This window comes from Pseudomonas sp. Y24-6 (assembly GCF_020295325.1).
GTDB classification, from domain to species: Bacteria; Pseudomonadota; Gammaproteobacteria; order Pseudomonadales; family Pseudomonadaceae; genus Aquipseudomonas; species Aquipseudomonas gregormendelii.
Genome location: NZ_JACBXG010000003.1, coordinates 343165 through 457756, shown reverse-complemented (window position 1 = coordinate 457756; position 114592 = coordinate 343165). Strand labels below are relative to the sequence as shown.

The following is a 114592-nucleotide window of genomic DNA, read 5'->3' as shown; positions in this document are numbered from 1 at the left end:
ATGACACCGCGCAGGTCCGTGGCAATGATCGCCACCTGCGTCGCGGCGTCCAGCACGCCGCGCAACTGGCCATGGGTGCCGCGCAATTCCTGCTCGCGGGCGCGCAGCTCCTGGGTCCGCTGCTCGACCATTTTCAGCGCCCGTTGCCGCTGGCTCACCAGCACGTACAGCAAGGCGCTGAGCAGCAGGCTGAGCATGCCGCCGAGTGCTGCCAGGCTGCTGAGGGAGGAATGGTTGGCCTGGGTGAACGCGACGCTGGGGCGCATCTCGACCTGATACTCGTGGTCAGCCAGGCGAATCAGTTGGGTCGAGGACAGCTCGCTTTCGGCGGGAGTGTTGCTCGATTCGTAGAGCACTTCATGCTGGTCAGCGGTGGACAGGTCCAGGATGCGTACCGAGAGAAAATCGTGGGTCTCCTCGGGTAATCCATCCGCTAGCAGCTGGCGCATGCTGATCACGGCCATGACGTAGCCGTCGGGCACTGCCCCCGGTTGTGGCTGGCGGCTGACGGGGGCCACCAGCAGGATTCCGCGGGCATAGGTGGGCTCGATGCCCACCAGGTAAAGGGGTTGCGACACCGCCAGGCCGCCGAGGGCATCAGCCCGCTCCAGCGTCGCCCGGCGCTGAGGCTGGGCGAGCAAGTCAAAGCCCAGCGGCGTGGGGAGACGACTCTGGCTCTGAGTGTACAGCACCGGGGCGTACTCGTCGCGTTCAGGGGCAATCTGCAGATTGCCTGCGGCATCCATGTCGCGCACGCTGAATTCGCTCAAGCCCTGCTGATGCGCGGTTTGCTCAAGCGCCGCCCGTTCAGACCGGGATATGCGTGGGGCCCAGGAGTAAGCCTGGGTGCGATGCAAAAGTGGTTTGGCATACCCGTCGAATTCCTCGCGGGACACCGAACCGGAATTGGTAAAGAACCGGCGCAGCCCGTCGAGGCGCTGCTCCTGGTCTTCGAAACGTTCTTCAATACGGCTGTAGCGTTCACTGGCCAGCAGCTGGAAACGTTGCCGTAATTGATGGTGGAACAGGTTTTGTGTCGACCAGGCGAGCAAGCCGGTAAAAATCCCGCCCACGAGCAATACCAGCAGCGCGACCAGCCAGGCCGAAACGTGTTCACTGATAAACCCCAGGATCTTTGGGCGCATGACGTGCAGCGACATATAGGCAGACTCAAAACGCCAAGTGCCGGGAAAACCCACTGGCCCTGGGTTGAGTTATAGCTATTAGCCACTAATTTGACCAGCACTGTAGAAGAGACTGTGTAGCCCGCCGTCTGTAGGAGCAGAGCTTGCTCCCACAGGACATCCCTGGACATCCCAAGACATGCGGGACACCCTGGAATATTCGAAGACACCCAGGGCCGTCCGGGGGATGTTGGACGCTTAACGCGCCATGATTTTCCAGGCGCGGTGGATCTTGCCGTTACGGGCGAAGTCCGGGTCGATGGTCTTGGCGGTGATCTCCTCGACTGCGTAGCGCTCGCTCAGGTTGGGCTCGAGCTCGAACTTGCGGAAGTTGTTGGAGAAGTACAGCACACCACCCGGTGCCAGGCGCGCCATGGCCAGGTCGATCAATTGCACCTGGTCACGTTGCACGTCGAAGATCCCTTCCATGCGCTTGGAGTTGGAGAACGTCGGCGGGTCGATGAAGATCAGGTCGTACTCGTCACGGCAGGCGTCCAGCCAGACCATCACATCGCCCTGCTCCAGGCGGTTCTTGTCGGAGAAGCCGTTCAGCGACAGGTTGCGCCGCGCCCAGTCCAGGTAGGTTTTCGACAGGTCGACGCTGGTGGTGCTGCGTGCGCCACCCTTGGCTGCGTGCACACTGGCCGTCGCGGTGTAGCAGTACAGGTTGAGGAAGCGCTTGCCTGCCGCCTCCTGCTGAATGCGCATACGCATCGGCCGGTGGTCGAGGAACAGACCGGTGTCCAGGTAATCGGTGAGGTTCACCAGCAGCTTGACGCCGCCTTCGTTGACCTCGACGAACTTGCCCTGCGCGGCCTGGCGCTCGTATTGCTTGGTGCCGCTCTGGCGCTCGCGACGCTTGACCACGACGCGGCTCTTGTCGACGTTCAACGCCTGGGGTATCGCCGCCAGGGCATCGAACATGCGCGCCGAGGCTTTTTCCGGGTCAATGGATTTTGGCGCGGCGTATTCCTGGACGTGGACCCAATCCTGATACAGGTCGATGGCCATGGAATATTCCGGCATGTCGGCATCGTAGACGCGGTAGCAGTCGATGCCTTCACGCTTGACCCACTTGCTCAGGGCCTTGAGGTTTTTCTGCAGGCGGTTGGCGAACATCTGCCCGCCCTCGCTCAAGCGCGGCTGCTCGATCACCACCGGCGCCGGTTTGATCGGGTTGCCGTTCTTGTTGTACTTCTCGTACTTGCCTGGCGCGACGTCGTTGCCTTCGACCTGGACTTCAGCCTGCTCGCGCTCGACCTGGCGTTGTTCCGGGGTGCGACGCTCGCCAGTCACGAACTGGTCCGGGGTGACCTTGATCAGCAGCAGCTTGCACGGCAAGGCGCCGTTCCAGAACGAATACTGCTTGTGGCTGCGGATACCCATGCGCTTGCCCAGGTCCGGCGCGCCGGTGAACACCGCCGCTTCCCAGTTCAGGCAGGCCTGACGCAGGCGCTCGCCAAGGTTCTGGTAGAGATAGAGCAGGCTCGCCTCATCGCCCAGACGTTCGCCGTACGGCGGGTTGCAGATGACCAGGCCTTTCTGGTTCTGGTCCGGACGCGGTTCAAAGGTGCCGACTTCGCCCTGGTAGATCTTGATCCACTCGCTCAGGCCAGCCCGTTCAACGTTATTGCGACCAGGCTGAATCAGGCGCGGGTCCGCTTCGTAACCGCGAATCCACAGCGGCGGCTTGGCCAGGCCGGCGGCGCAACGCTCGGTGGCTTCTTCGTGAAGTTTTTTCCACAGCGCCGGAACGTGGCCGAGCCAGGCGGTGAAGCCCCACTGCTCGCGACGCAGGTTGGGGGCCATGTCGGCGGCGATCATCGCCGCTTCGACCAGGAAGGTGCCCACGCCACACATCGGGTCAGCCAGGGCGCCGCCGTCGGCAGCAATACGTGGCCAGCCGGAACGGATCAGGATCGCCGCCGCGAGGTTTTCCTTCAGCGGTGCCGCACCCTGCTGCAGGCGGTAACCGCGCTGGTGCAGGCTGTGGCCGGACAGGTCGAGCGACAGAATCGCTTCGCCGCGGTCCAGGCGCAGGTGAATGCGCAGGTCGGGGTTGAGTTTATCAATCGACGGACGGTCGCCTTGGGGGGTGCGCAACTTGTCGACGATGGCGTCCTTGACCTTCAACGCGCCGAAATGGGTGTTATCGATGCCCGAGCCATGGCCACTGAACTCGACGGCCAGGGTGCCGTCGCTGAGCATGTGGTCCTGCCATTCGATGTCGAGCACACCGTGGTAGAGATCTTCGGCGTCCTTCATCGGGAAACGCTTGAGCACCAGCAGCACCCGGTTCGCGAGGCGCGACCACAGGCACAGGCGGTAGGCGGTTTCCATGGTTGCCATGCCGCGCACGGCAGAGGTGTGCTCACGCGCTTCCTCAAGGCCAAGCCCGACGGCTTCCTCGATGAGCAGGCCTTCAAGGCCTTTTGGGCAAGTGAGGAAGAGTTCGAAACGATCGGACATGGGGATTCCAGAACCTTTAGCTGAGTGAACGGGCAACGCATTGCCGGTCCGGTTTTCAATCAGGCGCTTTTCAAAAAGAACGCCCGCGTGGCACGAAGGTGTGCCGCCCCATCCCTGCTGCTCGGTGTAAAGGAGCTTAGATGCAAAGACAGGTAAAAAAGTTGGTGCAACAAAATGTCATAACTCGACCCTTCGTCGAATAATGCGCTCGCTCAACGCGAGGCATTCTCAGCAAGGGATTAACGTCATCATCCTGCGGGGTGCCGATCATACCGGGGTTTGATCAACAAACGCTGGCAAATATCATGTTACTTATGGCCATACCACCTTAATGGTTACGTCCTTATGACAAAACGATCATTCCCTCGATGTGACGCATTGGTTAGAACTCAACACAGGTTGACGCCGCAACGACGTCAACAACTTGGCTCGCGACGCCGGCAGCGAGCCGCCAACGGCAGGTTATTTCTGCCAGACCTCAATTGAGGTCAACGCGATAAATACAGTCAACAAGTGAGGGCAACACCCTATGAGAAGACTTAAGCGTGATCCGTTGGAAAGAGCATTTTTGCGCGGATATCAATATGGCGTTGGTGGCAAATCCCGTGAGCTTTGCCCATTTACTCTACCGTCGGTACGTCAAGCCTGGATTAACGGCTGGCGAGAAGGACGCGGCGACAACTGGGACGGTATGACCGGCACTGCGGGAATCCACAGACTCAACGAACTTCACGCCGTCGGCTAATTTTACAGGGCCTAACACTCCGACACGACAATCTGAACACTGCATCAATTAACCACGCACGCCCCATCCGGGCGGCGGGCTTCGGCCCAGGGGCTCCTTCGAGGAGCCCTTTTTTATGGCTGCTTTCCCGCCAAAGCGCAGCCCGCATTGGCTGGAATCACCGGGCCATGGGGGTTATCTCAGGGCGGCGATGGCGTCCACGCACTCGCGAATCAACGCCGGGCCCTTGTAGATGAAACCGGAGTAGATCTGCACCAGGCTCGCCCCTGCAGTAATTTTCTCGGCGGCGTGCTTGCCTTCGGTGATCCCGCCCGCGGCGATGATCGGCAGACGCCCTGCCAGTTCAGCTGCCAGCACCTTGACCGTATGGGTGCTCTTCTCCCGCACCGGGGCACCCGACAAGCCGCCTGCCTCGTCCCCATGCTCCATGCCTTCGACGCCAACGCGACTCAGGGTGGTGTTGGTGGCGATGACGGCGTCCATGCCGGTTTCAACCAGGGCCTGGGCGACCTGGGCGGTTTCTTCGTCGGTCATGTCCGGGGCAATCTTGATCGCCAGCGGCACATGTCTGCCGTGACGCAAGGCCAGTTCCGCACGGCGGGTGGCCAGGTCGGCGAGCAATTGCTTGAGCGAATCACCAAATTGCAGGCTGCGCAGCCCTGGCGTGTTCGGCGAACTGACGTTAACCGTGACATAGCTGGCGTGGGCATACACCTTGTCCAGGCAGATCAGGTAATCGTCCACGGCGCGCTCGACGGGCGTATCGAAGTTCTTGCCGATATTGATGCCCAGCACGCCCTTGTACTTCGCCGCAGCCACCCGGGCCAGCAGGTGATCGACGCCAAGGTTGTTGAAGCCCATGCGATTGATGATGGCCTCGGCTTCCGGCAGACGGAAAATCCGTGGTTTCGGATTGCCCGGTTGCGGCCGCGGAGTCACGGTGCCGATTTCGACGAAACCGAAACCCAGCTGGGCAAAACCGTCGATGGCCGCGCCATTCTTGTCCAGGCCCGCTGCCAGGCCTACGGGATTGGGAAAATCCAGGCCCATGACGGTCACCGGCTTTTTCGCCGGCGCCTTGCACAACATGCCGTTGAGCCCCAGGCGTCCGCCCGCGCCGATCAGGTCCAGGGACAGATCGTGGGAGGTTTCCGGGGAAAGTTTGAACAACAGCTGACGGGCCAGGGTGTACATGGGCGGCTTTGACTCTGGGCGGCGAAAAGTGGCGCCGATTATAGCCGGGGTGGAGGCTGGCGTGCGAGAGACCGGTTAAATCGAGTTCGACAGCTCGGTTCGCATAGCAGGCCCGACCACGGCGCAGTCGAATCGATACCCCTGGCCATAAACGGTGGTGATGAAGTCCCGGTCCTCCTTCAACAGCTTGCGCAACACGTAGATGCAGCGGGTCAAGGACTCCTCGGCTGCATCGGTCCCGGGCCAGACCGCGCCCAGCAGTTGATCCTTGCTGACCACCAAACCGGCCGAACCGAGCAACAAGCGAAGCACGCATAATTCTTTTGGCGGAACGTGTATGACCCTGCCCGCGTGCAGCAGGGTGCCGTCACTCTGCAGCCGCCACCGGTCAAACATGAATGACTCGGACGGGTAATGATCAATGGCGCTGTTCATGTTCGCAACTCCCTATGCCTGTGCGCTGCCCGGCTCAACGATGAATGGCGCGACAATAGAGAGTCGGGCAGGCGCCTTCCATAGGACTCCAGGCTTACCAACCTGGGGAAATGTCGATCCAGCTTGTAGGATTTTTAACCACCGATACCCCTCACGGTCGAAGGGTGGATTGGATGATCGCGGGAGGATGGATGAGGTGGCGGCTTGAATCCTGATGAAAAGCTGATGGCCGCTGGCATATGCCTTGCAGCCCAACTCACATCAGTGCTCGGACCACCGTCGGACATGAGCGCAAGGACAATGGCGTCGCCACCCGGCTCTGCTCGCGCATGGACCGGTGGCGACGTCTTTTTTTTAAGGTGCACAGTCGATGAACGAACCCTCCGCCGGCCCGTTGGCCTGGGTCAATGGCAGCGATGCCCCGGAAAAAACCGAAATCAATCTCGGCTTCATGGCCCTGAGCGACTGCGCCTCCGTGGTCGTCGCCGCCACCCAGGGCTTTGCCCAGCCTTACGGCCTGACCCTGAACCTCAAGCGCCAGTCGTCCTGGGCCAGCCTGCGGGACAAACTGGTCAGCGGTGAACTGGATGCCGCCCACAGCCTGTATGGCCTGGTGTATGCGGTGCACCTTGGCATAGGCGGCGTCGCCGCCACCGACATGGCGGTGCTGATGGGCCTGAACCAGAATGGCCAGAGCATCAACCTCTCCCCGGGTTTGCAGGCACTTGGCGTGACCAGTCCTGAGGCACTGGATCGCCACGTGCACCAAAGTCGTCCACGGCTGACGTTTGCCCAGACATTCCCCACCGGCACCCACGCCATGTGGTTGTACTACTGGCTGGCGAGCCAGGGTATCCATCCGCTGCAGGATGTCGACAGCGTGGTGGTGCCGCCGCCGCAGATGGTCGCGCACCTGCAGGCGGGGCGCATCGACGGTTTCTGCGTGGGCGAGCCGTGGTCCGCCAGTGCAGTGAAACAGAATCTCGGCTTCACCCTGGCGACCACCCAGGCAATCTGGCCCGATCACCCGGAAAAAGTCCTGGGCTGCACCCGCGCCTTCGTCGAGCAGTACCCCAATACCGCCCGCGCTCTGGTCATGGCGATTCTCGAGGCCAGTCGTTTTATTGAAGCCAGTAGCGAGAACCGTCGCAGCACCGCCCAGCTGCTCAGTGCTGCGCAATACCTGGATGCGCCGCTCGATTGCATCGAACCGCGGCTGCTGGGCGACTACGCCGACGGGCTGGGCAATCGCTGGCAAGACCCGCATGCCCTGCGCTTCCACGGGGATGGCGAGGTCAATTTGCCTTATCTGTCCGATGGCCTGTGGTTCATGACCCAATTTCGTCGCTGGGGGTTGCTGCGCGACGATCCGGATTATCTGGCGGTCGCCCGACAGGTTCAGCAACTGGACCTGTACCGCGAAGCCGCCAGCGCCGTGGGAGTTGCCAGCCAGCCCGCAGACATGCGCCGCAGCCAGTTGATCGACGGCAAGGTCTGGGACGGCTCGGACCCGGCCGCGTATGCACGCAGTTTCAAGCTGCATGCCCTGCACGACGCCTCTGCCCTACTCGCCAGCCGCTGACAGGAGACTGCGAACATGTTGCGTATCCTGCTGATCAACGACACGGCGAAGAAAGTCGGACGCCTCAAGGCCGCCTTGACCGAAGCCGGCTTCGAGGTAATCGACGAGTCCGGCCTGACCATCGACTTGCCCGCACGCGTCGAAACGGTGCGCCCGGACGTGATCCTGATCGATACCGAGTCACCCAGCCGCGATGTCATGGAGCAAGTGGTGCTGGTGAGCCGTGATCAGCCCAGGCCGATCGTGATGTTCACCGACGAGCATGACCCGGTCGTGATGCGCCAGGCGATCAAGTCCGGGGTCAGTGCCTACATTGTCGAAGGCATTCACGCACAGCGCCTGCAGCCGATTCTCGACGTGGCCATGGCGCGTTTCGAGAGCGACCAGGCCCTGCGCGCTCAATTGCATGCCCGCGACCAGCAACTGGCGGAACGCAAGCGCATCGAGCTGGCCAAGGGGTTGTTGATGAAGATGAAAGACTGCAACGAGGAAGAGGCTTACACCCTGATGCGCCGCCAGGCGATGAGCCGGCAGCAGAAGCTGATTCAGGTGGCGGAGCAGATTATTGCGATGAGTGAGTTGTTGGGCTGAGGTGTTGTGCTGGCCCCGCGGACGCCATCGCGGGCAAGCCCGGCTCCCACAGAGATGTCTGCCGTACACAAATGCTGCGTCCACCACCAACACCCTGTGGGAGCGGGCTTGCCCGCGATGGGAGCACCTCGGTTTCAGTGGTTGGCACAAATCTGGCAACGTAATCACCACAGGTAACCAACGGCGGTTGCCCCACCTACGACAAAGACGTCGCTCACCCCATTTGCCCTGGCAAATCCGGTAGCGGCGTTTTTTCGTTTTGGCCCCATGGCACGGGGTCGGTGGTGCGGCCGTCAAGGCGCCCCATCTGCTAGCTCACGGTTCCCACTCGAGACTCTTCACAGCTGAGGTGCGCGATGAATTCAAGCTTCTGGAAATCCGGTCATACCCCGACTCTGTTCGCGGCGTTCCTCTATTTCGACCTGAGCTTCATGGTCTGGTACCTGCTCGGCCCACTGGCCGTACAAATAGCCACGGACCTGCAGCTGACCACCCAGCAGCGCGGCCTGGTGGTTGCCACGCCGATTCTGGCCGGGGCAATACTGCGCTTCATCATGGGCATGCTGGCCGATCGCCTATCGCCGAAAACCGCCGGGATCATTGGCCAGGTGATTGTCATCTGTGCCTTGTTCGTGGCCTGGAAGCACGGCATCCACAGCTACGAACAAGCATTGCTGCTGGGGCTGTTCCTCGGCATGGCCGGCGCGTCGTTCGCCGTGGCCCTGCCGCTGGCATCGCAGTGGTATCCGCCGCAACATCAAGGCAAGGCAATGGGCATTGCGGGGGCAGGTAATTCCGGCACGGTGCTGGCCGCATTGATCGCCCCGGTCCTGGCGGCGGCGTTCGGCTGGAGCAACGTATTCGGCTTCGCCCTGATCCCGTTGATCCTGACGCTCATTGTCTTCACCTGGTTGGCCAAAAACGCCCCGGAGCGGCCAAAAGCCAAATCGGTCACCGACTACTTCAAGGCCCTGGGCGATCGCGACAGCTGGTGGTTCATGTTCTTCTACAGCGTAACGTTTGGCGGCTTCATCGGCCTGGCGAGCGCCCTGCCCGGCTACTTCAACGACCAATACGGACTGAGCCCGGTCACCGCCGGTTACTACACCGCCGCCTGCGTGTTTGGCGGCAGCCTGATGCGGCCTTTGGGTGGTGCGCTGGCCGACCGTTTCGGCGGGATTCGCACGCTGCTGGGGATGTATACCGTGGCAGCCGTGTGTATCGCAGCAGTCGGTTTCAACCTGCCAAGTTCCTACGCTGCCCTGGCGCTTTTCGTGTGCACCATGCTCGGTTTGGGGGCAGGTAATGGCGCGGTGTTCCAACTGGTCCCACAGCGTTTTCGCCGGGAGATCGGCGTGATGACCGGGTTGATCGGCATGGCGGGCGGCATTGGCGGCTTTGCCCTGGCAGCCGGCATGGGCGCCATCAAGCAAAGCACCGGCAGCTACCAGCTGGCGTTGTGGTTGTTCGCCAGCCTGGGCGTGCTCGCCTGGTTCGGCCTGCATGGCGTGAAACGTCGCTGGAGAACCACCTGGGGCTCTGCTGCCGTCACCGCTGCACGGGTCTGAACCGGCAATGAGCCTGCAGCTGAGTTTCGCTGAAGCCAGCGCCATCGGCCCGCGCGAGGAAAACCAGGACGCCCTGCGCCTGGTCACGCCCGCTCCGGCACTGGCCGCGAGCAAAGGCTATCTGTTCGCGATTGCCGATGGCGTCAGTCAATGCGCCGACGGCGGGCTCGCAGCCCGCTCGACCTTGCAGGCGCTGGCGCAGGATTACTACGCGACGCCGGAAACCTGGGCGGTCGCCCAGGCCCTCGATCGCCTGCTGCTGGCGCAGAACCGCTGGCTGCAGGCCAATGGCGGCGGGCAGCCGCTGCTGACCACTGTCAGCGCCCTGGTCGTGCGCGGCCGGCGCTTCACCCTGGCGCACGTCGGTGATTGCCGGGTGTATCGCTGGCATTGCGGCCACTTGCAGCGCATCAGCGAGGACCACGTCTGGGATCAGCCCGGCATGCAGCACGTGCTCAAGCGTGCGATGGGCCTGGATCAACATCTGGTGCTGGACTTCCTCGATGGCGAGTTACGCCTGGACGAGAGCTTTGTGCTGCTCAGCGACGGCGTCTGGGCGGTATTGGGCGATACGGCGATCGCGGCAATCCTGCGCGATCAACCGGATCTGCACAGTGCCGCGCAAACCCTGGTCAGTGCCGCGCACCTGGCGGGCAGCCAGGACAATGCCAGCGCACTACTGGTGCGGGTGGATGCCCTGGGAGAATCGAGCATCGGCGATGCCCTGGTGCATTTGCAGCAATGGCCGCTGCCGCCAGCGCTTAAGCCGGGGCAGATGTTCGAGGGCTGGCAAGTCGACACGATACTAGGACAAAGCCAGCAGTCGCTGCTGTACCGGGTGCATGACGGGCAGCAGCAACCCTGGTTGCTGAAAACCCTGCCCGCGCGCCTGCACGACGATCACCAGGCCGGGCAGGCATTGCTGGCAGAGGAATGGTTTCTCAAGCGCGTTGCCGGACGGCATTTTCCTGAAGTCCATCCCGCCAGTCAGCGTCAACATTTGTACTACGTGATGCGTGAATATTCCGGTTCGACCCTGGCGGCACTCTATGCCGACGTCGGACCGCTGCCGCTGGCTCAATGGCTGGACCTGGCCGAACGCCTGTTGCGCGCAGTCGGCATGCTGCATCGCCGGCAGATTCTGCATCGCGACATCAAGCCGGAGAACCTGCTGCTGGGGGACGACGGCGAGTTGCGCCTGCTGGATTTTGGCCTGGTCTATTGCCCGGGCCTGTCCGAAGACCAGCCGTGCGCCCTGCCCGGCACCCCGAGCTACATCGCGCCGGAAGCTTTTGGCGGCGCGGCACCCACCCCGCAACAGGACCTTTACGCGGTCGGCGTGACCCTGTACTTCCTGTTGACCGGGCACTACCCCCACGGCGAAATCGAAGCATTCCAGCGCCCGCGCTTTGCTGTGCCGGTGAGTGCCAGTCGCTACCGCCCGGACCTGCCGGAGTGGATCGCGCAGAGCCTGGAGCGGGCCGTTGCGGCTGATCCGGCGAATCGATTTGAAACGGCGGAAGAATGGTTGCTGCTCCTGGAACAGGGCGAGCGAAACAGCTTGAGCGTGCGACCGCGACCCTTGCTGGAGCGCGAACCGCTGAAGGTGTGGCGGACCATGGCGTTGGTGTCGCTGGTGGTGAATATGGTGCTGCTGGTTTTGGTTTTTCGTGGTTAGTACCGGGGAGCGTCCATCGCGAGCAGGCTCGCTCCCACAGGGGATCTTCACTGGCCCATGAGGAACAGGCTCCAACAGAGGGCGTCACGCTTCGATTCAGTGCAGGAACGGCACTGCCAGCCTTCAAATACCACCTGAGAGACATCAATTGTGCCGCCTTCCAGACTTGGCACAACCACTGCATTAACTCTCCCAACAGACATAAAGCTCACCCTCAACGAAGAGGGCTGCGCTTCCCGATAGAACGGGACAAGGACAAAGGCGTCCCCGCCAGGCAACTGACGGGACGCCTTTTTTTGTTTGCGCGAAATGTTCAAGTACGACCTGAGACGCCCAGATGCGGCGGGTCCCAGCTCCCGGAGAACCTGATGAACAAACTAAAACTGGTGATGATCGGCAACGGCATGGCCGGGGTTCGCACCCTGGAGGAATTGCTCAAGCTGAGCAACGACCTGTACGACATCACCGTCTTCGGCGCCGAACCCCATACCAACTACAACCGCATCCTGCTGTCGCCGGTACTGGCGGGCGAGCAGACGTTCGAAGAGATCGTGCTCAACGACCTGGACTGGTACCTCGACAACAACATCAAGCTGCTGCTTAACCGCAAAGTGGTGCAGATCGACCGGATCAGGCGCCGGGTGATCGCCGATGACGGCACCGAAGCCGAGTACGACCGCCTGCTGATTGCCACCGGCTCGACGCCGTTCATCCTGCCGATTCCGGGCAACACGCTGCAGGGCGTGATCGGCTACCGCGACATCGCCGACACCCAGGCGATGATCAACACCGCCAGGACCCACACCCATGCCGTGATCATCGGCGGCGGCCTGCTCGGCCTTGAAGCGGCCAACGGCCTGATGCTGCGCGGCATGCACGTCACCGTGGTGCACATAGGCGAATGGCTGCTGGATCGACAGCTGGACAAGACCAGCGGCCAGCTGCTGCAGACCGCCCTGGAAGGTCGCGGCCTGCACTTTCGCCTGCGCGAACAGACCCACTCGCTACACGATGCCGGCAATGGCCGGGTCGGCTCGGTGCAATTCAACAATGGCGACGTGATCCCCGCCGACCTGGTGGTGATGGCCGCCGGTATTCGGCCCCGCACCGAACTGGCGGAGAAATCCGGCCTTCCCTGCAGTCGCGGGATCCTGGTCAACGACACGCTGCAAACCTACGACCCGCGCATCTACGCGATTGGCGAATGTGCCAGCCACCGCGGCATCGCCTACGGCCTGGTCGCGCCCCTGTTCGAACAGGCCAAGGTCTGCGCCAACCACCTGGCCCAGCTGGGTTTCGCCACCTACAAGGGTTCGGTGACCTCGACCAAACTGAAGGTCACCGGCATCGACCTGTTCTCCGCTGGCGACTTCATGGGCGGTGAAGGTACCGAGACCATCACCCTGTCGGACCCGATTAGCGGGATCTACAAAAAACTGGTGATCAAGGACGACATCCTAGTCGGCGCCTGCCTGTACGGCGATACCGCAGACGGCGGCTGGTATGTCCGCCAGATCCGGGAGAACCACGACATTGAGCCAATCCGTGACCACCTGATGTTCGGCGACGCCTGCTTGCCGGCCCAGCGGGAAGCAAGCTGATGGACCGGCAGATCACCGCTTCAACCTGCTGTTACTGCGGGGTCGGCTGCGGCGTGCTGATCGAACATGACGGCGAGCGCATTCTCGGCGTCAGCGGCGATCCGGCCCACCCCGCCAACTTCGGCAAGTTGTGCAGCAAGGGCTCGACCCTGCACCTGACGGGCGACCTTGCGGCACGGGCGCTCTATCCGGAACTGCGCCTGGGCAAAACCCTGGCCCGCGGCCGTACGGACTGGGACACCGCCCTGGATCACGCCGCCAGCGTATTCGCCCGCACCATCGCCGAACACGGCTCGGACAGTGTGGCGTTCTATATCTCCGGCCAATTGCTGACCGAGGATTACTACAGTTTCAACAAACTGGCGCGGGCGCTGGTGGGCACCAACAACATCGACAGCAACTCACGCCTGTGCATGTCTTCGGCGGTGGTCGGCTACAAGCGCAGCCTCGGCGCGGACTCCCCGCCGTGCAGCTACGAAGACCTGGAGTCGAGCGATTGCGTGATGATCGTCGGCAGCAACATGGCCTACGCCCACCCGGTACTTTTCCGGCGGCTGGAAGAGGCCAGATCCCGCCGACCGCAGATGAAAGTCATCGTTATCGACCCGCGCCGCACCGACACCTGTGACCTCGCCGACCTGCACCTGGCGATAGTGCCGGGCACCGATGTCGCCCTGTTCCACGGAATCCTGCACCTGTTGCTGTTGGCGGACCAGGTTGATCATGGCTTTATCGACGCGCATACCCAGGGGCTGCCAGCGCTGAAAAGCCTGGTGCGCAACTACAGCCCGCAGAGGGTCTCGCAACTGTGCGGGATCAGTGTCGAACAGCTGCAGCAGTGCGCGAAGTGGATAGGCACTTCGCCGACTTTCCTGTCGTTGTGGTGCATGGGGCTCAACCAGTCCACGGCGGGCAGCGCCAAGAACAGCGCGCTGATCAATCTGCACCTGGCCACCGGGCAAATTGGCCGCCCAGGCGCAGGACCTTTCTCGCTGACCGGTCAGCCCAATGCCATGGGCGGCCGCGAAACCGGCAGCCTGTCGAACCTGCTGCCGGGCCATCGCGATGCCGCCAATGCCGATCATCGTGAGGAAGTGGCGGCCTACTGGGGTGTTGAGCAGCTGCCGCACACCACCGGATTGAGCGCCATCGAGTTGTTCGAACAGGTGCGCAGCGGCCGTATCAAGGCCTTGTGGATCGCCTGCACCAACCCGGCGCAATCGATGCCTGACCAGAACGCCGTGCGCGAGGCCCTGCAGGCATGCCCGTTCGTGGTGTTGCAGGAAGCCTTTCGCACCACTGAAACCGCAGCCTTTGCCGACCTGCTGCTACCCGCCGCGAGCTGGGGTGAAAAAGAGGGCACTGTGACCAACTCCGAGCGGCGCATTTCCCACGTGCGCCAGGCTGTCATCGCCCCTGGCGAGGCACGGCCGGACTGGGCCATCACGGTGGATTTCGCACAGCGCCTGGAAAAACATCTGCGTCCAGAGCACGCCAGCCTGTTTGCCCTCGACACGCCGGCGCAGATCTTTGATGAGTACAAGGAGCTGACCCGAGGCCGCGACCTGGACCTTTCCGGGCTCAGCCATGCCTTGATCGACCGGATCGGCCCGCAACAATGGCCCTTCCCGCCCGGCGCCAGCCAAGGTACCCCGCGCCTGTACGGTGACGGAGTATTCCCCACCGCCAACGGCCGCGCGCACTTCATTGCCGACCCCTATCGAGCGGCCAGGGAACAACGGGATGCGCGGTTTCCCCTGACCCTGATCACCGGGCGCCTGCGCGATCAATGGCACGGCATGAGCCGCACCGGCACCGCTGCGCAGCTGTTCGGTCACGTCAGTGAAGCGGTGTTGAGCCTGCACCCGGATGAGCTACGCCGCCATCGCTTGCAGTCCGGCGACCTGGTCAGCCTGCAAAGTCGCCGTGGCGCGGTAGTGCTGCCGGTGACCCGTGACGAAAACGTCCGGCCAGGCCAGGCGTTTTTGCCCATGCACTGGGGCGACCGGTTTCTCAAAGGCGGGGTCAATACGCTGACCCAACCGGCCTTTGACCCCCTGTCGAAGCAGCCCGAACTCAAGCACAGCGGCGTGCGACTGGAGCCGATAAACCTGCCGTGGCGGCTGTTTGCCCTGATCGAAGGCAACGTTCAACAGCAACTGGAGCGCCTGCGCCCCCTCTGTGAGGAATTTTCCTACGCCAGCCTGAGCCTCACTGGCCGTGAGCGCCCGGCGCTGCTTATACGCGCTGCCAGCGCCTCGGCGCCCGACGCCCAGTTATTGCGCGACATCGACCAGTGCCTGGGCGTGGATGAAGGGCCGGTACTGGCCTACGAGGACGTGCGCCGCTCGATCGGCAAACGCGTACGCATCGAACACGGCAGGATCACCGCCATCCGCCTGGCCGGGGAAACCCTGGCCCAGCACTGGCTGCACAACCTGTGGCTCGAAGGGCGCGCCGATGAACCACTGCGGCGCTGGATGCTCGCCCCCTTGAGTGCACCACCCGGCAACGGCGCCGCCATTGGCACTGGCAAAAAAACCCTGTGCAACTGCCGCAATGTCAGCCACAACGCGGTTTGCGCGGGAATCAGTCGAGGCCTGGACTTGCTGGGTCTTAAACAGGAATTGGGTTGCGGCACGCAGTGCGGTTCGTGCGTCCCGGAAATCAAGCGAATGCTGGCCGCCACGGCTCAGCCAGTCGCCATTATTTGATGAGGAAAATACGATGAGCGCAAAAGTCTGGCTGGTGGGTGCAGGTCCTGGTGACCCGGAATTGTTGACCCTCAAAGCAGTGCGCGCCATGGGCGAAGCGGATGTGGTGCTGATCGACGACCTGGTCAATGACGCCGTGCTGGAACATTGCCCCCATGCGCGAATCATCGCCGTGGGCAAGCGCGGCGGCTGTCGCTCCACGCCACAGGCGTTCATCCATCGCCTGATGCTGCGGTATGCGCGCCAAGGCAAATGTGTGGTGCGGCTCAAGGGCGGCGACCCGTGCATTTTCGGCCGCGGCGGTGAGGAAGCGCAGTGGCTGCGCGAGCGTGGGGTGGAGGTCGAACTGGTAAACGGCATCACGGCCGGACTGGCTGGGGCAACGCAGTGCGATATTCCCCTGACCCTGCGCGGGGTTGCGCGCGGAGTAACGCTGGTGACGGCGCATACCCAGGATGGCAGCAGCCTGAATTGGCAGGCGCTGGCACAGGGGGGCACCACCCTGGTGGTGTACATGGGCGTGGCGAAGCTGAGTGAGATCCGTGAGCAACTGCTTGCCGGGGGCATGGCCCTGGATACGCCGGTGGCCATGATCGAAAACGCCTCCCTGGCGCATCAGCGCGAATGCCGCAGCGACCTGAACGACATGGAACAGGATGCGAGTGCGTTTGAATTGAAAAGCCCGGCGATTCTGGTGATTGGGGCTGTGGCCAAAGATCAAAAGATCGCAGCCTGCGGCAGCTCCTACAAGCCCCAGCGTACATCCATGTAAACGCCGCGGCGCCCACAATGCCCCTGTGGTAACCCGATCCTGCAGAAGCTGCCGAAGGTTCGGGCCGCGGGCGGACGATCCCGTAGGAGCTGCCGAGGGTTCGGGCCGCGGGCGGACGATCTTTTAGGGCCACCGCAAAATCCGGATAAAACCCAAATCGCAGGCAAAGAAAAGCCCGGCCTAAGCCGGGCTTTCCTCAGAGCTGCGAGCTAATTACTTAGCTTGAGCTTCAACCTGCGCTTCTACGCGACGGTTTACAGCGCGGCCAGCTTCAGTAGCGTTGTCAGCAACTGGGCGGGATTCGCCGTAGCCAACGGACTGAACGCGGGACGATTCAACACCGTACTGGTTGGTCAGAACTTGCTTAACGGCGTTTGCACGACGCTCAGACAGCTTCTGGTTGTAAGCGTCAGGACCGACGGAGTCAGTGTGACCTTCAACAGTGGTGCTGGTCGATGGGTACTGCTTCATGAAGTCAGCCAGGTTCTTGATGTCGCCGTAGCTGTTGGTTTTAACAACAGATTTGTCGAAATCGAACTTAACGTCCAGCTCTACACGAACAACTTCAGCAACTGCTGGGCAGCCGTCAGCGTCAACAGTTACGTTGGCTGGGGTGTCCGGGCACTTGTCAACGTTGTCGCAAACGCCGTCGTTGTCGCTGTCGGAGCAGACTTCAGCTGGTGCTGGAACTGGAGCAGCAGCAGGCTTGGAGCCGCCACCGAAGTTCACACCGATACCGACGCTAGGAGCCCACTCGGTGTCGCCCTGGTCGATGTTGTATTGAGCTTCAACGCCAGCACGGGCGTAGAAGTTCTCGGTGAAGTACAGCTTGGCACCGCCGCCAACGTTGGCGAAGGTGGAACGGTTACGACCGTTCGAGCCGTTCTGATCGATGCTCTGATCGGAGAAACCGGCCGAAACGTATGGACGAACCATGTCGCCTGGGTTGTTGAAGTGGTACAGAGCGTCCAGAGCGGTGTTAGCGCCCTTGATGTTCTGGCCGCTGTCGGAACGGACATTGTGCACTTCGTCGTAGGCCAGACGCAGTTCAACGTCGTCAGTCAGGAAGTAACCTACGGAACCGCCGAACAGGTTGCCGTCATTCTTGAAGTTACGAGCGCTGTCGAATTGTTCTTTCTTAGCGAAGCCTTCGATTTCAACTGCGCCTTGGCCTTGTGCCAGAGCGCCGAACGAAGTGGCAGCAATAAGAGAACCAATGGCCAAGCCCAAGGTGTTTTTCAGTTTCATCCGTTAAATCCCCATCTGGTGATTGTGAAGCAGTCCCGCAAACCGGGGGACAACTCGGCGGCAAGTCTATCAGAACTTGCCTACACGTAAGAGATATTTGCGTCGAACTAAGTTTCAGCTACGCCTGCAAATTTCTCACGCAATTTATATAGAGCACGTTTGTAACGCATTTTTGTTGCACTCAAACCCATGTGCATGATGTCTGCGATCTCCTGAAATTCCAGCTCTGCGACAAATCGTAGCACCAGAATTTCGCGGTCAATCGGGTTCACATACACCAGCCAGCGATCAAGTCCACCCTTTTCCTCGGCTTTGGGCATCTTTTCTTCAGATGCTTCCTCGAGGGGGTCCAGACTCAAAGCGTCCATCAAGCGACGCTTACGCCGTTCCTTGCGATACTGCGTGATGCATTCGTTGTACGTGATGCTGTAGAGCCAGGTTTTGAACTTCGATTTCCCCTCGAAGTTCTTCAGGCCATACAACACCTTCAGCATCACTTCCTGACAGACATCGTCCGCGTCGCGATCGTTCCCAAGATATCGTGCACAGACGTTAAATAATGTTCTCTGGTAACGCCGCATCAGTTCTTCATAGGCGCGCGTTACGTGAAACAGCTCGGTGTGCGAGCGCGCGACCAACTCCTCATCAGAGAGCTCGCGGGGGTCGTAGCGCGTGGAGAGCGATTGAGCTTTATTCAAAACAAGTCGGGCCGACAGTCAGGTCAATGTCCGCCGCAGCCCTTTCCAGGGCCATTTGCGGCGGCATACATTAGCAGGGTTTGCCGGGTTAGCGGCTACTCACATGCTGCTCCAGGAGGATCCGATTGGAGAGTGAGACTAGCTCACCCTCGTCGGTCAGCAATGTGGTTTTAACCGTGCCGATCTCTTCGATCTGGCCTTCGACCTCGCCAACACGCACTTGTTGCCCAACCTGATACAACTCACGCACATAGATTCCCGCAAGAATCTGACCGGCAATTTCCCGGCTTCCCAATCCCATGGCCAGCGCTACGGCCAGACCAACGGTAATCAAAACGATGACGATCACATGGTTGAGCAGGTCAGTCTTGACCTCCAACTGGCTGATCGCGACCGAAATACTGATGATGATTACCAGGCCCTGGGCAATTCGCCCCAGGCCCGACGCGTAATCCAGCCCCACACCTTCTGCGGCTCCGCGCACCAGCCCATTGGCCAGTTGCGCCAGGAGCACACCCACCAGCAACACCAGCGCGGCGCCGAAAACCTTCGGCAAATACAGCGCGAGCATGTCTAGCGTAGCTGAGACTCGCTCAAGTCCAAGAGATTCCGCAGCTGACACCAAAAAAATCAGCAGGACGAACCAATATACGATTTTACCGATCAATGTCGAGATGGGCACCTGCAGCCCGGCGCGGGACAACAGCTTGGTCAAACCGGTGCCGCCCATCAGGCGATCAAGGCCCAGCTTGGCCAGCAGTTTGGACAGCAACGTATCGAGCAGCTTGGCCACCACGAAACCCAGGAGCAGCACCACCAGTGCGCCAAAGAGGTTCGGGATGAAGTTTGCAACCTTGGTCCATAACGCAGTCATTGCAGTGACGAGGCTCTGAGTCCAGAGATCAAGTTCCATATTCAATCAGCCTTATCAGCAGTGCGAACAGTAGGTTTACGGTGACGGGAAACCGGCGAGACATGGGCCGATCCGTTATTCAGGGCGATCATCAGCGCGGGCAACCAGCGGCCCAGCAGACTGAACAGATCACCGGCGCCGACCTGGCGGTTGGCGGTTTTCAATACACGTCCAAGGCACGCATCGTCGTCCCGGGTGGACGGTGATGCCTTGAGCATGTCGCGCAAAGACTGTTCAAACGGATCGTGCATACGCACCTCTCGTGATGTCTGTGAAAGACGCGATCAAATTTGCCCGGGTCACATGACGCATCGTCAGACCCAACGCAAACGACGGAATAACCACCACTGCCCGAGCGCCACCGAGACCATCATCAGGCAGGCCACCAGGAAGCCATAGGGGCTGTCGGACAACGGAATCCCGCCGACATTTATACCCAGTAGACCGGCCAGGAAACTCATCGGCAAAAAGATCCCGGTGATGATGCCAAAACGGTACATCGTGCGGTTCATGCGCACGCTCAAACGCCGATCTTCGGCCTCGAGGACCAACCCCACCCGCTCCCGGGTCAATTCCAGCTCTTCGAGATAACGCGTCAGGCTGTTGTTCAATTCGTTCCAGTAATCGGCATCGTCATCGACGAACCAGGGCAATTTTATCCGCGTCAGCTGGCCGAAAATATCGCGCTGCGGAGCGAGGAATCTCTTCAGCGCAGCCGCCCTGCGACGGATCTGCAAAATGGCTCCATGCTCGGGCGTATACCGTTCGTCGGCATCCAGTTTTTCTTCTTCCTCATCGACCACTTCCGAGAGGCAACTGACCAGATCCTGCACCTTGTGGGTGAGCAGCTGGGCCATATAAAGGATGAGTTCGGAGGCGGTTTTCGGGCCTTTGCCTTCTTCGAGCTGCGCCAGCAATTCATCGGTGGCCCGCAACGGGCGCAGGCGCAGGGAAATGACCCGCTGCGCCGAACCGAAGATGCGCACGGAGACCATATCTTCCGGTTCCGCCCCGGGATTGAGGTTGATGCCGCGCAGGAACAGTAAAAATTCGGAGTCCGGCAGCGGCAACAGGCGCGGCCGGGTGTTCTCCTCAAGCAGCAGGTCGCAGCTGAACTCGGTCAGGCCGCTGTATTTGCGCAGCCAGGTCTGGGTCTGCGGATGACTGCGGTCCCAGTGCAGCCACAGGCTTTCGTGGGCCTGCAACTGCAAGTCATCGAGCTCAGTCCGGGCTATCGAACGCGCACCGCCTTTACCATCCAGCACCAGGGCATGCACCAGCCCCCACTGCGCGTTGTCTTCCTCGAACATCCTCACCCCTAAGTTGGTCGCGCGTGCTTACTCGGGCATCTGCAGCGGGCTGGGCGAGATGATCACGCCGTTGTTGTCCGCATAGATGTATTCGCCCGGGCGAAAGGTCACGCCGGCAAACGTCACCGGGATGTTGATTTCGCCGACTCCACGCCGATCGGACTTGCGTGGGTGGCTGGCGAGGGCCTGAACGCCGAGGTCGGTCTGCGCAATGATATCCACGTCGCGGATGCAGCCGTAGATCACCAGGCCTTCCCAGCCGTTTTTCGCGGCCTTCTCGGCCAGCATGTCACCCAGCAGTGCGTGACGCAGGGAACCGCCGCCGTCAACGACCATCACTTTGCCATGCCCCTCGAGCTCGACCTGCTCCTTGACCCGCGAGTTGTCCTCGAAGCACTTGACGGTCACGATTTCGCCGCCGAAGGAATCACGGCCACCGAAGTTGCTGAACATCGGTTCCAGCACCTGGACCAGCTCCGGATAGGCGTCGCACAGGTCAGGGGTGATGTAATGGTTCATCGAGAAACTCCTGTAGAGAGGAAGACAATCGAGATGTCGCAAAGTGACCGGAAAAGCATGATGCGTCATATCTTAGCCGCAACCCGGTGCGAGCGAAATGCCCTTGATAGAGCATTGCGCTCAGACTGCCGCGGCTAAATCCGCCTGGCCAGGCAACAGCGCCGTGCGCTGGTCGACCAGCCAGCGCGCAACCAGCGGCCACACTTCGGCCTGGGCGGCTTTGCTGACGAGCATCTCGACGTGACCAAAATTATCGGCAAAGCCCTGGTCGCGACCCAGATTGACGAATTGCTTGTGCTCGGAACCGATCTGCTCGAACAGCTTGCGACAGGCCCAGGTCGGGTCCTGATGATCGCCCGCAGCACTGACGGCCAGCACCGGCAGTTGCACGTCCGCCAACCCGGCCCACCAATCCTTGTCCGCATCGCCAAAACGCCCGAACAGGCCGTACCAGCGCATGCTTTCCAGGGCCAGGCCGATCGGCTCGTCCTCCGGACCGCGCTTGAGCCTTGAACCGGAGAGCTGGGCAAAGCGCTTGAGGATGAAGCGACCGCCCCACTCCACTGGCGGGATCTTCAGCGGCCAATAGGTGCGGCTGACCTGTGTGCCGAAGAAGGCGGCAGACGCCACCACCGACTCGTCGATGTACTGGCCGCCCAGCGCCGCCGCCAGGGTAATGCCCCCCAGCGAATGTCCAACCCAGTGCGCAGCCTGGCCACTTTGCTCGTGCACGAAGGCGCCGATGGCCGGCAGGTCGTAGCGCGCGTAGTCGGAGACGCGGTTCTGCCGGTAACCCTGGTTGCGCTGCGACAGGCCGTGGCCGCGCATTTCCGGGATCCAGACATCAAAACCGAGACGGGTCAGATAAGCACCCAGCCCCAGGCCCTTCGGGGAAAACCAGAATCGACGGTTGGAGAAGCTGCCATGCAGCAGAATCACCGGCACACCGCGCCGGGACGGCTCGTCGGCCATGCCCAGGCGCGTCACGGCCAGTTCGACGGTGCCGTCCGGGCTGTTGGCGGGTTTCAAACGGTAGACGTCTTCGCTCAGATCACCGCGGCGTTCGGCGCTGATCAGGGCGACAGGAAATAGTTGGCTGCTGCTTTGCATAATGCTCTTGCACAAAAAAGGGCGGCTTCCAGAGGAGCCCGCCCTACTTGAATCTCTAAAACGGCCGTTCCCCCCTGTAGGCGCGAGCTTGCTCGCGAAGAACCTCAGGACGCCGCGTTTATTCAGGATAAACGCATTATCGTTGACGTCCATCGCGAGCAAGCTCGCTCCTACAGGGGAGCGGCCCGCTCACACAATCAAACGGCTGCTTGACCTTCCGCCAGGAAGAACCAGGTTTCCAGTACGGAGTCCGGGTTCAGCGAAACGCTTTCGATGCCCTGCTCCATCAGCCACTTGGCCAGGTCCGGGTGGTCCGAAGGGCCCTGACCGCAAATGCCGATGTACTTGCCAGCCTTGTTGCACGCGGCAATGGCGTTGGCCAGCAGCTTCTTGACGGCCGGATTACGTTCGTCGAACAGGTGCGCGATGATCCCGGAGTCACGGTCCAGGCCCAGGGTCAGCTGGGTCAGGTCGTTGGAGCCGATGGAGAAGCCGTCGAAGAATTCGAGGAATTCTTCAGCGAGGATCGCGTTGGATGGCAGTTCGCACATCATGATGATGCGCAGACCGTTCTCGCCGCGGGCCAGGCCATTCTCGGCCAGCAGATCAATCACCTGGCTCGCTTCGCCCAGGGTACGGACGAATGGCACCATGATTTCGACGTTGGTCAGGCCCATCTCGTTGCGCACACGCTTGAGGGCGCGGCACTCGAGCTCGAAGCAGTCGCGGAACGCCTCGCTGATGTAACGCGAGGCGCCACGGAAGCCCAGCATCGGGTTTTCTTCTTCCGGCTCGTAGAGCTTGCCGCCGATCAGGTTGGCGTATTCGTTGGACTTGAAGTCCGACAGGCGCACGATGACCTTTTTCGGGGTGAACGCGGCGGCCAGGGTGCTGATGCCTTCAACCAGCTTGTCGACGTAAAAATCGACCGGGTCGTTGTAACCGGCGATGCGCTTGTCGACGCTGTCCTTGATGTCCTGCGGCAGGCCGTCGTAGTTCAACAGGGCCTTGGGGTGCACGCCGATCATGCGGTTGATGATGAATTCCAGACGGGCCAGGCCCACACCGGCGTTCGGCAGTTGCGCGAAGTCGAATGCACGGTCCGGGTTGCCGACGTTCATCATGATCTTGAACGGCAGGTCGGGCATGGCATCAACGGAGTTTTTCTTGATGTCGAAGCCCAGTTCGCCTTCGAAGATGTAGCCGGTGTCGCCTTCGGCGCAGGAAACGGTCACGCCCTGGCCGTCTTTCAACAGCTGGGTGGCGTTGCCGCAACCGACTACAGCCGGGATCCCCAGTTCGCGAGCGATGATTGCCGCGTGGCAGGTACGACCGCCACGGTTGGTGACGATGGCGCTGGCGCGCTTCATGACCGGTTCCCAGTCCGGGTCGGTCATGTCGGACACCAGTACGTCGCCTGGCTGGACCTTGTCCATCTCGGACACGTCCTTGATGATGCGCACCTTGCCCGCGCCGATGCGCTGGCCGATGGCACGACCTTCAACCAGCACGGTGCCGGTTTCTTTCAACAGGTAACGTTCCATGACGTTGGCCTGGGTGCGGCTCTTCACGGTTTCCGGACGGGCCTGTACGATGTAGAGCTTGCCGTCGTCACCGTCCTTGGCCCACTCGATGTCCATCGGGCACTGGTAGTGCTTCTCGATGATCATCGCCTGCTTGGCCAGCTCGCTGACTTCGGCGTCGCTCAGGCAGAAACGTGCGCGATCAGCCTTGTCGACGTCGATGGTTTTCACCGACTTGCCGGCCGTGGCGACTTCGCCGTAGATCATCTTGATGGCCTTGCTGCCCAGGTTGCGGCGCAGGATGGCCGGACGACCCGCCTCCAGCGTGCCTTTGTGGACATAAAACTCATCCGGGTTCACCGCGCCTTGTACGACGGTTTCACCCAGGCCGTAGGCGCCGGTGATGAACACCACGTCACGGAAGCCCGATTCGGTATCGAGGGTGAACATCACGCCGGCGGTGCCGGTTTCGGAGCGGACCATGCGCTGCACGCCAGCCGACAGGGCCACCAGCTTGTGGTCGAAGCCCTGGTGGACGCGGTAGGAGATCGCACGGTCGTTGAACAGCGAAGCGAACACCTCTTTGGCGGCGCGAATGACGTTTTCGACACCACGGATGTTCAGGAAGGTTTCCTGCTGACCGGCGAAGGACGCATCCGGCAGGTCTTCGGCAGTCGCGGAAGAGCGCACGGCAACGGCCATGTCAGGGTTGCCGGCCGACAGCGTGGCGAACGCGGTGCGGATCTCGGCGTTGAGCTTCTCGGGGAACTCGGCTTCCATGATCCATTGACGGATCTGGGCGCCGGTCTTGGCGAGGGCGTTGACATCGTCGACGTCGAGGGCGTCGAGGGCGGCGTGGATCTGGTCGTTCAGGCCGCTGAGTTCGAGAAAATCACGATAAGCCTGAGCTGTCGTGGCGAAGCCACCGGGCACCGATACACCGGCACCTGCAAGGTTGCTGATCATCTCGCCCAGGGATGCGTTCTTGCCCCCCACATGCTCAACATCGTGTTTGCCGAGCTTATCGAGGGAAACTACGTACTCTACCAAGGTGATCTCTCCACTAACTGTGTTGGAAAAGCTCAGAAGCCGGCTGCCCTGAGGGGCGTTTTCCGGCTGTATGGCCTGGACCTGGAAAATAAGTGAGAATGCGGGCCATTGGCGGCCGACAAATCGCGCCTATCATATCCAAGAATGATCATTAGCTTAAGGCCCAAGGTGCAAATGAAACGATCTGCTTTCTTTATTTCCGACGGCACCGGCATCACAGCCGAAACCCTGGGCCAAAGCCTTCTGGCGCAGTTCGAAAACATAACCTTCAGCAAATTCACGCGACCGTACATCGACAACGTGGATAAAGCGCGGGCCATGGTACAACAAATCAACAAAGCCGCCGAAACCGACGGCTTCCGGCCGATCATCTTCGACACCATCGTCAATCAGGACATTCGTGAGATCCTCGCCACTTCCAATGGTTTCATGATCGACATTTTCTCGACCTTCCTGGCGCCCCTGGAACAGGAACTGACCGAGCATTCGTCCTACACCGTCGGCAAATCCCATTCGATCGGCACCAGCTCCAATTACATGGAGCGCATCGAGGCGGTGAACTTCGCCCTGGACAACGACGACGGCGCCCGCACGCACTACTACGACAAGGCCGACCTGATCCTGGTGGGCGTATCGCGCTGCGGCAAGACGCCGACCTGCCTGTACATGGCCATGCAATTCGGCATCCGCGCGGCCAACTACCCGCTCACCGAAGACGACATGGAGCGCCTGCAACTGCCCAACGCCCTGCGCGCCCACCAGCACAAGCTGTTCGGCCTGACCATCGACCCGGACCGTCTGACGGCCATCCGCAACGAGCGCAAGCCCAACAGCCGCTATTCGAGTTACGCCCAGTGCGAATTCGAAGTGCGCGAGGTGGAGAACCTGTTTCGCCGCGAGAACATTCCCAACATCAACTCCACGCATTTTTCCGTCGAAGAGATTTCGGCGAAGATCCTGGTGGAGAAAGGCGTCGAGCGGCGGTTCAAATAGTTTTTCGATGCCTGTTCCGGCCTCATCGCGGGCAAGCCCGCTCCCACAGGTTTTGCTGGTGTATGCTGATTTTGCATTCACAAAAGAACCCTGTGGGAGCGGGCTTGCCCGCGATTGAACGATGACGCGGTTTAGCTAAATCACAAATAAATCCACAAACCGATTCACCGGTGTCGCCTCCAGCCGAGCCTGATCCTTGCACAGCTCGAAGATCTCAGCGCTACGCTGGCGGGTGAATCGAGTCAGCAGGTTCGTCCTGAACTTGTCCTCCAGCAATGGAATGCCTTCGGCACGACGCCTGCGATGGCCGATCGGGTATTCCACCGCCACGTTCTCGGTACTGGTCCCGTCCTTGAAAAACACCTGCACCGCATTGGCGATCGAGCGCTTGTCGGCTTCCAGGTATTCACGGGTGTAAACCGGGCTTTCGACGATGACCATTTTCTCGCGCAGCACATCGATGATCGGGTGCGCTGCGTGGAAGGCATCCTCGTATTGCTCGGCCACCAGGTTGCCGAACGCCAGTGGCACGGCCGTCATGTACTGGATGCAATGATCGCGATCCGCCGCGTTGGCCAGCGGGCCGACCTTGGAAATGATGCGGATCGCCGACTCGTGGGTGGTGATGACGATCCGGTCGATTTCATGCAGGCGGTTGCGCACCTGTGGGTGCAGGGTCACTGCCGCTTCACAGGCAGTTTGTGCGTGGAACTCGGCGGGAAAGCTGATCTTGAACAGCACGTTTTCCATCACGTAGGAGCCGTATGCGCGGGAGAAACTGAACGTGCGCTTGTCTTGCGGCTTGAGTGCCAGATCGTTGTTGGTGTGGCTGAACAACACGTCGTAGAACCCCCACTGCCGGGCCGTCAGCACCCCGGGAATGCCCATTTCCCCGCGCATCGCGATGTCCGCCAGGCGTACCCCGCGACTGGTGGCATCGCCTGCTGCCCAGGACTTTCGCGAGCCGGCATTCGGTGCATGCCGGTAGGTGCGCAGGGCCTGGCCGTCGGCAAAGGCATGGGACAAGGCTGACAGCAGTTGCTCGCGATTGGCGCCCATGAGTTTGGCGGTGACGGCGGTCGAGGCGACTTTGACCAGGAGGACGTGGTCCAGACCCACTCGGTTGAAGGAGTTCTCCAGGGCAATCACGCCCTGGATTTCGTGGGCCATGATCATGGCTTCAAGCACTGCGCGCAGGGTCAGCGGTGCTTCGCCGTTGGCCAGGCGTTTTTGCGACAGGTGGTCGGCTACCGCGAGAATACCGCCGAGGTTATCCGACGGGTGACCCCACTCCGCGGCGAGCCAGGTGTCGTTGTAATCGAGCCAGCGCACGATGCAGCCGATATCCCAGGCGGCCTTCACCGGGTCGAGGCGGTAGCTGGTGCCCGGCACCCGCGCGCCAAAAGGCACCACCGTGCCTTCGACGATCGGCCCCAGGTGTTTGGTGCATTCGGGGAAGCGCAGGGCCAGCAGGCCGCAGCCGAGGGTGTCGATCAGGCAGTTGCGGGCAGTGTCCAGGGCTTCGGCAGATTCAACCTTGAAGGTGAGGACGTAGTAGGCGATGTCCTGCAGGACGGAGTCGTAATCGGGGCGGTTGTTCTGGTCGACGTTGGTGCTCATGTTCGATTCACTCTTGAAGTGGTTCGTTGATGGGACCTCGGTTCAGGGCAATCAAATTTTATTATTGAAGTGCTTTCCCACTGTAGGAGCTGCCGAAAGCTCCTACAGGGGCTGCCGTGCCGGGTTAGAAGGAATCACCCGGCACGCGCACGAAGCCTTCCATCAGTACCCGCGCACTGCGGCTCATGATGGCTTTTTTCACGGTCCACTCGCCGTCAACCAGGCTCGCCTCGGCGCCTACGCGCAGGGTGCCGGATGGATGGCCGAAGCGCACCGCATTGCGTTCGGTGCCGCCGGCCGCGAGGTTGACCAACGTGCCGGAAATCGCTGCCGCCGTACCAATGGCCACGGCCGCCGTGCCCATCATCGCGTGGTGCAACTTGCCCATGGACAGCGCGCGCACCAGCAGGTCGACATCCTCCGTCTTGATCGCCTTGCCGCTGGACGCTACGTAGTCCGCAGGCGCAGCAACGAAGGCCACTTTCGGCGTGTGCTGACGCGTGGCCGCTTCGTCGAGGTTCTTGATCAGGCCCATGCGCAGGGCGCCGTAAGCGCGAATGGTCTCGAACATCGCCAGCGCTTTCGGGTCGCCGTTGATCGCACCCTGCAGTTCGGTGCCGGTGTAACCGATGTCTTGCGCGTTGACGAAGATGGTCGGGATACCGGCGTTGATCATGGTCGCCTTGAAGGTCCCCACGCCCGGCACTTCCAGGTCATCGACGAGGTTGCCGGTGGGGAACATCGAACCACCGCCCCCCTCTTCTTCCGCAGCCGGGTCGAGAAATTCGACCTGGACTTCGGCCGCGGGAAAGGTCACGCCATCGAGTTCAAAATCGCCGGTTTCCTGCACCTCGCCGTGGGTGATCGGCACGTGGGCGATGATGGTCTTGCCGATGTTGGCCTGCCACACGCGAACCACGGCCACGCCGTTGTGCGGGACACGGCTGGCGTCCACCAGGCCATTGCTGATGGCAAACGAACCGACCGCCGCCGACAGGTTGCCGCAGTTGCCGCTCCAGTCGACAAAAGGCTTGTCGATAGACACCTGGCCGAACAGGTAATCGACGTCGTGGTCGGCCTTGGTGCTTTTCGACAGGATTACGGTTTTACTGGTGCTGGAGGTGGCGCCGCCCATGCCGTCGATTTGCTTGTCGTAGGGGTCGGGGCTGCCGATCACCCGTAGCAGCAAGGCATCGCGCGCCGGGCCTGGAACCTGCGCCGCTTCGGGCAGGTCTTTGAGGCTGAAGAACACCCCCTTGCTGGTGCCGCCACGCATGTAGGTGGCGGGGATTTTGATCTGCGGTGCGAACTGGGTTGCGTGAGCCATGGTGCTCCTTAAAAGACGCGACGGAACCTGAAGTCCCGTCGCGGCATATCGAGTTGTTAAACGGCCACCGCCGACTCTTCGAGGAAGTCCTGGGCGAAACGTTGCAGCACGCCTCCAGCCTCGTAGATCGACACTTCTTCAGCGGTATCGAGGCGGCAGGTCACCGGCACATCGACGCGCTCGCCGTTCTTGCGATGGATCACCAGCGTCAATTCGGCACGCGGCGTACGCTCGCCAATCACGTCGTAGGTTTCGCTGCCGTCGATGGCGAGGGTGTGGCGGTCGGTGCCTGGCTTGAACTCCAGCGGCAACACGCCCATGCCCACCAGGTTGGTGCGGTGGATGCGTTCGAAACCTTCGGCGGCAATCGCTTCCACACCGGCCAGGCGCACGCCTTTCGCCGCCCAGTCCCGGGAAGAACCCTGGCCATAGTCGGCGCCGGCGATGATGATCAGCGGCTGCTTGCGTTCCATGTAGGTTTCGATCGCTTCCCACATGCGCATCACCTGCCCTTCCGGCTCGACGCGTGCCAGCGAACCTTGCTTGACCTTGCCGTTTTCCCGGACCATTTCGTTGAACAGTTTCGGGTTGGCAAAGGTCGCGCGTTGCGCGGTCAAGTGGTCGCCGCGATGAGTCGCGTAAGAGTTGAAGTCCTCTTCCGGCAGGCCCATTTTCGCCAGGTATTCACCGGCGGCGCTGTCGAGCATGATGGCGTTCGACGGCGACAGGTGATCGGTGGTGATGTTGTCCGGCAGCACTGCCAGCGGACGCATGCCCTTGAGCGGACGGGCACCGGCCAGCGCGCCTTCCCAGTAGGGCGGACGACGAATGTAGGTGCTCATCTCGCGCCAGTCGTACAGCGGCGTGACTTTCGGGCCGGTGTCTTCGTGGATGGCGAACATCGGGATGTAGACCTGGCGGAACTGCTCGGGTTTGACCGATGCCTTGACCACTGCGTCGATCTCTTCGTCGCTTGGCCAGATGTCCTTCAGGCGAATTTCCTTGCCGTCTGCGTCCAGGCCCAACACGTCTTTCTCGATGTCGAAACGGATGGTGCCGGCGATGGCGTAGGCGACCACCAGTGGCGGGGACGCGAGAAACGCATTCTTGGCGTACGGGTGAATACGCCCATCGAAGTTGCGGTTACCCGATAGTACGGCGGTGGCGTACAGGTCGCGGTCGATAATTTCCTGCTGGATCACCGGATCCAGTGCGCCTGACATGCCGTTGCAGGTGGTGCAGGCAAAGGCCACGACGCCGAAGCCCAGTTGCTCGAGTTCCTCGGTCAGGCCGGCTTCGTCGAGGTACAGCGCGACGGTTTTCGAGCCCGGCGCCAGGGAAGACTTGACCCATGGCTTGCGGGCCAACCCCAGCTTGTTGGCATTGCGCGCCAGCAGGCCGGCGGCGATCACGTTACGCGGGTTGCTGGTGTTGGTGCAGCTGGTGATGGCGGCGATGATCACGGCGCCGTCGGGCATCTGGCCTGGAACATCGTCCCACTGACCGGAGATGCCTTTGGCGGCCAGGTCCGACACCGCGACACGGGCGTGCGGGTTGCTCGGGCCGGCCATATTGCGCACCACCGAAGACAGGTTGAAGGTCAACCCACGTTCGTATTGCGCATGCTTCAAGCTGTCGGCCCACAGGCCGGTGATCCTGGCGTAGTTCTCCACCAGCTGCACCTGCTCGTCTTCACGGCCGGTGAGTTTGAGGTAGTCGATGGTTTGCTGGTCGATGTAGAACATCGCAGCCGTGGCGCCGTATTCCGGGGCCATGTTGGAAATAGTGGCGCGGTCGCCAAGGGTCAACCTGGACGCGCCTTCACCGAAGAATTCCAGCCATGCGCCGACGACTTTTTGCTGACGCAGGAACTCGGTCAGCGCCAGCACCATGTCGGTGGCGGTGATGCCCGGTTGCAGCTTGCCGGTCAGTTCAACGCCAACGCTTTCCGGCAGACGCATCCACGACGCACGACCGAGCATCACGCTTTCCGCTTCCAGGCCACCCACGCCAATGGCGATCACGCCCAGTGCATCGACATGCGGGGTGTGGCTGTCGGTGCCGACGCAGGTATCGGGGAACGCCACGCCGTCGCGCACCTGGATCACCGGAGACATTTTCTCCAGGTTGATCTGGTGCATGATGCCGTTGCCTGGCGGGATCACATCGACGTTTTTGAAGGCTTTTTTGGTCCAGTTGATGAAGTGGAAACGGTCTTCGTTGCGGCGGTCTTCGATGGCGCGGTTCTTCTCGAACGCTTCCGGATCAAACCCACCGCGCTCGACGGCCAGGGAGTGGTCGACGATCAGCTGAGTCGGCACTACCGGGTTGACTTGCGCCGGGTCGCCGCCTTGCAAAGCGATGGCGTCGCGCAGGCCGGCGAGGTCGACCAGCGCGGTCTGGCCGAGGATGTCGTGGCAGACCACACGCGCCGGGAACCACGGAAAATCGAGGTCGCGTTTGCGCTCGATGAATTGCTTGAGGGATTCGGTGAGCGTGGCCGGGTCGCAGCGACGCACCAGGTTTTCCGCAAGGACGCGGGAGGTGTATGGCAGGGTGTCGTAGGCACCCGGCTGGATGGCGTCGACAGCCGCGCGGACGTCGAAGTAATCCAGATGGCTGCCGGGCAGCGGTTTGCGAAATTCAGTGTTCATCGTCAGGACTCGGTCACGGTGTGTTCAGAAGGTGGAGCCTGGTACCGGGCTTGAATTCAACACCATCCACTGTGGGAGCGGGCTTGCCCGCGATTACGGTGGGTCAGGCGACATTTATGTCGAATGTGACTCCGTCATCGCGGGCAAGCCCGCTCCCACAGGGATTTGCGATATGTTCAAATCCCTGCGTCGGCGCTCCCACCATTCAGCGTTGTTCGATTGGCACGAACTTGCGCTGTTCGACGCCGGTGTACTCGGCGCTCGGGCGGATGATGCGGTTGTTGGCGCGTTGTTCGAAGACGTGCGCCGCCCAACCGGTCAGGCGCGAGCAGACGAAGATCGGGGTGAACAACTTGGTCGGGATGCCCATGAAGTGGTACGTCGACGCATGGTAGAAGTCGGCGTTGGGAAACAGTTTTTTCTGTTCCCACATGGTCTTGTCGATCGCCTCGGACACCGGGAACAACACAGTGTCACCGACTTCTTCGGCGAGCTTTTTCGACCAGCCCTTGATCACCTCGTTGCGCGGATCGTTGTCCTTATAGATCGCGTGGCCGAAGCCCATGATCTTGTCCTTGCGCTCGAGCATGCCGAGGGTGCCCTTGATCGCCTCTTCCGGGGAGGAGAAACGCTCGATCATTTCCATCGCCGCTTCGTTGGCGCCACCGTGCAATGGCCCACGCAGCGAGCCGATGGCCGCGGTGATGCACGAGTAGAGGTCGGACAGGGTCGAGGCACACACCCGTGCGGTGAAGGTCGAGGCGTTGAACTCATGTTCCGCGTAGAGGATCAGCGAAACGTTCATCACCTTGACGTGCAGCTCGCTCGGTTTCTTGCTGTGCAGCAGGTGCAGGAAGTGACCACCGATGGAGGGTTCGTCGCTCACGCAGTTGATGCGCTTGCCCTCGTGGCTGTAGCGGTACCAGTAGCACATGATCGCCGGGAAAGCGGCCAACAGGCGATCGGTCTTGTCATGCTGCTCGGAGAAGTCTTTCTCCGGTTCCAGGTTGCCCAGGAACGAACAGCCGGTGCGCATCACGTCCATCGGATGGGCGTCGGCGGGAATGCGTTCCAGGACTTCCTTGAGCGCTTGCGGCAGGTCGCGCAGCTTGCCGAGTTTGTCCTGGTAAGCGGCGAGTTGTGCCTGGGTCGGCAGCTCGCCGTACAGCAGCAGGTACGCCACTTCTTCAAATTGTGCGTCTGCCGCCAGTTCGCGAACGTCGTAGCCGCGATAGGTCAGGCCTGCGCCCGACTGGCCCACGGTGGACAGTGCGGTTTGCCCGGCAACCTGACCACGGAGCCCGGCGCCACTGAGTACTTTTGCTTCGGCCATTGCTGTCTCCAATATTCTTGAATTTGTCTGGGAAACTTGTAGGAGCGAGCTTGCTCGCGAAAAACGTTTCATCGCCGCGGGGCATCAGGTTTCCCGCGTTAACGTTGGCGACCCTCGCGAGCAAGCTCGCTCCTACAGGGGCATTGCTTTATTTCTTGGCGGCAAACAACGCATCAAGCTTCTGCTCGAACGTGTGGTAATCGATGCGATCGTAAAGCTCCATGCGAGTCTGCATGGTGTCGATGACATTCTGCTGAGTGCCGTCGCGACGGATTGCGGTGTAGACGTTTTCCGCCGCCTTGTTCATGGCCCGGAAGGCTGACAGCGGGTACAGCACCAGGGACACGTCGGCTGCTGCCAACTGCTCGGTGGTGTACAGCGGGGTCGCGCCGAATTCGGTGATGTTGGCCAGGATCGGCGCTTTCACGCGGTTGGCGAACAGCTTGTACATATCCAGCTCGGTGATGGCTTCCGGGAAAATCATGTCGGCGCCGGCCTCGATGCACGCCGCGGCGCGATCCAGGGCAGATTCGAGGCCTTCCACTGCCAGGGCGTCGGTGCGGGCCATGATCACGAAACTGTCATCGGTACGCGCATCGACGGCCGCCTTGATGCGGTCGACCATTTCCTGCAGCGACACGATCTCTTTATTAGGGCGGTGACCGCAGCGCTTGGCGCCGACCTGGTCTTCGATATGAATCGCCGCCGCGCCAAACTTGATCATCGACTTGACGGTACGCGCGACGTTGAACGCCGAGGAACCGAACCCGGTATCCACGTCCACCAGCAGCGGCAGGTCGCAGACATCGGTAATGCGCCGTACGTCGGTCAGCACGTCATCCAGGCCGGTGATACCCAGGTCCGGCACACCGAGGGAGCCAGCCGCGACCCCGCCACCCGACAGGTAGATGGCCTTGAAACCGGCGCGCTTGGCCAGCAACGCATGGTTGGCGTTGATCGCGCCAACGACTTGCAACGGATGCTCGCTGGCGACCGCATCGCGGAAACGCTGGCCTGGAGTGCTCTTGTTGGAACTCATGACTCACCTCGTTCAGTGGCTGTCTGGTTAGCGCCGTCCTGGTAGTGACGGGCGATATTGCGTTTGGAGGCGCCGATATGGCGGCGCATCAACAACTCGGCCAGTTCACCGTCACGGTCGGCGATGGCATCGAGAATTCGGTGGTGTTCGGCGAACGCCTGGTGCGGGCGGTTGGGCGTGGTGGAAAACTTCATGCGGTACATGCGCACCAGTTGGTACAACTCGCCGCAGAGCATCTGGGTCAGGGTGCGGTTGCCGCTGCCCTGGATGATCCGGTAATGGAAATCGAAGTCGCCTTCCTGCTGGTAATAACCGATGCCGGCCTGGAACGCCTCATCGCGCTCATGGGTTTCGAGCACCCGGCGCAGTTCGTCGATTTCTTCCAGGGTCATGCGCTCGGCCGCCAGGCGGCAGGCCATGCCCTCGAGGGACTCGCGAATTTCGTAGAGTTCCAGCAGTTCGGCGTGGTTGAGCGATACCACACGCGCCCCGACATGCGGTACGCGCACCAACAGGCGCTGGCCTTCCAGGCGATGGATGGCCTCGCGCAGCGGCCCGCGGCTGATGCCATAGGTGCGCGCCAGCTCCGGTTCGGAGATCTTGCTGCCCGGAGCGATCTCGCCCTTGACGATGGCCGCCTGGATGCGCCGGAAGACGTTCTCGGACAACGTCTCCGAATCGTCCTGGGCAATGACCGGGGGATCGAGTTGATCCAGCATATTGTCGACACCTTGAAAGCTGATACCGGGAAAACTAGCGAAAACGGTACGTACAGTCAAAGGAAATATGGATATTGTCGACAATCGTCTAATAAGCCTATGAAACCTACCGGCGCGGCATTAGAGGGTATAGCCCCCTGCCAGCGGTGGCGCCATAAAACCACCGTGCTAGAATGCCACCCGCATTTGTTTGTGACATCTGCACCGCCTGTCATCACATGATGGCTGGCATACGAGGGAGCTTGCGCAGCGATGCCAGGGCCTTGAATCAATACACGGACCGCTGCGCCCCAGGATTTATGACACTCAAGCCCTTTTTCACCTTCCTCTATCTCCTTTGCCTGCCCGGCGTCGCCGCGGCGGGGGAAAAGACCGTTTACGGCCTCAACGAATATGCGTCCCTCAATGGCATCGACCTTGAAGTCGCGGCCAAACTCGACACGGGCGCGAAAACCGCCTCGCTGAGTGCCCGGGATATCAAGCGCTTCAAGCGCAATGGCGAATCCTGGGTGCGCTTCTACCTGGCCATCGACACCGCGCACTCGCACCCGATCGAGCGACCGCTGGCCCGCGTCAGCAAGATCAAGCGACGCGCCGGGGACTACGATCCCGATGAGGGCAAGAAGTACACCGCTCGTCCGGTGATCGAGCTGGATATCTGCATGGGTTCGGCTTTACGCAGCATCGAAGTGAACCTAACCGACCGCAGCGCTTTCCAATTCCCGCTCCTGATCGGCTCCGAAGCACTCAAACGCTTCGACGCGCTGGTCGATCCAAGTCTTAAATACGCTGCTGGCAAACCCGCCTGCGCCACCGACGCACATACCGCAGAGTAATTCCAATGCGCGCTCTTACACTCCATCTGAGAATCCTGATCGCCATCCTGGTGGTGCTGGGCATTTCAGTGACGGCCTATCAGATTTTCGTGCTCGGCATTCCAGTGACCGAAGACGCTACCGACGACTTGTGGAACATCGACGCCAAGGTCGAGTTCGTCGCCAGTGCCAAGGATCCGGTCAAGATCCAGATGTTCGTGCCGCCGTTGAGCCGCGACTATGTCAGCCTCAACGAAAGCTTCATTTCCAATAACTATGGCGTGGCGGTCAACCGTGTCGACGGCAACCGCAAGGTCACCTGGTCTGCGCGACGGGCCAAGGGTAACCAGACGCTGTACTACCGCCTGGTGCTGACCAAGCGCTACACCGGCGAGAAGGCCAAGATCAAGGGCCCCACCTTCCGCGACAGCATCGTGGTCGAAGGTCCGGAGAAAATCGCCGCCGAAGCCCTGCTCGCGCCCATCCGCCAGCATTCGGCCGACGTCGAGACCTTTATTGGCGAGGCCATCAAGCGGGTCAACAACCTCAACGACGACAACGTGAAGCTGCTGCTGGGCGGTGATCCGTCCACCGTGCACAAGGCGCGGATCGTCGAGCTGCTGCTGTCGATCGCCCACGTGCCGATCGAGAAAGTCCACACCATCCGCCTGGTGGCCGATCAGCCGCAAGTGCCCGAACTGTGGCTGCGCAGCTTCAACGGCACCGACTGGCTGTACTTCAACCCGGAAACCGGCGAGCAGGGCCTGCCGACCGACCGCCTGCTGTGGTGGACCGGCGATGAAAACCTGATCACTGTCGATGGTGGCAAGAAAGCCAATGTGACCTTCAGCCTGAACAACAGCGAAATGAACGCCATTCGCCTGGCCAAGCTGACGGATGAAAACACCGACGCCAACTTCCTCGAATATTCGCTGTATGGCCTGCCCCTGCAGACCCAGCAGACCTTCATGATCATGGTGATGATCCCGATCGGCGTGCTGGTGATCCTGATCCTGCGCAACCTGATCGGCCTCCAGACCCTCGGGACCTTTACCCCGGTACTGATCGCCCTGGCCTTCCGGGAAACCCAGCTGGGCTTCGGCATCGTGCTGTTCACCATCATCACCGCGCTTGGGCTGTCACTGCGCTCCTACCTTGAACACCTGAAGCTGCAGATGTTGCCGAGGCTGTCGGTGGTACTGACGTTCGTGGTGGTGCTGATTGCCGCGATCAGCCTGTTCAGCCACAAGCTCGGCCTGGAACGCGGGCTGTCGGTGGCGCTGTTCCCGATGGTGATTCTGACCATGACCATCGAACGCCTGTCGATCACCTGGGAAGAACGCGGCGGTGGCCATGCCATGAAAGTGGCGGTCGGCACCCTGTTCGCCGCCTCCCTGGCGCACCTGATCATGAGCGTGCCGGAACTGGTGTACTTCGTGTTCACGTTCCCGGCGATCCTGCTGATCCTGGTGGGCTTCATGCTGGCCATGGGTCGCTATCGCGGCTACCGCCTGACCGAACTGGTGCGTTTCAAGGCGTTCCTGAAGAAGGCTGACGCCTGATGTTCGGTTTCTGGAAGACCTGGAAGGCCCTGGAAGCCCGGGGCATCATGGGCATCAATCGGCGCAACGCGGACTATGTGCTCAAGTACAACAAGCGCAGCCTGTACCCGATCGTCGATGACAAGATCATCACCAAGGAGCGCGCGATCGCTGCCGGCATCCATGTGCCGGAACTGTATGGGGTGATCTCCACCGAGAAGGAAATCGACAAGCTCGACGAGATCATCGGCGGGCGCACCGATTTCGTGGTCAAGCCGGCCCAGGGCGCTGGCGGTGACGGCATCATCGTGATCGCTGACCGCTTCGAGGGGCGCTATCGCACGGTGTCCGGGAAGATCATCAGCCATGAGGAGATCGAGCACCATATCTCCAGCATCCTCACGGGCCTGTATTCCCTCGGCGGTCACCGCGACCGCGCCCTGATCGAATACCGAGTGATCCCGGACCAGATCTTCAAGAGCATCAGCTATGAGGGCGTGCCGGACATCCGCATCATCGTGCTGATGGGCTACCCGGTCATGGCCATGCTGCGCCTGCCCACTCGCCAGTCCGGCGGCAAGGCCAACCTGCACCAGGGCGCCATCGGCGTAGGTGTCGACCTTGCCACCGGCCTGACGCTGCGCGGCACCTGGCTGAACAACATCATCACCAAGCACCCCGACACCACCAACGCTGTCGATGGCGTACAGCTGCCCTACTGGGACGGATTCATGAAGCTTGCCGCCGGTTGCTATGAGCTGTGCGGGCTGGGCTACATTGGCGTGGACATGGTGCTCGACCAGGAAAAAGGCCCGTTGATTCTCGAGCTCAATGCCCGGCCCGGCCTGAACATCCAGATTGCCAACGATTGCGGGCTGACACTGCGCACCCATGCCGTCGAGGCGCGACTGGAAGATTTGAAGGCCCGCGGTGTGACCGAGACGGTTGAGGAACGCGTGGCGTTCGTGCAGGAAATGTTCGGGCATATTCCACCGGTTGAAGGCTGACCGTCCATGCTGACCTGCTCGGTACACCCGCTGCCCTATCGCGCCAATCCTGCCGACTATTTCGCGATCATTCGCCATGCCCCGGGCGCCGTGCTGCTCGACAGCGGCCGTCCGACCGCCGACCGAGGTCGCCATGACCTGCTCAGCGCCTGGCCGCTGGAGCAACTGGCGGTGCTGCCTGACGAAAGTGGCAGCGATTTCCTGCAACGCCTGCGGGACAACCTGACGCGCCTGGGTGAAGCCTCGCTACCGCTCGACCTGCCTTTCGCCGGCGGGCTGATCGGCTACCTGAGCTATGACTTCGGCCGCCACCTTGAGCACCTGCCGAGCGTGGCCAGGGACGATCTGCACCTGCCGGACGCTCGCTTCGGGCTGTATGCCTGGGCCCTGATCAGCGACCACCAACTGGCCACCAGCCAACTGGTATTTCACCCGACGCTGGCCGATAGCGAACGCCAGCGCCTGATCGAACTGTTCAGTGGAACGACCAGCGATGAAATCGAGCCGTTCCGGCTGACTGCGCCGATGAGCCCCGACCTGAGCGCCGACGAGTATCGCCAGGCGCTGGAGCGTATCCAGCAGTACATCCAGGCCGGCGATTGCTACCAGGTCAACTTCGCCCAGCGTTTCCGCGCCGAGTGCCAGGGCGATCCCTGGGCGGCCTATTGCGCCCTGCGAGCGGCCTGCCCGACGCCTTTTTCCGGTTTCCAGAGCCTGCCTGATGGCGGTGCGGTGCTGAGCCTTTCACCCGAGCGTTTCGTCAAAGTCAGCCATGGCCTGGTCGAAACCCGCCCGATCAAAGGCACGCGGCCCCGTGGCCAGACCGCAGCCGAAGACGCAGCCAACGCCGCTGAACTGCTGGCCAGCCCCAAGGATCGCGCCGAGAACCTGATGATCGTCGACCTGCTGCGCAACGACCTCGGCCGCACCTGCCGCATCGGTTCGGTGCGTGTGCCGGAGCTGTTCAGCCTGGAAAGCTACCCCAACGTGCACCATCTGGTGAGCAGCGTCACCGGTGAACTGGCCGCCGACCGCGACGCCCTGGACCTGATTGCCGGCAGCTTCCCCGGAGGCTCGATTACCGGCGCACCGAAAATCCGCGCGATGCAGATCATTGACGAACTGGAACCGACGCGACGGGGCCTGTATTGCGGCTCGCTGGTGTATCTGGACGTGCGCGGCGAGATGGACAGCTCCATCGCCATTCGCAGTTTGCTGGTCAAGGACGGGCAGGTGTGTTGCTGGGGCGGCGGCGGGATCGTCGCGGACTCGCAGTGGCAGGCCGAGTATGCGGAGTCGATCACCAAGGTGAAGGTGCTGCTCGATACCCTGCAGAACCTCTAGAAGCATCGCGGGCAAGCCCGCTCCCACAGGTTTCAGGTCGAACCACAATTAAGTGTCCGGCACAAAAACTGTGGGAGCGGGCTTGCCCGCGATGGCGCTCGAACTGGCGACTACAGACTCAGGGCCCGGTTCGAGGCCTTGATGAATTCCTGCTTCAGCTCCTCAAAGGTATGCACCGCCGGGAATTGCGGGAACTCGCGGATTACATTGTCCGGCGCATGGAACAGGATTCCCGCATCCGCTTCGCCCAGCATCGTCGTGTCATTGTACGAATCCCCTGCTGCGATCACGCGATAATAGAGACTCTTGAAGGCCAGGACCGACTGGCGCTTGGGGTCTCTCTGACGCAACTGATAGTTCGTCACTCGACCGGCGTCATCGGTAATCAGCCGATGGCACAGCAGCGTCGGAAAACCCAGCTGGCGCATTAAAGGCTGGGAGAATTCGTAGAACGTATCCGACAGGATCACCACCTGGAAGCGTTCACGCAGCCAATTGACGAACTCCACCGCACCGTCCAGTGGCTTCAACGTGGCGATCACTTCCTGGATATCAGACAGCTTCAGGCCGTGCTCGTCGAGAATCCGCAGGCGCTGTTTCATCAGCACGTCGTAGTCGGGAATGTCCCGAGTGGTGGCCTTGAGGGATTCGATCCCGGTTTTTTTGGCGAAGGCGATCCAGATTTCCGGAACCAGTACCCCTTCAAGATCCAGGCATGCAATTTCCACAAGACACTCCCATTTGTAGTGATTATTGAGTCGAGCGAGCAAAAAGACTGCCGAACTCTAACCACTCGCACTGGCCTGCGCAACGCAGAGGACGCGCCAGCGCTTGTCGGATTTTGTTACCATCAGCCCCATATAGAGCGCCCAGCGCCACCGACCTGTAGGAAGCCGCCCTGATGAGCCCATCGTTCGATGTCGTGGAACTCGCCACGACCTATGCCAATAAATCTGCCCAGGACATTCTCAAACTCGCGTTTGCCGAGTTCGGCGATGACCTGTGGATATCCTTCAGCGGCGCCGAAGACGTGGTGCTCGTGGACATGGCCTGGAAGCTGAACAAGAACGTCAAGGTGTTCAGCCTCGACACCGGCCGCCTGCATCCAGAGACCTACCGCTTCATCGATCAGGTGCGCGAGCACTACAAGATCGAGATCGAGCTCGTGTCGCCGGACTACACGAAACTTGAACCTTTCGTGAAGGCAAAAGGCCTGTTCAGTTTCTATAAGGACGGTCATGGCGAATGCTGTGGCATCCGCAAGATCGAACCGCTGCGGCGCAAACTGTCGGACGTGCGCGCATGGGCGACCGGCCAGCGGCGCGACCAGAGCCCGGGCACGCGCAGTGCGGTGGCGGTGATGGAAATCGACACCGCGTTTTCCACCCCGGAACGGACCCTGTACAAGTTCAACCCGCTGGCGCAGATGACCAGCGAAGAGATCTGGGGCTACATCCGCATGCTCGAACTGCCGTACAACAGCCTGCACGAGCGCGGCTTCATCAGCATCGGCTGCGAACCCTGCACCCGCCCGGTGCTGCCGAACCAGCATGAACGCGAAGGTCGCTGGTGGTGGGAAGAGGCGACGCAGAAAGAGTGCGGGTTGCATGCGGGCAACATCATCGGCAAGTCCAAGGCATAACTGTCGCTTCACTGTAGAAGCGAGCTCGCGCCGGGGGGCCACTCGAAGATGGCCGTGAACACCCTGTAGGAGCGAGCTTGCTCGCGATGGTCTTAAACGATATCGCGGGAAGCCAGACACCCCACGGCGCCTTCAGGTTTATCGCGAGCAAGCTCGCTCCTACAGGGAGGGAGCGGAGTTGCGAGAATGTGTACACACGAATGTCACCATCGGTGTCATTTGTGTGTGCACTTTTCGTTTCAGCGCCCCAAAAAGTTACATTTGCCCGCCCTCACCCCCTCCGCCGACCCTGTACTGACGCCCCCTCCGTAAAAATAAATAGCTGATCAAACAGTCAGTTTATTTAGCTTATTAATCAATTAGTTAGCGAAATTTGATAACGAAAGGAAATTAACAGCCACTTTCATAGATCGTTCTCTGGCACAGATCTCGCTTGAGTGCATACATGTTTTGTATACAACACAATCCAAAACATACACACACTTTAGATCCGCAAGCCTGAAGCGCCCTATCCCGTACAGGCTGCAGATGCCCCGAAACCAATGATGTTTGCCGTTCGCGACGAAGATTTGTCGAGCCCTTGCTCAAGCACAGTCATCGCAACGCCAAGCTTCAGGAGCCTGCCGGAATGCGTACTAGCCTCTCCAATAACAATATCGCGCTGGATCTACACCTCCCTCCTTCACCCTTTGATCAACCTTGCGACGGCCCCGTCGTTCTCAGCCCGCGCCTGCACAACAAGGACCTGGCACCGACCAAGGCCGAGGGGCGGCGCTGGGGCCGCTACAGTATTTTCGCCCTATGGACCAACGATGTGCACAACATCGCCAACTACTCCTTCGCCATCGGCCTGTATGCGCTGGGGCTCGGGGGTTGGCAGATTCTGCTGTCCCTGGGGATCGGCGCAGCTCTCGTCTACTTCTTCATGAACCTGTCCGGCTACATGGGCCAGAAAACCGGCGTGCCGTTTCCGGTGATCAGCCGGATCAGTTTCGGCATCCATGGCGCGCAGATTCCTGCATTGATCCGCGCCGTTATCGCCATCGCCTGGTTTGGTATCCAGACGTACCTGGCCTCGGTGGTGTTCCGGGTGCTGCTGACGGCAGTGCACCCCGGTTTCGCCGACTACGACCACAACTCGATCCTTGGCCTGTCGAGCCTGGGCTGGGTGTGTTTCGTGGCGATCTGGCTGGTGCAACTGGCCATCCTGGCCTACGGCATGGAGATGGTGCGACGTTATGAAGCGTTTGCCGGCCCGGTGATCCTGCTGACCGTCGCCGCCCTCGCCGGGTGGATGTACACCCAGGCCGATGCGACCATCGCCTGGTCGATCCGCGAACCGCTGAGCGGCGGCGAGATGTGGCGCAACATCTTTGCCGGCGGCGCCTTGTGGCTGGCCATCTACGGCACGCTGATCCTCAATTTCTGCGATTTTGCCCGCTCCTCGCCCTGCCGCAAGACCATCAAGGTCGGCAATTTCTGGGGGCTGCCGGTAAACATCCTGGTGTTTGCGGCCATCACCGTGCTGTTGTGCGGCGCGCAATTCCAAATTAACGGCCGAATCATCGAAAGCCCGACCGAGATCATTGCCTCGATCCCCAACACCTTCTTCCTGGTGCTGGGCTGCCTGGCCTTCCTGATCGTCACGGTGGCCGTGAACATCATGGCCAACTTCGTCGCACCGGCTTTCGTGCTGAGTAACCTGGCACCAAAATACCTGACCTTCCGCCGCGCCGGCCTGATCAGCGCCACCCTTGCGGTGCTGATCCTGCCGTGGAACCTCTACAACAGCCCGCTGGTGATCGTGTACTTCCTGTCCGGCCTGGGCGCCCTGCTGGGGCCGCTGTACGGGGTGATCATGGTCGATTACTGGCTGGTGCGAAAAGGCCAGGTCAACGTGCCTCAGCTGTACAGCGAAGACCCCGACGGCGCCTACTACTACAGCCGCGGCGTCAACCTGCGCGCGGTGGCAGCGTTCATTCCTGCAGCGCTGATCGCCATCGTCCTGGCACTGGTGCCGGGCTTTCACAGCGTGTCCCCGTTTTCCTGGCTGATCGGAGACGGGATTGCCGGGATGCTCTACCTGATCATCGCCCGGCGCGAGCCTCATTACGCTGACGTCAGCGGTGAATCCATCGCGGTCGACAACGCCGGTCACTAACCCTTGGCGGCCCGGCGACGTCGGGCCGCAGAACCACCCGCTATAAGGACTTCCCATGCGAATTCTCGTGGTCAACGTCAACACCACCGAGTCCATCACCCAGGCAATCGCCCGTTCGGCCCAGGCAGTGGCTGCCCCGGGCACGGAAATCATTGGCCTGACGCCGTATTTCGGCGCCGACTCAGTGGAGGGCAATTTCGAAAGTTACCTGGCGGCGATTGCCGTGATGGACCGGGTGATGTCTTACGACCAGCCTTTCGACGCGGTGATCCAGGCCGGTTACGGCGAGCACGGCCGCGAAGGCCTGCAGGAACTGCTGGACGTGCCGGTGGTGGACATCACCGATGCGGCCGCCAGTACCGCGATGTTTCTCGGCCATGCCTACTCGGTGGTCACGACCCTGGATCGCACCGTGCCCCTGATCGAGGACCGGTTAAAACTCTCCGGACTGTGGGACCGCTGCGCCTCCGTGCGGGCCAGTGGCCTGGCGGTGCTGGAGCTGGAATCGGATCCGCAGCGTGCGCTGGAAGCCATTGTCCGCCAGGCGGAATTGGCGGTGCTCGAAGACAAGGCCGAGGTGATTTGCCTGGGTTGCGGCGGGATGGCCGGCCTGGACGAGCAGATCCGCCAGCGCACCGGCGTGCCGGTCGTGGATGGCGTGACAGCGGCGGTTACCATTGCCGAATCACTGGTGCGACTGGGCTTGTCGACGTCCAAGGTGCGCACCTATGCGACGCCGCGGCCGAAGAAGATCATTGGTTGGCCGGTGCGGTTTGGTCGGTAGACCGAAGCGCCCCAATCGCGGGCAAGCCCGCTCCCACAGGTACCCCATATAACTGAAGACCACATCGAACCTGGGGGGCCACAGGTGCTACCTGTAATTGGAGACAACATCGAACCTGTGGGAGCAGCCTTGCTCCCACAGGCAGTACACATATTTGGAAGCTGACATCGAACCTGTGGGAGCGGGCTTGCCCGCGATGGCAGCACCTCGGTGGCAAGCCTTGCTCAGATAGCACTGAATCTCTGCCCCAAGCCCTGCTGCGCGAACTGCTCAATCACAAAATCCACAAATGCCCGGGTCTTGCCCGGCAGCAACTTGTGTTCGGCGTAGTAGATGGAAATGTTGCCATCGTCGACGCACCAGTCCGGCAACACCCGCTGCAAGGTCCCCGCCTCCAGATACCCCAACGCAAAGGGCATGCTGACCAAGGCCACGCCCAAGCCTTGAGCCGCCGTGGCACAGGCCGCTTCGGAATCGCTCATGGTCATCCGCGCCTTGAGCACCAGGGGGCTGTGTTGCCGGGTGCGACTGGTCAACTGCCAAGAGCGCACGCGCCCGGTTTGCGGCGAACGAATCAGGATACCGTCGTGATGCCCGAGATCTTCAGGCTCCAGGATCGGCGCCCGGCTCGCCAGATAGTCCGCAGAAGCCACCAGCACCCGATGCGCCGGCGTCAGCTTGCGAGCGACCACGCCCTGGGGCAGGTCAAACCCGCCGCCAATCGCCGCGTCAAACCCTTGGGCGATCAGATCGACCTGGCGGTTATCGAAATGCCAGTCAGGGTTGATCGCCGGGAACCGCCGCAAAAACTCGCCTAGCAGGGGCACTACGTACAACCGACCGAACATCGTGCCCATGCTGACCTTCAACGTCCCCGCCGGCAGCCCCTGCGCGCTGGCCAGGTTGGCCACGGCGTTCTGGATGGTGTTCAGGCTGGCGCTGACCTCGCCAAGAAACAGTTGGCCGGCTTCGGTCAACCTCAAGCTGCGCGTACTGCGCTGGAACAAGCGCACGCCCAGGCGCGCCTCCAGCTTGGCGACGCTCTTGCCCACCGCCGCCGGCGTAAGGCTCAGGCGCCGCGCGGCTTCGGCGAAGCTGCCGACTTCGGCACTGCGTACAAAGCATTCGATACTGCTGAAGGTTTCCATGCGGGGCTGACTATCGATTCATGCTGCGTTCGTAGGCCGCCAGAACGGTGCGCTCCGATTGCACCAGATAGGCTTCGAGCATCCGGGTCGCCTCCTCCGGTCGCCCCTCTTCTATGCAACGCAAGACTGAAATGTTCATGTCGACGTAAGGCATGTGCAGGAATTCGGCGTCATCCAGCAGGCCGAACGCCAAGCGCAACTCGGCCGATATCTGCCCATAGAACACCACCAATCGCGGGCTGTCGGCGAGCTCGACGATAGCCTTGTGGAACATCATGTTAGCGGTGCCGACTGCTTTCCAATCCTTGGCTTCGCGCGCTTGCATGCCCGCCTCCACCGCCTGACGCATATGCAATGCCCCCGGGTGCAGCGGGTACCCCTGGGCAATGGCCTTGCATTCGATAAAGCGGCGTACACGAAAGCGGCGTACACGATAGATGTCAATGATCGACGCCATATCAGGCACCGCCACAGTGACCCCGCGATTAGGCTCATGCTTGAGCAAACCCTCACGGGTCAGGACCCTGAATGCCTCTCTGAGCGTGTTGCGGGAAATTTGCAGACTATCGGCCAGCGCCGCTTCGGACAGCCGTTGGCCCGGTACCAATTCGCCTTCGACCAGCATCCTGCGGACCTCCTGGGTAATGGACTCACCCAGCGAGCGCGGAAGGGAATGTGCAACGTCGTTCATGTGCGGTCCAGAGTCAGGGAAAGTCATTTTGATGTTCTATCAGAGCTCAGCGCATAGCAAGAACCGAGGGTGCCGAGTGCATCAATAAGTAACACGCAGGAGTGATATGGTTACAAACTGGTGCGCATTGTGGAACTACCATGAATGGATTGTTCAACAATCAAATAGCCATGCATCAACACTTTCAGCCATATGATTGAAACCTGGCACGCTCGTTGCTCAATCAAACCATCCCCTACCGAAGGAATGATGCCGTGACAGAGACAGCCGTGACACCGTCCGCCGGGACACAGACCGCTCAGGATTTTGCCAAGGCGCGACGGTCCTCCCTGGTCGCCGCCATTTTCATGATGGCGACTTCTGCCATCGGTCCTGGATTCATTACCCAGACCGCCACCTTCACGGCCAAGATGGGTGCGGCATTTGCGTTCGGTATCCTGGCGTCGATTCTTATCGACTTCGTGGTGCAACTGAACGTCTGGCGCATCGTCACCCTGACCCGAATGCGCGCCGCAGACGTGGCCAACAAAGCGATTCCAGGCAGTGGTTACCTGCTGGCGGTGCTGGTGATCTTCGGCGGCCTGGTGTTCAACGTCGGCAACATCGCCGGTGCCGGGCTGGGCCTGAACGCGCTGATGGGGCTTGATGCAAAATGGGGCGGCAGCCTGAGCGCCCTGCTGGCCATCGGCATCTTCCTCTCCCACCGCGCCGGATTGGCCGTCGACCGGCTGATCGTGGTGCTGGGCCTGGTGATGATTGGCCTGACGCTGTTCGTGGCCTTCGCCTCCAATCCGCCACTGGGTGAGGCGCTCTACCAGACCGTACTTCCGGACCAGATCAACTTCGCCACCATTACCACCATTGTCGGCGGCACGGTCGGCGGTTACATCACCTATGCCGGGGCTCACAAACTGCTGGACCGCGGTACTACCGGAGTCGAAAACCTCCAGGCAGTCACCAAGGCAGCCCTGAGCGGCATCCTGGTCACCGGCCTGATGCGCTACGTCCTGTTTCTCGCCATCCTTGGCGTGGTGGCCAGTGGCGTCGTTATCGACACCTCGGGTCAGGGCGCCAATCCGGCCGCGCAAGCCTTCCAGGCAGCGGCTGGGCAAATCGGCCTGCGCGTTTTCGGCCTCATCCTCTGGGCCGCCAGTATCACCAGTGTGATCGGCGCGGCTTATACGTCCATTTCCTTCATCACCGTGTTCATGCCGAGCATCACCGAGAAGGGACGCAACCGCGCCACGATGGTGTTCATCGCCCTGTCGCTGCTGATCTTTGTCCTGATGGGTACGGCTCCGGCGGCATTGTTGCTCTTCGCTGGCGGCTTTAATGGCCTGATACTGCCCATCGGCCTGAGCATCTTCATCTACGTGGGCTGGCGCCGGTCCGACCTCATGGACGGTTATCATTACCCTCGCTGGCTGTTGCTGCTAGGCGCCCTGACCTGCCTGCTGACCTGGTACATGGCGATCAAATCCGTCGGGCCGATTTTCGCCTTCCTCAACATTGCCTGAGCCCGATGACGAACAAGGAGTCAAGTTAATGCCAACGATAGACATCAACAGCGACCTGGGCGAAAGCTTCGGCGCCTGGCGCATGGGCGACGATGCCGCGATGCTCGACGTCGTGACCAGCGCCAATGTCGCCTGCGGTTTTCACGCCGGCGACCCGGCCGGCATCCTGCAGACGCTGAAAGCTGCGGTGGCAAAAAACGTCACCATTGGTGCCCATGTCGCTTATCCGGACAAAGTCGGCTTTGGCCGCCGCAACATGGACCTGTCCAGCGATGAACTGACGGCTGATGTGATCTACCAGATCGGCGCGCTGCAGGGTCTGGCCAAGGCCGCTGGCAGCAGCGTGCGCTATGTGAAGCCCCACGGCGCCCTGTACAACACCATTGCTCACGATCGTCGTCAGGCGTTGGCCGTGATCGAAGCCATCCGCGCGATCGACTCCAGCCTGGTATTGGTTGCATTGGCAGGCTCGAGCCTGATTGAACTGGCCCGTAACGAGGGCTTGCAGTGTATCGCCGAAGCCTTCGCTGACCGTGCCTATACCCCACAAGGCACCCTCGTCTCTCGCCGCGAACCCGGCGCCGTGCTGCACGATCCCAAGCTCGTCGCCCAACGCATGCTGCACCTCGTTGAGCACGGCACCCTGGAAGCGATCGATGGCAGCCTGGTCAGCATCCAGGCCGACTCGATCTGCGTCCACGGCGATAGCCCGGCAGCGGTGGACATGGCCCGTGAACTGCGTCGCGTGCTGGAACAGGCCAACATGTCCCTGCAACCGTTTGCCGGAGGTCGTCCATGAACGCCCTGGAACGCGCTCGCCAGGCGGCCATCGCCGCTGGCCGTGAAGCTCGCTCGGCCTACCGCGGCGGCCTGGTCACCCCCACCGCCGGCATCGCACCGGGCATGACTCAGGCGAACCTGATTGCCTTGCCCCGCGACTGGGCCTACGACTTCCTGCTGTATGCCCAACGCAACCCCAAGGCTTGTCCGGTGCTTGACGTCACTGACGCTGCAAGCCCCCACACCCGGCTGGCGGCAGGGGCTGACCTGCGCACCGACCTGCCCCTGTACCGCATCTGGCGTGACGGCAAGCTGGTGGAGGAAGTCAGCGACGCCACCCAGGCCTGGGCCGAACACGACGACATGGTGGCCTTCCTGATCGGTTGCAGCTTTACCTTTGAAACAGCCCTGCAAGAGGCAGGCATTGAAGTGCGGCATATCGCCGATGGCTGCAACGTGCCGATGTACCTGACCAACCGTGCCTGCCGCCCGGCCGGGCGCCTGCAGGGTGAGATGGTGGTGTCGATGCGACCGATCCCCGCTGATCGCGTGGCCGAGGCCTGCGGTATCTCCGGGCGCTACCCCTCGGTGCATGGGGCCCCGGTCCACGTCGGCGAGCCTGGCTTGCTGGGGATCCAGGACCTGGCCCGGCCCGATTTCGGTGACGCCGTGCGCATCGAGCCGGGCGAGGTCCCGGTGTTCTGGGCTTGCGGGGTAACGCCTCAAGCCGCGGTCATGGCCTCGGGCGTACCCTTCGCAATCACCCATTCGCCCGGCCATATGTTCATCACCGACGTGCCCGACAGCACGTACCACGTCTAGGAGTCTGCTGTGCGTTTCTTACCGGTAAACCTGGACGCCCTGCTCGTCGAATTGAACGACCTGGATGAGACCCTGGCATTGTTCGACGCCCTGACGGCGGAGCCTATTGCGGGCGTGGAAGAAATCATTCCTGCCGCACGAACCTTGCTGATCCAGTTCCGCCCCAGCGCCATTGCGCGGCAGGCGCTGGTCAATCGTATCGCCGGCCAGGACCTGAGCCAGCGCCGCGCGATCGAGCATCGCCGGGTGGAAATTCCCGTTCATTACAACGGTGAAGACCTGGACGAAGTCGCAACGCTGCTGGGGATCAGCCGCGCCGAGGTGGTTCAACGCCACACCGCCCATGACTACAGCGTGGCCTTTTGCGGCTTTGCTCCGGGCTTCGCCTACCTGACCGGCGGTGCGGGTTTCCAGGTGCCTCGCCGACAAACGCCGCGTACCCGCATACCCGCAGGTGCGGTTGCCCTGGCGGGGGAATTCAGCGGTGTTTACCCGCAGGCCAGCCCTGGTGGGTGGCAGATCATCGGCGTCACGCCGCTGCAGATGTGGGACCTGAACCGTGCTGAATCGGCCCTGCTTCGCCCCGGCTACAAAGTGCGGTTCACCGATGCCGGCCCGCTTCCGGCAGGCGGCCTGCCCGCCCCCACTGCGCAGGCAAGCGCCGCCGCCCCCAGCGGTGCCTACCTGCAAATCATTACGCCCGGCTTGCACTGCGTCCTCCAGGACATGGGCCGACCCGGCCAGACCGGCCAAGGCGTATCCCGCTCCGGCGCACTGGACCTCGGCGCGCTGCGCGCAGCCAACCGCGCGGTCGGCAACCCTTCGGACATGGCCTGCGTGGAAGCAGTGCTCGGCGGCCTGAGCTTCATCTGTCATGGCCATGCGGTGATCGCAATCACCGGCGCGCAAACCCCGGTCATCATCACCAACGCCAGTGGGCTTCAATGGTCTGCCGACAACTACCAGCCCATCGAACTGGAGCCCGGGGACAAAGTCAGCCTGGGTTCACCTTCGGCAGGGTTGCGCAGTTACCTGGCGATTCGCGGCGGCTTTGAGGCCACTGCGGTGCTCGGCAGCCTGTCCACCGACACGCTCGCCCAGGTCGGCCCCCCTGCTCTCGCGGCCGGGGACCGACTGGGCTTTAACGCGCTGACGACAGGCACCAGCGTTTCGTTGAACGAATCTCCCGCCTTTGACCTGCCCACCGCGGCCACCATCGTGACCCTCGACGTGGTCATGGGGCCGCGCACTGACTGGTTTACCGAAGACGCCATCCAGCGTCTGGGCAGCCAGCTGTGGCGCGTCACCTCACAGTCCAACCGGGTCGGTATTCGCCTGGCGGGTGAAACGCCGCTGGAACGCAGCAACCATCAGGAGTTGCCCAGCGAAGGCACTTCCGTAGGCGCCATCCAGGTTCCGGCCAGCGGCCAACCGGTGCTGTTTCTCGCCGATCACCCGTTGACCGGTGGTTACCCGGTGATCGGCGCAGTCGCCAGCTACCACCTGGACCTGGCGGGCCAGATCCCGGTCAATGCGCAAATACGCTTCAACCCTCTGGGTGGCTTCAAAGAGATGCAACCCGATACGCAAGCCTCTTCATCAACTGCCGATGTGAACAAACTCCCATGAAGAAATTACTGATTGCCAACCGTGGTGAAATTGCTGTCCGCATCGCCCGCGCCTGCAGTGACTACGGCGTGCAGTCTGTGGCGGTGTATGCCGATGCGGACATCGACGCCCTGCACGTGCGTCAAGCCAACGAAGCCTACTCACTCAATGGCCAGCGCCCGGCCGAGACCTACCTGGATATCGGCAAACTGATCGCCATCGCCCAACGCAGCGGCGCCGATGCCGTGCACCCCGGCTATGGTTTCCTGTCTGAGAGGGCCGACTTCGCCCGGGCCGTGATCGAGGCCGGGCTGATCTGGGTCGGTCCCAACCCGGAGACCATCGACGTGCTCGGCGACAAGGTCGAGGCACGAAAAATTGCCCACCTGGTCGGTGCCCCCCTGGTGGCCGGTACGCCTGGCCCGGTCGAAAGCGCCGCCGAAGTACTGGCCTTTGCCGAGCAGCACGGCCTGCCAATTGCCATCAAGGCAGCCTTTGGCGGCGGCGGACGCGGCATGAAAGTCGCCTGGCGCATGGATGAGGTGGCTGAATTGTTCGCCTCAGCCGTGCGCGAAGCAGAAGCGGCCTTTGGTCGTGGCGAATGCTACGTCGAGCAGTTCCTCGACCGGCCCCGGCACATCGAAGCGCAGATCCTCGCCGACAAACACGGCAAGGTCGTGGTCGTCGGCACGCGTGACTGCTCCTTGCAGCGGCGCAATCAGAAGCTGGTGGAGGAAGCGCCTGCGCCTTTTATCAGCGACCAACAGCGCCAGCGTATTCATCAGTCTGCCCAGGATATCTGCGCCAAGGCGGGCTACGTCGGTGCCGGTACGGTGGAGTTCCTGCTCAGCCAGGATGGCACTCTGTCGTTCCTTGAGGTCAATACCCGCTTGCAGGTCGAGCACCCGGTGACTGAAGAGACCACCGGGGTTGACCTGGTGATCGAGCAATTGCGGATCGCCGATGGTTTGCCGTTGTCCTTCAACGAGACGCCGACCCCGCGTGGCCACAGCTTCGAGTTTCGCATCAACGCGGAAGACCCGGGCAAAGGCTTCCTGCCCACCCCCGGTCAGATCACCGATTTCCTGCCACCATCTGGCCCGGGCGTGCGCCTGGACAGCGGCGTTATAAGCGGCTCGCGAGTGCCCAGCACCTTCGATTCGATGATGGCCAAATTGATCGTCACCGGCGCCACCCGCGAACAGGCTATCGTCCGCGCCCGGCGCGCACTGGCTGAGTTCAACATCGAGGGCATCGCCTCGGTGCTGCCGTTCCACCGGGCCGTCATGGATCATGATGACTTCACCGGTGCCGATAAATTCGCCGTACACACGCGCTGGATCGAGACCGATTTCGCCGAGCAGATCACGCTCGCCCCACGTGCTGCTGTATCGGCCGACCCGGAAATACTGCGTACGTTTGTCGAGATCGACGGCAAACGACACGAACTGGGCCTTCCAGCTGCGCTGCTGCGCGGCGTCAGCCTGAATGCAGCGGGTACCACCAGCGAAAGCGCGGCCCCCGAGGTCATTGACCCGCAGGCGGTACTGACGCCCGTGGCGGGTAATCTGCATACCTGGGTGGTCGAAGACGGCGAGCCGGTAAGTGCCGGGCAGGTCATTGCCGTTGTAGAAGCCATGAAGATGGAAACTTCGGTCCTTGCACCTTGTGAAGGCCAGGTGCAGATCGCCAAACAGGCAGGTGACTATTTTGAAGCCGGCTCGGTGATTGGCCGCATCAAGATCCTGGCTTGATTTAAAGCTTTTCCTTTTACAGGTAGTCGCGCAACGGGTTAACCACCCGCTTGCCGCGTGCTGCCCGCAGAAAAGTTCAGCTGTAACTTTTCATGAAAAAAACAATAAAACCTGACCATTAAAAGCTGCCGTTTATCTGGAGCATCAAGAGCATGTCAATCAACAAGGCTTTTGCCATTGCGGGTACCTGCGCGCTGGTTTTACCAGTGACCGCCTCGGCCGACTTTATTGCCGACAGCAAAGCGAGTGTGGAACTGCGCAACTTCTACTTCAGTCGTGACTTTCGTAACGGCCCGCCCACGGCAGAGCGTGACGCTGCGGCGGAGTGGGCGCAGGGCGCGATGCTGCGCATTGAGTCGGGTTATACCGCAGGCACTATCGGCGTTGGCCTCGACGCCATCGGCATGCTCGGCATCAAGCTCGACGGCGGCGATGGGTCCGGTGGCACCGGCCTGTTGCCTGCTGACCTCAGCTCGAAGAACGGCCGCGGCTCGCAAAGCGAGTACTCCAAGCTGGGCCTGACGGCCAAGGCGAAGGTCTCTGCAACGGAACTCAAAGTCGGCTCCCTGGCTTTCCGTACGCCAGTCGTGTCGAGTAATGACACGCGCTTGTTGCCTTCGACCTTCGAAGGAGCGCTGCTGACTTCAAAAGATATCGACCAATTGGCCCTGCAAGGCGGCAAATTGCAGCAAATCAAGTTTAACAGTTCTTCAAACTACCAGGACTTCACGGGTAACCGCATCGGCGGCGTCAGTGATGATTTCCGATTTGCCGGCGGCACCTACAGTTTTAATAAAGCCCTGAGTACAAGCCTGTTCTACGGCAACCTGGAAAATATCTATCGACAGTACTTTGGCGGGGTCATCTATGAAATTCCTCTCGCCGCGCAACAGTCCCTCAAGTTCGACCTGCGCTATTCGAAAAGTACCGACGACGGTAATTTCCGCCCACTCGACAACCGCGCATCGAACGGGCAAGTGGCCTATACCCTGGGCTCCAGTGTATTGACCGGCGCCTATCAGCGAATGAGCGGTGACGACCCGTTCCCGTACATCGCCAATAGCGACCCCTACCTGGTCAACTTTGTGCAGATCAACGACTTTGCCAACACCGATGAGCACTCATGGCAGGTGCGCTATGACTACAACTTCGCCGCACTGGGCATTCCCGGCCTCACCTTCATGACCCGTTACGTCAATGGCGACAATGTGCAGGTAGCGGGCAGTCACTCGGGGAAAGAGTGGGAGCGCAACACCGATATCGGCTACGTGGTGCAAAGCGGTTCGCTGAAGAATCTTGGGGTCAAGGTTCGAAATGCGACGGTCCGCTCGAACTTCAGCAATGACCTGGATGAGACACGGCTGATCCTGAGTTATACGTTGGCATTGTGGTAAAGGCGGATCGCTTGGACGAGGTTTGAGCAGAGCCTTTGTTCGGCCCTGGGAAGCCCTCGGCATTCGATACTGCTGATGGTTTCCACAGGAGCCATTGTAAACTTATGGTTTACACAGACTATCGTGATTACCGTCTACCCGGCAGGTAATCCCGAACCGATACTAGGCTCCATCAACCGGGACATCTCGCCCCGGCGACTTTGGAGATAGACATGACTACTCAGAACCTCAGCGGCAAAGTGGCTTTGATCCAAGGCGGATCCCGCGGTATTGGCGCAGCCATCGTCAAACGCCTGGCCGCTGAAGGCGCAGCCGTTGCCTTCACTTACGTAAGCTCCACGGCAAAAGCCGAAGAATTGCAGAACAGCATCACCGCCAATGGCGGCAAGGCCCTGGCCATCAAGGCCGACAGCGCCGATGCCGAGGCCATCCGTCACGCGGTCACGGCCACCGTCGAAGCCTTTGGCGCGCTGGATATCCTGGTCAACAACGCAGGTGTGCTGGCGGTTGCGCCATTGGAAGATTTCAAGCTCGAAGACTTCGACCAGACCCTGGCCATCAACGTACGCAGTGTATTCATTGCTACCCAGGCCGCTGCCAGGCATATGACCGAAGGCGGTCGCATCATCAATATTGGCAGCACCAATGCCGATCGCATGCCCTTCGCCGGTGGCGGTCCGTACGCCATGAGCAAGTCGGCGCTGGTCGGCCTGACCAAAGGCCTGGCACGCGACCTCGGCCCGCGCGGGATCACCATCAACAACGTGCAACCCGGCCCGGTCGACACCGACATGAACCCTGCACAGGGTGACTTTGCCGACAGCCTGATCCCGTTGATGGCAGTAGGTCGTTATGGTCATGCCGATGAAATCGCCAGCTTCGTGGCGTACCTGGTGGGCCCTGAAGCGGGCTACATCACGGGTGCCAGCTTGACCATCGACGGCGGCTTTGGCGCCTGATGGCAACACCTGCGTGAAAAAGCCGGCCACCTGATCAGGTGGCCGGCTTTTTCATGCCTGCTGATTTACGCCCATTCCAACGCCGGCAAGCCGCAGTCAGCGGGCTTGAACGCCTTCAGCGTGCGCAGGATGCCATCGGCATGTGCGTACTTTTCATCGGCCATGGCCGCATCCGGGATGGCAATGGCGGTCATGCCCGCCGCCTTCGCTGCTGTGACGCCGAAGGGCGAATCCTCGAACACCAGGCAGTCGGCCGGATCGACACCCAAACGCCGCGCGGCGGTCAGAAAGATGTCCGGTGCCGGCTTGGCCGCGCCCACTTCCGGATCATCAGCCGTGACGATGAAATCGAATAAATCGAACCACTCCCGGTGCAGCGTGGTTTTCTGGCCGAAGGACTGACGTGAAGAACTGGTGCCCACCGCGATGGGGATATTGTTCGCCTTCAAGTGCCGCACCAGTTCCTGGGCGCCGGGCATTGCCAGCGCGTGTGGAAAACGCTCACGCATCAGCGGTTCGCGAATCACCAGGAATTCTTCTGCGGAGATCGGCAGGTCCAGGGCCTCGACCACGTAGCGCGCCAGATCATTTGCGCCGCGCCCGATGATGTTCTGTTTGATGCTCCAGTCGAAAACCCGGCCATAGCGCTGGGCGATCATCGACGTGACCTCGGTGTAGATGCCCTCGGTGTCCAGCAACAAGCCGTCCATATCGAAAATCACAGCCTTGATCGGGCCGAATTCGTTCAGCGGTGCATTCATCGCGTCTGATCCGTTTTCAACAACAAGAGGACCCGCACGTTAGCACCGATTCTGCGACGGATTAAAGGGTTCAGCAGGATATCGACTTGAGGAAAGGGTAAAGGCGTCCGACATCCACGACGACGTCAGCTCGGTTCATCGGATGCATCATTACCGGCAATGTCCTGATCATCGGGAACGGCCTCTACATCCCCACGCTTCACATCATCCCTGGGCAACTGCTCCACGGCCGTGTCTTCGTCAGGCGGCCGTTGATCGCGACTCAGGGAGTCCGTGGGGGATGGCAGGGGATACTCAGGCGTTTCATCCGGGTCGAATGCTTTGGGAACAGATTTCATGGGTCACCTCTCGACGGGCCTGCAATGGCAGGCCCTGACAGTTCGACGACCTCGGCGGCACGGCCGTTCTATGAGAGAGACAGTCGGTCGACAGCTTATTGCTCGTCTTCGTCCAGCTCTTCGTCTTCGTAGTCGACATCGCCAGCGTCATCGGAGTCATTGAGCGGCACTGTTGCATCGTCCATTACCGACCCTGGATCTTCATTTCCCGGATCGTTGATAAACGGCAGTCCACTCGGACCTTTTTCTTCCTTGCCCTCTGTTTCAGGCGTCATGGGGCATACCTCGCAGGGTGCAGGGATGGATCAACGATGCTTATTCTTATACTTGTTTTTATTCTTGTGCTTGTGATTGCCCTTGGAATGCGAACCACCGTCATCGGTACCCAGGTTGTTGCCGACAGCGCCACCGGCTGCACCACCGAGGCCTGCGCCAATGGTCGAACCGGTCGAACCGCCCAGGCTGTTGCCAATCACCGAACCACCCGCAGAACCCAAACCACCCCCCACCGCAGCGGCCGTGCGGCTGCCCTTGGGCGCCCCTACCGCACTCCCCGCGGCCCCACCGACGCCTGCGCCGATGGCCGCGCCAGTGCTGCCGCCCATTTGCTGACCCACGACATTCCCGAGTGCCCCACCGAGGCCACCGCCGACTGCTGCGGTGCCGTCGCCAGCGGCCACGGCGCCGTGGCTGACCATCAGTCCCAATACCAATGCAGACAACGTCAAGCCTTGACGACGACAGTCGCCTGGTTTGCTTTCGGATTTAGATGTCATGGTGCACCTCGCATGCGTTGGGGATGTAATGGCTTTGAGCCTCTGCAGGGGGAAACGTTCATAAACGCAAAAGCCCGGCAATTAGCCGGGCTTTGCTTTTGGATCAACAGGATCAGTGACGCTTGTGACCCTTGCCGAGGTTGCTGCCGACGCCACCGCCCAATGCACCGCCCAGGCCTGCGCCGATGGTGGAACTGGTCTTGCCGCCCAGGCTGTTACCAATTACCGAGCCACCTGCAGCGCCAACACCACCGCCGATCGCAGCCTTGGTGCGGCTGCCTTTACGTGCCGCAACAGCGCTGCCGGCTGCGCCCGCGACGCCTGCGCCGACTGCTGCGCCCGTGCTGCCACCCATGCTTTGGCCAACCACGTTACCCAAGGCGCCGCCCAGGCCGCCGCCGATCGCGGCCGTGCCATCGCCAGCGGCCATCGCGCCTTGTGCAACGAAAAGTCCCAGAACCAGAGCAGGCAGTGTTAAACGCATGACAAAAACCTCAAAAAATAGGGAGAAACCGAAACCCGGGCATTGAATGCCCAAGCGGAGGAAACGTCCACACAAATCCTCCGTTGCTGGAAACAGCGACGGTTGGACAGCGATATGGGAAAAGGTTTTATGACAGGCAAAAAAAAGCCCGCTGGGGAAACGGGCCAGGACTTGCTTTCTAACGGATGAGCTGAGACTACGCAAACCCTTGTGAAAAAGTTGTGAAAGAATTTGAGATCAACACGCCTGGTTAAACTTTTTTCGGCGCCCATAAAAAACCCCGCTGTTCAGCGGGGTTGTCAGATGGCTGCTTACTTTCTGGAAGCGGCCGCAACCCTGGGCAGGAACTTCGCCTTGGGGCCTTGGCTCACCATCGATTTGATCTTGCCAACCTGGTGCTTGTCCTCCCCAAAGCTGGCCACGTATTCGGTCTGGCCACACTGGACGCAATTGTTGATCGGAAACTCGGACCCGTCGTCTTCGATATACGGTTCAGTCATCACTTCGCCCCTTCAAAAGCGGGATCGACACCGGCAAGCCCTATTTGCCCGAACCATATCGATCACCAAGGGTTTTGAGACTAGTCGGTCACGACTGGACTTGTCATTCAGATCACAGCGCGCCCGACGAATGGACTCTGGTTCTAGCGGGACAGATGCCGAGCCAGCGCCTCGAAGGCCGGCAGCGTCACCGGATCATTGGCGGCATTGGCTGCGACCGGGTGCGATGCATACCGCACGATCACCAGCTCGGCTTTGGGATCGACATAAATCCGCTGGCCATACACCCCGCGCGCCATGAACGCCCCGCCCTCCTTGTCCGTCACCCACCACATCGAGCGATAGCTCCAGCCCTTGAGCAAGTCATAACCGGCCTTGGCAAACGCCTGTTTATCGCCACCGCGACGGATGTCGTCGATCACCGCCTTGGGCACAATCTGCTGGCCATTAAAGCGGCCTTCATTACGTAACATTTCACCGAAGCGTGCCAGATCACGCAGCCCGGTATTCAGCCCACCACCGGCAAACGGCGTGCCGATGGAATCAACGGTAAAATACCCATCCTGCTCCGCTCCCAGGCGGCTCCAGATACGCTCCGACAGCAACTGCGCCACGTTACGACCGGTCGCACGCGCGATAATCCAACCCAGGACATCGGTGTTCACCGTCTTGTAGGCAAACGCGGCACCGTGCTCACCCTGGGGCTGCACTGTCTGCAGATACTCGAAGTAACTGCGCGGCCCGGTATAGTCCTTGGCGAAAGGCAACGGACTCCCCGCCCGGCCATGGGCCCAGACATCAGCCTTCGGGTCCGCGTAGTCTTCGCTGAATTTGAGGCCGGTCGTCATATCCAGGACTTGGCGCACCGTTGCATTGCCGAACGCCGACTCCGCCAGTTCAGGCACGTAGTCGACCACTCGCTTGTTATCGTCAATCTGCCCTTCAGCCACCAACGTGGCACCGAGTGTGCCCACCACCGACTTGGTCACTGACATCGCCGCGTGCTGACCTTGCGGGCTCAGTACCCCGAAATAACGCTCATAGACCAGCTTGCCGCGGTGCAGCACCACAATCCCGTCGGTATAAGTAGCCGCCAGCGACTGCTCCCAGGTCATCGACTGCTGCGCACCCAGCGGGGTAAAACTCAGTGCATCGATGTCCCGGCGCAAGGCTGACTCCAGCGCAACAGGCGCACCCAGCCCACGGGACACGTTGACGGTGGGCATCAGCTGCCGGAAGTTGGAAACGCTCCAGCGCATCGCCGGAAACTGGAAATAACTGCCATCGGCAAACCGCACGGTGCGCTCTGGGGGCGGCGGCGAGCCGACCATCCAGCCAAGTTTGGCGGGGTCGCTGGCTGCAGCGTCCGGGAAGGTTGCTGGCGTTACCGCGAACGCCAGGGATGGCAGGATCGACATCAGCAGCGCGGCGGCCGACTTGGCGATTTTCGGGTAGGTGGTGTCAGGCAGTGACATGAGGATCGATTCCATTCGAGAGGTGAGTGGCCAGGGCTGGATGTTAACAGCACACTTCACGAATTGAGATCCCGGAACTTCCCTTGAAGCACTCAAGCTCCCAGCCAAGCACTTTTTTTCAGACGCCAGAAACCACAAACCCCCGACTTTCTCTACGAAAATCAGGGGTTTGTGTTTACTTAATGTGGCGGTGAAGGAGAGATTCGAATTTAACAGCCTTTTCGACCAGAAACCCCGGTAAAACGGGGCTTTCGGCGTGCATAGTAGTACAAACAAGTAGTACAATCCGCTGAACCACTCCCCTTCCCCGGTGCCCAGATGCCAGACAACTTGATCCAGAAAGCAGGCGAATCTACATGGTACGTCAAGCTGGCTGTTCCGGCTGATGTACAGCATGTACTCGGGACCAAGGTGTTTATCCGCTCGCTAAAGACAGGGCTACGTAAAGAAGCAATGGACGCTCGCCTCCCCTACTTAACGGAATGGAAGGGTCGAATTGCAACGGCACGAGCCGCCAAAGCAGCAGCAAGGGAGCAATGGCGCCAGGAACTCGCGGACAAGAGTTCGGCATTAGACGCAGTAGTCGACTCACGCCTGCTCCAATCCATCAAGAACCCACCGAAAGGAATTGGCGGTACTGAATCCGAGATCATGGCACGGATCGAGAAACTGGACCGCGATAGGGCTGAGTTTCTACAGTGGATTCAGGGGTTTGAAGAGCGAGGTGCGAAAGGCTTGACGGGCGAAGTCATCAACTTGTTCGAGAGTCCTGCCACGTCCATGGTGGATGCAGTACAACGCATCGCCGATATTACTCGCAATGTAACCGTGCAAATGACCCAGCACCGTTACGGTCTCAGTTCTTCTGAAATCGCTGAAGCCACCGCCATCACTAGCGAACCTGCTAGCTACAAGCCAACGTCACCAATTACTAAAGCCCGCCTAAAGAACTATCGAGAATTCAGGGAGGGTCGCGGTGGAGCGCCAAAGCACGTCGATCAGCAAGTGGGCAAAATGGAGCGGCTGTCAGACTTCCTCAAGAATGAGGGGCTGCCGATCAACTTCGACACGGTAGATCAATGGCTGAAATCGCTTGATCGCGCACCTGCCACGTTAGGCCAGTACCTCATGGCTGGTACTGCGTTCTGGAAGTGGGCGATGAAATACGACGCGGGTTGGCGTGAAGAATATAAAGACAAGGTGAACCCGTTCACAGGCCACGAACTGCCACAGGGTGGGGGCTCCGAGACAGCAGGCCAAGACAGGGAAATCTACAAGCGAGCAGACGCTCTTAAGCTTCATCAGGCCGCACTGGACAACAACGATAAACCGCTTGCAGACCTCATCTCACTCGGCTGGTACACCGGAGCCAGGATCGAAGAGCTATGCCGCCTCACCAAAGACAGCGTAATTACTGTCGATGGCATTCGGTGCTTTGACTTCCCTCGTAGCAAAAGCAAGGCGAGCAAGCGTGTAGTGCCGATTCATCCGGGCTTGTTGCTGACCATTGACCGACTGCGTGAAGACAGCACCGACACTTTCCTCATTCCCACTAGTTCACATGACCACTACGGCAAACGCTCGCACGCAATATCCAAGGCATTTGGCAGATTGCGTACAGCAGCAGGCTTCAGCAAGCTCCACGTCTTCCACAGTTTCCGTCACACCGTAGTCACGGAGTTGATCAGGGCAGACGTACCAGACCACTTGGCAAAAGAACTGGTCGGGCATGACACGGACTCAGTGACGCACACTGTGTACTCGAAAGGTGCAAGCGCCCATCAGAAGCTGGCGGCCATTTCCAAACTCCCTACCCTAGCCACCAAGTAAGGAGGGCCATTCATTGCAGACAAATCAAACACCGTCGCCCCAGCCATATACTGTGCCTACATACAGCAAAGTGGTGCGTGCGTGATGGAAGATGATTTGGTCGATGATTCCGGGTTTGAGCGTATGCCGCCGCACTTGAAGATGCTGAAGCATCAATGCACCCTGCTACGAGCCCAATTGAAACGACTCGTAAAAGGCTTAACGAACGCCCACCAGAACATCGCGAATACATCGTCATGCACCGCAATAGCTCAGCAACACTCGCGTCGTCACCTCGCCCCCTTAGCAACCATGACCGGCAGTGATCGACCAAGACAGGTCGTTAGAAGAGGCGAATATATTATTGTCGTCGTCTAACGAACTCTCACAGGTATGAACCAGAAAAGAATTTCAATAATCATGATCAAAAATGTTTAATAGATCATCCAATGCCTTGTCTACGCCTAGAGCAACTCGACGAGCGTTAGCATAGAGGCTTTCCATTATTCTATATGCGCCGTCCAACTCTTCCCTTACCTGAACATCCGAAACGCTTTCAATTACTAACCCTTCATTGTTTATAATGGTAAGCCAGTAATCCACACCCATATCCGCTTCGGTTTGTGACAACCTGATAGAGTAGTTAGTGAATGATGCTTGAAACACCTCTTCACGCTCCGTCACCTCCCAGTCGATTTTTCCAGCATTAGTTTGCCTGACAACACCTTGAATTAAGCGGACAATTTTAGACTCGCTCATTTAAACACCCCTCCCGATCTCATTCTTAATTCGCACTAACAGGGTTTGAATTAAATCATAATGCTTGGACACCTGGCCGTTCAGTTTCGCGTGCTCAATAGGCTTGGCACTACGGATAGATGCCTCTATGAGCCTTTCCACAGAGGAAAACTTAGCTATCGCACTTTGCATCACCACCTGATCTTCCGCAGTAAGCAAAGAGTTCGAAGTCCTAATTGAAACTAAGAATTTTTTCAAGCTGGCATACCTATCCGGCAAGAAATTTAAGTTATCAGAGCGGTGCATTCTTTTGATTTCCTCCATGATAGCAAGCGCTGTTGCGAAATCTGCTACCGTTTCGCTCCTGCGTATATCCTCCCTCATGCTCACGACCGCTGCGGTTGCTTGTTCGGAGGCGGCCTTAGAATTAAGAACAGTCCTAATTGTAAAATAAAAGCCAATTAAAGATATGAGAAGCCCAATCAAGCCAGCATAATCACCAACGCGATATTGCTCTAATATCTTATTAAACTCCATTAGCACACCGCATCCCTCTTCACTATGTTGGCGCCGGGAAACTCAGCCATTAGGTGCCCGTACAACATGATGGCACCCTAATCGATGTCTGCCTAGATCAAACCGGTCGAAATGCAGTTTCGCAGCACCCAACCTTTCAATTTTTCACTCACCGCTTGTGAAATTCGCCCGTAAACCTACGGACAGAATATTGGAAGATACCTAGCGAACGGTGGAAACTCAGCTCAGTGTGGGTCGAGGTTAAGAGCCATTCCCGTGCCAACTCACTACCGGCAATTATGATTCGGAAATATTGTGGGCAGACAAAAGCCCCGCACTTGGCGGGGCTGTTAGCCCTCTACATGAGGTTACATTGTTGTATCCAGAGCGGCCTTCACCCGCTGAACCGTAGTCGTGCTGCACTTCAACAGGTCGGCTACTCCGCGAATGCTTTTGCCGTCTTTCAGTAACACCGTGATTCGGTCGCGAAGGTCGAAATCCATCAGGCGACCCTTATACGCTCCATCAACCTTGCCCTTAGCAATCCCTTCTGCCTGACGACGGCGGCGGTCTTCGTAGTCCTTGCGTGCAACCACCGCTAGCATGTCGAGCAACATTCCATTGACGGCGGCAATCATTCCTTTCGTAAAGTCGTCCATCCCTTGAGTGGGCTTCAAGGCAGCGTGACTAGTAGACAAGTCGAGTGAAACCACCGTTACCCGCTTGGCCGCTATGCGGGCTTTCAACAGGTCCCAGTCCGGCTGGGTGAGTCGGGACAGGCGGTCAACGCCTTCGATCAGCAGTACGTCGCCTTCATGACTGTCATCCAGTAAGCGGAACAACTCAGGCCGTTCCAGCTTCGTGCCTGACTCGTTCTCTATGTAGAAGGCTGCGATCTTATGGCCGTTGTCAGCAGCGAACGCCACCAGGGCCTCTTTGGCACGGGATGCGTTCTGCTCAGAAGTTGAGGCCCTTAGATAAGCACGGATGAACATGGCGAAACCTGCTGTGTGTTATTTAGGGTGTGTCACACAGTACCGTGACACATAGGGTGTGTCAACATGCTTTTCAAGCATAGTTAGAGAGGTGTTTTGGCTACTTTTCGCACAGGTCTACTGTAGTGCCTGATGCATACCCGAAGTGACACACGACCCAGCCCTGTAAAGTTGGGGGTGCTGGAGACGGCGATGGCGACTGCTGGGATCAGCAAGGGGAAGAGAACTAGTCTCGGTGACGGGCCAAGCCGGGTCCGCCCATCACGGGATACGACTTGTAAGGTTTCGCGAGCCGCAGTCAGTAGCTTCAGCTAAACAGCTGCTCTGAGTTCTTCACTCTACACTCAGCTTCAGCTTCCGCTCGGGTGGCGAACACCAGAGGCAGCCGACACTTTGCCTTGTTGTCGTAAATGTTAAATCCATTAGACCCCATAGTGGAGTAGAAGCGTGCACCCTCACGTACAGATCCCGTCTCAACGGGGATACCGGGGACGATAACGAATCTCGATAACATATGCCCACCCATGTCGTGCTTGGCTCAAGCAATAAGTTATAGCAGCAAAGGGCTACTACACCACTCGCCCGCATTTGCAATCGACCGGTGGTTGGTGGGCCAATTCCGCTGAGACCGATGAATTGTTGCACGAAAAGCGAAGCTGGCTTAGCACCTGTAGCGGTATCGCCACGCAAACAGGGGAGTTGACGTGCTACATAACCACTGCCCCGTGTAGCCGACGCCTGTAGGGGAATAGATAACTTTATAGTTTCGATTAGTTAACCGAGGGCTGCCGCCTTACATGAGTTATACGCTCGAAATTCATCCATGGTGAGTTCCGGTAGGCTATATCTTCGCTGGAAGAAATTATGGAAATCCAGATCCCGGTCTTCTGGGGTGATCTTGTACTTTACCCGCATTGCATCAAGGTCAAGTTCGGCGGGCCAGTACTTCAATCTCTGCTGCTCGAACCACCGATGCACAAAGCCATTGGTGCCAGACATATCAATAGACCCCAATGAGCACTTAATTAGCCCTTGAGCCACGAGGGATTTGAGGGTCCGGGTCAGGTTAGCTAGGTCGAAGTCGCCGTAGCCCAGGTGGTGCGTCAGTATTTCCTGGACCCTCATGGCGTGATGTGGCGGGTAAAGATTATCGCTGGGATCAATGAAGGCGAGTGCTTCAAGCACCTGCCGTTTATTCTTGGTCATTCTCATTAGTTGGTTAAATCCTTATTGACAAGTAGCGTAAGCCAACCTCAGCTTTACGCAGTCAGAGACATCGGTTCTGCCACTACTGGTGGGAACTCCAGATATGCTGGGTAGCCTTCAAATGGAATGCCGTACTGCGTGAAGCGAAGTTGATTGCGGTGATGCTGGCGGGCCCGCTCTACTGCTGCTTCCAGCCCCCAGAGCACGCGTTCCTGGGCAGCGATAACCTGTCCTTCAGTGCATATGCCGGCGTCAACAAAAGCTTGCCACGTACCCTCCATAGAGGCGTACAAGGTGTCGATGTAGTCCAGCCAGTTCGACCCACAGGCTTTCCAGCTCGATTCATCGGGGGCTCGCACCACTGGCGCCAGACTTTGAGCAACCAGCCGCTTAGCTAGCCTGTTCTGGATATATTCCTGGTCAATCTCCAGACCTTGGAGTGCGCTCTGGGCCGTAGGGATGATGCCCGGCTTCAGCTCCTTACCCTTGGCGTCGTAAACACCATTGAGCAGTGACTCCAGATCCTCGGCCAGCAAACTAGCTGGAGTTCTCCAAGGGCGCTCATGATACAAGTGCTGTAGCGGCGCCCATGTAGCGTTCGGTAAGTCGAGGAAGCGATTACGCGCCTTACCCTGTGCGTCCTTGATCTGGGCGAGATAACTGCCAAGCACCCGCACCAGCGATAACATGAACCGACAGTTGTCCTTATGCTGCCCATCTGGCAGTACGTCAGAGAATCGCAACAGTTCGTCATGAAGTACGCCCAACTGGGAATCTGTTGGGCAGTTACCGATGATAAAAGCCTTGATGCTCACCCTTCCGTTCTGGGTTGCGTCCATGGCCTGCAACACTTCCAGTTTTAATGTCTCAAGCTCTGCTAGGGTGTAGCGGCGGTCCAGAGATTCGTACAGGTCATCGCCTTGGTGCTTGAAGACGGTCCTGGCTAGCCGTAGGCGGGCTGTACGCTGGGGCATGTTGGCCAGTTCATCTAGAAAGGTGTCCAGTTCGGGGCCGAGGTAGGCGGCGATCTTCTCCAGCACCTGGTCCCGTGTCATATCGTCCGTGATGCTCCACTTTCGCTTGCGAGCGGATGCAGGGATCGAGGCACCAGCCCACGAGTTTACGAGCTTGTTGCCCTGCTGCTGGTTCAGTTCTGCGATGCCGGTGAACAGGTTCAGCGAAGTAGTCAGGCCAGTGGAACCATCACGCCCCTTCAGCGGTTGCACGTGACAGAGTTGGAACATGTCTTTGCCGTGGCCTGCCTCGACCCAACCGTGCCGCTTTTTACGGTAGTTATGTTGGTCATGGAGTTGGTGAAGGCCAGCAGCATCGATTCCGTGGTAGGTCTGTACTGTTCCCGCCCGCTTGGCCTGCTCGATGAACCAGTAGCCGAAGGCGCTTTCTAGAAGTCGTTCTTTGCGGCGCTTTATCTTCTTCTCTTTAGCGGTGGCCTGGGGTGCCACTGCCGCCCGCTGGCGCTTCTTCTTGCACGAAGCCTTGCAGGTGGAGCGACCACCTGGCCTACGCTGGAAAAGTTTCCCGCAACTGGTACAGGGGAACTCAGGTAGGTTGCTTGTCTTTTCGGCTGTTGCCATCGGTGTCCACGCTTGCTGGGATCAAGTTGCTTAGGCTGGCCTCTGTGATAAGGACGTTCAGGCCGTGTGTTGGGTTGGTAATGCCACGCGAACCCATGAAGGCAAGCAGGCGTGCTGTAGCGGTATCGTTGAGGGAAATCCTCATGATCGATGCTCCATAAAGTTGAGTTTTTGTGAAAATTAGAAATAGCGAACCCCGCGTGGCACAAGGGCTGTAGGCTGAAACGGGGACAAATACGTACCTACCTCGACCCCATCCGTTTGCCTTTCGCAAGACAGCAGGAAACCGGCGAAGCCAGCGGGCATATCGGCGTGGATATTAGAGGGCAGTAAGGGTCTAGTGTGGCGGTTCGTCAGGCCACGGACGTGGACTGAGGGGAGGCATATGCTACGACAGTTCCTATCCACGTCAAGGGGTAGGAATCAATACAGGCTGGCAACGCCTACTACCGCTGTCGGCGGCGTTGCTTCAGGTGTGTCCGCCTTCTGGGCCTTAGCTTTTACTGGTTTAGCGTATGCGCGTAGCAGATCAGCTAGTGCAAACTCTTCTTCTTTCGCCTGATGCTCTGCTGCTGCTTTCGCCGCTGCTGTTGCTTGCTCACGGGCTCGACGCTCAATCAGATGCTGCATCAGCCGTTGTGATTCTGCGACATTGCGAGCATACCGACTTGCTGCATATTCAACGTGAGCTATCTTTGCAAGTTCAATCAAGTCGGAATCAACAATGGTAGAAGGCTTCTTCAGTTGCGCCTTAAGATAGAGAGGGCCACTAAATGAAGTTGCAACGGTGTACCCCTGGGCAAACCAGATCGCCAATTCGTTAAGGGCCTCAGTTAACGGCTTCTCGCTGACCCACGCCACGTTGACGCCCAACTCTGGGTAAGCGGGTGACATGCAATGACGGAAGTACGCAACTTCTTTTTGCTTGATAAGCTCCTGAAGTTCTTCATCAGAGTGTTTGAAGACTTCGGCAACTGTTTTCCCATATTCGTGTGTCATGCTCTTTTTTCCTTGAGGCTCTTAGATTTACTACGTGTTTTAAGCTGGCTAATAAGGCTCTGGCGGGCCTTGTCGTCGTCAGGGGATTGGTTGGTATTACTTGCGTGGCTAGCGTCTGTAATGCGCTTCTGGCGAGCTTCTAGAAGGGATTTCAGCTCTGCGACAGTAAGGCCCCGCTCCGCAGCTGCGTTAGTCATGAACGAGTACAATTCAGCTCGGGCCTTAGTAGTTGCTACCATAGCCTTGGCAAGTTCCACCTGAGCTGCAACATGAGCTTGCTTGGCGTTGGCGACCTTCTGCTGTCCTGCTCGATAAACCTTTAAGTCATCAAGTGTTGCGATAGTCCCAGAGGGGAATACGTCCTCAAGACGATTAATGAAGTCGACTTCAGCTTGGGTAACAGGTACATAGGCATATCGGCCCGATTCGAATACGCGATCTGTCAGGCCCATAATCCCGGCGTGGACTTTATCTACTTCAATGTAAAGCTGTTGTGTCATGTTGCAGCTTCTTGTTGGTCGGGTTGTGTTTCTTGTGCTTGAAACTCTAGTTTCATTTCTGCTTGGGTTTGTTTCTGTGTTTCGCGCCAATTACGGGTCTGGCAGGCACCGGAACACCAGCGACCACGGTGAGAGCGAGAGTGATACATTGTTCCACAGTGATCGCAAGACCTCTGCTTTAATGGGTAACGCTTAGTTTTCATAAAACTTATCTCGGAGTGTATAGTTTCTTTTCATGGGCCGAAGTATCCCCGCACCCTATATAAAGAGTCCTGGGAGCTGGCTATTTGATTGTTGGCAATGCGTAGTGCGAGTGAGAGCCCCTGCAATTCAGGAGCTTAGACTTCCGCCAATGGCGGAGGTTGAACTATTGACCGTCTTCTGTTGCATCCTGACGGTCGAGGACTGGCATTAACGACAACAGGGATATGCCTAGCCCTACAGCCACAATGACAACAACCCTTAAGGAATATGTCGATCTTCTGCACTTGGATCGACGAACAAGTGTTAAGCAACATAGTTCGGAAAATTATCAAACTTAGCTATGTCGTCGAGCAGGCGGGGGAACTTAGGATTAGTTTGCAGAGAGTTCTGCATCAGTAAGTCTAATTATACACACTTATTCCATCTTGTCAAGATAAGAATCACACTCTCGCACAGATTGCAATACTTATTTTCAATCTATTGACGGGCGGAAGACGCCCTTAGATATGGGGCCATATTGTTGGGGCGTGACGCAGCGTGCAATCTGGTGAGGTATGGTGCTGCTGGGCTGGCAGATTTAGCGTAGCGACGTGCCTGAGCATGCTCGACGGAGGGATACTGCTAAAGGCCGGGGGCTGGAGGTGCGTGCCGAACGAGGGAGAGGTTCGCGAGTAGTACAAATGAGTAGTACAATCGGAAATTAAAAAGCCCCGCAAACCATTGATTTGCGGGGCTTTTCAGAATGTGGCGGTGAAGGAGAGATTCGAACTCTCGATACAATTTCTTGTATACACACTTTCCAGGCGTGCTCCTTAAGCCACTCGGACACTTCACCGTATCTCTTCAAACATGTTCTGTCTGTCGAGGCGCGCTAATGTAGTCGAAAGCTTTTCCGATGGCAAATATTTTTTTCAGAATTTTCATGCGGTTAGCGATTTAGTTGTTCGGGCTACCCGCTGGCCATGGCAAACCTGCCAATCTCCGGCTTGGCCGCCCCTTCTATATAGAGGCGAAGGCACAGCGGCGGTGGCTGGCCACGCGCTGAGCGGCGACGCGGGGTGACCGGCGAGTCAGTCACGGCGCTTTACCTGGCCTACGGTGGTGGGTAACGTCTGCCTCATCTTTCATACAAGGAATAGCGTCATGAGTGAGTTGATCTCCTACCACCTCGAAGACGGTATCGCGACACTGACCTTGAGCAACGGCAAGGTCAATGCGATCTCGCCGGACGTCATTGCCGCGTTCAACGCTGCGCTGGATCAGGCGGTGACTGATCGCGCGGTGGTGATCATCACCGGCACGCCCGGGATTTTGTCGGGGGGTTATGACCTGAAGGTCATGACGTCCGGTCCCAAGGAAGCCGTAGCCCTGGTCACGGCTGGCTCGACGCTGGCTCGTCGTCTGCTGGCGCACCCGTTCCCGGTGATCGTCGCATGCCCCGGACATGCGGTGGCCAAGGGCGCGTTCCTGCTGTTGTCGGTGGACTACCGCATTGGTGTCGAGGGGGCTTTCAGCATCGGCCTTAACGAAGTGCAGATCGGCATGACCATGCACCACGCCGGCATCGAGCTGGCGCGCGATCGCCTGCGCAAGTCAGCGTTCCACCGCTCCGTGATCAATGGCGAGATGTTTAATCCGCAGAGCGCCGTCGATGCAGGCTTCCTTGACGTCGTGGTGTCTGCCGATGAACTGCAAGGGGCTGCGCGGGCTGCTGCCCGGCAGTTGAAGAAGATCAATATGACCGCGCACAAGAACACCAAGCTGAAGGTGCGCAAGGCGCTGCTGGAGACGCTGGACAACGCCATCGTCCTGGATCAGCAACATATGGGCTAAGCCCGGACTTGCGCCCCTGAAAAACCCGCCCGGCCATGCGGCCCATTGCAGGAGCGAGCTTGCTCGCGAAAAACGTCAACGATCACGCGTGAAGCCTGGGAAAACGCGGTGTCCACGAGTTCTTCGCGACCAAGCTCGCTCCTACAAAGCTTTGCGACCCTCGTGTCGGGCTTTGTTTACCCATCGGTTAAAATCCTACGACAGCTCTAGGACGCGTCTGACACACAATTCGGAAACATGTGCTTAAACATCGCCTATCTCCGAACTCTATAGCGACAATTGCCGAAAACAGTGCACATCCGTACACTGCGCCACCTTTTGTCCCGGTGGGGCCTCTAAATGCTGTTCGCGTTTCGTATGTTATTGATGGGCCTGCACTTTATTCTCGCCGGTGTGCTGGGCGTGATTCTCGGCCTGTGCCGACCTTTCAACCCGGACAACAGTCGCCTGTGCGCGCGCCTCTACGCCTGGCCTGCAATGTGTATCCTGCGCCTGCGGGTAAAAGCCGACGTTGGCCCGTTGATGGACAAGCCTGCGAGCTGCGTGATCATCGCCAACCATCAGTCCAACTATGATCTTTTCGTGTTCGGCAACGTCGTTCCGTACCGCACCGTGTGCATCGGCAAGAAGAGCCTGAAGTGGGTACCGCTGTTCGGGCAGTTGTTCTGGTTGGCCGGTAACGTGCTGATCGACCGGGGCAATGCGCAGAAGGCGCGCAAGTCGATGTTGACGACGACTCATACGCTGCAGAATGAAAACACTTCGATCTGGGTGTTTCCGGAAGGCACGCGTAACCTGGGTGAAGATTTGTTGCCTTTCAAGAAAGGCGCGTTCCAGATGGCGATCGCTGCCGGGGTGCCGATTGTGCCGGTGTGCGTCAGCACTTATGTGAAGCACATGCGCCTGAATCGCTGGGACAGCGGGAAGATTCTGATCCGCTCATTGCCGGCAATTCCTACGGCCGGGTTGAGCCTGGATGATATGCCGGCATTGATCGAGCAATGTCGCGAGCAGATGCGTGAGTGCATTGCGTCGATGGATCGGCAGATTCTGGCGGGCTAGTCGATCGTGGCCATGGAGGGCCGAGAGTACACGCGACAGGGTAAGAAGATCACAGCCTCGTTTCACTCGACAGCGCCTACGGGCTAAGCTGGACACTGCCTGCTAATCAGAAGTGAACCAACACCATGGGTAGAGTTGTTGCGGCTGCGGTTTACAGCGCCGGGAAAAAAGTGACCAACATCACCCTCGACGAGGGCGCTGCCTGGGCTGCCAAGCCCGACCACTTCGTCTGGATCGGGCTGGAAGAGCCCGATGCCCAGGAACTGGCCAATCTGCAACGCCAGTTCAACCTGCACGAACTGGCTATTGAAGACGCCCTGGAAAAACACAGCCGGCCCAAGCTCGAGACCTTCGGCGACGCGCTGTTTATCGTCACCTATTCGCCCATCCGCGATGAACAGGGAAAACTCGAGTTCATCGAAACCCACATCTTCGCCGGCAACGGCTACATCATCACTGCGCGAAATGGACATTCGGCGTCCTACGCCTACGTCCGACAACGTTGTGAGGCACGTCCGCTGCTGCTGGAGCACGGGGAAGATTTTGTCCTTTATGCCCTCCTCGACTTCGTGATCGAAAACTACCAGCCGGTGGGCGAGGCGATCCATGCCGAGATCGATGCGCTGGAACGCAATGTGTTGTGCAGCGCGCTGAATGAACGCGATATCCAGAAGCTCCACGGCCTGCGTCGCGATGTCGTGCGCCTGCGGCGTTATGCAGCGCCCATGGTGGAGATTGGCGAGGAGCTGCAGAGGCTCAGTTTTCCTTTCATCGACAAAAACATGCGGCCGTACTTTCGCGACGTGCAGATCCACGTCACCCGGCAGATGGAAGACCTCACGACCCTGGCCGACATTGCCAGCCAGACGATCGAGGTCGGGGTGTTGCTGGAGGCGTCACGCCAGAGCGTGGTGCAGCGCAAGTTTGCCGCATGGGCGGCAATTCTGGCGTTCCCGACGGCGGTGGCCGGGATCTACGGGATGAACTTCCAGAACATGCCGGAGCTGACCTGGCACTACGGGTATTTCGCGGTGCTGGGGTTTATTGCGGTGGGCTGCGTGAGTTTGTGGGCAAGTTTCAAGAGATCGGGGTGGTTGTAGGAGCAAGGCGAGTGCTGCGCACTCGATCGCGGGCAAGCCTTGCTCCCGCAGGTTTCGGCTAGACCGCTTTGAGCTCTGGCTTGTGCGCCACGAACCGCATCATCCACTCGGCCACGGTAGCGCCGTGGTGCTGCTGGTCGAGGCTGGCCACGCCCTTCTGGTAAATCTGTTCGCCCAGGGCCTGCTGACGGATGTCAAGCAGGGCTCGCGAGTAGTCGTGGATGAACTCTGGATGCCCCTGGAAGCACAGCACCTGATCGTTGATGTGGTACGCGGCAAACGGGCAGAAATCGCTGGAGGCGATGACTGTGGCGTTTTCCGGTAGCGCGGTGACCTGGTCCTGGTGGCTGATCAGCAAGGTCAGCTCTTCCACGACCGGGCTCATCCACGGCGCCTTGGCCGCCAGCTTGTAGTTGTGGGTGCCGACACCCCATCCTTGAGTGGCGCGCTCGCTCTTGCCGCCCAGCAACAGCGCCAGCAACTGATGACCGAAACACACGCCGAGCAACTTGTCGCCGCGCTCGTAGCGCTTGAGCAGATAAGCCCGGAGGGTTTCTATCCACGGGTCGGTGCCAAAGGAATCGGCCTTGCTACCGGTGACCAGATAAGCATCGAACACCTGCTCATCGTCGGGATACTCGCCCTGCATCACGTTGTACACCGTGAACTCGGCGGCAATTGGCTGCTGCGTGAACAGACGCTGGAACATCTGCCCGTAACCCTGATATTGATCGACCAGTTCCGGACGCAGGATGTCGGTTTCCAGAATGCAGATGCGTAACGACATAAAAAATACCTGACACGTGATGGGAATAATGCACACCCAGAGCCTGCCTCGAAACACCGTGACAAGGCAAGCCCCACAGCATCATCGGTCCCCTAAAACGTCTCCCCCCGGGCCGCTTTTTCCAGCAGCAGTGCCGGCGGCGTGAATCGCTCGCCATATTGCTCGGCCAGGTACTGCGCGCGAGCGACGAAGTCTTGCACGCCGTACTGGTTGATGAACTGCAACGCTCCGCCGGTCCAGGCCGCAAACCCGATGCCGAAAATCGAGCCGATGTTGGCATCCGCCGTCGAAGTCAGCACGCCCTCCTCCAGGCACCGCACGGTTTCGATGGCCTGCACGAACAGCAGGCGGTCGCGCACGTCCTTGGGCGAGATCTGCCCGTCGGCCGTTTCGAAGCGGGTTTTCAGTTCCGGCCACAGGTACTTCTGGCCACCACTTGGGTATTGATAAAACCCGCCGCCTGCGGCCTTGCCAGGACGCTTGTACTCGTTGAGCAACAGATCGATCACCGCAAAGGCTGGATGCTCGATCAGCGGTTTGCCCTCCGCCTGCAGGTCCTTGGCGGTTTGCTGGCGGATGTGGCTCATGAGGCTCAGGGAAACCTCATCGGAAATCGCCAGCGGTCCAATCGGCATGCCCGCCTTGCGCGCCTCGGTTTCGATCATCGCCGCGCTCACCCCTTCGCCGAGCATGGCGATGCCTTCGTTAGTGAAAGTGCCAAACACCCGCGAGGTGAAGAAACCACGGCTGTCGTTGACGACGATCGGGGTTTTCTTGATTTGCAGGACGAAATCAAAACCCCGGGCCAGGGTTTCATCGCTGGTGCGCGTGCCCCTGATGATCTCCACCAGGGGCATTTTTTCCACCGGGCTGAAAAAATGCAGGCCGATGAACCGGGTCTGGTCGGGCACGGCGGTCGCGAGGCCACTGATCGGCAAGGTGGACGTGTTGGAGGCGATCACCGCCTGGGCACCGACGACTTTCTGCGCGGCCGAGGACACTTTGGCTTTGAGCTCCCGATCCTCGTACACCGCTTCGATGATCAGGTCGCAGCCGGCGAGGTCAGCATCATTTTCGCTCGGTTGAATCCGCGCCAGAATCGCTTCGCGCTGCTCGGATGACAGCTGCCCGCGAGCGACTTGTTTATCCAGCAGTGTCGCCGAGTGGGCCTTGCCCTTCTCTGCTGCGGCCAGGTTGATGTCCTTGAGCACCACCTCGATACCCGCCGAGGCGCTGACGAAGGCAATGCCCGCGCCCATCATCCCGGCACCCAGCACGCCGACCTTGTGCGTGGTGAACGGGGCATGCCCCTGGGGCCTGGAGCCCCCGGCGTTGATTTCATTGAGCTGAAACCAGAAGGTGCCGATCAAGTTTTTCGACACCTGGCCGGTGGTCAACTCGGTAAAATAACGGGTCTCGATCAGGTGCGCGGTGTCGAAATCAACCTGGGCCCCTTCCACCGCCGCGCAGAGGATTTTTTCCGGTGCGGGCATGCAGCCCTGGGTTTTGCTGCGCAGGATCGATGGCGCGATCGCCAGCATCTGCGCGACTTTGGGGTGCGATGGCGTGCCGCCGGGTATCTGGTAGCCCTTCACATCCCATGGCTGCACCGCGGCCGGATTGGCCAGGATCCAGGCCCGGGCCTTGCCCAGCAACTCTTGCGGATCCTGCGCCAGCTCGTCGATCAAACCGGCCTGCAAGGCCTGTTGAGGCCGCACCTTCTTGCCCTCCAGCAGATACGGCAAGGCTTTCTCGATCCCGAGCAGGCGCACCATGCGCACGACCCCGCCGCCGCCCGGCAGCAGGCCCAGGGTGACCTCCGGCAGGCCAAGCTGCACCGAGGAATGATCCAGCGCTACGCGGTGATGGCACGCCAGGCAGATTTCCCAGCCGCCGCCGAGCGCTGCGCCATTGATCGCGGCGACTACGGGCTTGCCGAGCGTTTCCAGGGCGCGCAGCTGGGCCTTGAGGGTCAATACCATGTCGTAGAAGGCCTTGGCCTCGGGCTTGCCGACCTTGATCAGTTCATTGAGATCGCCGCCGGCAAAGAAAGTCTTTTTCGCCGAGGTGATGATCACGCCGGCAATCGACGCTTTCTCTTCGACCAGGCGCTGCACGCAGTCCGCCATGGCGTCGCGGTACACAGCATTCATGGTGTTGGCGCTCTGGCCCGGCATATCAATGGTCAGGACGACGATCTGGTCCTGGCCCTTTTCGTAACGGATGGCTTCGGTCATGACAATGTTCCTTGAAGTCGGGGCTCAGAGGCGTTCGATGATCGTGGCGATGCCCATGCCGCCGCCGACACACAGCGTCGCGAGGCCGTAGCGCAACTGGCGGGCTTCCAGTTCGTCGAGCAAGGTGCCAAGGATTGCGCAGCCGGTGGCGCCCAATGGGTGCCCCATGGCGATGGAGCCGCCGTTGACGTTGACCTTGTCCGGGTCGATGGCCATGTCTTTGATGAATTTCAGCACCACCGAGGCGAAGGCCTCGTTGACCTCGAACAGATCGATATCCTCGACCCGTAAACCGGCCTTCGCCAGGGCCTTGCGCGTGGCCGGGGCGGGCCCCGTGAGCATGATGGTCGGGTCAGTGCTGGTCACCGCCGCGGCAACGATCCGCGCCCGAGGTTGCAAGCCCAGCGCCCGGCCCTTGGCCTCTGAGCCAATCAGCATCAGCGCTGCACCATCGACGATGCCGGAGCTGTTGCCGGGGGTGTGGACGTGGTTGATGCGCTCCACATGGCTGTAGACCCGCAGCGCAGTGGCGTCGAAGCCCAACTGGCCGATCATTTCGAAGCTCGGCTTGAGCTTGCCCAACCCTTCGAGAGTCGTGTCGGCGCGAATGAATTCATCATGATCGAGCAGGACGATGCCGTTCTGATCCTGCACCGGCACCAGGGATTTGCTGAACGAGCCATCGCCCCGAGCCCGCGCGGCCTTTTGCTGGGAGTGCAGCGCGTAGGCGTCGACCTGTTCACGGCTGAAGCCTTCCAGTGTGGCAATCAGATCGGCGCCCACGCCTTGCGGGGTAAAATGGGTATGCAGGTTGGTTTGCGGGTCCAGGGCCCACGCCCCGCCGTCGCTGCCCATGGGCACCCGGGACATGGATTCGACGCCGCCGACCACCACCAGGTCTTCAAAACCGGAACGCACTTTCATCGCCCCGAGATTCACCGCCTCGAGCCCCGAGGCGCAAAACCGGTTGATCTGCACACCCGCCACGCTGATATCCCAGTCCGCCACCAGCGCCGCCGTCTTGGCGATGTCGCAGCCTTGATCACCGATGGGCGTCACGCACCCCAGCACCACGTCGTCGACCTGGCTGGTGTCCAGGGACATGCGCCGCTGCAGCGCGGTCATCAGGCCAGCAACCAGGTTAATCGGTTTGACGCTGTGCAAGGAGCCATCGGCCTTGCCTTTGCCCCGGGGCGTGCGTAACGCGTCGAAAATCAAAGCTTGGGTCATGACGTCCTCACCTGTTGTAGTTGAAGATCAAAAGATCGCAGCCTTCGGCAGCTCCTACAGGGACAACGCGATTAATGTAGGAGCTGCCGAAGGCTGCGATCTTTTGATCTTCAGGAAGCCTTAACCTGATGCCTCAGCCCACCACATTCAATGACCACAACGCTCAGCACCATTGACGCACACGCTCAGACGAACGGTAGCGTGCTACGGGATTAACCGTTTCAGGTCGGCGAGAGGTCTAGCAAAAGGGCGGCAAAGGAGCTGGCAATAGGCCTCATGCTATTTTAATAGCTAATTGAGAGCCATTCATACGAAATGGATCTAAGCCACGAGTGACGCGGGCCCTAAGGTAATCATGTACGAAGTTGTCGTCGGGTTTTGCCGAGGCGCTCGTCGGACAGGATGTGCAACGCGCTGCCGTCATGGAGATATGCAGGCAGGCATCAGGAAATAACAATAAAGGCGGTCAAGCCATGTTCAAACAATCGAAAGTACGTCAAGCCGGGCTCATTCTTTTCGCCACCACGCTGTTGTTGATTTTGCCGAACCTGACCAAGGTCATCGGCTGATTTAAGCGCCTTTTGTTATCGCCGCCGTAGAAATGTGACTGCCCGCTACCCGGGCCAGCGTGGGTGTGCCAACCTTTACGGCACTCTCCACGACATGGACGGCGATCATTTGAAAACGCTCATTCTGCTCGGGGCCTTTCTACTAAGCACGCCCCTTTCTGCCGCACAGCTGGATCTGCAGCTGGGCGAGAATTCGCGCACCTGGCAAACCGCCGAGCTGCTCAAGCATCCGCAGGTGCAGACCATCACCATCAGCAACGATGTGTCTTACAAGCGCGAGATGACCTACCGTGCCGTGCCCATCGCTGCGTTGCTGACCGGGATCAAGCCAGAAGACCATCTGCAGGCAGTGGCGCTGGACGGATTTGCCGCAGAGCTCTCAGCCGCGCCCCTGCTCAATGCCCAGGGCGCCAGAGCCTGGCTGGCGATCGAGGATCCGGCCCGGCCATGGCCCGCCCTGTCTGCGGGCAAGCACAGCGCGGGGCCGTTTTATCTGGTCTGGACCGATCCCCAGGCAGGCAACATCAGCCCGGAGCAATGGCCATTCGAAGTCGCGAGCATTCGGCAACTGGCGCCGGTGGCCCAGCGCTTCCCTGTCCTGCTGCCGGACCCGGCGTTGAAGGCCGACGATCCGGTGAACCTGGGATTTGCGCTGTTCCAGAAGAATTGCCTGGCGTGCCATCGGTTGAACGGCGCAGGGGATGCGCAGTTCGGACCGGATCTAAACATTCCGTTTAATCCCACCGAATACTTCGGCGCTGATTTCCTCAAGCGCTACATTCGGGATCCGCAGAGCCTGCGGCAGTGGCCGCAGGCGAAGATGCCCGGGTTCAGTGCGCAGGTGCTGCCGGATCAGGATCTGGAGAGGCTGGTGGGGTATTTGAAGCATATGGCTGGGCGCAAGGTTCAGCCCTAGTTTTGTAGTACCTGGGCTGAACTGATCGCGATGCGGTCTCCGGGTTACTGCTCCTGGACCGAAAAAACCGGCAATGGCGTCGGCGAGACGAACACCTTTGCGTGCATCTGTTCACAGCCGCCACCGCGGCGCATGCCGCGTACTGGGCAGGCGTCCAGGTAGTCCAGGCCCACGGCCAATTTCAGGTGGCGTTCGGGCCGGGCCAGTTCGTTGGTTACGTCAAAGCTGTACCAGGCGTCATCCAGCCAGGCTTCGGCCCAGGCGTGGCTGGCCAGATGCTCGCTGTTCTCGCTGTACAAATAACCCGATACGTAACGCGCCGGAATCCCCAGGCTGCGGGCGCAGGCCAGGAAGGCGTGGGTGTGGTCCTGGCAAACCCCGGAGCGCCCGGCGAAGGACTGGGCCGCGCTGGTGTCGACCTCGGTCGAGCCCGGGGTGTAGGTCATGTGCGAATTCAGGCCGTGCATCAGGTCGATCAGCGCCGTGCGATCGCGGCGCTTCTTGCATTGCTTCTCCGCGAACGCGCGCAAGGCTTCATCCGGTTCGGTCAGGCGGGTGAACCGCAGGAACGGCAGCGCCGACTGGCTTTCATGCTCGGCTTCGCGCAGCTCGTCGATGTCGACCTGGCCACGGGCGCCGATGATGATGGCCTCGTGCGGTTCGTCCATGGTCAGCACATGCAGGATATTGCCAAACGGGTCAAGCTGCGCGCGCACCGGGCGCGGCAGGTCGAGCTGCCAGCTGAGCACATGCTGGCGCTCGCTGTCGTGGGGTGTCAGTCGCAGGTACTGGATGCTGGCCCGCACCTGATCTTCGTAGTGATAGGTGGTCTCGTGGCTAATGGAAAGTCTCATGCAGCCTCCAGGTAGGAACTGTGAATGGCGTTGCCCAGCTGGCGCACCAGCGGGATGAACTCGGTCAGCCAGGCGTGCAGGCCCTCGTCGAGAATTTCGTTGATGCCGGTGTAGCGCAGGCGCGCGTCCATTTCTGCGGCCAGGCGTTGGGCCGGTCGGCCGTTGGCGCCTGGAAGCTGGGCGAGAATCTGGTCGATTTCTTCGGTACAGGCGCGCAGTGAGCGCGGTACGTCGGCACGCAGCAGCAGCAATTCGGCAACATGGCGGGCGCCGGGCGCGTCGCGGTAAATCTCGGTGTAGGCCTCGAATGAAGACAGCGCGCGCAACAGCGCACTCCACTGGTAATAGGCATGTGCGGTGCCGTCGCTGACCGCTTCCGCCTGGTCACCGGCCATTTCGTAGCGCGCATCGAGCAGGCGCAGGGTGTTGTCGGCGCGCTCGATGAAAGTGCCCAGGCGAATGAAACGAAACGCATCGTTGCGCATGATGGTGCCGTAGGACGCGCCGCGAAACAGGTGGGAACGTTCCTTGATCCATTCGCAGAAGCGGCTCATGCCATAGCGGCTCAAGCCCTGGTCGGCGATACCGCGGATTTCCAGCCAGGTGGCATTGATGTTTTCCCACATGTCGGCGGTAATCCGCCCACGCACGGCATGGGCACTGGCTCGTGCAGAACCGAGACAACTGTAGATACTGGCCGGATTGGCCGCATCCAGGGCGAAGAAGTGCAGCAGTCGCTCGGCGTGCAGTTCGCCGTGGCGCTCAAGATAATCCTCCAGGGTGCCGGTGATCAGCAGCGGCATGGCCAGTTCGTGCAAGCCGTCGCCGCGGCCATCCTGTGGCATCAGCGACAGCGAATAACTGATGTCGAGCATCCGTGCGAGGTTTTCCGCCCGCTCCAGGTAACGCGACATCCAATACAGATCCGAGGCAGTTCTACTTAACATGGCAAGCTTCCTTCAATCCTCGACTACCCAGGTGTCCTTGGTTCCACCGCCCTGGGAGGAATTCACCACCAGGGAGCCTTCGCGCAGCGCAACACGGGTCAGGCCACCGGGCACCACCCGGGTTTCACGGCCGGACAATACAAACGGACGCAGGTCGATATGCCGTGGCGCAATGCCGTTTTCGACGAAGGTCGGACAGGTCGACAGCGACAGGGTCGGCTGCGCGATATAGGCATGCGGCTTGGCCTTGATGCGCGCGCGGAATAACTCGATTTCCGCCGCCGTCGCGGCCGGCCCGACCAGCATTCCGTAGCCCCCCGAACCCTGGGTTTCCTTGACCACCAAGTCTGGAAGATTGGCCAGCACGTGGGAAAGTTCAGAAGGATTACGACACTGGAAGGTCGGAACGTTCTTCAGGATCGGTTCTTCATCCAGGTAAAAGCGGATCATGTCGGTGACAAACGGATACACCGATTTGTCATCCGCCACCCCGGTGCCGATGGCATTCGCCAGTACCACGTTGCCCGAACGGTAGGACGACAGCAGCCCTGGCACGCCGAGCATGGAGTCTGGATTGAACGCCAGCGGATCGAGGAATGCGTCGTCGAGTCGGCGATAGATCACATCGACCGCCTTCGGCCCGTCAGTCGTGCGCATGAAGACCTTGTCGTCACGCACGAACAGGTCCGCGCCCTCGACCAGTTCGACGCCCATCTCCCGCGCCAGGAACGCATGTTCAAAGAACGCGCTGTTGAAGCGGCCCGGGGTCAGCACCACCACGCTGGGGTTGTCGATGGGACTGGAGCTTTTCAGGGTATCGAGCAACAGGTTCGGGTAGTGGTCGATGGGAGCGATGCGCTGGGCCGAAAACAATTCGGGGAATAGGCGCATCATCATCTTGCGGTCTTCGAGCATGTAGCTGACGCCGCTGGGCGTACGCAGGTTGTCTTCGAGCACGTAGTAGGTGCCGTCACCGTCGCGCACCAGATCGACACCGGAGATGTGTGAGTAGATATCCCGGTGCAGGTCGAGCCCTTGCATCGCCAACTGGTACTGCTCGTTAGCCAGCACCTGCTCCGCCGGAATGATCCCGGCCTTGATGATGCGCTGCTCGTGGTAGAGGTCGGCGAGGAACATGTTCAACGCCTTGACCCGCTGGATACAACCGCGTTCGACTACCCGCCACTCGCTCGCGGGAATGCTCCGCGGGATGGTGTCGAACGGAATCAGGCGCTCTGTGCCCTGCTCGTCGCCGTAAAGCGTGAACGTAATACCGGCTCGATGAAACAGCAGATCGGCCTCGCGGCGCCGTTGGGCCAGCAACTCGTCAGGCGTTTCGGCCAGCCAACGGGCAAATTCCCGGTAATGCGGGCGGACCTGGCCGCCGGCATCGTACATCTCATCAAAATAGGTGCGGATCATGCCGTACTCCTTGTCACCCGGACATCTAGGCATCGCAAGGCCCGTGCCATCGGCATAAACGCTTTTATATCAATCAGTTGGATAAAAGCTGTGAAAACACCGCACCAATTGCGTGCGGCAAATGCCCCAACCTGATCGCCCCCGCTCCATTGCGAAGCAATGCTGTCGCTATCACCAGCATAGTCAGAGTTGATTTCACTGCCCGCCTGACGATGGGGATAATTGGCTTATTCGCTGAAAAGCTCATCGAACTTCCCTTTTGGCCGCCTGTTTTGGGCGGTTTTTTTTTGCCTTTTTGAATCAAAAGCAGGATCAAAAGATCGCAGCCTTCGGCGGCTCCCGCGGAGGGCGCATTCCAATATAGGAGGTGCCGAAGTTCGGGCCGCGATTGGACGATCTTTTGATCATGCTTTTGAACGAAAAACGGCCAACCCGAAGGTCAGCCGTTGCTGGGTGTTGTTGCTGTTCATAATGTTATGCGAGTCGCCCTCGTACCTCCTGCTTCACGCCCCATCCTTCGATGATGCCGCCCAGAGGCTCTACCACTGCCTCGAATCCCTGTTCGAAATCGCCGATGTCATCGTAGGTGGCGTACATGACCTTGCTCAGTTCCAGCGCCCATGCGCCGTCGTCGCGCACACTGATCTGCGCGTTCAAGGACTCACCACGGTAATGACCTGCTGCCCTGCGGGCCCGCTCCTCGTCGGGGAAAATCGCGTAGAACTCGATGGGATGAAATTTTGAAAAATCGAAACCGCCTTCTTTCATGCGGCGCAACACGCTGCTGCTGATGTCTTCTTGATAGGCTGTGCTCATGAAACGTCCTCCTCAATCCGATGGATAGACTTTCCGTGCTCCCCGACGCCCCCAGCCGAATAGTGAGGACGAGCCGGTAACCAGGTCACCGATGGGAATCAAGCATGTAGCTGACAAGACCAGACCTTAGCGATCCAATCGCTGATCTCTTCTGCAGAGTAGCCCTTTGACCGAGCAGCTGCCAAGGCCTGGTTTAAATGTGACAGGAGTTGTATCAGACGGGAGTGATGCCGAGGATTTGTATGCTGTTCTGGGATTTAAGACTTTTGACGCTCGCGTCGGCGGTACGCCCTTCCAGATCATTCAGATCCAGTTCCGCCGCGACAGGAAGCAGACGAGCCTTGATGAGCTTGGCGGCGTGCTCGTTGTCCGGGCACTCCTCGCACTCGAAGATTTCGTCGACTGTTTCACCGTGATCATCCACGAAAGTGATTTTCCACTTTTGCATCAGTGCCTCCTCGATAAAACCCGCAAGTGGGCTTACATCTATCTGGACTTTTGCACGGGGTGATCGTTCCCCCGGATTATTCACCGGTTGACACAAAAAACTGTAGGAGCGAGCTTGCTTGCGATGGCTTTGAAGGCGCCACGTTTAATCTGGCAACCCGCGTCATCGTTGACGTCCATCGCGAGCGAGCTCGCTCCTACAGTCAATGCGTGTGCCTTCAGTCGTTGCTTGGCTTGTTGATGGCCTGCAGTACGTACTGCGGCAATGCGAATGCGCCGATGTGGATTTCCGGGTTGTAGTAGCGGGTGATTATTCCGCTGCCGGCAAAGCGCTGCTGCAGGGTTTCACGGGACAGTTTGCGATAGCGGGTGTCGGTCGCGCCCCAGGCAAAGGTCATCGAGCCGCCGATGTAGGTCGGTACGGCTGCCTGGTAGAAATGCCAGTCCGGGAACAGGCTGCGCAGGCGTCCGGCAGTGGTTTTGACTTCTTCGATCTGCATGAACGGTGTGCCGTTCTGCGTCACCAGGATGCCGCCTTCGTTCAGGCAGCGACGGCAAGCCTGGTAGAAGTTTTCCGAGAACAGCACTTCGCCCGGGCCGATCGGGTCGGTGGAGTCGGAGATGATCACGTCGAACTTTTCGGTGGTGGTCGCGACGAAACGCATACCGTCATCGATCACCAGGTTCAGGCGTGGATCGTCGAACGCGCCTTTGGAGTGGTTCGGCAGGAATTCCTTGCACATATCCACCACCGTACCGTCGATCTCGACCATGGTGATGTGCTCGACGCCACGGTGCTTGGCCACTTCACGCAGCATGCCGCCGTCACCGCCGCCGATGATCAGCACGCGCTTGGCGGTCCCGTGCGCCAGGATCGGCACGTGGGCGAGCATTTCGTGGTAGATGAATTCGTCGGCTTCGGTGGTCTGGATCACGCCGTCCAGCGCCATGACCCGGCCCATGCGCGGGTTTTCGAAAATCACCAGGTGCTGGTGTTCGGTGCGCACTTCGTGCAGCAGTTTTTCCATGCGAAAACGCTGGCCATAGCCTTCGTAGAGGGTTTCCAGGTATTCGCTGGTTGGGGTGGTGCTCATGGGAAGTGCTCCGATGAATGCGGTGGCAACGGACGGTTACCCGCCCATGATGGCCAATCGATTTGCTCGATTGCCCGGGAAAGGCGCGCATTCTACGACGCGGAAGATGACAGGTCGAACCTCAGTTGCAGGGCAAGTTTGATTCCATGTGGGAGCTGGCTTGCCTGCGATACAGACGGTGCGGTCTGTCAAACACACCGCGTTGATCCAATCGCCGGCAAGCCAGCTCCCACAGGATGGGTGCTTTGCTGAAAAATGCGTCAGATCCGCACATTGCCCCGCGGACCGGCGATGGCCCAGATGATCAGGCCCAGGACCGGCAACAGCAGGATCAGCAGCACCCAGACGATCTTCATGCCGGTGGATGCGCCACTTTTCAGCACGTTGATGATGGCCCAGATGTCCAGGGCAAGAATAATCAGGCCAATCAGGCCGTTGAACGTGGAACCCATGGTGACGCTCCCTAAGAGTGGTTTGCCCTCTTAGGATAGCCGGCCAATGCCAGGGTTCCGTTTTATTGTATTAAACGTGGATGGCGACTTTCAGGGCTTCCAGGGATGGAGCGGCGGCGATGCCGACCTCGGCGCACAATTCCAGTACCCGCGGCACGTCGTCGCCGTACACCAGCACCACTTGCAATTCATCATCGAGCAACTGGCTGAAGTTCATCAGCGTGTAGCCGCCGTTTTCCTTGTTCATGCTGCCCATCTGCACCTGGATGCGATTGAGCGCCGTCAGGGCTTCGGTCTTGGCCAGTTGTTTGGGCTTGATGTTGAAGTCCACGCCCGGCCCGAACGAGGCGACGATCAGGGCGAACAGGTCCATGTAGGTATCGGCCTGGAACAGCACGGTTTCCGGCAGGCTGCCGACCACCACCCATTCCCCCAGCGGGATCGGGAAAGTGTCGTCGTAGTTGATGTCCGGATTCGCCGTCAGGAACGCCTGCGGGTCGGCGTAGGCCTGGGCCGCTTCGTCCGCCACCTTGAGGATTTCGTCAGCGCTCATGCACCCGGAGCTGATTTTGCTGATGAGTTCGACGAGTGCAGCTTTCATGGGACGCGATCCTGTAGCGAGGGAAATTTTAAGGCGCGCAGGATAGCGCATTACGCAGGCAATGGCTGTGTCCAGCCTGACCGGGAACCTTGATCCACATCAAGACCCTTCCGCCCGATCCCGGCACAATAATGGCACCTTGCCATAATTGTTTCCGCTATCAGAGAAGACCTCCATGGGTGCCTGGCTTAGCAACATCTCGTTGAAATACAAATTCTGGGCGGTCAACGCCGTCGCCTTCGTCACGACCTTGTTGCTGGTGCTGTACGCCGTGCAACTCGAACAGCAGGCACGCGGTCACGCTGCCCAGGCGTCGGCGCAGGCCCAGGCGCGCCTCCTGAAAGCCTGGCCGGACGGGCAACCGCTGCCCCAGGCCGACAACGTGCTGGCCTTCTCCAACGGGCCAGCGCCGATCATTGACGGACAACCGGTGCCGGCGCTGACCGGCGCCCGTGGCTGGGTCGAGGTCAATTCCCTGCCGCTGTTCGGCGATAATCCGTTGATGGGCGCTGAAGTCTTCAGTCGCCAGGATGGCCAGAACGTCGCGATCATCGCCCATGGCCCGAGCCTGACCCAGGTGTTCGGCGAGCGCTTCGCCCACTACGCGGTGGCGGTGTTTATCCTGATGCTGGCCATGCTCGGCGCATCGCAATTGTTGATCCGCTTCCTGCTCAGCCAGCTCAACACGTTGAAAGACGTGATGCTGCACGTGGAAAAAACCGGCGACCTGTCGGCCCGCGTGCCCCTGGCCTGCACCGACGAGGTCGGGCAAATGGCCAATGCGTTTAACGCGATGCAGGCCGGTTATCAACGCGTGGTGAATACCGTGGCCAGCACCGCGCGGCAGCTGGATGACGGTGCGGCGCGGCTGGCTTCGAGCATGGACGAAGTGCGCCACGGCATGCTTGGCCAGCAAAGCGAAACCGACCAGGCCGCCACGGCGATCAACCAGATGACCGCGACGGTTTATCACATCGCCCAGCACGCCGGCGCCACCCGCGACCTGTCGCAAACCGCCGACACCCTGGCGGGCAGCGGTCAGGCCGTGGTCAGCCGCGTGCAGTTGTCGATTGCCGGGCTATCGTCCGGTGTGCAGCAAACGGCCCAGATGATCCAGCGCCTGGCCGAAGACAGCCAGAAAATCAACAGCGTGGTCGGGGTGATTCACAGCATCGCCGAGCAGACTAACCTGCTGGCGCTGAACGCGGCCATCGAAGCGGCCCGGGCCGGAGAGATGGGCCGGGGTTTCGCAGTCGTCGCCGATGAGGTGCGCAACCTGGCCAAGCGCGTCCAGGCCTCCACCGACGAGATCACCCGTATGGTTTCGGCCCTGCAGGCGGGCACCCGCGATGCGGTGGATTTCATGCAGGAAAGTTCGTTCAAGGCCGACGACTGCGTACAGCAGGCGCAGGAAGCGGGCGCGGCGCTGGCGCAGATCACCAGTGCGGTGGCACAGATGCGCGAAAGCAACACGCAGATTGCCGTGGCCGCCGAGCAGCAGAGCCAGGTAGCCGAAGAGATGAACCGGGCGGTGGTGAGCATTCGCGATGTGACCGAGAACACGGTGCAGCAAACGGTGAGTTCGGCGCTGACCAGTAATGAACTGGCGGCGTTGGCGGGGGAATTGAGCAAGGCGATTGGGCAGTTGAAACTCTGAGTCCCCAACGTCCTGATCAATACACATCTTGAACCTTGCGCTATCACCCCGATAGCCAACCTCCATTCGCCGCTGCGCTGTCCCAGGCCTATTCTTCAATCATGTGTTCAACACGGATCGAGGATCAGCATCATGGGCAAGCGTCATCCCAACCTTCCCGCCTGGCAATGGCGGGAGTACCCCAACAATCATCAGCACCCGACCAATCTGGTGTTGCACTTGCTTGCGGTACCGCTGTTTATCCTGGCGTTCCTGCTGATCGTGACGGGTGTGTTCGGCTTGAGCTTCGTCAACTTTGCCATCGGCATCGTCGGGCTGCTCGCCGCCCTGGGCTTGCAGCGCCATGGGCATACCCTGGAAAAACAGGCATCCGAACCCTTCAGCGGTCGCAAGGACGCCGTGTCGCGCCTGCTGGTCGAGCAGTTCGTGACCTTTCCGCGGTTCCTTCTCAGCGGCGGTTGGTGGCGCGCCTGGCGTGAGCGCCACCGCCGGCATTGATCAGGCGAAAATGGCCACGGTCTGGCGGCTCATGGCGATCAATTGACCGTCGTGGCTCCACAGCTTGGCAGCCGCATGCCCGTAGCCATCCGCCGCGTATTCGATTTCAACCAGGTATTTGCACCAGTCCAGCGTGCTCACCTCCAGCAGCGGCTGAACAAATTCGATGGTCCAGGTCAGCGTGCTGCCCATGGCCGGTTTCTTCAGATGCGGCAACAAGGCAGGAGGCCAGGCATCGACCAGCGCCAGGATGTGCGACTCGGTGACCGGCTCTTCCTTGACGTCCCCGCGCAAGCGCACCCATCCCCCCATTTGACGCGAAGTATTGCCGGTGAACGGCAGCCCGCCGACGCTCCAGCGCATGGCCAGGTGGCGCATGAATTCCGGCGTGATGCCCTTGATATAGGGCAATTCCTGGCATTCTTCCCAATGTTTCATTTCCGGCGCCGGTTGTGCGCTCACCGCCACCTCCGACGGACGCGATCCGCCGAAGCTGCCTTGCACCAGGGTCACCACCTGGCCTTTTTGCATCGCCCGGCCCAACACCTGGCTGACGGCTTTACCTTCACGCAGCACATCCACTTCGAAACTGACCGGTACATCCGGCTCGACCGGCCCGACAAAGGTGATCGCCAGCGAGCGTACGGGACGATCTGCCGGCACCTGGGCACGCATCGCTTCGTACTGCAAAGCGGCCACCAGACCACCAAAACTGGCCCGGCCCTGGGCCCATTCGGCTGGAATACTCAGTTCCAGCGGTTGGCTGCGAACAGCGTCAAGCAGATCGGAGAAGCGCATGAAAACCTCGGAGCAGATGGGGATGCAGGGATGTTAACCAGACGCGGGAGGCGATACAGGGCTTATTCCGGACAAATCCACCGACAGATAGGCCGAGACGCACGCATATCCCGCAGGAGCTGCCGCCGGCAGGCTGCGATCATCTGATCTTGGGCGACAGCGATGACGCCAAGGATCAACGTCAAAAGATCGCAGCCTGCGGCAGCTCCTACGGGGGTGGTGGGATGCCGAGTCAGGAGGTCGCAGCTTGCGGTAGCGATGCCGGTTGTCAGGACTTGAAGCAGTCCGCACTGAGCTTGTCCAGCACCCGGTCGGCGCGGCTTTCGGCCTTGGCCATGGTGGTTTGCCAGGTGCTGATGCAGGGTTGCAGATCGGCCTCGTGCTCGGCGCGCGCCAGCCACTGCCAGCAATCGTGCCAGTCACCCAGGGCCGCTTGCGCAGCTTTCAGGCGCGGCAGTGCGGCCTTGGGCAAGCGGTCCAGTTCGGGGTAGGCCTCGATCCCATAGCGCACGCGCTTGATCAGCAGTCGCAGGCGATGGCGGTCGTGGGCGGGATCGTGCAGGGCGGTGTCGAGTTTTTTCCACTGTTTCGCCAGGCGCTTTTCGATGTTTGGGCGCAGGCCCTTAAGCAGTCCCTGGCGCTGGGACGCCCGCAGGAATCGCGGAAACGCGTCGAGGATCTGCAGCAGTTGCGCCAGCTCGGTGCTGGCGGCGACTGCAGGATACGCCTCGGCCATTTGCGCCATGCGCCGTTGCGCCGCTTGCGGTTGATCGTGCGAGAGCAGGTACGCCGCCAACACCTCGCGGTCGCGCAGCGGCGTGGTCAGGTCGCCGACCCGCGACGCCGCCGCTTCCAGCTGAGCGACGCCGGGCAAGCCGCGCAAGGGCCGCAGCAGGCTGCGCAGACGGCGCACCGTAGTGCGCAGATCGTGCAGGGCCTCAGGGTCGGTGCGTGCCTCCAGGCGCGCCTGACTCGCCATCACACCGACTTCAAGGCCCGTCACATGAGCCACTAACCGATCAACCAACCCGGACATCGCTTGCTCCTTTTTCCCAATGGCGCCTCAGCCTTGCATCATGCCTCAACGACCCGCGCGTGACTCACGAATGTAGAAGCGCGCTTTTTCGGCTTTCTTGGTGCAGCCTTCGAATGCCTCGAATTGCTGCTGGGTCTTCGCACCGGTCAGCAACGACAGCGCCTTGGAGTAGCTGACGGTACCGGCAAACCCCTCCGCCTTGGCCAGGTCCAGCTCATGCCACGCCGCATCGATGCCACTGCCGCAGCTGTCGCGGTAGGCGGTCTTGCCGGCACAGCCGGCCAGTGCCAGGGCAATCAAGGGTACACAGATCCAGGCTTTCATCACTTACACCTCAAAAAATAGGAAAACAGTCGTGCAGGTAAGACGGTCTGGCGCTTGAAAAGTGCCTTGAGCGCCTTGCTGAAACTGTCGCGCTGAGCAAGATACCCTTGCGCCGCCACGGAGTGTCGAAAAAACGACGTCTTCGCCTGCCTGAACGACCTTGGCGATTGAAGCGCCCCCCTCGTTGGGTGCATTGTTGAACCTTGTCAGACGAGGGCGATTCATGAAAAAGCGTGTCGCACTGGTACTGGGATCAGGTGGCGCCCGGGGTTATGCCCATATCGGCGTCATCGAGGAGATCGAACGGCGAGGCTACGACATCGCGTGCATCGCCGGTTGCTCCATGGGCGCGGTGGTCGGCGGGATCTACGCCGCCGGCAAACTCGAGGATTACCGCAACTGGATCGAGAGCCTGGACTACCTCGACGTGTTGCGTCTGGTAGACGTGAGTTTCCGCCTGGGGGCGATTCGCGGCGAAAAAGTGTTCGGGCAGATTCGCAAGATCGTCGGCGAGATCAACATCGAGGAACTGCGGATTCCCTACACGGCGGTGGCCACCGACCTGACCAACCAGCAGGAAATCTGGTTCCAGGAAGGCTGCCTGCACCAGGCCATGCGCGCCTCGGCGGCCATCCCCAGCCTGTTCACCCCGGTGATGCAAGGCAATCGCATGCTGGTCGACGGCGGGATACTCAACCCCCTGCCGATCGTGCCGGTGGTCTCGAGCCATTGCGACCTGATCATCGCGGTCAATCTCAACTCCACCAACCAGCGGCATTATCAATTGCCGGTGATCCCGCGCCCGCCTGCGTTCAAAAGTCGCTTCGACAGCCTGATCAATTCGCTGGGGTCGAAGTTGCCGTTCCGACGCAAGCAGGCCGAGCAATTGCTGGCGCTGGAGAAAGAAGCACTGAAGGCGCAAGGGGCGGATATCAATCCGTGGATCGAATCGGCCGAGCCTGAAGCCCAGCAACCGGCCGCCGCTCCGGAGGCCGGGGGTGCGCCGAAGTCCGCCACCGGGTCGTTCATTATCGATAACGTCGGGCCGGCGTCGCTGCTGGATTTGATCAACCAGAGTTTCGAGGTGATGCAGACTTCGTTGGCGCAGTACAAGATTGCCGGGTATCCGCCGGATATCCTGATCAACGTGCCGAAGCGGGTGTGCCGGTTTTTCGAGTTCTACAAGGCGCCGGAATTGATCGCGCTGGGCCGGGAAATTGCGCGCGATACGCTGGATCGGTATGAGGAAGAGCAGGGTCGCAGTCCCTAGAATTGTGCAGGATTCAAGGGCCTCATCGCGGGTAAGCCCGGCTCCCACAGGTTATGAGTTGATTCACAATATTTTTGAACAACCTCGAACCTGTGGGAGCCGGGCTTGCCCGCGATGACGCCAGGACATTCAATACGAATGTTAAAGGCTGTCCCCACCCAGCAACCGATACCCCACCCCCGCCTCAGTCACAATAAAGCGCGGCTGTGTGGGGTCATCGGCCAGTTTCTGGCGCAGATGCCCCACCACAATCCGTAAATAGTGACTGTCCTCGGTGTGCGTCGGCCCCCAGATATCCTTGAGTAATTGCTGCTGGGTAATCACCCGCCCCGGATGCCGGGCCAGTTGCGCCAGCACTGCGTACTCCTTGCGGGTCAATGCGACTTCGGCGCCGTCGAGCAGCACCCGGCGGTAGGCCAGGTCTACGGTCAGCGGTCCAAAGCTCAATGCCGCCTGCTGCGATTCCCCGGCTGGAGCCTGGCGCAACAGCGCGCGGACCCTGGCCAGGAATTCCTGGATGCCGAACGGCTTGGTCACGTAATCATTCGCACCGCCGTCCAGCGCCTCGACTTTCTGCCCCTCGCCGGCACGCACCGACAGCACCAGCACCGGCACCGTCGACCACTCGCGAAACTCGCGCAGCACCTGCTGGCCGTCCATGTCCGGCAGGCCGAGGTCGAGCACCAGCAAGTCAGGTTTACTCAACGCGGCCTGCGCCAGCCCCTCGGTACCGGTTCCGGCTTCCAGTACTTTATAACCTTGGGAAACCAGGCTGATGCGCAGGAATTTGCGGATCTGTGGTTCGTCGTCGATGACCAGGATGGTCGCGGTCTGGCTCATGAATTCTGATCGCGGCATAGAGAGATCCAAAGGGTATCAGGCTTCACTTTCAACGTCCGGCTGTTCTTGCAGTGGCAGATGCAGGGTGATGCAGGTGCCCCGGCCCTCGATCCCGTCCGCGACACTGATCCGCCCGCCATGAGCGCCCACCATCCCCTGGCAAATCGCCAGGCCAAGCCCGGTGCCCTGCCCGCCCCGATCACCCCGTGCGGCGGTGTAGAACATGTCGAAAATCTTTGCCCGCTCGTCCTCCGGAATTCCTGGCCCTTCGTCGCTGACCGAGAAAAACAACTCGCTGTCATTGGCACCAGCGCTCAACTGCAGGCGGCCCTGAGGCGGGGAAAACCGCGCGGCGTTTTCCAGTACGTTTACCAGCGCCTGTTCGATCAGCGCCGCGTGCACGTAGAGCAGCGGCAACTCCGGGGGCACTTCGGTGCTGACCTGCAGCGGCGCGAGCACCGCACGCAGGCGATTGAGCGAACTGCCGACGATGTCTGCCGGCGACACCCAGTCCCGCGCCAGCTTCAACGCACCGTGGCCCAGGCGGGTCATGTCCAGCAGGTTCTGGATGTAACGATCGAGGCGTTCGGCTTCGTCGCGAGTGCCTTCGAGCAGTTCGCGGCGGTCTTCCAGCGGAATCGCTTCGCCGAGCGCCAGTAGGCTGTCGATGCTGCCGCGCATCGAGGTCAGCGGCGTGCGCAGGTCGTGGGACACCGAGGCCAGCAAGGCACTGCGCAGTTGCTCGGTTTCACCGTGCAGACGCGCCGCCTCGAGGTCCTGGGCCAGTTGCGCACGGGCCAGTGCCTGGGCGAGTGGCTGGCTCAAGGCGGTCAGCAGGCGGCGGCGCTGGCCGCTCAAGGTATGGCCTTCCCTGGCGCAGACGCCGAGCAGCGCCAGCGGTCCGTCCTCTACCGACAACGGCCACCACCACCAGCGTCCCATCGGCAAAGTCCCGGTTCCCGCACCCGCCGGTTGATCGTGTTGCCAGGCCCAGTCGGCCGCTGCGCGTTCGGCTTCGGTGAAGGTCAACGGGCCACCGGTTTCAACTTTCCAGCCCGCCTGCCCGTCGCGATTGAGCAGGCACAGTTGTACGTCGCTCCAGCCATTGAGGTGCTGCGCCGCCGCGCTGACTACCGCCTGGCGATCAGTGGCAGCGGTGAGTTTGCGCGACAGGTCGAGCAGTTCGCTGGTCTCTTCCTGGGTATCGCGCAGCGCCTGCAATTGTCGACGCTGACGCGCCGCGAGGTTGCCGGTGAGTGCGGCCATCAACAGGAAAAACAACAAGGTCAGCACGTCTTCTTCGCGCTGGATGCTGAAGGAAAAATTCGGTGGAATAAACAGGAAGTCATAGGTCAGGAATGACAGCGCCGCGCAGGCTAGCGCCGGGCCAAGACTGCTGCGCACGGCCACCAGCAGCACGGCCGCGAGGAACACCAGGGAGATGTTGGGCAGCGGCAACACACTGGCTACGGCCCAGGCCAAGGCAGTGGCGAGCACGGTCGCGACCAGCGCCAGCGCATAGTCGAACCACACCAGTGGCTGGGTCGAACGCGGGCGTGGCGAATGTTGCGCGTGATCGCTGTCGAGCACGTTGATTTCCAGCCCGCGCGCGTTGCGCAACAGCCGCGACGCCAGGCCACCCCCGAACAGGCGCCGGCGCCAACGCTGCCGGGATTGCCCCACCAGGATCAGGCTGGCGCGACGTTCGCCGGCATGCTGGATCAGGGTCTTCGCGACCTCGCCAGCTCGCAGCAACACCACCTCGCCCCCCAGGCGTTCGGCCAGTTGCTGGGCACTTTGCAGGCGCAGGCGTGCCTGTTCGTCGCCCGCGCTGCCGTTGTCCACATGCACCAGGCTCCACGGCAGGTGGCGACGCTGGGCGACCCGGCTGGCATGCCGCACCAGGCGCTCGGCCTGCTCATCGCCATCGACCCCCACCAGCAACCGACCGCGCACAGCCGGCGCATCCTGGCCGAGTTGGCGATAGCCCTGGGCCAGGTCATTGTCGACTTGCGCGGCGGCAGTCTGCATGGCCAGTTCACGCAGGGCGGTGAGGTTGGTCTGGGTGAAAAACGCATCGATGGCCGCCCGTGCCTGCTCCGGCACATAGACTTTGCCGTCGCGCAGACGCTCGAGCAATTCCCGCGGCGGCAAGTCGATCAGCAGCAGTTCATAGGCTTCCTGCAGCACCCAGTCCGGCAACGTCTCGCGGACCTGCACGCCGGTGATGCCGCGCACCTGGTCATTGAGGCTTTCCAGGTGCTGGACGTTGACGGTCGTGAACACGTCGATACCGGCAGAGAGCAGTTCCTGGATGTCCTGCCAGCGCTTGGCGTGACGGCTGCCGGGGGCGTTGCTGTGGGCCAGTTCGTCCACCAGCACCAGCTTGGGTTTGGCCGCGAGCAGGCCGTCGAGGTCCATTTCCTCGAGCATCACGCCACGGTATTCCGAGCGCACCAACGGTTGCTGCGGCAAGCCGCCGAGCAGCGCTTCGGTTTCGGCGCGGCCGTGGGTTTCGACCACCCCGGCGATGACTTTCACGCCCTGGCGCAGCTGGGTATGGGCCGCTTGCAGCATGGCGTAGGTCTTGCCGACACCCGGGGCGGCGCCAAGGAAAACCTTGAGCCGGCCACGCCCGTCACGGGGCAGGTCTGCTAGCAGTGCGTCGGCGCGGCCGGAGTTGCTCATCTGTTATTGCCTTGTTCGACTTGGAATGGGGGTTACCGCGAAAGATCGCAGGCTGCGCCAGCTCCTACAGGGACCGTGACGATTCGTGTAGGAGCTGGCGCAGCCTGCGATCTTTTGATCTACAGCTTTTCCAGCGCAATATTCAACGCCAACACATTCACCACCGGCGGGCCCACCAGCGGTTGCTCGATATGCGCATTCATCAATTGCTCAACCGTCGACACCGGCAACTGACGCGCCGCCGCAACACGCGCCAGTTGATAGGCAATCGCCGCAGGAGGCAAGTGCGGATCGAGGCCGCTGCCGGAAGTGGTCAGTTGCGCCAAGGGCACCGGTCCCTGGCCGGGCACCAGCAGTTTGTTGGCCTCGTCGACCACCCGGGTGGCGAGCGCCGGGTTGCTTGGCGCGAAGTTGCTGGCACCACTGGCAACCGTGGCAAAGGCACCGGCTGAAGGTCGTGGATGGAACCAGGCGTCACCGGTGAAATCCTGGGCGATCAGTGCAGAGCCTCGCACCTTGCCACTGGCGTCCTGCACCAGGCTGCCGTTGGCCTGGCTGGGGAATGCGACCTGGGCCACACCGGTGACAACCAGGGGATAGGCAACGCCGGTGATCAGGGTCATGAGAACGAGCAGGCTCAAGGCCGGGCGGATCATTGTGGACATTTCAGATTCCTCGAATTCCGGTAACAAATTCTGTGGTTCGTGAGCAAGCTGCCCCTGTAGGGGCGAGCTTGCTCGCGAAAAACTTGAGCTCAACGCGCTCATCCAGACAGAACGCGTCATCGTTAACTTCCATCGCCAGCAGGCTGGCTCCCACACAAGCGGTCAAACCAGATGCAACGCCGTCAACAGCATGTCGATCGCCTTGATTCCCACAAACGGCACCACAATCCCGCCCAGCCCGTAAATCAACAGGTTGCGCCGCAATAACGCCGCCGCACTGGCTGCCTGCACCCGCACACCGCGCAACGCCAGCGGGATCAGCACCACGATGATCAAGGCGTTGAACACAATCGCCGAGAGAATCGCGCTCTGCGGGCTGCTCAGGTGCATGATGTTGAGCACGCCCAGTTGCGGATAGATCGTGGCGAACAGCGCCGGCAGGATCGCGAAGTATTTGGCCACGTCGTTGGCGATGGAAAAGGTCGTCAGCGCACCACGGGTCACCAGCAATTCCTTGCCGATTTGCACCACGTCCAGCAGCTTGGTCGGGTCGCTGTCGAGGTCGACCATGTTCGCCGCCTCGCGTGCCGCCTGGGTCCCGTCGTTCATTGCCATACCGACATCAGCCTGGGCCAGGGCCGGGGCATCGTTGGCACCGTCACCGCACATCGCCACCAGCCGACCGTCGTTCTGCTCATGCCGAATGCGCGCCAGTTTTTTCTCTGGCGTGGCTTCGGCCAGCACGTCGTCGACGCCTGCTTCAGCTGCAATCGCCGCGGCCGTCAGCGGGTTGTCGCCGGTCACCATCACCGTACGAATGCCCAGCTTGCGCAGTTCGGCAAAACGCTCGCGGATGCCGGGCTTGACCACGTCCTTGAGGTGGATCGCGCCGAGCAGTTTGCCGTCGGCACACACCAGCAGCGGCGTGCCACCGCTTTGGGCGATCTTGTCGATTTCCCGGGACAGCGCCGGTGCCAGGTCGGCGCGTTTCAGGTCAACAAACGCCAGCACCGAATCCACCGCACCCTTGCGATAAACGCGGCCCTGATAGTCAACGCCGGAGAGCCGGGTTTCGGCACTGAACGGCACGCTCGTCAGGGTCTCAGGCGACGGCTCTGGCTGTGGATGCAAGCCACGCAGGTATTCGACGATGGACTTGCCTTCCGCCGTGTCATCGGCCAGGGAGGCGAACAGTGCACCTTCGGCCAATTCCCTGCCGCTCACTCCCGGCGCCGCATACACCGCGGTGCAGCGACGGTTGCCGAACGTGATGGTGCCGGTCTTGTCCAGCAACAGCACGTGTACATCCCCCGCCGCTTCCACGGCGCGACCGGACTTGGCGATCACATTCAAGCGCACCAGGCGGTCCATCCCGGCAATACCGATGGCGGACAACAAACCGCCAATGGTGGTCGGAATCAGCGTGACCAATAACGCCACGAGGAACACCAGCGGCAGGCTGCCATTGGCGAAATGCGCGAAGGGTTGCAGGGTCACGACCACCAGCAGGAAGATCAGCGTCAGGCCGATCAGCAGGATGTCGAGAGCGACTTCATTCGGGGTTTTCTGGCGTTTGGCACCTTCGACCAGGGCAATCATGCGATCGAGCGTCGACTCACCGGGGTTGGCCGTGATCCGCACCAGCAACCAGTCCGACACCAGCCGGGTGTTGCCGGTCACCGCCGAACGATCCCCACCCGACTCGCGAATGACCGGCGCCGACTCACCGGTGATCGCCGCCTCGTTGACCGCCGCGATGCCTTCGATCACCTCGCCGTCACCGGGGATCATCTCCCCGGCTTCGACGCGCACTACGTCATCTTTGCGCAGGCTGGTGGCCGGCACGATTTGAAAGCTGCCATCGGCGGTTTTGCGCCGGGCACTCAGGCCCTCGCTGCCTGCCTTCAAGCTGTCGGCGCGAGCCTTGCCACGACCTTCGGCCAAGGCTTCGGCGAAGTTGGCAAACAGCACGGTGAACCACAGCCACAGGGCAATTTGCGCGGCGACAAACGTCGGCACTGCCGGATCCGGAATGAAGCACAGCACGGTGGTCAGAATGGCGGTCAGTTCCACCACCAGCATCACCGGCGCACGCTGCAACTGGCGCGGGTCAAGCTTGACGAAAGCTTGCACCAGCGCCGGGCGCCACAGGGCCGAGATCGCGGTTTTCGGTTGTTCCGGCGCCTTGACGGCAGCCGGTTTGGTTGCGGGCATATTCATCATCAGCTCCTTAGAAACCCAGGCTCAAGTGTTCGGCGATAGGCCCCAGTGCCAAGGTCGGCAGGAAGGTCAAGCCACCCACCAGCAAAATGGTCACCGTCAACAAGGTCACGAACAGCGGGCCGTGGGTGGGGAAGCTGTTCGGGCTGACCGGCGCGGCTTTCTTCAGCGCCAGGCTGCCAGCCAGCGCCAGCACGGGCAGGATGTAGCCGAAGCGACCGATCAACATGCCAAGACCGAGCATCAGGTTGTGAAACGGCGTGTTGGCGCCGAAGCCGGCGAAGGCTGAGCCGTTGTTGGCGCTGGCCGAGGTGTAGGCGTAGAGCAACTGGCTGAAACCATGCGCCCCAGGGTTGCTCACCGCAGCGACCGGCCCTGGCAGGCTGGCGGCAATCGCGCCCAGCACCAGCACGCCGACCGGCATCACCAGCAGGGTCACCACCAGCAACTGCACTTCCCTGGCCTGGAGTTTCTTGCCGAGGTATTCCGGCGTGCGGCCGATCATCAGCCCCGCCAGGAACACGGCGATCAGCACGTTCAGCAGCATGCCGTAGAGCCCGGCCCCTACACCGCCGAAGATCACCTCGCCGACCATCATATTGACCAGCGCGACCATGCCGCTGAGAGGGTTGAGGCTGTCGTGCATCGCGTTGACCGAACCGTTGGACGCCGACGTCGTCGTCACCGACCACAGCACCGAACCGGTGGTACCAAAGCGCGCTTCCTTGCCTTCCAGCGGCGCGGTCTGTTCCACCGCCGCGTTGTTGAGGCTCGGGTTCGGCTGGTACTCAGCCCACAACGAGGTGGCGCCACCAATGAGGAACAGCGCCAGCATGCAGGCAATGATCGCGCGGCTCTGACGCAGGTCCTTCACGTAGTGGCCGAAAGTAAAGACCAGGGCCACCGGAATCAAAATGATCGACGCCAATTCGAACAGATTGCTCCACGCCGTCGGGTTCTCGAACGGATGCGCCGAGTTAACGCCAAAGAAGCCGCCGCCGTTGGTGCCCAACTGCTTGATCGCAATCTGGCTGGCGGCCGGGCCCAGCGGAATCACCTGATCGACACCCTGCATCGTCACGGCATTCACGTAGTGAGCGAAGGTCTGCGGCACGCCCTGCCACACCAGGAACAGCGCCAGCAGCAGGCACAGCGGCAGCAAGCCGTAAAGGGTGGCACGGGTCATGTCGACCCAGAAATTACCCAGGGTCTTGGTGGACTTGCGCCCAATACCACGACACAAGGCCACCAGCACAGCCAGGCCGGTGGCGGCGCTGACGAAGTTCTGCACGGTGAGGCCGACCATCTGGCTCAGGTAACTGAGCGTCGCTTCGCCGCTGTAGGACTGCCAGTTGGTGTTGGTCATGAAGCTGACGGCGGTGTTGAACGCCTGAGTCCACTCCTGGCCCGGCAACTGCTGCGGGTTGAGCGGCAGATAGTCCTGGAACAGCAGAATCGCAAACAACAGCACAAAGCCGGCCAGGTTGAACGCCAGCAGCGCCAACGCATACTTCTGCCAACTCTGTTCGGCCTGCGGATCAACCCCCGCCACCCGATAACAACCGCGCTCGACCGGCCCAAGCACCGGCGTCAGCCAGGTGCGCTGCCCTTCCATCACCTTGTAGTAGAACCGACCCAGAAACGGCGCAGGCACAAGCACCAACGCGAAGAATGCGAGGATCAGCCAATAGTCATAACTGTGCATACCCGCTCCTAGTTCCGGTCCGCGCGCAACAGCGCAACCAACAGATAAATGAACAGCCCCACTGCCAGCAGCAGTGACACTCCGTCCAGAACGCTCATGGAAGTTCTCCGTGTTACGGCGTATTGCCGCGTGTGGAGGTATTGTCGGGAGAGAGGCTGTAAAGGAACGAGATCGAGGGGTGTGGCGGAGGATAAAGAAAGCGTAAAGAGTGGGTTTATGCGGGCGTTACAGCGCTGCGAGTACTGGCCCCTTCGCCGGCAAGCCCGCTCCCACAGGAGCGCGCGGTGTCAAGACTGACGCAGCGCGAACTGTAGGAGCGGGCTTGCCCGCGAAGGCGGCATAACTGCCAGCATCGCCCCTCACTGGCGCACAACCAGTACACATTCAGCAACAAACATCCTTGGTGCGACGTTTTTTCGCCCTTTACGACGGCAATTACCACACTGGCACGCCCACTGCACACGCCCTCCCCCGAGCTTTCCAAACCGTTCAGGGAGCAAACGCATGAACACACAACTTAAACCCACGCTGGGTACTCTGCACCTGTGGGGCATTGCGGTCGGGCTGGTGATTTCCGGAGAATATTTCGGCTGGAGCTACGGCTGGGGCGTCGCCGGGACGCTGGGGTTTCTGGTGACTTCCTTCATGGTCGCCACCATGTACACCTGCTTCATCTTCAGCTTCACCGAGCTGACCACCGCCATTCCCCACGCCGGCGGGCCTTTTGCCTACAGCCGTCGGGCCTTCGGCGAAAAAGGCGGATTGATCGCCGGGCTGGCGACGTTGATCGAATTCGTCTTCGCCCCACCTGCCATTGCCCTGGCGATTGGCGCTTACCTTAACGTGCAATTCCCGGCGCTCGATCCCAAGCATGCGGCGGTGGGTGCCTACATCGTGTTCATGGGGCTGAACATCCTCGGGGTGAAACTGGCCGCGACTTTTGAGCTGGTCGTCTGCGTGCTGGCCGTTGCCGAGCTGCTGGTGTTCATGGGGGTGGTCGCACCGGCGTTCAGTTTCAGCAACTTCGCACTCAATGGCTGGGCCGGTTCGGACGTATTCGGCGCCCCGGCCATCGCCGGCATGTTTGCCGCCATCCCGTTCGCCATCTGGTTCTTCCTCGCCATCGAGGGCGCAGCCATGGCAGCCGAAGAAGCCAAGGACCCCAAGCGCACGATTCCCAAGGCCTACATCAGCGGCATCCTGACCCTGGTGTTGCTGGCAATGGGCGTAATGTTCTTTGCCGGTGGCGTTGGCGACTGGCGCACCTTGTCCAACATCAACGATCCGCTGCCCCAAGCCATGAAAACCGTCGTCGGCGAAAACTCCGGCTGGCTGCACATGCTGGTGTGGATTGGCCTGTTCGGCCTGGTGGCGAGTTTTCACGGCATCATCCTTGGGTATTCGCGCCAGTTCTTTGCCTTGGCGCGCGCCGGATACCTGCCAAAGTCCCTGGCCAAACTGTCACGCTTCCAGACTCCACACCGCGCGATTCTTGCAGGTGGTGTGATCGGTATCGCGGCGATCTACAGCGATGGCCTGATAAACCTCGGCGGGATGACCCTCACCGCTGCGATGATCACCATGGCGGTATTCGGGGCAATCGTCATGTACATCATGAGCATGCTCAGCCTGTTCAAGCTGCGTAAAACCGAGCCGAACCTGGAGCGCACATTCCGCGCGCCGTGCTACCCGCTGGTACCGATGATTGCGCTGCTGCTGGCGCTGGTATGCCTGGTGGCGATGGCCTGGTTCAACACCTTGATCGGGCTGATCTTCCTCGGCTTCATGGCGGTGGGGTTCGTGTACTTCATGCTGACGGCACAACTGCGCGCCGATGCACCGGCCGATGCGATGCTAACCGGGTTGTAACACAAACCCCGTAGGAGCTGCCGCAGGCTGCGATCTTTTGATCTTTGTATTCTTGATGACGCCAAGATCAAAAGATCGCAGCCTGCGGCAGCTCCTACCGGGATATGCGTAATGCATAACAGGCCTACAATGGAACCACTGCGAAGAACAATCGCTCAAAGTGGTATGCACGATCGGCCGGCGAAATCCGCCTGCCGGCCTGCCCCTCAAGGAGAGCCCTATGCCCTGGTATGCCTGGTTGATTCTGGTTGTTGCAATCGGCTCGATCGTCGGTGGTCTGATGATGCTGCGTGACACTGCCCACAAGGTCGAACTCACCGACGAGCAACGTAAACGCGTCGCCGAACGCAATGCGGACATGGACGCCAAGGAAGCGAAAGATCGCTAAACCTTAAGATCAAAAGATCGCAGCCTTCGGCAGCTCCTACCGGGGCTGTGATCTTTTTTATTTTTCCCAGTCTGCCTTGGCGATGTGCAGGCCGTGCATCCCGTTGTATGCAGCACGCTCGGGCTGGCTCCAACCTTCCAGCAACTCATCTTCCAACCGATAAATCTCCACTCCAAGCGGACGACATACGCTCAACGGATCCTGCGCGTCCGGCCCCCACATCGGCAAAGACAAATCCCCTCCCGGGCAGGTCGACAGCGCACACAGCAGATCAATCTCGGCAAAGAATTCCAGGTAGTCGCCCTTCTGCGCCGGACAGGCTTTCATGAAGTACATGTCGTCATGATTGAGGCCCGTGCATTGGAAAATGTTCAATACGTCGTGCACGTCAAACTCGGTCAGACCATGGGGTAACACGGCACGGGTCAAGTTCGAATGGCAATGATGGTGAAAGTCCTCGCCCGTGAGCATTTTGTTCACATAGGGATCGCAACGCGTGCCCAGCAGGTCGTGCAAGCGGCCACCGTGTTCGTCGACGCCGTAAGCGGCCAGGCTGTCATCGGTGATGGTCACCAATGGCCGCAAAAAGGGCAGGTTCGACCACAGCCGGTCATGGGTACTGACATGCGCGCCTTGCAGTTGCCGGGTGCGGGCCGCCCACAGGCGTTCGCGGGGATCGTTGGCATTCCAGACGTTAAAATCACCCACTTGTGGCCCGACCGGTGTGGTAACTCGAAACACATGCCCAGCCGGGACATGCCATGCGCGCCCGGTGCGAATCGGCACCTCAAATTGCTCGATCAGCGTGCGAGCGTCCTGCGCCTCACGAATTCGGTTGTAAAACGCAGTGTCCACCTGCAAAGCCGCGCCTTTGCTGACCTGATAGGCCGCCGGGTAATCTTTGAACATGATCGTCTCCTCGCTCAGGCAGACCGCCAAGGCTCAGCGGTCCCGGATTAATAAAAGTCTGCAGGCGAGCAAACACTATTCATGCCAGGTTGCGCTTTGAAGCTTCCGGGTGCTTTTTTAGGAATAGAAGACAGTCACCATCTAAGCTTCCTTGGTTAAGATGAAGTATTGCCGTGGAGATTTCAGATGCGTTATTCGCAGGATCACAAAGCCCAAACCCATCAACGCATCATCAAGGAAGCTGCCGCACGCTTCCGACGTGACGGTATTGGCGCGACCGGCCTGCAACCCCTGATGAAATCATTGGGCCTGACCCACGGCGGCTTCTATTCCCACTTTTCGTCCAAGGACGAACTGGTGGAGAAGGCCCTGCAGGCGGCCGGCGAAGAACTCGACGCGCAGTGCGCCATGTTGTTCGCCGAAGATCGTCCCTTGGACGCCTTCATCGACAGTTACCTGTCCGAGTGGCATCAAACCTCGCCCCAACAGGGCTGCCCGTTGCCGACCATGTCATCCGAACTGGGTTTGCGCGGGCAGCCGAGCCCGACCACCGATGCCGTTCTCAACGCAAGGCTTGAACAAGTGCAAGGCACGCTGGAGGGCGAACATGCCGACGACCGCAGCATTGTCATCATGTCGACCCTGGTAGGAGCACTGCTGTTATCACGCAGCGTCGAGAACCCCGGGCTAGCCCAGCGGATCCTCGACGTCACACGCCAACACTTGAAGCAGTCCCGGGACTAGCCCTGCCAGCGCTTGAACAGCACGCTGGCATTGACCCCGCCGAAGCCGAAGCCGTTGGACAGCGCGTACTCGATCGCCATCGGCCGCGCCTGGCCATGGACAATGTCCACGCCTTCGGTGGCCGGGTCCGGGTTGTCGAAGTTGAGCGTGGCCGGCGCCACCTGATCACGAATCGCCAACAAGGTGAAAATCGCCTCGATCCCGCCCGCTGCACCCAGTAGATGCCCGGTAGCCGACTTGGTCGCTGTGACCGCGATCTTGTTCTCGGTGCCGAACAACGATTTGATCGCCGCCAGCTCCCCGAGATCGCCGACCGGCGTTGAAGTCGCATGGGCATTCAGGTGTTGCACCTGATCCGGAGTGATACCCGCCTGCGCCAATGCCAAGGCCATTGCCCGGCGCGCACCGCTGCCATCTTCAGGGCCGGCGGTCAGGTGATAAGCATCCGCGCTGGTACCGTAACCCACCAGTTCCGCCAAGGGCTTGGCACCACGGGCCAGGGCATGTTCCAGGGATTCGATCACCAGAAGGCCGGCGCCCTCGCCCATGACAAATCCGTCACGGCCACTGTCGAACGGTCGCGAAGCGCGCTCGGGCGTATCGTTATAGCCGCTGGACAAGGCCCGCGCCGCCGCAAAACCGGCAAGACTGACGCGATCGATCGAGGCTTCCGCTCCACCACACACCGCAATATCCGCCTCACCACAGCGGATCAGCCGCGCTGCATCACCAATCGCCTGCACCCCGGCCGCACACGCCGTCACCGGAGCACCCAACGGGCCTTTGAAGCCGTGCCGAATCGACACATGGCCGGCCGCAAGGTTGACCAGGAACGACGGAATGGTGAAAGGCGACAAACGCCGCGGCCCACGACTGTCCGTGGTACGCACCGCATCGGCAATCGCCCCGAAACCACCCACGCCCGAGCCGATGATCGTGGCCGTGCGCTCCTGGGCAGTGGCATCCAGCGCCTGCCAACCGGCCTGTTCCAGCGCCTGACGCGCCGCTTCCATCGCAAACACGATAAAGCGGTCCATCTTCTTCTGTTCCTTGGGCGGCGTCGCCCGATCCGGATCAAACCCCGCCTCGGCATCATCAGCCAGCAACGGCACCACGCCTCCGACCGAAGTCGGCAAATCGGCAACCACAGCGTCCGGCAACGTGCGCAACCCGGACTGCCCCTCCAGCAGCCGTGCCCATACCGCTTCAACACCCGTGCCCAAAGGCGACACCAGGCCCATACCTGTCACAACGACTCGACGATCACTCATACCGCAACACCTCAAGCCGCCTCACTTGTAACGCGTGGCAGCTTTACTCTTGGACAAATTCGGCGCCATCACATGACGCGCCGCTACAAAGGCATCCCAATCGGCCGCGTCGGGCAACGAAGGAATGGTGACAAGCTCACCCTGGTCCAAACCCGACAGAGCAGCATCAACCATCTCCCCCGCCTCCATCACCATGTCGGCCGGGATCTGCGATGCATCAATGCCGGAGCGCTCCCAGATCTCAGTGCGGGTTACACCCGGCAAAACGGCCTGGACTTTGACGCCTGTACCATCCAGTTCCGCATTCAAGGACTGGGTCAGACTTAACACATATGCCTTGCTGGCGCTGTAAGTCGCGTTGAAGCGCTCAGGAAACAGCGCCACGACCGAGGCGATATTAATAATCGTGCCACGACCCGCCTTGGCGAAACCGGCTGCGGCTGCTGAAGCCAACCGGGTGACGGCGGTTATGTTGAGTTGAATCAGGCGCTCAAGTTGATCCAGGTCCGAATTGGCCAACAGCCCATCCGCCGCGACACCGGCATTGTTCAGCAGGAGGCTGATGCTGGAGTCACTGCGCAGGCGTTGTTCAAGCTTCAGCACATCGTCTTTTTGCGTCAGGTCTGCCTTCAGCACTTCAACCTGCACACCGTGGCTTGCGCGCAGTTTGGTCGCCGCGGCTTCCAGCCGTTCCTGGTCGCGAGCTACCAGCAGCAAGTCGAAGCCACGGGCGGCGAGGCGCTCGGCGTAGATGGCACCGATGCCGGAAGAGGCGCCGGTGATGAGGGCTGTTCCTTGAGATTGGGGGGAGGTCATCGGTGTACTCCTGTGGGGATTTCAGAGTGGTGGAAGGCCGAGAATGACGCTCGCTAACTGGCGACCATTTTATTATATGCATAATCTGAAGATAATATGATAGTCATAATCTTCAAGGGGTCGACGAAAGGCGAGCACAATCTCGATGGCCAGAATGCAAAAAGGCCGGTCAATGACCGGCCTTGCAAGCTCGCTGTTAAGCTTAGTTCAGCACCAGCCTTTCGCGGTTTTTATCCAGGATCGCCTTACCAATTCCTTTGACTTCGAGCAGTTCGTCCACCGTAGCGAATGGACCGTTCATATCACGATACGCAACAATCTCTTGGGCCTTGGCTTCGCCTATACCCACTAGGTCACGCTGCAGAGTGATTGCATCGGCGGTGTTGAGATCGACCTTGACGGCCTGTGGCTGAGGGGCGAGTTCCTGAGTTGCGGTGGTCGCGCCAGTCTCGGCTTTCGGCGCAGGGGCCGCATGGGTGGTGAGAGAGAGGCTGGTGAGGAGTGCAAAAACCAGGGAGGGGAAATAGCCAGTACGCATAATTGAAGCTCCATTTCATCGATTTGGGAAAGCAGCTTCTCCGAAGCTGCCTTCCAAATTTAGGCGATGTATGGAGCTTGTCAAAAGTGGGTCTGTTGCGGGATGTGAGATAATTGTTAACCCTTAATCACCCCACATTTAAAGCGCTTAGCTGATCCCGGATGCCGTGCTGCAAATTACCTCAGCAGCGAGCTCGCCATGATGCGTTCCGACGCATAAGTGGAAAAATATATCTCTCTAAACAACAATGAAATCTCCCCTCACCACCAAGACAGCGCGTTGATGACTCCAATAAGATACTGACGATCGATCAGCGACTTCAATCCGACCCGACAGACTGAGGAGCGCCATCATTGACATTCTTTTGACTTCCATGCGTATGCCGTTCCGTAGCCGGACGCTCCGCTTCTCAATGCATCCATAAGATGGCATCATTCGCGATGAATTAAGGTAGGAGGTTTTGACAACTCATTCTGAAAAAAATGGAAGGTATGTTAACTGATGAATGATACTGCCAAAAAGTCACGAATAACACCAATTGACGGGCTGCGTGGATTCGCAGTTTTAGTAGTATTTGTTTATCACACGCTTGGTATCCCTTTGAGTGGCGACATCGGCGTCGATATATTTTTCACAATGAGCGGTTTTTTAATCTCTTCCCAAATTTTTAATGAGATCAAAAGAACAAATACCATAAATATCGTCAAGTTCTATCTCAATCGCATCGTCCGATTGATCCCTGCATTTCTCGCCGTGTGCGTACTTTACTTGGCGATTTACTACTGCTTTGGAAAATACAGCTATCCAGCAAATGAAACAGCCGACATGACGAGCATGCTCAGCATGATTTTCATGGCGAATATTTACTTAGCACAAGATTTGCACCCTATCCCTTTCCTCCAGCATACGTGGACCTTGGCGGTAGAGTGGCAGTTCTATATCGCATGGCCAATTATTTTGCTAACGCTTGCGAAATGTGGAATTAAGACAAAATCGCTACTGGCAGTTTTAATCTGCGCGGCTATCATCACAATCTGGATTCTGCGGATGGCTGGCGACAGATTTTTGCAGTTCGATGGAATTCTTCTTGGGTCGCTAATTCCACTTATAAAAGATTACAAATTCATTGTTGGGCTTTTCAAGAACCGATTCTCCGGCCTCCTGATTTTTTGCCCGGCTATTCTTGTGATGGTGGCCTTCGTATTCCATTATGCCCAGCCATACACGACACTGCCACCAAAAACAGTAGTATCGGTCATGACGATGATTGCGATTTTGTATTTCACGATCAACTACGACTCAATCTATAACAATATTTTCGATAATAGCCCAATGCGGTACTTCGGAAAAATATCGTACGGACTTTATCTGTACCACTATCCTATTGCAGCTCTAATGTATTCGAACGGATTCGACTCCAAGCAATTGCTTGTGGTTGGCATCATCGTGGCCATACCTATCGCCGACGTTTCCTGGCGCTACCTGGAAGAGCCTCTGCTGAAAGCATGGGCACGTTCCAAATCGATTATGCGTGAACAGGTTATCGTGCCGTCTGACCAGACTACGGACGACCGACATTCTTCACATACGCCTGTAGCGCATTGAGGGATGCTTAGTCGGCGATAATCGCGGTGACAAATCGAACACAGAAAAATCCACAAGCTACTCAGAGTTTGACGGTTCCTGTCTCTACCACGCTGGCGGCGCCGGAATCACCCAACACGCCCGCACCACCGGCACCTCAACTAAACAATCGGGGTTCGAAGTGGCGTCACTGGTAGATCCAGCTGAAAATAGGCAATCGCGTATGTCGGTGAGTTCACATATACGATTACCTGGCGCAGGCTTTGCTCTAATATGTACATTTTGGTCAGTACGGACCGAAGTCTCTTACTTTTCACTAAATCTGGAGAAAACCAATGAATGTAGTCACCACTGACTTACCCGGTGTTCTGATTATCGAACCCAAGGTGTTTGGTGACGAGCGCGGCTTCTTTTATGAAAGCTTCAACGCCAAGGCTTTCGAAGAGGCGACTGGTCTAAACACTAAATTTGTTCAGGACAATCATTCCCGCTCGCAAAAAGGTGTGCTTCGCGGCTTGCACTATCAGCTTGAGAACACTCAGGGCAAGCTGGTGCGTGTGACAGTTGGAGAGGTTCTTGATGTGGCGGTGGATATTCGGCGTAGCTCACCGCATTTCGGAAAGTGGGTAGCCGTTCGACTATCGGCTGAAAATCACCGTCAGCTTTGGGTTCCGGAAGGCTTCGCACATGGCTTCATTGTCCTGAGCGACTTCGCCGAGTTTCTTTACAAAACTACTGATTATTACACCCCCTCCGCCGAGCGCTGCATTCGTTGGAATGATCCGACTCTGGCAATCGATTGGCAGCTCAATGAAACCCCACAACTGTCGGCTAAGGACCAAGCAGGTAAAACCCTGCAGGAAGCGGATCTTTTTCCCTAAGCAGTGCGGCCCTGACGTTGTGAGATAATAGTTCAAGTCTCAGAAAAAGCAGCTTCCAGGAAGCTGCTTGAAACATCGTACAGTGCCGCGCTTATTGCTAAACGACCTTGTTGCAACCTTTAACAGGTCACGGCTCGAGTCGGCGTTGCTGGTAGATCCAGTCCACAATTTCTCCATCAGGAGCGTATCCGCTGACGGTGTCGCGCAGCAACTGCCGGACTCGCGTGTAGTCGTCGTGCTCAACTGCCAAGAGCAATTCTGTCAACTTGGTTTTGAGCACTTCCCACGGTAGATGATCTTCATTGGCACTCATGATCATAGGGTGCTGAGTAGAAACAACGTTGTCACCAATCAATAACTCTTCATAGAGCTTCTCACCCGGGCGCAATCCAGTGAATTCGATGGAGATATCGCCATTAATGTTCTTCTCGGAACGGACACTCAAGCCAGATAGATGAATCATCTTTTCTGCCAGCTCTACAATTCTCACGGGTTCACCCATGTCGAGCACAAAAACGTCGCCACCCTGCCCCATTGACCCCGCCTGAATTACAAGCTGCGCCGCTTCGGGAATGGTCATGAAATAACGGGTGATTTTCGGGTGAGTAACAGTCAGTGGCCCGCCTGACTTGATCTGTTTGTGAAACAACGGAATCACTGAACCTGAAGATCCCAGAACATTACCAAAGCGGACCATGGTAAATCGGGTTTTATTGACCCGCGACACATTACCAGTATCACCAAAAAGTACTGGGGCCACCTCGCGACTGAGCGCTTGCAGCGTCAGTTCCGCGAGACGCTTGGTGCTACCCATCACATTGGTGGGCCGCACAGCTTTGTCCGTAGAGATCAAAACGAAGTTAGCAACCCCGGCCTGAAGAGCAGCCTGAGCGGTGTTGAGTGTACCGATCACATTATTAAGAACGCCTTCGGCGATGTTGTGCTCCACCATTGGCACATGTTTGTAGGCCGCGGCATGATAAACCGTATCAACGTGCCAGGTTTTCATTACGTCCAGTAATTTTTCTGGATTGCGTACGGAACCAAGGATTGGTAACAGTCGAACCGGTAGCGATTCCCGTGTAACGCGCTGCTCTAGCTCCGACAAAATGCTATAGAGATTAAACTCACTATGATCAAGAAGTAAAAGCGTTGTTGGCCTTAAAGCCAAAATCTGCCTGCAGAGTTCCGATCCAATTGAACCACCCGCTCCGGTAACCAGAACAGACTGACTTTTGATGCAATGCTCAAGCAACTCTCCCTGCGCGGGTACGGAGTCACGACCGAGCAAGTCAGCAATATCCACTTCCTGTATGTCATCGACCTTGACCCTGCCACTGGCCAGATCCATGAAGCCCGGTACACTTCGAACGTGCAGTGGAAAGCCTTCGAGGAAGGTCAGGATTTCACGACGACGGCCCCTGTTAGATGACGGGATCGCAAGAAGGACCTCCTGCGCACCTGTAACATCGATCATTCTCTGAATGTGCTTGGGCTTGTACACGTGCAGGCCCGAGATGATTCGATCGGCAATGCTGTTATCGTCATCAATGAATGCTACCGGACGCATCGCCCGGCCCATGCGTAGAGCCGCAACAAGCTGATTTCCTGCAGCGCCCGCCCCGTAAATTGCCACTCTTGGAAGACCGTCATCTCTGCTGGCAAAAGGCACGTGCTGCACTGCCGTAAACCAGTCTCCCAAGAAGTATTGGCGCATCGCAAGACGTAATCCGCCAATCATGATAAGACTCAACCACCAGTAGTTGAAGATGATTGAACGAGGCACGATATTCTGATGGTTGCTGTACCAGTAAACGATGACGCCTAGGATCAGCGACGACAGGCTTACAGCCTTGATGATAGCGATCAGTGCATCGTTGCCGAAATAGCGCATCACCGCCCGATACATCCCAAAGCGGATGAACAAGGGTATCGCCACCACCGGAGCGATGAGGAAGAGCCAGGTGTGCGCGAGAAACGGATTTACCATTTCATCGATACCAAGTCGGACCACAAACGCCAACCAGAGGGCAGCCCAAACCAGGACGACGTCGGCCGAAACCTGTATCAGTCGCTTTTGGCGGCGTGGCAGCCCCAGCAACAGAGCCCGTACCCTCTCCATAAACGCTTCAAACACCTTGTCCCGCTCCTAAACTGGATATGACGCAATCATTGTACCCATTCGGACAACTACAACACTCGTTAAATCAATTCGCATAGCTTAACTGGCAGAGGAAGAGACCGAGCTCTCAAGCGCCCCTGCATGGAATTTCACAGCGATAATGATCAATGGAATGTAGGCCATCACAAGGCCGCAGGCGCCGTCCAGCCCCCAGTAAGTCACGCATAAGGCAATAGGTAGTAACCAGAACAAATTTATTGCACCCACAGCGATAGTCACTGGCAAATGCCTGCCAAACCGCCGCGATGCAAACTGGTAAGCGTGACTGCGATGAGCTTCATAGACCTTGTCACCTCGTATCAAGCGGCGCAATAGCGTGAACGTAGCGTCGACTATGAATACGCCGAGAAGAATCAACCATGACCAAAACAAAGCGGACGACTCCCAGGCGGCCTGAATCGACAGCACTCCCAACGCAATGCCAAGGAACCCACTACCGGCATCCCCCATGAAAATGCGTGCGGGGGGAAAGTTCCAGTAGAGGAACCCCAAAACCGCCATGGCCAATACCAGCGGTGCCCATATCAGCGCCGGAGTACCGTTGAGCCAATACAGGAAACATGCGCCAAGGCAAACACACAAAGCTTCAATGCTGGCAATCCCATCAATTCCGTCCATGAAATTGTAAAGATTCAAAAGCCAGACCAGGTAGATGGCAGCCAGCACATACCCAAACCAACGAAGCTCCATGCTCATTCCGAAGATAACTATGGGAGGAAACCCTCCCATCCACAGCAGTGCCCATATCCCAGCGCCAAAATGGCCCAGTAACCGCCATCTGGCAGCTATGTGACCATGGTCATCCATAAATCCTATCACAGCGACCAAAATACCCGCGCCGCCTACAGCAATCAGCGGAGACCATTCAACCAGTCCCACATAACCAAGAACAGGCAGCGATATGAGGAAAGCGATGACGATCGCCACTCCCCCACCACGAGGCGTTGGGATTGAATGCGAACTCCGGGCATTAGGGATATCGATAATGCTGCGACTTAGCGCATAACGACGTAAGGCTGCAGTCAGCGACAAGGAAAGCAAGGCGATAGCAGGTACTAGCCACAAGTAAATCATTGTTGTTGATTGTCCCTAAAATTTAATGCGGTTGCCGCCAATGCTTCATCGACGCTCACTGGTGGGGTCCAGCCCAGAAGATTACGAGTCTTTGTAATATCTACCTGCAAAGATCCACAGAGACGCTGGGAAAGTGCTCTCTTGCCCAGCATCGCTGCGCCTCCTTCAAGCATCCAACTGGGAACTGGAATCAGTCGCGCTGGCTTGTTAAGTGCCTTGGCCATTCTGGTCAACAATTGGGTCGTAGATAAATCCTCTCCATCGCTGACAAGAAACGTCTGATTGGCGGCAGAAGGATGATCAATGCAGGTCACGACGAGATCGACCAGGTTATCCAGCGCGACGAGGCTACGGCTATTATGTATCGCGCCAAAAGGTAAGGGGATTCCCTTATCCAACCAGTGCATCATACTTAAAAAGTTCGCTTTGACGCCTGGTCCGTAGACGAGAACAGGGCGGACAATCACCACTTCTATTCCGGTTTCCGTCGACAGTTGGCGCAGGCCCTGCTCTGCCTCCATTTTTGAAATGCCATACGGATCGGCAGGAGCAGGAGCATCGTCGCCGGTGTAGAAACCACCTGGTTTCGTTCCTTCGCCATTGACCTTGATTGAACTGATAAAGATAAATCGTCGAACACCAGCGGCAGCCGCCTGACGAGCGAGATTCAACGTACCAGCGACATTCACTTTACGAAACGCAGCCAATGGATCCGATTCGACATCATTCATGACGTGAACTCGCGCCGCGGAGTGAATAATCACATCAAACTTTGTGAGATCTCCTGTCCACGCAGTGTCGCCATCAAACGAGCCAATTCGCAGTGTAGGTACGTCCTGTACGTTGAGCTGCGATTCTTTTCGGACAACGGCAGAAACACTATGCGTCTTTTCGTTGATTAAACGTTTAAGAATAGCACCGCCTACGAAACCAGACGCCCCGGTCAATAAGATTGAGTGTTGCATCATTGGCTGGCCTTTCTTAAAGTGGCAGTTCTAAAAAGATCTTCCAGTTGGGTTAAAAGTCGATTCTTTGAATAGTTATCCAAGTAATACTGACGCCCTGATTCACCCATTGCCCTTAATTGACTCGCGTCTGATTGGGCAAGAGCCAACGTTATTTCCGCCAGACCGTTCGAATCGCCGGAAGAGCATGTCAGACCGGCGCCCGACTCCCCAATCACTCGTGCCGCCTCACCATTGATCATGCCTAGCAACGGCCTGCCTGAGGCAAGATAAGCCTGCACCTTTCCGGGAATGGTCTTTTCGAATACGTCATTGGTTTTGAGTGAGACGAGCAAAGCATCCGCACACGCAAATAGAGCCGGCATTTCCTCGAGAGGATGTCGACCTAGCAGCAAAACGTTTCCAAGCCCTCTGGAATGGACCTGTTGACTTAGCCACTCACTCATACGCCCATCGCCGACAATTACCCAACGCACAGAAACCTTGTTAACTAAGGATTCGGCTGCGTCTAGCACAGCAGGAAGATCTTGCGCTTCACCCAGATTGCCCGCGAACACGACAGTGAATGCTGTTTCATCACGTGAAAGCAAGGAGGTAGTTCGATTGTCCACTGCGGAAAAATCGTCTTCGGCCCAACTCGGAAAATAGACTAGACGCTCGGAAGCAATATTTCTTGTACAGTATCTCTGTACATTTTCAAAAAACCCATGGGACTGCAGTAGCAAATAATCAGTACGGTTATAAATCCATGAAACCATTTTACCAACCATTGCCAGCAATGCAGGCTTTTTCAACACGCCGACAGCCCTGAGCGTCTCAGGCCAGAGGTCCAGGACCCAAACGAACACCGGAGCTTTCTTCAGTCGGCCAATTACTATCGCGGGTATGGCTGCCATGATCGGAGATACCGCATACACGAAAATTGCATCGAACTCTTTACCCCGCAATTTCCACGCCCCGACAACTGATGCGCTGGTGAAGAAACTGAGATAATTCAGTGCCAAACTGATACTGCGTTTACCCCGCGGCAACATTGGCACCCTGACAATTTCGGCACCATGGTAATCCCCGAAACGCTCAGGCGCCGCCTGAAACTCAGCAAATACGGTCCCTTCAGGATAATTAGGCAGCCCCGTGAGCACGGAGACCGAATGCCCTTTGTCGGTAAAATCGCGAACCAAGTCGTTTATACGCATATTTTCTGGCCAAAAATATTGCGTTACTACCAGGATTCTCAGTTTCTTCTCAGGCATGATCACAACTCGAATTAGTAACGTTTCCAGACGATGCGATTCACATAGTCAGTATAACTATGTACGATCCGGGCTACTTTTTCAGACACATTGGGCATGCTGTAGTCTTCAACCAAGCGCAACGTTCGCTCCACCCCAGAGGCTTGTGCATCCAATACCATCAACCCTTGCAACACCCGTTCAACTTCAAGCCCGACCATCATCACTGCAGCTTCCTCCATGCCTTCTGGACGCTCGTGGGCCTCACGGATATTCAATGCCGGGAAATTAAGTATCGAAGACTCTTCGCTGATTGTACCGCTATCAGAAAGTACCGCCTTGGATTCCAACTGCAGCTTGTTGTAATCTTTGAAGCCCAATGGCTTAAGCAATTTTACGTTGTCGTGGAACACGATACCCATCGCATCAACTCGCTTTTGAGTGCGCGGATGAGTCGAAACAATGACGGGATAACCAAATGTCACCGCCACGGTATTTAGAACATCGACGAGCTTCAGAAGATTTTTATCAGAATCGATATTTTCTTCACGGTGCGCGCTAACTACAAAAAACTTACCGCGTTCAAGGCCCAAACGTGCCAACACGTCAGAAGATTCTATGCCATCGCGATAATAATTCAGCACTTCAAACATTGGACTACCGGTCTTAATCACCATATCAGGAGACAGACCTTCTTTTAGCAAGTAATCGCGAGCGATAGTGCTATAAGTAAGATTAATGTCAGCCGTATGATCTACGATTCGCCGATTGATTTCTTCAGGCACCCGCATATCGAAACAACGATTGCCGGCTTCCATATGAAAAGTTGGAATTTTACGTCGCTTGGCAGGGATGACAGCCATGCAACTATTGGTATCACCTAACACCAACAACGCCTCTGGCTGAACAGCGGCAAGCACTCGATCCACAGCAATGATCACATTCCCGATGGTTTCAGCACCGCTGCTGCCTGCTGCGTTTAGGAAATGATCGGGTTTACGGATCCCAAGGTCTTGGAAAAAAATCTCATTCAATTCGTAATCGTAGTTCTGACCTGTGTGCACTAGAACGTGATCACAGTACTTATCCAGCGCTGAGATAACACGCGACAAGCGAATGATTTCTGGACGGGTGCCAACAACAGTAACAATCTTCAACTTTTTCATTGTGATAAATTCCTAATTCGATCAGGCTTCGGTGCCCACTGGCATTGTGTAGGTGTCCGGAAACTCACGATCAAAGATCTCGTTAGCCCACAGCATCACGATCATTTCGGTTTCGCCAACATTGGTAATGTCATGACTCCAGCCAGGTACGGTTTCTACAATTTCTGGTGTTTCGCCATCAGTGTACAATTCATAAAACTCAGCCGAAGCTATATGGCGAAATCGGAAGCAAGCCTTACCGGTGATAACAAGAAATTTTTCGGTTTTTGTGTGATGGTAATGGCCGCCGCGGGTTATACCCGGATGCGCAGTAAAGTATGAGAACTGACCAGAATCCTTGGTTTTGAGCATCTCCACGAATACTCCGCGAGCGTCTCCATGCTTAGGAACTTGGTAAGTAAAAGATTCGGGTGGCAGATAGCTGAGGTACGTCGAATATAGAGCGCGGACCAGACCAGTACCGACGCGCTCGGTTATCATCGACTCCCTGCTATTTTTGAAAGCGTGGATTTGTGATGAAAGATCGCCGACTGTGATACTGTAATTAGGCTCAACCTGCAAAAATGGACTAGCGGACTCCGCCCCATCCATCACGGAAATGAACTTTTTAATGACATCATCGATATAGACAAGGGAAATTGTCGCATCAGCATTGTTGATAACAACTGGCAAGTTATGCGCGACATTATGACAAAACGTTGCTACAGCAGAATTATAATTAGGCCGAGCCCATTTACCAAATACATTCGGCAACCTGAACAGATGCACGTGATTGCCAGAAGTGGCCGACAGATTGAGCAACGCTTCTTCAGCCTCACGCTTACTGTCACCGTACGGGTTGCCAAACTCAGCTTGGATTGATGAAGTATATAGAACAGAGACCTTACGACCACTGGACTTTAGTGCTGAGCATAGCGCCTGAGTCAGATCGGCGTTGCCGACCTTGAATTCTTCAACATGCTCGGGGCGATTGACACCGGCCAAATGGAAAATGAAATCCACTTCAGATACGAGCGAGTCCAGACTGGCTACATTGTCTTCTCGGCAAAATCGGAGCACCTCAACGTCTTTGCGCTCCTGTAAGTGAGCAATAAGGTTTTTGCCTACAAATCCATTCGCACCGGTAATCAAGACTCTCATTCTTTATTCCTCAGGCACTGCATGTTCGCCGCGCTGGATGGCACGCATGAAATCGAGTTTCAACAACAGTTTCTTCATACCTTCAACGTCCAAGCGCTCGGTGTTGTGCGAATTATAATCTTCCATCGTGGAAATTTTTTCTTCGCCTTGCTCTACGAATTTGCTGTAGTTCAAATCACGCAAATCAGGTGGCACTCTAAAATATTCACCCATGTCTTCCGCACAGGCCATTTCTTCGCGGCTTAATAGAGCTTCGTACAGCTTCTCACCATGCCTGGTACCTATTATCTGAATAGGATGCTCGGGCTGTCCT

General features: G+C 59.3%; 102 protein-coding genes, 1 tRNA gene and 2 pseudogenes (2 of these 105 running past the window's edge). 37 read left to right on the top strand and 68 right to left on the bottom strand.

What is annotated here, in order from left to right:
- Together HYI44_RS08465 and rlmKL are read right to left on the bottom strand one after the other, a co-directional pair.
- Nucleotides 1-1160, bottom strand: the start of a protein-coding gene (locus tag HYI44_RS08465; protein ID WP_225569169.1) for a GGDEF domain-containing protein. The gene continues 1231 nt to the left of window position 1, outside the view; 1160 of the gene's 2391 nt are visible here — the first part of the coding sequence; the start codon lies at nt 1158-1160; the stop codon falls past the left edge of the window.
- Between the two features lie 222 nt (nt 1161-1382).
- Nucleotides 1383-3653, bottom strand: coding sequence for a bifunctional 23S rRNA (guanine(2069)-N(7))-methyltransferase RlmK/23S rRNA (guanine(2445)-N(2))-methyltransferase RlmL (gene rlmKL / locus HYI44_RS08460; protein WP_045061008.1), 2271 nt, complete (start codon nt 3651-3653; stop codon nt 1383-1385).
- Between the two features lie 529 nt (nt 3654-4182).
- Here rlmKL and rmf point away from each other — a divergent pair.
- On the top strand, nt 4183-4398 hold the full coding sequence (rmf, locus tag HYI44_RS08455; protein ID WP_003223300.1) for a ribosome modulation factor: 216 nt from the start codon (nt 4183-4185) through the stop codon (nt 4396-4398).
- A 174-nt stretch (nt 4399-4572) separates the two neighbouring features.
- Here rmf and HYI44_RS08450 read toward each other — a convergent pair whose 3' ends face one another.
- Both HYI44_RS08450 and HYI44_RS08445 read right to left on the bottom strand, forming a co-directional pair.
- Nucleotides 4573-5592, bottom strand: coding sequence for a quinone-dependent dihydroorotate dehydrogenase (locus HYI44_RS08450; protein WP_045061007.1), 1020 nt, complete (start codon nt 5590-5592; stop codon nt 4573-4575).
- Between the two features lie 75 nt (nt 5593-5667).
- Nucleotides 5668-6027, bottom strand: coding sequence for a winged helix-turn-helix domain-containing protein (locus HYI44_RS08445; RefSeq protein WP_225569168.1), 360 nt, complete (start codon nt 6025-6027; stop codon nt 5668-5670).
- A 370-nt stretch (nt 6028-6397) separates the two neighbouring features.
- On the opposite strand from HYI44_RS08445, the gene HYI44_RS08440 reads away from it, so the two are divergent.
- The 7 genes and pseudogenes from HYI44_RS08440 (at nt 6398) to cobA (ending at nt 16533) form a co-directional block, all read left to right on the top strand.
- Nucleotides 6398-7609, top strand: a complete 1212-nt coding sequence (locus tag HYI44_RS08440) for a CmpA/NrtA family ABC transporter substrate-binding protein (RefSeq protein WP_225569167.1) — start codon at nt 6398-6400, stop codon at nt 7607-7609.
- Nucleotides 7610-7624: 15 nt separating this feature from the next.
- Entirely contained in the window at nt 7625-8200 is a 576-nt protein-coding gene (locus tag HYI44_RS08435) for an ANTAR domain-containing response regulator (protein WP_045061004.1), read from the top strand.
- 356 nt (nt 8201-8556) lie between these two features.
- Nucleotides 8557-9768, top strand: coding sequence for a nitrate/nitrite transporter (locus tag HYI44_RS08430; protein WP_122838096.1), 1212 nt, complete (start codon nt 8557-8559; stop codon nt 9766-9768).
- A gap of 7 nt (nt 9769-9775) precedes the next feature.
- Entirely contained in the window at nt 9776-11446 is a 1671-nt protein-coding gene (locus HYI44_RS08425; RefSeq protein WP_225569166.1) for a bifunctional protein-serine/threonine kinase/phosphatase, read from the top strand.
- Between the two features lie 368 nt (nt 11447-11814).
- Nucleotides 11815-13023: pseudogene (locus HYI44_RS08420) on the top strand (NAD(P)/FAD-dependent oxidoreductase); the annotation flags it as partial.
- A gap of 23 nt (nt 13024-13046) precedes the next feature.
- Nucleotides 13047-15761, top strand: coding sequence for a nitrate reductase (locus tag HYI44_RS08415; RefSeq protein WP_225569165.1), 2715 nt, complete (start codon nt 13047-13049; stop codon nt 15759-15761).
- Between the two features lie 13 nt (nt 15762-15774).
- Nucleotides 15775-16533 (top strand): uroporphyrinogen-III C-methyltransferase, encoded by a 759-nt coding sequence (gene cobA, locus HYI44_RS08410; RefSeq protein ID WP_225569164.1) that lies wholly within the window; start codon nt 15775-15777, stop codon nt 16531-16533.
- A 213-nt stretch (nt 16534-16746) separates the two neighbouring features.
- Here the strand turns inward: cobA and HYI44_RS08405 are convergent, their stop codons facing one another.
- The 8 genes from HYI44_RS08405 to ppsA form a co-directional block, all read right to left on the bottom strand.
- Nucleotides 16747-17781 carry an OmpA family protein gene (locus HYI44_RS08405; RefSeq protein WP_045060999.1) on the bottom strand — a complete coding sequence of 345 codons (1035 nt, stop codon included), beginning with the start codon at nt 17779-17781 and terminating at the stop codon, nt 16747-16749.
- Nucleotides 17782-17888: 107 nt separating this feature from the next.
- Nucleotides 17889-18479, bottom strand: a complete 591-nt coding sequence (gene sigX, locus HYI44_RS08400; RefSeq protein WP_225569163.1) for an RNA polymerase sigma factor SigX — start codon at nt 18477-18479, stop codon at nt 17889-17891.
- 88 nt (nt 18480-18567) lie between these two features.
- Nucleotides 18568-19392, bottom strand: coding sequence for a mechanosensitive ion channel family protein (locus HYI44_RS08395; RefSeq protein WP_008048604.1), 825 nt, complete (start codon nt 19390-19392; stop codon nt 18568-18570).
- A gap of 2 nt (nt 19393-19394) precedes the next feature.
- Entirely contained in the window at nt 19395-19643 is a 249-nt protein-coding gene (locus HYI44_RS08390) for a hypothetical protein (RefSeq protein WP_045060997.1), read from the bottom strand.
- Nucleotides 19644-19706: 63 nt separating this feature from the next.
- Nucleotides 19707-20702 (bottom strand): zinc transporter ZntB, encoded by a 996-nt coding sequence (locus HYI44_RS08385; RefSeq protein ID WP_122838090.1) that lies wholly within the window; start codon nt 20700-20702, stop codon nt 19707-19709.
- 27 nt (nt 20703-20729) lie between these two features.
- Nucleotides 20730-21221: a ribonuclease E activity regulator RraA gene (rraA, locus tag HYI44_RS08380; RefSeq protein WP_045060995.1), complete on the bottom strand. Its 492-nt coding sequence runs from the start codon at nt 21219-21221 to the stop codon at nt 20730-20732.
- A gap of 120 nt (nt 21222-21341) precedes the next feature.
- The gene (locus tag HYI44_RS08375; RefSeq protein WP_225569162.1) at nt 21342-22331 is read right to left on the bottom strand and encodes an alpha/beta fold hydrolase; all 990 of its coding nucleotides are present in this window, start codon (nt 22329-22331) and stop codon (nt 21342-21344) included.
- 197 nt (nt 22332-22528) lie between these two features.
- Nucleotides 22529-24904 (bottom strand): phosphoenolpyruvate synthase, encoded by a 2376-nt coding sequence (gene ppsA, locus HYI44_RS08370; protein WP_122838088.1) that lies wholly within the window; start codon nt 24902-24904, stop codon nt 22529-22531.
- Between the two features lie 174 nt (nt 24905-25078).
- Between ppsA and HYI44_RS08365 the strand changes: the two genes are divergently transcribed.
- Nucleotides 25079-25897: a pyruvate, water dikinase regulatory protein gene (locus tag HYI44_RS08365; protein WP_045060992.1), complete on the top strand. Its 819-nt coding sequence runs from the start codon at nt 25079-25081 to the stop codon at nt 25895-25897.
- Between the two features lie 135 nt (nt 25898-26032).
- Here HYI44_RS08365 and prpD read toward each other — a convergent pair whose 3' ends face one another.
- From prpD to HYI44_RS08330, 6 genes are all read right to left on the bottom strand, one after another.
- A complete protein-coding gene (gene prpD, locus HYI44_RS08360) occupies nt 26033-27517 on the bottom strand; it encodes a 2-methylcitrate dehydratase (protein ID WP_225569161.1) in 1485 nt (494 codons plus the stop codon).
- 124 nt (nt 27518-27641) lie between these two features.
- On the bottom strand, nt 27642-28844 hold the full coding sequence (gene prpF / locus HYI44_RS08355; RefSeq protein WP_225569160.1) for a 2-methylaconitate cis-trans isomerase PrpF: 1203 nt from the start codon (nt 28842-28844) through the stop codon (nt 27642-27644).
- A gap of 56 nt (nt 28845-28900) precedes the next feature.
- Nucleotides 28901-31498, bottom strand: a complete 2598-nt coding sequence (acnD, locus tag HYI44_RS08350) for a Fe/S-dependent 2-methylisocitrate dehydratase AcnD (protein WP_225569159.1) — start codon at nt 31496-31498, stop codon at nt 28901-28903.
- Between the two features lie 205 nt (nt 31499-31703).
- A complete protein-coding gene (gene prpC / locus HYI44_RS08345) occupies nt 31704-32831 on the bottom strand; it encodes a 2-methylcitrate synthase (RefSeq protein WP_225569158.1) in 1128 nt (375 codons plus the stop codon).
- Between the two features lie 148 nt (nt 32832-32979).
- Nucleotides 32980-33870 (bottom strand): methylisocitrate lyase, encoded by an 891-nt coding sequence (prpB, locus tag HYI44_RS08335; RefSeq protein ID WP_010456549.1) that lies wholly within the window; start codon nt 33868-33870, stop codon nt 32980-32982.
- On the bottom strand, nt 33867-34586 hold the full coding sequence (locus HYI44_RS08330; RefSeq protein WP_177328579.1) for a GntR family transcriptional regulator: 720 nt from the start codon (nt 34584-34586) through the stop codon (nt 33867-33869). Before HYI44_RS08330 ends, prpB begins: the two co-directional genes overlap by 4 nt.
- 302 nt (nt 34587-34888) lie before the next feature.
- Between HYI44_RS08330 and HYI44_RS08325 the strand changes: the two genes are divergently transcribed.
- The 4 genes from HYI44_RS08325 to pabB are packed head-to-tail and all read left to right on the top strand — an operon-like array spanning nt 34889 to nt 39296.
- On the top strand, nt 34889-35425 hold the full coding sequence (locus tag HYI44_RS08325; RefSeq protein WP_045060985.1) for an ATP-dependent zinc protease: 537 nt from the start codon (nt 34889-34891) through the stop codon (nt 35423-35425).
- 5 nt (nt 35426-35430) lie between these two features.
- The gene (locus HYI44_RS08320; protein WP_122838083.1) at nt 35431-36966 is read left to right on the top strand and encodes an inactive transglutaminase family protein; all 1536 of its coding nucleotides are present in this window, start codon (nt 35431-35433) and stop codon (nt 36964-36966) included.
- Nucleotides 36966-37952 carry an alpha-L-glutamate ligase-like protein gene (locus HYI44_RS08315; protein WP_045060983.1) on the top strand — a complete coding sequence of 329 codons (987 nt, stop codon included), beginning with the start codon at nt 36966-36968 and terminating at the stop codon, nt 37950-37952. Before HYI44_RS08320 ends, HYI44_RS08315 begins: the two co-directional genes overlap by 1 nt.
- Before the next feature lie 6 nt (nt 37953-37958).
- A complete protein-coding gene (gene pabB, locus HYI44_RS08310) occupies nt 37959-39296 on the top strand; it encodes an aminodeoxychorismate synthase component I (RefSeq protein WP_225569157.1) in 1338 nt (445 codons plus the stop codon).
- 110 nt (nt 39297-39406) lie between these two features.
- On the opposite strand, the gene thrH is transcribed toward pabB, so the two are convergent.
- Complete coding sequence (thrH, locus tag HYI44_RS08305) at nt 39407-40024, bottom strand: bifunctional phosphoserine phosphatase/homoserine phosphotransferase ThrH (protein WP_225569156.1); 618 nt, start codon at nt 40022-40024, stop codon at nt 39407-39409.
- Nucleotides 40025-40197: 173 nt separating this feature from the next.
- Between thrH and HYI44_RS08300 the strand changes: the two genes are divergently transcribed.
- From HYI44_RS08300 to HYI44_RS08290, 3 genes are all read left to right on the top strand, one after another.
- Complete coding sequence (locus HYI44_RS08300; protein ID WP_225569155.1) at nt 40198-40938, top strand: phosphoadenylyl-sulfate reductase; 741 nt, start codon at nt 40198-40200, stop codon at nt 40936-40938.
- Between the two features lie 628 nt (nt 40939-41566).
- A complete protein-coding gene (locus HYI44_RS08295; protein WP_225569154.1) occupies nt 41567-43099 on the top strand; it encodes an NCS1 family nucleobase:cation symporter-1 in 1533 nt (510 codons plus the stop codon).
- Between the two features lie 55 nt (nt 43100-43154).
- Nucleotides 43155-43883, top strand: coding sequence for an aspartate/glutamate racemase family protein (locus HYI44_RS08290; RefSeq protein ID WP_122838078.1), 729 nt, complete (start codon nt 43155-43157; stop codon nt 43881-43883).
- A 224-nt stretch (nt 43884-44107) separates the two neighbouring features.
- On the opposite strand, the gene HYI44_RS08285 is transcribed toward HYI44_RS08290, so the two are convergent.
- Nucleotides 44108-45031, bottom strand: coding sequence for a LysR family transcriptional regulator (locus HYI44_RS08285; RefSeq protein WP_122838077.1), 924 nt, complete (start codon nt 45029-45031; stop codon nt 44108-44110).
- Nucleotides 45032-45041: 10 nt separating this feature from the next.
- The gene (locus tag HYI44_RS08280) at nt 45042-45722 is read right to left on the bottom strand and encodes a GntR family transcriptional regulator (protein ID WP_225569153.1); all 681 of its coding nucleotides are present in this window, start codon (nt 45720-45722) and stop codon (nt 45042-45044) included.
- Nucleotides 45723-45976: 254 nt separating this feature from the next.
- Between HYI44_RS08280 and HYI44_RS08275 the strand changes: the two genes are divergently transcribed.
- The 7 genes from HYI44_RS08275 to HYI44_RS08245 all read left to right on the top strand — a co-directional run bounded on the left by HYI44_RS08275 (nt 45977) and on the right by HYI44_RS08245 (nt 54556).
- Nucleotides 45977-47239 carry an NRAMP family divalent metal transporter gene (locus tag HYI44_RS08275; protein WP_240890153.1) on the top strand — a complete coding sequence of 421 codons (1263 nt, stop codon included), beginning with the start codon at nt 45977-45979 and terminating at the stop codon, nt 47237-47239.
- A 28-nt stretch (nt 47240-47267) separates the two neighbouring features.
- The gene (locus HYI44_RS08270; RefSeq protein ID WP_122838075.1) at nt 47268-48038 is read left to right on the top strand and encodes a LamB/YcsF family protein; all 771 of its coding nucleotides are present in this window, start codon (nt 47268-47270) and stop codon (nt 48036-48038) included.
- The gene (locus HYI44_RS08265; protein WP_225569152.1) at nt 48035-48841 is read left to right on the top strand and encodes a putative hydro-lyase; all 807 of its coding nucleotides are present in this window, start codon (nt 48035-48037) and stop codon (nt 48839-48841) included. The genes HYI44_RS08270 and HYI44_RS08265 overlap by 4 nt, the downstream gene beginning before the upstream one ends.
- 9 nt (nt 48842-48850) lie before the next feature.
- The gene (locus HYI44_RS08260; protein WP_225569151.1) at nt 48851-50470 is read left to right on the top strand and encodes a 5-oxoprolinase/urea amidolyase family protein; all 1620 of its coding nucleotides are present in this window, start codon (nt 48851-48853) and stop codon (nt 50468-50470) included.
- Nucleotides 50467-52203 carry an acetyl/propionyl/methylcrotonyl-CoA carboxylase subunit alpha gene (locus HYI44_RS08255; protein WP_225569150.1) on the top strand — a complete coding sequence of 579 codons (1737 nt, stop codon included), beginning with the start codon at nt 50467-50469 and terminating at the stop codon, nt 52201-52203. The genes HYI44_RS08260 and HYI44_RS08255 overlap by 4 nt, the downstream gene beginning before the upstream one ends.
- A 152-nt stretch (nt 52204-52355) precedes the next feature.
- Nucleotides 52356-53597 carry an OprD family porin gene (locus HYI44_RS08250; RefSeq protein ID WP_225569149.1) on the top strand — a complete coding sequence of 414 codons (1242 nt, stop codon included), beginning with the start codon at nt 52356-52358 and terminating at the stop codon, nt 53595-53597.
- 212 nt (nt 53598-53809) lie between these two features.
- Complete coding sequence (locus HYI44_RS08245; RefSeq protein ID WP_045058982.1) at nt 53810-54556, top strand: 3-oxoacyl-ACP reductase family protein; 747 nt, start codon at nt 53810-53812, stop codon at nt 54554-54556.
- Nucleotides 54557-54621: 65 nt separating this feature from the next.
- On the opposite strand, the gene HYI44_RS08240 is transcribed toward HYI44_RS08245, so the two are convergent.
- The 7 genes from HYI44_RS08240 to HYI44_RS08210 form a co-directional block, all read right to left on the bottom strand.
- Entirely contained in the window at nt 54622-55317 is a 696-nt protein-coding gene (locus HYI44_RS08240) for an HAD-IA family hydrolase (RefSeq protein WP_122838070.1), read from the bottom strand.
- Between the two features lie 125 nt (nt 55318-55442).
- On the bottom strand, nt 55443-55655 hold the full coding sequence (locus tag HYI44_RS08235) for a hypothetical protein (RefSeq protein ID WP_201147201.1): 213 nt from the start codon (nt 55653-55655) through the stop codon (nt 55443-55445).
- A gap of 95 nt (nt 55656-55750) precedes the next feature.
- The gene (locus tag HYI44_RS08230) at nt 55751-55930 is read right to left on the bottom strand and encodes a hypothetical protein (RefSeq protein ID WP_045058979.1); all 180 of its coding nucleotides are present in this window, start codon (nt 55928-55930) and stop codon (nt 55751-55753) included.
- A gap of 30 nt (nt 55931-55960) precedes the next feature.
- Complete coding sequence (locus tag HYI44_RS08225; protein WP_045058978.1) at nt 55961-56431, bottom strand: glycine zipper domain-containing protein; 471 nt, start codon at nt 56429-56431, stop codon at nt 55961-55963.
- 112 nt (nt 56432-56543) lie between these two features.
- Nucleotides 56544-56915, bottom strand: coding sequence for a bacteriocin (locus HYI44_RS08220; RefSeq protein ID WP_225569148.1), 372 nt, complete (start codon nt 56913-56915; stop codon nt 56544-56546).
- Between the two features lie 311 nt (nt 56916-57226).
- Nucleotides 57227-57415: a hypothetical protein gene (locus tag HYI44_RS08215; protein WP_201147202.1), complete on the bottom strand. Its 189-nt coding sequence runs from the start codon at nt 57413-57415 to the stop codon at nt 57227-57229.
- A gap of 143 nt (nt 57416-57558) precedes the next feature.
- On the bottom strand, nt 57559-58833 hold the full coding sequence (locus HYI44_RS08210; RefSeq protein WP_374091327.1) for a serine hydrolase domain-containing protein: 1275 nt from the start codon (nt 58831-58833) through the stop codon (nt 57559-57561).
- 375 nt (nt 58834-59208) lie between these two features.
- On the opposite strand from HYI44_RS08210, the gene HYI44_RS08205 reads away from it, so the two are divergent.
- A complete protein-coding gene (locus HYI44_RS08205) occupies nt 59209-60720 on the top strand; it encodes a site-specific integrase (protein WP_225569146.1) in 1512 nt (503 codons plus the stop codon).
- A gap of 390 nt (nt 60721-61110) precedes the next feature.
- Here HYI44_RS08205 and HYI44_RS08200 read toward each other — a convergent pair whose 3' ends face one another.
- The 8 genes from HYI44_RS08200 to HYI44_RS08165 form a co-directional block, all read right to left on the bottom strand.
- Nucleotides 61111-61458 carry a hypothetical protein gene (locus HYI44_RS08200; RefSeq protein ID WP_225569145.1) on the bottom strand — a complete coding sequence of 116 codons (348 nt, stop codon included), beginning with the start codon at nt 61456-61458 and terminating at the stop codon, nt 61111-61113.
- On the bottom strand, nt 61459-61974 hold the full coding sequence (locus HYI44_RS08195) for a hypothetical protein (protein WP_225569144.1): 516 nt from the start codon (nt 61972-61974) through the stop codon (nt 61459-61461).
- Nucleotides 61975-62321: 347 nt separating this feature from the next.
- The gene (locus HYI44_RS08190; protein ID WP_225569143.1) at nt 62322-62948 is read right to left on the bottom strand and encodes a recombinase family protein; all 627 of its coding nucleotides are present in this window, start codon (nt 62946-62948) and stop codon (nt 62322-62324) included.
- Between the two features lie 774 nt (nt 62949-63722).
- The gene (locus tag HYI44_RS08185; RefSeq protein WP_225569142.1) at nt 63723-64160 is read right to left on the bottom strand and encodes a hypothetical protein; all 438 of its coding nucleotides are present in this window, start codon (nt 64158-64160) and stop codon (nt 63723-63725) included.
- 47 nt (nt 64161-64207) lie between these two features.
- Nucleotides 64208-65749 carry a hypothetical protein gene (locus tag HYI44_RS08180; RefSeq protein WP_225569141.1) on the bottom strand — a complete coding sequence of 514 codons (1542 nt, stop codon included), beginning with the start codon at nt 65747-65749 and terminating at the stop codon, nt 64208-64210.
- Between the two features lie 423 nt (nt 65750-66172).
- Entirely contained in the window at nt 66173-66748 is a 576-nt protein-coding gene (locus tag HYI44_RS08175; RefSeq protein ID WP_225569140.1) for a hypothetical protein, read from the bottom strand.
- Nucleotides 66745-67248: a hypothetical protein gene (locus HYI44_RS08170; RefSeq protein ID WP_225569139.1), complete on the bottom strand. Its 504-nt coding sequence runs from the start codon at nt 67246-67248 to the stop codon at nt 66745-66747. The genes HYI44_RS08175 and HYI44_RS08170 overlap by 4 nt, the downstream gene beginning before the upstream one ends.
- 949 nt (nt 67249-68197) lie before the next feature.
- Nucleotides 68198-68287: transfer RNA gene (locus HYI44_RS08165), tRNA-Ser, on the bottom strand.
- A gap of 308 nt (nt 68288-68595) precedes the next feature.
- On the opposite strand from HYI44_RS08165, the gene HYI44_RS08160 reads away from it, so the two are divergent.
- The 3 genes from HYI44_RS08160 (at nt 68596) to HYI44_RS08150 (ending at nt 71447) form a co-directional block, all read left to right on the top strand.
- Nucleotides 68596-69285, top strand: a complete 690-nt coding sequence (locus HYI44_RS08160) for a crotonase/enoyl-CoA hydratase family protein (protein ID WP_225569138.1) — start codon at nt 68596-68598, stop codon at nt 69283-69285.
- Between the two features lie 339 nt (nt 69286-69624).
- Nucleotides 69625-70347, top strand: a complete 723-nt coding sequence (locus HYI44_RS08155) for a 1-acylglycerol-3-phosphate O-acyltransferase (protein WP_122838065.1) — start codon at nt 69625-69627, stop codon at nt 70345-70347.
- 125 nt (nt 70348-70472) lie between these two features.
- A complete protein-coding gene (locus HYI44_RS08150) occupies nt 70473-71447 on the top strand; it encodes a magnesium and cobalt transport protein CorA (RefSeq protein ID WP_122838064.1) in 975 nt (324 codons plus the stop codon).
- A 58-nt stretch (nt 71448-71505) separates the two neighbouring features.
- Here the strand turns inward: HYI44_RS08150 and HYI44_RS08145 are convergent, their stop codons facing one another.
- The 3 genes from HYI44_RS08145 to HYI44_RS08135 form a co-directional block, all read right to left on the bottom strand.
- Entirely contained in the window at nt 71506-72234 is a 729-nt protein-coding gene (locus HYI44_RS08145; protein ID WP_122838063.1) for an amidotransferase, read from the bottom strand.
- A gap of 92 nt (nt 72235-72326) precedes the next feature.
- Nucleotides 72327-74471, bottom strand: a complete 2145-nt coding sequence (locus HYI44_RS08140; RefSeq protein ID WP_225569137.1) for a 3-hydroxyacyl-CoA dehydrogenase NAD-binding domain-containing protein — start codon at nt 74469-74471, stop codon at nt 72327-72329.
- Between the two features lie 24 nt (nt 74472-74495).
- Entirely contained in the window at nt 74496-75701 is a 1206-nt protein-coding gene (locus HYI44_RS08135; RefSeq protein WP_225569136.1) for an acetyl-CoA C-acetyltransferase, read from the bottom strand.
- 663 nt (nt 75702-76364) lie between these two features.
- Here HYI44_RS08135 and HYI44_RS08130 point away from each other — a divergent pair.
- Nucleotides 76365-77186: a c-type cytochrome gene (locus HYI44_RS08130; RefSeq protein WP_225569211.1), complete on the top strand. Its 822-nt coding sequence runs from the start codon at nt 76365-76367 to the stop codon at nt 77184-77186.
- Nucleotides 77187-77230: 44 nt separating this feature from the next.
- On the opposite strand, the gene HYI44_RS08125 is transcribed toward HYI44_RS08130, so the two are convergent.
- The 9 genes from HYI44_RS08125 to HYI44_RS08085 all read right to left on the bottom strand — a co-directional run bounded on the left by HYI44_RS08125 (nt 77231) and on the right by HYI44_RS08085 (nt 83819).
- Complete coding sequence (locus HYI44_RS08125) at nt 77231-78040, bottom strand: transglutaminase family protein (protein ID WP_045058967.1); 810 nt, start codon at nt 78038-78040, stop codon at nt 77231-77233.
- A complete protein-coding gene (locus HYI44_RS08120; protein WP_045058966.1) occupies nt 78037-78987 on the bottom strand; it encodes an alpha-E domain-containing protein in 951 nt (316 codons plus the stop codon). The genes HYI44_RS08125 and HYI44_RS08120 overlap by 4 nt, the downstream gene beginning before the upstream one ends.
- A gap of 12 nt (nt 78988-78999) precedes the next feature.
- Nucleotides 79000-80409, bottom strand: coding sequence for a circularly permuted type 2 ATP-grasp protein (locus HYI44_RS08115; protein ID WP_045058965.1), 1410 nt, complete (start codon nt 80407-80409; stop codon nt 79000-79002).
- A 73-nt stretch (nt 80410-80482) separates the two neighbouring features.
- On the bottom strand, nt 80483-80725 hold the full coding sequence (locus HYI44_RS08110; RefSeq protein ID WP_225569135.1) for a hypothetical protein: 243 nt from the start codon (nt 80723-80725) through the stop codon (nt 80483-80485).
- Nucleotides 80726-80883: 158 nt separating this feature from the next.
- Nucleotides 80884-81225 carry a ribonuclease E inhibitor RraB gene (locus HYI44_RS08105; RefSeq protein ID WP_045058964.1) on the bottom strand — a complete coding sequence of 114 codons (342 nt, stop codon included), beginning with the start codon at nt 81223-81225 and terminating at the stop codon, nt 80884-80886.
- A 214-nt stretch (nt 81226-81439) separates the two neighbouring features.
- A complete protein-coding gene (locus tag HYI44_RS08100; RefSeq protein WP_045058993.1) occupies nt 81440-81673 on the bottom strand; it encodes a hypothetical protein in 234 nt (77 codons plus the stop codon).
- 217 nt (nt 81674-81890) lie between these two features.
- Nucleotides 81891-82766: a polyamine aminopropyltransferase gene (gene speE, locus HYI44_RS08095; RefSeq protein ID WP_225569134.1), complete on the bottom strand. Its 876-nt coding sequence runs from the start codon at nt 82764-82766 to the stop codon at nt 81891-81893.
- A 260-nt stretch (nt 82767-83026) separates the two neighbouring features.
- Nucleotides 83027-83218, bottom strand: a complete 192-nt coding sequence (locus HYI44_RS08090; protein WP_028622263.1) for a PLDc N-terminal domain-containing protein — start codon at nt 83216-83218, stop codon at nt 83027-83029.
- Nucleotides 83219-83288: 70 nt separating this feature from the next.
- The gene (locus HYI44_RS08085; protein ID WP_122838057.1) at nt 83289-83819 is read right to left on the bottom strand and encodes a hypothetical protein; all 531 of its coding nucleotides are present in this window, start codon (nt 83817-83819) and stop codon (nt 83289-83291) included.
- Nucleotides 83820-83994: 175 nt separating this feature from the next.
- Between HYI44_RS08085 and HYI44_RS29535 the strand changes: the two are divergent.
- From HYI44_RS29535 to HYI44_RS08075, 3 genes and pseudogenes are all read left to right on the top strand, one after another.
- Nucleotides 83995-84606, top strand: a pseudogene (locus HYI44_RS29535) (HAMP domain-containing protein); the annotation flags it as partial.
- 321 nt (nt 84607-84927) lie between these two features.
- On the top strand, nt 84928-85476 hold the full coding sequence (locus HYI44_RS29530) for a methyl-accepting chemotaxis protein (protein WP_412548476.1): 549 nt from the start codon (nt 84928-84930) through the stop codon (nt 85474-85476).
- Between the two features lie 132 nt (nt 85477-85608).
- A complete protein-coding gene (locus HYI44_RS08075; protein ID WP_045058960.1) occupies nt 85609-85974 on the top strand; it encodes an Mpo1-like protein in 366 nt (121 codons plus the stop codon).
- Here HYI44_RS08075 and HYI44_RS08070 read toward each other — a convergent pair whose 3' ends face one another.
- The 3 genes from HYI44_RS08070 to HYI44_RS08060 form a co-directional block, all read right to left on the bottom strand.
- Complete coding sequence (locus tag HYI44_RS08070) at nt 85975-86772, bottom strand: acyl-CoA thioesterase (protein ID WP_225569132.1); 798 nt, start codon at nt 86770-86772, stop codon at nt 85975-85977. It abuts the gene before it with no gap.
- Between the two features lie 268 nt (nt 86773-87040).
- Nucleotides 87041-87808 carry a CHAD domain-containing protein gene (locus HYI44_RS08065; protein WP_225569131.1) on the bottom strand — a complete coding sequence of 256 codons (768 nt, stop codon included), beginning with the start codon at nt 87806-87808 and terminating at the stop codon, nt 87041-87043.
- A gap of 45 nt (nt 87809-87853) precedes the next feature.
- Entirely contained in the window at nt 87854-88132 is a 279-nt protein-coding gene (locus HYI44_RS08060) for a hypothetical protein (RefSeq protein WP_045058957.1), read from the bottom strand.
- Between the two features lie 223 nt (nt 88133-88355).
- On the opposite strand from HYI44_RS08060, the gene HYI44_RS08055 reads away from it, so the two are divergent.
- Nucleotides 88356-89402, top strand: a complete 1047-nt coding sequence (locus HYI44_RS08055; protein ID WP_225569130.1) for a patatin-like phospholipase family protein — start codon at nt 88356-88358, stop codon at nt 89400-89402.
- Nucleotides 89403-89543: 141 nt separating this feature from the next.
- On the opposite strand, the gene HYI44_RS08050 is transcribed toward HYI44_RS08055, so the two are convergent.
- From HYI44_RS08050 to kdpF, 6 genes are all read right to left on the bottom strand, one after another.
- Complete coding sequence (locus HYI44_RS08050) at nt 89544-90242, bottom strand: response regulator (protein WP_122838620.1); 699 nt, start codon at nt 90240-90242, stop codon at nt 89544-89546.
- Between the two features lie 36 nt (nt 90243-90278).
- Nucleotides 90279-92930, bottom strand: coding sequence for a sensor histidine kinase (locus tag HYI44_RS08045; protein WP_225569129.1), 2652 nt, complete (start codon nt 92928-92930; stop codon nt 90279-90281).
- A gap of 119 nt (nt 92931-93049) precedes the next feature.
- Nucleotides 93050-93595 carry a potassium-transporting ATPase subunit KdpC gene (kdpC, locus tag HYI44_RS08040; protein WP_122838051.1) on the bottom strand — a complete coding sequence of 182 codons (546 nt, stop codon included), beginning with the start codon at nt 93593-93595 and terminating at the stop codon, nt 93050-93052.
- A 162-nt stretch (nt 93596-93757) separates the two neighbouring features.
- Nucleotides 93758-95815, bottom strand: a complete 2058-nt coding sequence (gene kdpB, locus HYI44_RS08035; RefSeq protein ID WP_122838050.1) for a potassium-transporting ATPase subunit KdpB — start codon at nt 95813-95815, stop codon at nt 93758-93760.
- A 10-nt stretch (nt 95816-95825) separates the two neighbouring features.
- Nucleotides 95826-97520, bottom strand: a complete 1695-nt coding sequence (gene kdpA, locus HYI44_RS08030) for a potassium-transporting ATPase subunit KdpA (protein WP_122838049.1) — start codon at nt 97518-97520, stop codon at nt 95826-95828.
- 8 nt (nt 97521-97528) lie between these two features.
- Nucleotides 97529-97618: a K(+)-transporting ATPase subunit F gene (kdpF, locus tag HYI44_RS08025; protein ID WP_007899818.1), complete on the bottom strand. Its 90-nt coding sequence runs from the start codon at nt 97616-97618 to the stop codon at nt 97529-97531.
- Nucleotides 97619-98024: 406 nt separating this feature from the next.
- On the opposite strand from kdpF, the gene eat reads away from it, so the two are divergent.
- Nucleotides 98025-99389, top strand: a complete 1365-nt coding sequence (eat, locus tag HYI44_RS08020; RefSeq protein WP_225569128.1) for an ethanolamine permease — start codon at nt 98025-98027, stop codon at nt 99387-99389.
- A gap of 220 nt (nt 99390-99609) precedes the next feature.
- Entirely contained in the window at nt 99610-99777 is a 168-nt protein-coding gene (locus HYI44_RS08015; protein WP_122838047.1) for a DUF2897 family protein, read from the top strand.
- Between the two features lie 57 nt (nt 99778-99834).
- Here the strand turns inward: HYI44_RS08015 and HYI44_RS08010 are convergent, their stop codons facing one another.
- On the bottom strand, nt 99835-100686 hold the full coding sequence (locus HYI44_RS08010) for an urea carboxylase-associated family protein (RefSeq protein ID WP_122838046.1): 852 nt from the start codon (nt 100684-100686) through the stop codon (nt 99835-99837).
- Between the two features lie 186 nt (nt 100687-100872).
- Between HYI44_RS08010 and HYI44_RS08005 the strand changes: the two genes are divergently transcribed.
- The gene (locus HYI44_RS08005) at nt 100873-101430 is read left to right on the top strand and encodes a TetR/AcrR family transcriptional regulator (protein WP_225569127.1); all 558 of its coding nucleotides are present in this window, start codon (nt 100873-100875) and stop codon (nt 101428-101430) included.
- On the opposite strand, the gene fabF is transcribed toward HYI44_RS08005, so the two are convergent.
- The 3 genes from fabF to HYI44_RS07990 form a co-directional block, all read right to left on the bottom strand.
- Nucleotides 101427-102701, bottom strand: coding sequence for a beta-ketoacyl-ACP synthase II (fabF, locus tag HYI44_RS08000; protein ID WP_225569126.1), 1275 nt, complete (start codon nt 102699-102701; stop codon nt 101427-101429). The genes HYI44_RS08005 and fabF overlap by 4 nt on opposite strands.
- Before the next feature lie 21 nt (nt 102702-102722).
- Nucleotides 102723-103517, bottom strand: coding sequence for an SDR family NAD(P)-dependent oxidoreductase (locus HYI44_RS07995; RefSeq protein ID WP_225569125.1), 795 nt, complete (start codon nt 103515-103517; stop codon nt 102723-102725).
- 202 nt (nt 103518-103719) lie between these two features.
- Nucleotides 103720-104055, bottom strand: coding sequence for a ComEA family DNA-binding protein (locus HYI44_RS07990; RefSeq protein WP_225569124.1), 336 nt, complete (start codon nt 104053-104055; stop codon nt 103720-103722).
- Nucleotides 104056-104556: 501 nt separating this feature from the next.
- Here HYI44_RS07990 and HYI44_RS07985 point away from each other — a divergent pair.
- Nucleotides 104557-105660, top strand: coding sequence for an acyltransferase family protein (locus HYI44_RS07985; RefSeq protein ID WP_225569123.1), 1104 nt, complete (start codon nt 104557-104559; stop codon nt 105658-105660).
- Between the two features lie 314 nt (nt 105661-105974).
- On the top strand, nt 105975-106520 hold the full coding sequence (gene rfbC / locus HYI44_RS07980; RefSeq protein ID WP_225569122.1) for a dTDP-4-dehydrorhamnose 3,5-epimerase: 546 nt from the start codon (nt 105975-105977) through the stop codon (nt 106518-106520).
- 127 nt (nt 106521-106647) lie between these two features.
- Here rfbC and HYI44_RS07975 read toward each other — a convergent pair whose 3' ends face one another.
- The 7 genes from HYI44_RS07975 to HYI44_RS07945 form a co-directional block, all read right to left on the bottom strand.
- Nucleotides 106648-108642 (bottom strand): polysaccharide biosynthesis protein, encoded by a 1995-nt coding sequence (locus HYI44_RS07975; RefSeq protein ID WP_225569210.1) that lies wholly within the window; start codon nt 108640-108642, stop codon nt 106648-106650.
- Nucleotides 108643-108741: 99 nt separating this feature from the next.
- Nucleotides 108742-109776 carry an MraY family glycosyltransferase gene (locus HYI44_RS07970; RefSeq protein WP_225569121.1) on the bottom strand — a complete coding sequence of 345 codons (1035 nt, stop codon included), beginning with the start codon at nt 109774-109776 and terminating at the stop codon, nt 108742-108744.
- Nucleotides 109773-110741, bottom strand: a complete 969-nt coding sequence (locus HYI44_RS07965) for a UDP-glucose 4-epimerase family protein (RefSeq protein WP_225569120.1) — start codon at nt 110739-110741, stop codon at nt 109773-109775. The genes HYI44_RS07970 and HYI44_RS07965 overlap by 4 nt, the downstream gene beginning before the upstream one ends.
- The gene (locus HYI44_RS07960) at nt 110741-111994 is read right to left on the bottom strand and encodes a glycosyltransferase family 4 protein (RefSeq protein WP_225569119.1); all 1254 of its coding nucleotides are present in this window, start codon (nt 111992-111994) and stop codon (nt 110741-110743) included. Before HYI44_RS07960 ends, HYI44_RS07965 begins: the two co-directional genes overlap by 1 nt.
- 14 nt (nt 111995-112008) lie before the next feature.
- Nucleotides 112009-113139, bottom strand: a complete 1131-nt coding sequence (wecB, locus tag HYI44_RS07955; protein ID WP_225569118.1) for a non-hydrolyzing UDP-N-acetylglucosamine 2-epimerase — start codon at nt 113137-113139, stop codon at nt 112009-112011.
- A gap of 21 nt (nt 113140-113160) precedes the next feature.
- The gene (wbjC, locus tag HYI44_RS07950) at nt 113161-114279 is read right to left on the bottom strand and encodes a UDP-2-acetamido-2,6-beta-L-arabino-hexul-4-ose reductase (protein WP_225569117.1); all 1119 of its coding nucleotides are present in this window, start codon (nt 114277-114279) and stop codon (nt 113161-113163) included.
- 3 nt (nt 114280-114282) lie between these two features.
- Nucleotides 114283-114592: the end of a polysaccharide biosynthesis protein gene (locus HYI44_RS07945; RefSeq protein ID WP_045060273.1), read on the bottom strand. The gene runs 725 nt beyond the window's last position; 310 of the gene's 1035 nt are visible here — the last part of the coding sequence; its start codon lies off the right edge, out of view; it ends in the stop codon at nt 114283-114285.

What these genes read in the sequence shown, in the direction of transcription:
- rlmKL (WP_045061008.1), bottom strand. Translation starts at nt 3,653, where the DNA reads ATGTCCGATCGTTTCGAACTCTTCCTCACTTGCCCAAAAGGCCTTGAA.
- rmf (WP_003223300.1), top strand. Translation starts at nt 4,183, where the DNA reads ATGAGAAGACTTAAGCGTGATCCGTTGGAAAGAGCATTTTTGCGCGGA.
- HYI44_RS08450 (WP_045061007.1), bottom strand. Translation starts at nt 5,592, where the DNA reads ATGTACACCCTGGCCCGTCAGCTGTTGTTCAAACTTTCCCCGGAAACC.
- HYI44_RS08445 (WP_225569168.1), bottom strand. Translation starts at nt 6,027, where the DNA reads ATGAACAGCGCCATTGATCATTACCCGTCCGAGTCATTCATGTTTGAC.
- HYI44_RS08440 (WP_225569167.1), top strand. Translation starts at nt 6,398, where the DNA reads ATGAACGAACCCTCCGCCGGCCCGTTGGCCTGGGTCAATGGCAGCGAT.
- HYI44_RS08435 (WP_045061004.1), top strand. Translation starts at nt 7,625, where the DNA reads ATGTTGCGTATCCTGCTGATCAACGACACGGCGAAGAAAGTCGGACGC.
- HYI44_RS08430 (WP_122838096.1), top strand. Translation starts at nt 8,557, where the DNA reads ATGAATTCAAGCTTCTGGAAATCCGGTCATACCCCGACTCTGTTCGCG.
- HYI44_RS08425 (WP_225569166.1), top strand. Translation starts at nt 9,776, where the DNA reads ATGAGCCTGCAGCTGAGTTTCGCTGAAGCCAGCGCCATCGGCCCGCGC.
- HYI44_RS08415 (WP_225569165.1), top strand. Translation starts at nt 13,047, where the DNA reads ATGGACCGGCAGATCACCGCTTCAACCTGCTGTTACTGCGGGGTCGGC.
- cobA (WP_225569164.1), top strand. Translation starts at nt 15,775, where the DNA reads ATGAGCGCAAAAGTCTGGCTGGTGGGTGCAGGTCCTGGTGACCCGGAA.
- HYI44_RS08405 (WP_045060999.1), bottom strand. Translation starts at nt 17,781, where the DNA reads ATGAAACTGAAAAACACCTTGGGCTTGGCCATTGGTTCTCTTATTGCT.
- HYI44_RS08395 (WP_008048604.1), bottom strand. Translation starts at nt 19,392, where the DNA reads ATGGAACTTGATCTCTGGACTCAGAGCCTCGTCACTGCAATGACTGCG.
- HYI44_RS08390 (WP_045060997.1), bottom strand. Translation starts at nt 19,643, where the DNA reads ATGCACGATCCGTTTGAACAGTCTTTGCGCGACATGCTCAAGGCATCA.
- HYI44_RS08385 (WP_122838090.1), bottom strand. Translation starts at nt 20,702, where the DNA reads ATGTTCGAGGAAGACAACGCGCAGTGGGGGCTGGTGCATGCCCTGGTG.
- rraA (WP_045060995.1), bottom strand. Translation starts at nt 21,221, where the DNA reads ATGAACCATTACATCACCCCTGACCTGTGCGACGCCTATCCGGAGCTG.
- HYI44_RS08375 (WP_225569162.1), bottom strand. Translation starts at nt 22,331, where the DNA reads ATGCAAAGCAGCAGCCAACTATTTCCTGTCGCCCTGATCAGCGCCGAA.
- HYI44_RS08365 (WP_045060992.1), top strand. Translation starts at nt 25,079, where the DNA reads ATGAAACGATCTGCTTTCTTTATTTCCGACGGCACCGGCATCACAGCC.
- prpD (WP_225569161.1), bottom strand. Translation starts at nt 27,517, where the DNA reads ATGAGCACCAACGTCGACCAGAACAACCGCCCCGATTACGACTCCGTC.
- prpF (WP_225569160.1), bottom strand. Translation starts at nt 28,844, where the DNA reads ATGGCTCACGCAACCCAGTTCGCACCGCAGATCAAAATCCCCGCCACC.
- acnD (WP_225569159.1), bottom strand. Translation starts at nt 31,498, where the DNA reads ATGAACACTGAATTTCGCAAACCGCTGCCCGGCAGCCATCTGGATTAC.
- prpC (WP_225569158.1), bottom strand. Translation starts at nt 32,831, where the DNA reads ATGGCCGAAGCAAAAGTACTCAGTGGCGCCGGGCTCCGTGGTCAGGTT.
- prpB (WP_010456549.1), bottom strand. Translation starts at nt 33,870, where the DNA reads ATGAGTTCCAACAAGAGCACTCCAGGCCAGCGTTTCCGCGATGCGGTC.
- HYI44_RS08325 (WP_045060985.1), top strand. Translation starts at nt 34,889, where the DNA reads ATGACACTCAAGCCCTTTTTCACCTTCCTCTATCTCCTTTGCCTGCCC.
- HYI44_RS08320 (WP_122838083.1), top strand. Translation starts at nt 35,431, where the DNA reads ATGCGCGCTCTTACACTCCATCTGAGAATCCTGATCGCCATCCTGGTG.
- HYI44_RS08315 (WP_045060983.1), top strand. Translation starts at nt 36,966, where the DNA reads ATGTTCGGTTTCTGGAAGACCTGGAAGGCCCTGGAAGCCCGGGGCATC.
- pabB (WP_225569157.1), top strand. Translation starts at nt 37,959, where the DNA reads ATGCTGACCTGCTCGGTACACCCGCTGCCCTATCGCGCCAATCCTGCC.
- HYI44_RS08300 (WP_225569155.1), top strand. Translation starts at nt 40,198, where the DNA reads ATGAGCCCATCGTTCGATGTCGTGGAACTCGCCACGACCTATGCCAAT.
- HYI44_RS08295 (WP_225569154.1), top strand. Translation starts at nt 41,567, where the DNA reads ATGCGTACTAGCCTCTCCAATAACAATATCGCGCTGGATCTACACCTC.
- HYI44_RS08290 (WP_122838078.1), top strand. Translation starts at nt 43,155, where the DNA reads ATGCGAATTCTCGTGGTCAACGTCAACACCACCGAGTCCATCACCCAG.
- HYI44_RS08285 (WP_122838077.1), bottom strand. Translation starts at nt 45,031, where the DNA reads ATGGAAACCTTCAGCAGTATCGAATGCTTTGTACGCAGTGCCGAAGTC.
- HYI44_RS08280 (WP_225569153.1), bottom strand. Translation starts at nt 45,722, where the DNA reads ATGAACGACGTTGCACATTCCCTTCCGCGCTCGCTGGGTGAGTCCATT.
- HYI44_RS08270 (WP_122838075.1), top strand. Translation starts at nt 47,268, where the DNA reads ATGCCAACGATAGACATCAACAGCGACCTGGGCGAAAGCTTCGGCGCC.
- HYI44_RS08265 (WP_225569152.1), top strand. Translation starts at nt 48,035, where the DNA reads ATGAACGCCCTGGAACGCGCTCGCCAGGCGGCCATCGCCGCTGGCCGT.
- HYI44_RS08255 (WP_225569150.1), top strand. Translation starts at nt 50,467, where the DNA reads ATGAAGAAATTACTGATTGCCAACCGTGGTGAAATTGCTGTCCGCATC.
- HYI44_RS08250 (WP_225569149.1), top strand. Translation starts at nt 52,356, where the DNA reads ATGTCAATCAACAAGGCTTTTGCCATTGCGGGTACCTGCGCGCTGGTT.
- HYI44_RS08245 (WP_045058982.1), top strand. Translation starts at nt 53,810, where the DNA reads ATGACTACTCAGAACCTCAGCGGCAAAGTGGCTTTGATCCAAGGCGGA.
- HYI44_RS08240 (WP_122838070.1), bottom strand. Translation starts at nt 55,317, where the DNA reads ATGAATGCACCGCTGAACGAATTCGGCCCGATCAAGGCTGTGATTTTC.
- HYI44_RS08235 (WP_201147201.1), bottom strand. Translation starts at nt 55,655, where the DNA reads ATGAAATCTGTTCCCAAAGCATTCGACCCGGATGAAACGCCTGAGTAT.
- HYI44_RS08230 (WP_045058979.1), bottom strand. Translation starts at nt 55,930, where the DNA reads ATGACGCCTGAAACAGAGGGCAAGGAAGAAAAAGGTCCGAGTGGACTG.
- HYI44_RS08225 (WP_045058978.1), bottom strand. Translation starts at nt 56,431, where the DNA reads ATGACATCTAAATCCGAAAGCAAACCAGGCGACTGTCGTCGTCAAGGC.
- HYI44_RS08220 (WP_225569148.1), bottom strand. Translation starts at nt 56,915, where the DNA reads ATGCGTTTAACACTGCCTGCTCTGGTTCTGGGACTTTTCGTTGCACAA.
- HYI44_RS08215 (WP_201147202.1), bottom strand. Translation starts at nt 57,415, where the DNA reads ATGACTGAACCGTATATCGAAGACGACGGGTCCGAGTTTCCGATCAAC.
- HYI44_RS08210 (WP_374091327.1), bottom strand. Translation starts at nt 58,833, where the DNA reads ATGTCGATCCTGCCATCCCTGGCGTTCGCGGTAACGCCAGCAACCTTC.
- HYI44_RS08205 (WP_225569146.1), top strand. Translation starts at nt 59,209, where the DNA reads ATGCCAGACAACTTGATCCAGAAAGCAGGCGAATCTACATGGTACGTC.
- HYI44_RS08200 (WP_225569145.1), bottom strand. Translation starts at nt 61,458, where the DNA reads ATGAGCGAGTCTAAAATTGTCCGCTTAATTCAAGGTGTTGTCAGGCAA.
- HYI44_RS08195 (WP_225569144.1), bottom strand. Translation starts at nt 61,974, where the DNA reads ATGGAGTTTAATAAGATATTAGAGCAATATCGCGTTGGTGATTATGCT.
- HYI44_RS08190 (WP_225569143.1), bottom strand. Translation starts at nt 62,948, where the DNA reads ATGTTCATCCGTGCTTATCTAAGGGCCTCAACTTCTGAGCAGAACGCA.
- HYI44_RS08185 (WP_225569142.1), bottom strand. Translation starts at nt 64,160, where the DNA reads ATGAGAATGACCAAGAATAAACGGCAGGTGCTTGAAGCACTCGCCTTC.
- HYI44_RS08180 (WP_225569141.1), bottom strand. Translation starts at nt 65,749, where the DNA reads ATGGCAACAGCCGAAAAGACAAGCAACCTACCTGAGTTCCCCTGTACC.
- HYI44_RS08175 (WP_225569140.1), bottom strand. Translation starts at nt 66,748, where the DNA reads ATGACACACGAATATGGGAAAACAGTTGCCGAAGTCTTCAAACACTCT.
- HYI44_RS08170 (WP_225569139.1), bottom strand. Translation starts at nt 67,248, where the DNA reads ATGACACAACAGCTTTACATTGAAGTAGATAAAGTCCACGCCGGGATT.
- HYI44_RS08160 (WP_225569138.1), top strand. Translation starts at nt 68,596, where the DNA reads ATGAGTGAGTTGATCTCCTACCACCTCGAAGACGGTATCGCGACACTG.
- HYI44_RS08155 (WP_122838065.1), top strand. Translation starts at nt 69,625, where the DNA reads ATGCTGTTCGCGTTTCGTATGTTATTGATGGGCCTGCACTTTATTCTC.
- HYI44_RS08150 (WP_122838064.1), top strand. Translation starts at nt 70,473, where the DNA reads ATGGGTAGAGTTGTTGCGGCTGCGGTTTACAGCGCCGGGAAAAAAGTG.
- HYI44_RS08145 (WP_122838063.1), bottom strand. Translation starts at nt 72,234, where the DNA reads ATGTCGTTACGCATCTGCATTCTGGAAACCGACATCCTGCGTCCGGAA.
- HYI44_RS08140 (WP_225569137.1), bottom strand. Translation starts at nt 74,471, where the DNA reads ATGACCGAAGCCATCCGTTACGAAAAGGGCCAGGACCAGATCGTCGTC.
- HYI44_RS08135 (WP_225569136.1), bottom strand. Translation starts at nt 75,701, where the DNA reads ATGACCCAAGCTTTGATTTTCGACGCGTTACGCACGCCCCGGGGCAAA.
- HYI44_RS08130 (WP_225569211.1), top strand. Translation starts at nt 76,365, where the DNA reads ATGGACGGCGATCATTTGAAAACGCTCATTCTGCTCGGGGCCTTTCTA.
- HYI44_RS08125 (WP_045058967.1), bottom strand. Translation starts at nt 78,040, where the DNA reads ATGAGACTTTCCATTAGCCACGAGACCACCTATCACTACGAAGATCAG.
- HYI44_RS08120 (WP_045058966.1), bottom strand. Translation starts at nt 78,987, where the DNA reads ATGTTAAGTAGAACTGCCTCGGATCTGTATTGGATGTCGCGTTACCTG.
- HYI44_RS08115 (WP_045058965.1), bottom strand. Translation starts at nt 80,409, where the DNA reads ATGATCCGCACCTATTTTGATGAGATGTACGATGCCGGCGGCCAGGTC.
- HYI44_RS08105 (WP_045058964.1), bottom strand. Translation starts at nt 81,225, where the DNA reads ATGAGCACAGCCTATCAAGAAGACATCAGCAGCAGCGTGTTGCGCCGC.
- HYI44_RS08100 (WP_045058993.1), bottom strand. Translation starts at nt 81,673, where the DNA reads ATGCAAAAGTGGAAAATCACTTTCGTGGATGATCACGGTGAAACAGTC.
- speE (WP_225569134.1), bottom strand. Translation starts at nt 82,766, where the DNA reads ATGAGCACCACCCCAACCAGCGAATACCTGGAAACCCTCTACGAAGGC.
- HYI44_RS08090 (WP_028622263.1), bottom strand. Translation starts at nt 83,218, where the DNA reads ATGGGTTCCACGTTCAACGGCCTGATTGGCCTGATTATTCTTGCCCTG.
- HYI44_RS08085 (WP_122838057.1), bottom strand. Translation starts at nt 83,819, where the DNA reads ATGAAAGCTGCACTCGTCGAACTCATCAGCAAAATCAGCTCCGGGTGC.
- HYI44_RS29530 (WP_412548476.1), top strand. Translation starts at nt 84,928, where the DNA reads ATGATCCAGCGCCTGGCCGAAGACAGCCAGAAAATCAACAGCGTGGTC.
- HYI44_RS08075 (WP_045058960.1), top strand. Translation starts at nt 85,609, where the DNA reads ATGGGCAAGCGTCATCCCAACCTTCCCGCCTGGCAATGGCGGGAGTAC.
- HYI44_RS08070 (WP_225569132.1), bottom strand. Translation starts at nt 86,772, where the DNA reads ATGCGCTTCTCCGATCTGCTTGACGCTGTTCGCAGCCAACCGCTGGAA.
- HYI44_RS08065 (WP_225569131.1), bottom strand. Translation starts at nt 87,808, where the DNA reads ATGTCCGGGTTGGTTGATCGGTTAGTGGCTCATGTGACGGGCCTTGAA.
- HYI44_RS08060 (WP_045058957.1), bottom strand. Translation starts at nt 88,132, where the DNA reads ATGAAAGCCTGGATCTGTGTACCCTTGATTGCCCTGGCACTGGCCGGC.
- HYI44_RS08055 (WP_225569130.1), top strand. Translation starts at nt 88,356, where the DNA reads ATGAAAAAGCGTGTCGCACTGGTACTGGGATCAGGTGGCGCCCGGGGT.
- HYI44_RS08050 (WP_122838620.1), bottom strand. Translation starts at nt 90,242, where the DNA reads ATGAGCCAGACCGCGACCATCCTGGTCATCGACGACGAACCACAGATC.
- HYI44_RS08045 (WP_225569129.1), bottom strand. Translation starts at nt 92,930, where the DNA reads ATGAGCAACTCCGGCCGCGCCGACGCACTGCTAGCAGACCTGCCCCGT.
- kdpC (WP_122838051.1), bottom strand. Translation starts at nt 93,595, where the DNA reads ATGTCCACAATGATCCGCCCGGCCTTGAGCCTGCTCGTTCTCATGACC.
- kdpB (WP_122838050.1), bottom strand. Translation starts at nt 95,815, where the DNA reads ATGAATATGCCCGCAACCAAACCGGCTGCCGTCAAGGCGCCGGAACAA.
- kdpA (WP_122838049.1), bottom strand. Translation starts at nt 97,520, where the DNA reads ATGCACAGTTATGACTATTGGCTGATCCTCGCATTCTTCGCGTTGGTG.
- kdpF (WP_007899818.1), bottom strand. Translation starts at nt 97,618, where the DNA reads ATGAGCGTTCTGGACGGAGTGTCACTGCTGCTGGCAGTGGGGCTGTTC.
- eat (WP_225569128.1), top strand. Translation starts at nt 98,025, where the DNA reads ATGAACACACAACTTAAACCCACGCTGGGTACTCTGCACCTGTGGGGC.
- HYI44_RS08015 (WP_122838047.1), top strand. Translation starts at nt 99,610, where the DNA reads ATGCCCTGGTATGCCTGGTTGATTCTGGTTGTTGCAATCGGCTCGATC.
- HYI44_RS08010 (WP_122838046.1), bottom strand. Translation starts at nt 100,686, where the DNA reads ATGTTCAAAGATTACCCGGCGGCCTATCAGGTCAGCAAAGGCGCGGCT.
- HYI44_RS08005 (WP_225569127.1), top strand. Translation starts at nt 100,873, where the DNA reads ATGCGTTATTCGCAGGATCACAAAGCCCAAACCCATCAACGCATCATC.
- fabF (WP_225569126.1), bottom strand. Translation starts at nt 102,701, where the DNA reads ATGAGTGATCGTCGAGTCGTTGTGACAGGTATGGGCCTGGTGTCGCCT.
- HYI44_RS07995 (WP_225569125.1), bottom strand. Translation starts at nt 103,517, where the DNA reads ATGACCTCCCCCCAATCTCAAGGAACAGCCCTCATCACCGGCGCCTCT.
- HYI44_RS07990 (WP_225569124.1), bottom strand. Translation starts at nt 104,055, where the DNA reads ATGCGTACTGGCTATTTCCCCTCCCTGGTTTTTGCACTCCTCACCAGC.
- HYI44_RS07985 (WP_225569123.1), top strand. Translation starts at nt 104,557, where the DNA reads ATGAATGATACTGCCAAAAAGTCACGAATAACACCAATTGACGGGCTG.
- rfbC (WP_225569122.1), top strand. Translation starts at nt 105,975, where the DNA reads ATGAATGTAGTCACCACTGACTTACCCGGTGTTCTGATTATCGAACCC.
- HYI44_RS07975 (WP_225569210.1), bottom strand. Translation starts at nt 108,642, where the DNA reads ATGGAGAGGGTACGGGCTCTGTTGCTGGGGCTGCCACGCCGCCAAAAG.
- HYI44_RS07970 (WP_225569121.1), bottom strand. Translation starts at nt 109,776, where the DNA reads ATGATTTACTTGTGGCTAGTACCTGCTATCGCCTTGCTTTCCTTGTCG.
- HYI44_RS07965 (WP_225569120.1), bottom strand. Translation starts at nt 110,741, where the DNA reads ATGCAACACTCAATCTTATTGACCGGGGCGTCTGGTTTCGTAGGCGGT.
- HYI44_RS07960 (WP_225569119.1), bottom strand. Translation starts at nt 111,994, where the DNA reads ATGCCTGAGAAGAAACTGAGAATCCTGGTAGTAACGCAATATTTTTGG.
- wecB (WP_225569118.1), bottom strand. Translation starts at nt 113,139, where the DNA reads ATGAAAAAGTTGAAGATTGTTACTGTTGTTGGCACCCGTCCAGAAATC.
- wbjC (WP_225569117.1), bottom strand. Translation starts at nt 114,279, where the DNA reads ATGAGAGTCTTGATTACCGGTGCGAATGGATTTGTAGGCAAAAACCTT.